The organism is Sphingomonas panacisoli (genome assembly GCF_007859635.1).
Lineage (GTDB): Bacteria > Pseudomonadota > Alphaproteobacteria > Sphingomonadales > Sphingomonadaceae > Sphingomonas > Sphingomonas panacisoli.
This window is the reverse complement of record NZ_CP042306.1, coordinates 612,862-724,409: the sequence shown is the minus strand read 5'-3', so window position 1 is coordinate 724,409 and position 111,548 is coordinate 612,862. Positions and strand designations below refer to the sequence as shown.

111 protein-coding genes, 1 tRNA gene and 5 pseudogenes (2 of these 117 only partly in view) are annotated in these 111,548 nt (G+C 66.0%); 68 read left to right on the top strand and 49 right to left on the bottom strand.

From position 1 onward, the window contains the following. The 7 genes from hflC to FPZ24_RS03630 all read left to right on the top strand — a co-directional run. Positions 1–567, top strand: the 3' portion of a protein-coding gene (gene hflC / locus FPZ24_RS03660) for a protease modulator HflC (RefSeq protein WP_146569768.1). The gene continues 309 nt to the left of window position 1, outside the view; the window shows 567 of its 876 coding nt (coding positions 310–876); its start codon lies off the left edge, out of view; it ends in the stop codon at positions 565–567. A 131-nt stretch (positions 568–698) separates the two neighbouring features. Continuing rightward, complete coding sequence (locus tag FPZ24_RS03655; RefSeq protein WP_146569767.1) at positions 699–2,225, top strand: Do family serine endopeptidase; 1,527 nt, start codon at positions 699–701, stop codon at positions 2,223–2,225. 79 nt (positions 2,226–2,304) lie between these two features. Next, complete coding sequence (locus FPZ24_RS03650) at positions 2,305–3,918, top strand: helicase HerA-like domain-containing protein (protein ID WP_146569766.1); 1,614 nt, start codon at positions 2,305–2,307, stop codon at positions 3,916–3,918. 9 nt (positions 3,919–3,927) lie between these two features. Continuing rightward, a complete protein-coding gene (locus tag FPZ24_RS03645; RefSeq protein ID WP_146569765.1) occupies positions 3,928–5,133 on the top strand; it encodes a M20 metallopeptidase family protein in 1,206 nt (401 codons plus the stop codon). Positions 5,134–5,206: 73 nt separating this feature from the next. Further along, positions 5,207–5,590: an endonuclease domain-containing protein gene (locus tag FPZ24_RS03640; RefSeq protein WP_146569764.1), complete on the top strand. Its 384-nt coding sequence runs from the start codon at positions 5,207–5,209 to the stop codon at positions 5,588–5,590. Continuing rightward, on the top strand, positions 5,590–6,231 hold the full coding sequence (locus FPZ24_RS03635; RefSeq protein WP_146569763.1) for a GNAT family N-acetyltransferase: 642 nt from the start codon (positions 5,590–5,592) through the stop codon (positions 6,229–6,231). Before FPZ24_RS03640 ends, FPZ24_RS03635 begins: the two co-directional genes overlap by 1 nt. Before the next feature lie 20 nt (positions 6,232–6,251). Then, a complete protein-coding gene (locus FPZ24_RS03630) occupies positions 6,252–8,195 on the top strand; it encodes an OPT family oligopeptide transporter (protein WP_146569762.1) in 1,944 nt (647 codons plus the stop codon). A gap of 4 nt (positions 8,196–8,199) precedes the next feature. On the opposite strand, the gene FPZ24_RS03625 is transcribed toward FPZ24_RS03630, so the two are convergent. From FPZ24_RS03625 to queF, 3 genes are all read right to left on the bottom strand, one after another. Further along, positions 8,200–9,486: a glycoside hydrolase family 130 protein gene (locus tag FPZ24_RS03625; protein WP_146569761.1), complete on the bottom strand. Its 1,287-nt coding sequence runs from the start codon at positions 9,484–9,486 to the stop codon at positions 8,200–8,202. A gap of 48 nt (positions 9,487–9,534) precedes the next feature. After that, positions 9,535–11,802 carry a glycosyltransferase family 4 protein gene (locus tag FPZ24_RS03620; protein ID WP_146569760.1) on the bottom strand — a complete coding sequence of 756 codons (2,268 nt, stop codon included), beginning with the start codon at positions 11,800–11,802 and terminating at the stop codon, positions 9,535–9,537. A 137-nt stretch (positions 11,803–11,939) separates the two neighbouring features. Beyond that, entirely contained in the window at positions 11,940–12,386 is a 447-nt protein-coding gene (queF, locus tag FPZ24_RS03615; protein WP_146569759.1) for a preQ(1) synthase, read from the bottom strand. Positions 12,387–12,468: 82 nt separating this feature from the next. On the opposite strand from queF, the gene FPZ24_RS03610 reads away from it, so the two are divergent. The 6 genes from FPZ24_RS03610 (at position 12,469) to FPZ24_RS03585 (ending at position 17,813) form a co-directional block, all read left to right on the top strand. Then, positions 12,469–13,314 (top strand): sulfurtransferase, encoded by an 846-nt coding sequence (locus FPZ24_RS03610; RefSeq protein ID WP_146569758.1) that lies wholly within the window; start codon positions 12,469–12,471, stop codon positions 13,312–13,314. Further along, a complete protein-coding gene (metC, locus tag FPZ24_RS03605; protein ID WP_240047591.1) occupies positions 13,311–14,498 on the top strand; it encodes a cystathionine beta-lyase in 1,188 nt (395 codons plus the stop codon). The genes FPZ24_RS03610 and metC overlap by 4 nt, the downstream gene beginning before the upstream one ends. After that, positions 14,495–15,772, top strand: a complete 1,278-nt coding sequence (locus FPZ24_RS03600; protein WP_146569756.1) for a mechanosensitive ion channel family protein — start codon at positions 14,495–14,497, stop codon at positions 15,770–15,772. The genes metC and FPZ24_RS03600 overlap by 4 nt, the downstream gene beginning before the upstream one ends. A 192-nt stretch (positions 15,773–15,964) precedes the next feature. Next, positions 15,965–16,813 carry a TorF family putative porin gene (locus tag FPZ24_RS03595; protein WP_146569755.1) on the top strand — a complete coding sequence of 283 codons (849 nt, stop codon included), beginning with the start codon at positions 15,965–15,967 and terminating at the stop codon, positions 16,811–16,813. Positions 16,814–16,914: 101 nt separating this feature from the next. Further along, a complete protein-coding gene (locus FPZ24_RS03590; RefSeq protein ID WP_146569754.1) occupies positions 16,915–17,301 on the top strand; it encodes a MerC domain-containing protein in 387 nt (128 codons plus the stop codon). A 41-nt stretch (positions 17,302–17,342) separates the two neighbouring features. Further along, complete coding sequence (locus FPZ24_RS03585) at positions 17,343–17,813, top strand: Fur family transcriptional regulator (protein WP_146569753.1); 471 nt, start codon at positions 17,343–17,345, stop codon at positions 17,811–17,813. 1 nt (position 17,814) lies between these two features. Here the strand turns inward: FPZ24_RS03585 and FPZ24_RS18010 are convergent, their stop codons facing one another. The 11 genes from FPZ24_RS18010 to FPZ24_RS03530 all read right to left on the bottom strand — a co-directional run bounded on the left by FPZ24_RS18010 (position 17,815) and on the right by FPZ24_RS03530 (position 30,865). Further along, positions 17,815–18,573, bottom strand: coding sequence for a hypothetical protein (locus tag FPZ24_RS18010; protein ID WP_186729032.1), 759 nt, complete (start codon positions 18,571–18,573; stop codon positions 17,815–17,817). A gap of 119 nt (positions 18,574–18,692) precedes the next feature. Continuing rightward, positions 18,693–19,232, bottom strand: a complete 540-nt coding sequence (locus FPZ24_RS03575) for a GNAT family N-acetyltransferase (protein ID WP_146569752.1) — start codon at positions 19,230–19,232, stop codon at positions 18,693–18,695. Further along, positions 19,229–20,485: a dipeptidase gene (locus tag FPZ24_RS03570; protein ID WP_146569751.1), complete on the bottom strand. Its 1,257-nt coding sequence runs from the start codon at positions 20,483–20,485 to the stop codon at positions 19,229–19,231. The genes FPZ24_RS03575 and FPZ24_RS03570 overlap by 4 nt, the downstream gene beginning before the upstream one ends. Positions 20,486–20,515: 30 nt before the next feature. After that, the gene (locus FPZ24_RS03565; protein ID WP_146569750.1) at positions 20,516–21,289 is read right to left on the bottom strand and encodes a metallophosphoesterase family protein; all 774 of its coding nucleotides are present in this window, start codon (positions 21,287–21,289) and stop codon (positions 20,516–20,518) included. After that, the gene (locus FPZ24_RS03560; protein WP_146569749.1) at positions 21,286–22,116 is read right to left on the bottom strand and encodes a diacylglycerol/lipid kinase family protein; all 831 of its coding nucleotides are present in this window, start codon (positions 22,114–22,116) and stop codon (positions 21,286–21,288) included. Before FPZ24_RS03560 ends, FPZ24_RS03565 begins: the two co-directional genes overlap by 4 nt. 31 nt (positions 22,117–22,147) lie before the next feature. Then, complete coding sequence (locus FPZ24_RS03555) at positions 22,148–23,167, bottom strand: sensor histidine kinase (RefSeq protein ID WP_146569748.1); 1,020 nt, start codon at positions 23,165–23,167, stop codon at positions 22,148–22,150. Positions 23,168–23,219: 52 nt separating this feature from the next. Further along, positions 23,220–24,029, bottom strand: a complete 810-nt coding sequence (locus FPZ24_RS03550) for an ATP-binding protein (protein WP_146569747.1) — start codon at positions 24,027–24,029, stop codon at positions 23,220–23,222. 16 nt (positions 24,030–24,045) lie between these two features. Next, entirely contained in the window at positions 24,046–26,079 is a 2,034-nt protein-coding gene (locus FPZ24_RS03545; protein WP_146569746.1) for a tetratricopeptide repeat protein, read from the bottom strand. A gap of 10 nt (positions 26,080–26,089) precedes the next feature. After that, a complete protein-coding gene (prsR, locus tag FPZ24_RS03540; RefSeq protein ID WP_146569745.1) occupies positions 26,090–27,430 on the bottom strand; it encodes a PEP-CTERM-box response regulator transcription factor in 1,341 nt (446 codons plus the stop codon). After that, the gene (gene prsK, locus FPZ24_RS03535) at positions 27,427–29,475 is read right to left on the bottom strand and encodes an XrtA/PEP-CTERM system histidine kinase PrsK (protein ID WP_146569744.1); all 2,049 of its coding nucleotides are present in this window, start codon (positions 29,473–29,475) and stop codon (positions 27,427–27,429) included. The genes prsR and prsK overlap by 4 nt, the downstream gene beginning before the upstream one ends. A gap of 1 nt (position 29,476) precedes the next feature. Next, complete coding sequence (locus FPZ24_RS03530) at positions 29,477–30,865, bottom strand: TIGR03013 family XrtA/PEP-CTERM system glycosyltransferase (protein WP_146569743.1); 1,389 nt, start codon at positions 30,863–30,865, stop codon at positions 29,477–29,479. Positions 30,866–31,112: 247 nt separating this feature from the next. Between FPZ24_RS03530 and FPZ24_RS03525 the strand changes: the two genes are divergently transcribed. Next, positions 31,113–32,096 (top strand): mannose-1-phosphate guanylyltransferase, encoded by a 984-nt coding sequence (locus FPZ24_RS03525; protein ID WP_240047678.1) that lies wholly within the window; start codon positions 31,113–31,115, stop codon positions 32,094–32,096. On the opposite strand, the gene FPZ24_RS03520 is transcribed toward FPZ24_RS03525, so the two are convergent. From FPZ24_RS03520 to groES, 4 genes are all read right to left on the bottom strand, one after another. Then, positions 32,093–33,694, bottom strand: coding sequence for a DUF6311 domain-containing protein (locus FPZ24_RS03520; RefSeq protein ID WP_146569741.1), 1,602 nt, complete (start codon positions 33,692–33,694; stop codon positions 32,093–32,095). The genes FPZ24_RS03525 and FPZ24_RS03520 overlap by 4 nt on opposite strands. Before the next feature lie 48 nt (positions 33,695–33,742). Continuing rightward, positions 33,743–35,599 carry an oligoendopeptidase F gene (pepF, locus tag FPZ24_RS03515; RefSeq protein ID WP_146569740.1) on the bottom strand — a complete coding sequence of 619 codons (1,857 nt, stop codon included), beginning with the start codon at positions 35,597–35,599 and terminating at the stop codon, positions 33,743–33,745. A 260-nt stretch (positions 35,600–35,859) separates the two neighbouring features. Further along, positions 35,860–37,503, bottom strand: a complete 1,644-nt coding sequence (groL, locus tag FPZ24_RS03510) for a chaperonin GroEL (protein WP_146569739.1) — start codon at positions 37,501–37,503, stop codon at positions 35,860–35,862. 79 nt (positions 37,504–37,582) lie between these two features. After that, on the bottom strand, positions 37,583–37,870 hold the full coding sequence (gene groES, locus FPZ24_RS03505) for a co-chaperone GroES (protein ID WP_146569738.1): 288 nt from the start codon (positions 37,868–37,870) through the stop codon (positions 37,583–37,585). Positions 37,871–38,170: 300 nt separating this feature from the next. On the opposite strand from groES, the gene FPZ24_RS03500 reads away from it, so the two are divergent. Together FPZ24_RS03500 and FPZ24_RS03495 are read left to right on the top strand one after the other, a co-directional pair. Then, positions 38,171–39,124 (top strand): hypothetical protein, encoded by a 954-nt coding sequence (locus FPZ24_RS03500; protein WP_146569737.1) that lies wholly within the window; start codon positions 38,171–38,173, stop codon positions 39,122–39,124. Between the two features lie 21 nt (positions 39,125–39,145). Beyond that, the gene (locus FPZ24_RS03495; protein ID WP_146569736.1) at positions 39,146–40,723 is read left to right on the top strand and encodes a ShlB/FhaC/HecB family hemolysin secretion/activation protein; all 1,578 of its coding nucleotides are present in this window, start codon (positions 39,146–39,148) and stop codon (positions 40,721–40,723) included. On the opposite strand, the gene FPZ24_RS03490 is transcribed toward FPZ24_RS03495, so the two are convergent. After that, positions 40,712–42,121 (bottom strand): MATE family efflux transporter, encoded by a 1,410-nt coding sequence (locus FPZ24_RS03490; protein ID WP_420853382.1) that lies wholly within the window; start codon positions 42,119–42,121, stop codon positions 40,712–40,714. The two genes, FPZ24_RS03495 and FPZ24_RS03490, sit on opposite strands and share 12 nt — an antisense overlap. 97 nt (positions 42,122–42,218) lie before the next feature. Here FPZ24_RS03490 and sppA point away from each other — a divergent pair, with 97 nt between their 5' ends. Together sppA and FPZ24_RS03480 are read left to right on the top strand one after the other, a co-directional pair. After that, complete coding sequence (gene sppA / locus FPZ24_RS03485) at positions 42,219–44,099, top strand: signal peptide peptidase SppA (RefSeq protein ID WP_146569735.1); 1,881 nt, start codon at positions 42,219–42,221, stop codon at positions 44,097–44,099. Further along, complete coding sequence (locus FPZ24_RS03480) at positions 44,096–44,662, top strand: GNAT family N-acetyltransferase (RefSeq protein ID WP_240047590.1); 567 nt, start codon at positions 44,096–44,098, stop codon at positions 44,660–44,662. The genes sppA and FPZ24_RS03480 overlap by 4 nt, the downstream gene beginning before the upstream one ends. Before the next feature lie 112 nt (positions 44,663–44,774). Here the strand turns inward: FPZ24_RS03480 and FPZ24_RS03475 are convergent, their stop codons facing one another. Beyond that, positions 44,775–45,236, bottom strand: coding sequence for a hypothetical protein (locus tag FPZ24_RS03475; protein WP_146569733.1), 462 nt, complete (start codon positions 45,234–45,236; stop codon positions 44,775–44,777). Further along, positions 45,233–45,865 carry a trimeric intracellular cation channel family protein gene (locus tag FPZ24_RS03470; RefSeq protein WP_146569732.1) on the bottom strand — a complete coding sequence of 211 codons (633 nt, stop codon included), beginning with the start codon at positions 45,863–45,865 and terminating at the stop codon, positions 45,233–45,235. The genes FPZ24_RS03475 and FPZ24_RS03470 overlap by 4 nt, the downstream gene beginning before the upstream one ends. 573 nt (positions 45,866–46,438) lie before the next feature. Between FPZ24_RS03470 and FPZ24_RS03465 the strand changes: the two genes are divergently transcribed. From FPZ24_RS03465 to FPZ24_RS03450, 4 genes are all read left to right on the top strand, one after another. Beyond that, complete coding sequence (locus tag FPZ24_RS03465) at positions 46,439–46,738, top strand: hypothetical protein (RefSeq protein ID WP_146569731.1); 300 nt, start codon at positions 46,439–46,441, stop codon at positions 46,736–46,738. Positions 46,739–46,926: 188 nt separating this feature from the next. After that, positions 46,927–47,232 (top strand): glycine zipper 2TM domain-containing protein, encoded by a 306-nt coding sequence (locus FPZ24_RS03460; protein WP_146569730.1) that lies wholly within the window; start codon positions 46,927–46,929, stop codon positions 47,230–47,232. Positions 47,233–47,302: 70 nt separating this feature from the next. After that, complete coding sequence (locus FPZ24_RS03455) at positions 47,303–47,731, top strand: OsmC family protein (protein WP_146569729.1); 429 nt, start codon at positions 47,303–47,305, stop codon at positions 47,729–47,731. A gap of 97 nt (positions 47,732–47,828) precedes the next feature. Next, positions 47,829–48,386, top strand: coding sequence for a glycine zipper 2TM domain-containing protein (locus FPZ24_RS03450; protein ID WP_186729028.1), 558 nt, complete (start codon positions 47,829–47,831; stop codon positions 48,384–48,386). Positions 48,387–48,444: 58 nt separating this feature from the next. On the opposite strand, the gene FPZ24_RS03445 is transcribed toward FPZ24_RS03450, so the two are convergent. Beyond that, positions 48,445–48,663, bottom strand: coding sequence for a hypothetical protein (locus FPZ24_RS03445; protein ID WP_146569727.1), 219 nt, complete (start codon positions 48,661–48,663; stop codon positions 48,445–48,447). A 105-nt stretch (positions 48,664–48,768) separates the two neighbouring features. Here FPZ24_RS03445 and FPZ24_RS03440 point away from each other — a divergent pair, with 105 nt between their 5' ends. The 7 genes and pseudogenes from FPZ24_RS03440 (at position 48,769) to FPZ24_RS03415 (ending at position 53,424) form a co-directional block, all read left to right on the top strand. Next, a complete protein-coding gene (locus tag FPZ24_RS03440) occupies positions 48,769–49,536 on the top strand; it encodes a hypothetical protein (RefSeq protein WP_146569726.1) in 768 nt (255 codons plus the stop codon). Positions 49,537–49,677: 141 nt separating this feature from the next. Beyond that, positions 49,678–50,049 (top strand): fluoride efflux transporter CrcB, encoded by a 372-nt coding sequence (gene crcB, locus FPZ24_RS03435; RefSeq protein ID WP_146569725.1) that lies wholly within the window; start codon positions 49,678–49,680, stop codon positions 50,047–50,049. After that, positions 50,046–51,122: pseudogene (locus tag FPZ24_RS17480) on the top strand (RluA family pseudouridine synthase); the annotation flags it as partial. The gene crcB and the pseudogene FPZ24_RS17480, both read left to right, overlap by 4 nt. 73 nt (positions 51,123–51,195) lie before the next feature. Then, positions 51,196–51,795 carry an FMN-binding negative transcriptional regulator gene (locus FPZ24_RS17475; protein WP_338061670.1) on the top strand — a complete coding sequence of 200 codons (600 nt, stop codon included), beginning with the start codon at positions 51,196–51,198 and terminating at the stop codon, positions 51,793–51,795. Then, the gene (locus FPZ24_RS03425) at positions 51,792–52,448 is read left to right on the top strand and encodes an HAD-IA family hydrolase (RefSeq protein WP_146569723.1); all 657 of its coding nucleotides are present in this window, start codon (positions 51,792–51,794) and stop codon (positions 52,446–52,448) included. Before FPZ24_RS17475 ends, FPZ24_RS03425 begins: the two co-directional genes overlap by 4 nt. Next, a complete protein-coding gene (locus FPZ24_RS03420; RefSeq protein WP_146569722.1) occupies positions 52,448–52,711 on the top strand; it encodes a hypothetical protein in 264 nt (87 codons plus the stop codon). Before FPZ24_RS03425 ends, FPZ24_RS03420 begins: the two co-directional genes overlap by 1 nt. Then, positions 52,708–53,424, top strand: coding sequence for an ATP12 family chaperone protein (locus FPZ24_RS03415; RefSeq protein WP_146569721.1), 717 nt, complete (start codon positions 52,708–52,710; stop codon positions 53,422–53,424). Before FPZ24_RS03420 ends, FPZ24_RS03415 begins: the two co-directional genes overlap by 4 nt. Here FPZ24_RS03415 and gmk read toward each other — a convergent pair. After that, a complete protein-coding gene (gene gmk, locus FPZ24_RS03410) occupies positions 53,374–54,033 on the bottom strand; it encodes a guanylate kinase (protein WP_186729027.1) in 660 nt (219 codons plus the stop codon). The two genes, FPZ24_RS03415 and gmk, sit on opposite strands and share 51 nt — an antisense overlap. A gap of 48 nt (positions 54,034–54,081) precedes the next feature. After that, positions 54,082–54,303 (bottom strand): hypothetical protein, encoded by a 222-nt coding sequence (locus FPZ24_RS03405; protein WP_146569720.1) that lies wholly within the window; start codon positions 54,301–54,303, stop codon positions 54,082–54,084. 84 nt (positions 54,304–54,387) lie between these two features. Between FPZ24_RS03405 and FPZ24_RS03400 the strand changes: the two genes are divergently transcribed. After that, positions 54,388–54,714 carry an ArsR/SmtB family transcription factor gene (locus tag FPZ24_RS03400; RefSeq protein ID WP_146569719.1) on the top strand — a complete coding sequence of 109 codons (327 nt, stop codon included), beginning with the start codon at positions 54,388–54,390 and terminating at the stop codon, positions 54,712–54,714. On the opposite strand, the pseudogene fumC reads toward FPZ24_RS03400, so the two are convergent. Further along, a pseudogene (gene fumC / locus FPZ24_RS03395) lies at positions 54,711–56,119 on the bottom strand (class II fumarate hydratase). The gene FPZ24_RS03400 and the pseudogene fumC sit on opposite strands and share 4 nt — an antisense overlap. A gap of 103 nt (positions 56,120–56,222) precedes the next feature. After that, positions 56,223–56,699, bottom strand: a complete 477-nt coding sequence (locus FPZ24_RS03390) for an SspB family protein (RefSeq protein WP_146569718.1) — start codon at positions 56,697–56,699, stop codon at positions 56,223–56,225. Between the two features lie 71 nt (positions 56,700–56,770). Between FPZ24_RS03390 and hisB the strand changes: the two genes are divergently transcribed. From hisB to FPZ24_RS03350, 8 genes are all read left to right on the top strand, one after another. Next, positions 56,771–57,358, top strand: coding sequence for an imidazoleglycerol-phosphate dehydratase HisB (hisB, locus tag FPZ24_RS03385; protein WP_146569717.1), 588 nt, complete (start codon positions 56,771–56,773; stop codon positions 57,356–57,358). Next, the gene (gene hisH / locus FPZ24_RS03380; protein ID WP_146569716.1) at positions 57,355–57,960 is read left to right on the top strand and encodes an imidazole glycerol phosphate synthase subunit HisH; all 606 of its coding nucleotides are present in this window, start codon (positions 57,355–57,357) and stop codon (positions 57,958–57,960) included. The genes hisB and hisH overlap by 4 nt, the downstream gene beginning before the upstream one ends. Continuing rightward, the gene (gene hisA / locus FPZ24_RS03375) at positions 57,957–58,694 is read left to right on the top strand and encodes a 1-(5-phosphoribosyl)-5-[(5-phosphoribosylamino)methylideneamino]imidazole-4-carboxamide isomerase (protein ID WP_146569715.1); all 738 of its coding nucleotides are present in this window, start codon (positions 57,957–57,959) and stop codon (positions 58,692–58,694) included. Before hisH ends, hisA begins: the two co-directional genes overlap by 4 nt. Beyond that, complete coding sequence (gene hisF / locus FPZ24_RS03370) at positions 58,691–59,458, top strand: imidazole glycerol phosphate synthase subunit HisF (protein ID WP_146569714.1); 768 nt, start codon at positions 58,691–58,693, stop codon at positions 59,456–59,458. The genes hisA and hisF overlap by 4 nt, the downstream gene beginning before the upstream one ends. A 115-nt stretch (positions 59,459–59,573) precedes the next feature. Then, the gene (locus FPZ24_RS03365) at positions 59,574–59,774 is read left to right on the top strand and encodes a hypothetical protein (protein WP_146569713.1); all 201 of its coding nucleotides are present in this window, start codon (positions 59,574–59,576) and stop codon (positions 59,772–59,774) included. 33 nt (positions 59,775–59,807) lie between these two features. Next, a complete protein-coding gene (locus FPZ24_RS03360; RefSeq protein WP_146569712.1) occupies positions 59,808–60,125 on the top strand; it encodes a phosphoribosyl-ATP diphosphatase in 318 nt (105 codons plus the stop codon). Between the two features lie 2 nt (positions 60,126–60,127). Next, positions 60,128–60,505, top strand: a complete 378-nt coding sequence (locus FPZ24_RS03355) for a histidine triad nucleotide-binding protein (protein WP_146569711.1) — start codon at positions 60,128–60,130, stop codon at positions 60,503–60,505. Positions 60,506–60,579: 74 nt separating this feature from the next. Beyond that, entirely contained in the window at positions 60,580–62,184 is a 1,605-nt protein-coding gene (locus FPZ24_RS03350; RefSeq protein WP_146569710.1) for an amino acid permease, read from the top strand. Between the two features lie 70 nt (positions 62,185–62,254). Here FPZ24_RS03350 and FPZ24_RS03345 read toward each other — a convergent pair whose 3' ends face one another. Next, on the bottom strand, positions 62,255–63,253 hold the full coding sequence (locus FPZ24_RS03345) for an adenosine kinase (protein WP_146569709.1): 999 nt from the start codon (positions 63,251–63,253) through the stop codon (positions 62,255–62,257). Positions 63,254–63,314: 61 nt separating this feature from the next. Between FPZ24_RS03345 and FPZ24_RS03340 the strand changes: the two genes are divergently transcribed. Then, on the top strand, positions 63,315–63,995 hold the full coding sequence (locus FPZ24_RS03340) for an EI24 domain-containing protein (RefSeq protein ID WP_146569708.1): 681 nt from the start codon (positions 63,315–63,317) through the stop codon (positions 63,993–63,995). Beyond that, positions 63,992–64,360: a hypothetical protein gene (locus tag FPZ24_RS03335; protein ID WP_146569707.1), complete on the top strand. Its 369-nt coding sequence runs from the start codon at positions 63,992–63,994 to the stop codon at positions 64,358–64,360. The genes FPZ24_RS03340 and FPZ24_RS03335 overlap by 4 nt, the downstream gene beginning before the upstream one ends. Here FPZ24_RS03335 and queG read toward each other — a convergent pair. After that, positions 64,334–65,395, bottom strand: coding sequence for a tRNA epoxyqueuosine(34) reductase QueG (gene queG, locus FPZ24_RS03330; RefSeq protein ID WP_146569706.1), 1,062 nt, complete (start codon positions 65,393–65,395; stop codon positions 64,334–64,336). The genes FPZ24_RS03335 and queG overlap by 27 nt on opposite strands. Positions 65,396–65,439: 44 nt before the next feature. Between queG and FPZ24_RS03325 the strand changes: the two genes are divergently transcribed. The 4 genes from FPZ24_RS03325 (at position 65,440) to msrB (ending at position 69,473) form a co-directional block, all read left to right on the top strand. Then, a complete protein-coding gene (locus FPZ24_RS03325; protein WP_240047588.1) occupies positions 65,440–66,369 on the top strand; it encodes an ABC transporter ATP-binding protein in 930 nt (309 codons plus the stop codon). Continuing rightward, complete coding sequence (locus tag FPZ24_RS03320) at positions 66,369–67,595, top strand: ABC transporter permease (protein WP_146569704.1); 1,227 nt, start codon at positions 66,369–66,371, stop codon at positions 67,593–67,595. The genes FPZ24_RS03325 and FPZ24_RS03320 overlap by 1 nt, the downstream gene beginning before the upstream one ends. Positions 67,596–67,690: 95 nt before the next feature. Continuing rightward, positions 67,691–68,932: a cytochrome P450 gene (locus tag FPZ24_RS03315; protein WP_186729177.1), complete on the top strand. Its 1,242-nt coding sequence runs from the start codon at positions 67,691–67,693 to the stop codon at positions 68,930–68,932. A 49-nt stretch (positions 68,933–68,981) separates the two neighbouring features. After that, positions 68,982–69,473 (top strand): peptide-methionine (R)-S-oxide reductase MsrB, encoded by a 492-nt coding sequence (gene msrB / locus FPZ24_RS03310; RefSeq protein WP_146569703.1) that lies wholly within the window; start codon positions 68,982–68,984, stop codon positions 69,471–69,473. 59 nt (positions 69,474–69,532) lie between these two features. On the opposite strand, the gene FPZ24_RS03305 is transcribed toward msrB, so the two are convergent. The 3 genes and pseudogenes from FPZ24_RS03305 to FPZ24_RS03295 form a co-directional block, all read right to left on the bottom strand. Next, the gene (locus tag FPZ24_RS03305) at positions 69,533–70,093 is read right to left on the bottom strand and encodes a CHAP domain-containing protein (RefSeq protein ID WP_146569702.1); all 561 of its coding nucleotides are present in this window, start codon (positions 70,091–70,093) and stop codon (positions 69,533–69,535) included. A 177-nt stretch (positions 70,094–70,270) separates the two neighbouring features. Beyond that, positions 70,271–71,749, bottom strand: a complete 1,479-nt coding sequence (locus FPZ24_RS03300) for an MFS transporter (protein ID WP_240047587.1) — start codon at positions 71,747–71,749, stop codon at positions 70,271–70,273. Next, positions 71,746–72,577 (bottom strand): annotated as a pseudogene (locus tag FPZ24_RS03295) (SDR family NAD(P)-dependent oxidoreductase). The gene FPZ24_RS03300 and the pseudogene FPZ24_RS03295 overlap by 4 nt, the downstream one beginning before the upstream one ends. A 124-nt stretch (positions 72,578–72,701) precedes the next feature. Here FPZ24_RS03295 and FPZ24_RS03290 point away from each other — a divergent pair. Both FPZ24_RS03290 and FPZ24_RS03285 read left to right on the top strand, forming a co-directional pair. Then, on the top strand, positions 72,702–73,847 hold the full coding sequence (locus FPZ24_RS03290; protein WP_146569701.1) for an acyl-CoA dehydrogenase family protein: 1,146 nt from the start codon (positions 72,702–72,704) through the stop codon (positions 73,845–73,847). Between the two features lie 122 nt (positions 73,848–73,969). Then, entirely contained in the window at positions 73,970–74,758 is a 789-nt protein-coding gene (locus FPZ24_RS03285) for an SDR family oxidoreductase (protein WP_146569700.1), read from the top strand. 133 nt (positions 74,759–74,891) lie between these two features. Here FPZ24_RS03285 and FPZ24_RS03280 read toward each other — a convergent pair whose 3' ends face one another. Continuing rightward, positions 74,892–75,518, bottom strand: coding sequence for a retropepsin-like aspartic protease family protein (locus FPZ24_RS03280; protein WP_146569699.1), 627 nt, complete (start codon positions 75,516–75,518; stop codon positions 74,892–74,894). Positions 75,519–75,566: 48 nt separating this feature from the next. Continuing rightward, the gene (locus tag FPZ24_RS03275; RefSeq protein ID WP_146569698.1) at positions 75,567–77,825 is read right to left on the bottom strand and encodes an NADP-dependent malic enzyme; all 2,259 of its coding nucleotides are present in this window, start codon (positions 77,823–77,825) and stop codon (positions 75,567–75,569) included. Between the two features lie 213 nt (positions 77,826–78,038). Between FPZ24_RS03275 and mutS the strand changes: the two genes are divergently transcribed. From mutS to FPZ24_RS03250, 5 genes are all read left to right on the top strand, one after another. Continuing rightward, complete coding sequence (mutS, locus tag FPZ24_RS03270; protein WP_146574129.1) at positions 78,039–80,717, top strand: DNA mismatch repair protein MutS; 2,679 nt, start codon at positions 78,039–78,041, stop codon at positions 80,715–80,717. Between the two features lie 64 nt (positions 80,718–80,781). Next, on the top strand, positions 80,782–81,168 hold the full coding sequence (locus tag FPZ24_RS03265; RefSeq protein ID WP_186729026.1) for a helix-turn-helix domain-containing protein: 387 nt from the start codon (positions 80,782–80,784) through the stop codon (positions 81,166–81,168). A 40-nt stretch (positions 81,169–81,208) separates the two neighbouring features. Continuing rightward, entirely contained in the window at positions 81,209–83,956 is a 2,748-nt protein-coding gene (locus FPZ24_RS03260) for a [protein-PII] uridylyltransferase (RefSeq protein ID WP_146569696.1), read from the top strand. 14 nt (positions 83,957–83,970) lie between these two features. Next, complete coding sequence (locus tag FPZ24_RS03255) at positions 83,971–84,354, top strand: VOC family protein (RefSeq protein WP_146569695.1); 384 nt, start codon at positions 83,971–83,973, stop codon at positions 84,352–84,354. Further along, entirely contained in the window at positions 84,333–84,890 is a 558-nt protein-coding gene (locus FPZ24_RS03250) for a GNAT family N-acetyltransferase (RefSeq protein WP_146569694.1), read from the top strand. The genes FPZ24_RS03255 and FPZ24_RS03250 overlap by 22 nt, the downstream gene beginning before the upstream one ends. Positions 84,891–84,961: 71 nt before the next feature. Here FPZ24_RS03250 and infC read toward each other — a convergent pair whose 3' ends face one another. The 5 genes from infC to FPZ24_RS03225 form a co-directional block, all read right to left on the bottom strand. Continuing rightward, the gene (gene infC / locus FPZ24_RS03245) at positions 84,962–85,492 is read right to left on the bottom strand and encodes a translation initiation factor IF-3 (protein ID WP_146569693.1); all 531 of its coding nucleotides are present in this window, start codon (positions 85,490–85,492) and stop codon (positions 84,962–84,964) included. 89 nt (positions 85,493–85,581) lie between these two features. Beyond that, complete coding sequence (thrS, locus tag FPZ24_RS03240) at positions 85,582–87,573, bottom strand: threonine--tRNA ligase (protein ID WP_146569692.1); 1,992 nt, start codon at positions 87,571–87,573, stop codon at positions 85,582–85,584. Between the two features lie 228 nt (positions 87,574–87,801). Then, positions 87,802–88,071 carry a hypothetical protein gene (locus FPZ24_RS03235; RefSeq protein ID WP_146569691.1) on the bottom strand — a complete coding sequence of 90 codons (270 nt, stop codon included), beginning with the start codon at positions 88,069–88,071 and terminating at the stop codon, positions 87,802–87,804. A 62-nt stretch (positions 88,072–88,133) separates the two neighbouring features. Next, positions 88,134–88,592, bottom strand: coding sequence for a hypothetical protein (locus FPZ24_RS03230; protein WP_146569690.1), 459 nt, complete (start codon positions 88,590–88,592; stop codon positions 88,134–88,136). Between the two features lie 94 nt (positions 88,593–88,686). Then, positions 88,687–89,526, bottom strand: coding sequence for an LD-carboxypeptidase (locus FPZ24_RS03225; protein ID WP_146569689.1), 840 nt, complete (start codon positions 89,524–89,526; stop codon positions 88,687–88,689). 56 nt (positions 89,527–89,582) lie between these two features. Between FPZ24_RS03225 and FPZ24_RS03220 the strand changes: the two genes are divergently transcribed. Then, positions 89,583–91,007: a UDP-N-acetylmuramate--L-alanine ligase gene (locus FPZ24_RS03220; RefSeq protein WP_146569688.1), complete on the top strand. Its 1,425-nt coding sequence runs from the start codon at positions 89,583–89,585 to the stop codon at positions 91,005–91,007. Positions 91,008–91,204: 197 nt separating this feature from the next. On the opposite strand, the gene FPZ24_RS17030 is transcribed toward FPZ24_RS03220, so the two are convergent. Further along, a complete protein-coding gene (locus FPZ24_RS17030) occupies positions 91,205–91,381 on the bottom strand; it encodes a hypothetical protein (protein WP_186729025.1) in 177 nt (58 codons plus the stop codon). A gap of 291 nt (positions 91,382–91,672) precedes the next feature. Here FPZ24_RS17030 and FPZ24_RS03215 point away from each other — a divergent pair, with 291 nt between their 5' ends. Then, positions 91,673–92,116, top strand: a complete 444-nt coding sequence (locus FPZ24_RS03215; RefSeq protein WP_186729024.1) for a hypothetical protein — start codon at positions 91,673–91,675, stop codon at positions 92,114–92,116. Between the two features lie 391 nt (positions 92,117–92,507). Here the strand turns inward: FPZ24_RS03215 and FPZ24_RS03210 are convergent, their stop codons facing one another. After that, a complete protein-coding gene (locus tag FPZ24_RS03210) occupies positions 92,508–93,449 on the bottom strand; it encodes an IS1595 family transposase (protein ID WP_146569686.1) in 942 nt (313 codons plus the stop codon). A gap of 114 nt (positions 93,450–93,563) precedes the next feature. Here FPZ24_RS03210 and FPZ24_RS03205 point away from each other — a divergent pair, with 114 nt between their 5' ends. The 10 genes and pseudogenes from FPZ24_RS03205 (at position 93,564) to FPZ24_RS03160 (ending at position 99,985) form a co-directional block, all read left to right on the top strand. Further along, positions 93,564–93,980 (top strand): hypothetical protein, encoded by a 417-nt coding sequence (locus FPZ24_RS03205; RefSeq protein ID WP_146569685.1) that lies wholly within the window; start codon positions 93,564–93,566, stop codon positions 93,978–93,980. Next, positions 93,977–94,180 (top strand): helix-turn-helix transcriptional regulator, encoded by a 204-nt coding sequence (locus tag FPZ24_RS03200; protein ID WP_146569684.1) that lies wholly within the window; start codon positions 93,977–93,979, stop codon positions 94,178–94,180. The genes FPZ24_RS03205 and FPZ24_RS03200 overlap by 4 nt, the downstream gene beginning before the upstream one ends. Before the next feature lie 3 nt (positions 94,181–94,183). After that, on the top strand, positions 94,184–95,083 hold the full coding sequence (locus FPZ24_RS03195; protein ID WP_146569683.1) for an alpha/beta fold hydrolase: 900 nt from the start codon (positions 94,184–94,186) through the stop codon (positions 95,081–95,083). A gap of 233 nt (positions 95,084–95,316) precedes the next feature. After that, a pseudogene (locus FPZ24_RS03190) lies at positions 95,317–96,025 on the top strand (alpha/beta fold hydrolase). Continuing rightward, on the top strand, positions 96,025–96,786 hold the full coding sequence (locus tag FPZ24_RS03185) for a tetratricopeptide repeat protein (RefSeq protein ID WP_186729023.1): 762 nt from the start codon (positions 96,025–96,027) through the stop codon (positions 96,784–96,786). Before FPZ24_RS03190 ends, FPZ24_RS03185 begins: the two are co-directional and overlap by 1 nt. A gap of 137 nt (positions 96,787–96,923) precedes the next feature. Next, on the top strand, positions 96,924–97,373 hold the full coding sequence (locus FPZ24_RS03180; protein WP_146569681.1) for a VOC family protein: 450 nt from the start codon (positions 96,924–96,926) through the stop codon (positions 97,371–97,373). A 4-nt stretch (positions 97,374–97,377) separates the two neighbouring features. Then, complete coding sequence (locus FPZ24_RS03175; RefSeq protein ID WP_146569680.1) at positions 97,378–98,421, top strand: NAD(P)H-dependent flavin oxidoreductase; 1,044 nt, start codon at positions 97,378–97,380, stop codon at positions 98,419–98,421. Next, positions 98,421–99,146 (top strand): hydroxyacylglutathione hydrolase, encoded by a 726-nt coding sequence (gene gloB / locus FPZ24_RS03170; RefSeq protein ID WP_146569679.1) that lies wholly within the window; start codon positions 98,421–98,423, stop codon positions 99,144–99,146. The genes FPZ24_RS03175 and gloB overlap by 1 nt, the downstream gene beginning before the upstream one ends. A gap of 52 nt (positions 99,147–99,198) precedes the next feature. After that, entirely contained in the window at positions 99,199–99,609 is a 411-nt protein-coding gene (locus FPZ24_RS03165; RefSeq protein WP_146569678.1) for a hypothetical protein, read from the top strand. Position 99,610: 1 nt separating this feature from the next. Beyond that, positions 99,611–99,985 carry a hypothetical protein gene (locus FPZ24_RS03160; protein ID WP_240047586.1) on the top strand — a complete coding sequence of 125 codons (375 nt, stop codon included), beginning with the start codon at positions 99,611–99,613 and terminating at the stop codon, positions 99,983–99,985. Positions 99,986–100,064: 79 nt separating this feature from the next. Here the strand turns inward: FPZ24_RS03160 and hslU are convergent, their stop codons facing one another. Further along, entirely contained in the window at positions 100,065–101,357 is a 1,293-nt protein-coding gene (gene hslU, locus FPZ24_RS03155; RefSeq protein ID WP_146569677.1) for an ATP-dependent protease ATPase subunit HslU, read from the bottom strand. A gap of 96 nt (positions 101,358–101,453) precedes the next feature. Then, complete coding sequence (gene hslV / locus FPZ24_RS03150; RefSeq protein WP_146569676.1) at positions 101,454–102,002, bottom strand: ATP-dependent protease subunit HslV; 549 nt, start codon at positions 102,000–102,002, stop codon at positions 101,454–101,456. A 137-nt stretch (positions 102,003–102,139) separates the two neighbouring features. Here hslV and FPZ24_RS03145 point away from each other — a divergent pair, with 137 nt between their 5' ends. After that, positions 102,140–103,387, top strand: a complete 1,248-nt coding sequence (locus tag FPZ24_RS03145; protein ID WP_186729022.1) for a Yip1 family protein — start codon at positions 102,140–102,142, stop codon at positions 103,385–103,387. Between the two features lie 312 nt (positions 103,388–103,699). Then, complete coding sequence (locus FPZ24_RS03140; protein WP_240047585.1) at positions 103,700–104,392, top strand: PEPxxWA-CTERM sorting domain-containing protein; 693 nt, start codon at positions 103,700–103,702, stop codon at positions 104,390–104,392. A 337-nt stretch (positions 104,393–104,729) separates the two neighbouring features. Here FPZ24_RS03140 and FPZ24_RS03135 read toward each other — a convergent pair whose 3' ends face one another. The 3 genes from FPZ24_RS03135 to FPZ24_RS03125 form a co-directional block, all read right to left on the bottom strand. Further along, positions 104,730–105,143, bottom strand: coding sequence for a holin family protein (locus FPZ24_RS03135; protein WP_146569674.1), 414 nt, complete (start codon positions 105,141–105,143; stop codon positions 104,730–104,732). Between the two features lie 78 nt (positions 105,144–105,221). Then, positions 105,222–105,548, bottom strand: coding sequence for an energy transducer TonB family protein (locus tag FPZ24_RS03130; RefSeq protein ID WP_146569673.1), 327 nt, complete (start codon positions 105,546–105,548; stop codon positions 105,222–105,224). 34 nt (positions 105,549–105,582) lie between these two features. Then, positions 105,583–106,908: an Nramp family divalent metal transporter gene (locus FPZ24_RS03125; RefSeq protein WP_240047584.1), complete on the bottom strand. Its 1,326-nt coding sequence runs from the start codon at positions 106,906–106,908 to the stop codon at positions 105,583–105,585. Positions 106,909–107,062: 154 nt separating this feature from the next. Here FPZ24_RS03125 and FPZ24_RS03120 point away from each other — a divergent pair, with 154 nt between their 5' ends. Next, on the top strand, positions 107,063–107,467 hold the full coding sequence (locus FPZ24_RS03120; protein WP_146569671.1) for a DUF2147 domain-containing protein: 405 nt from the start codon (positions 107,063–107,065) through the stop codon (positions 107,465–107,467). A 10-nt stretch (positions 107,468–107,477) separates the two neighbouring features. Here FPZ24_RS03120 and FPZ24_RS03115 read toward each other — a convergent pair whose 3' ends face one another. Next, entirely contained in the window at positions 107,478–108,101 is a 624-nt protein-coding gene (locus FPZ24_RS03115; RefSeq protein ID WP_146569670.1) for a DNA-3-methyladenine glycosylase family protein, read from the bottom strand. A gap of 69 nt (positions 108,102–108,170) precedes the next feature. On the opposite strand from FPZ24_RS03115, the gene FPZ24_RS03110 reads away from it, so the two are divergent. Further along, entirely contained in the window at positions 108,171–108,488 is a 318-nt protein-coding gene (locus FPZ24_RS03110; RefSeq protein WP_146569669.1) for a 2Fe-2S iron-sulfur cluster-binding protein, read from the top strand. Between the two features lie 81 nt (positions 108,489–108,569). Here the strand turns inward: FPZ24_RS03110 and rlmB are convergent. After that, positions 108,570–109,326 (bottom strand): annotated as a pseudogene (gene rlmB / locus FPZ24_RS03105) (23S rRNA (guanosine(2251)-2'-O)-methyltransferase RlmB). A gap of 2 nt (positions 109,327–109,328) precedes the next feature. Then, positions 109,329–110,921 (bottom strand): M20/M25/M40 family metallo-hydrolase, encoded by a 1,593-nt coding sequence (locus FPZ24_RS03100; RefSeq protein ID WP_186729021.1) that lies wholly within the window; start codon positions 110,919–110,921, stop codon positions 109,329–109,331. A 157-nt stretch (positions 110,922–111,078) separates the two neighbouring features. On the opposite strand from FPZ24_RS03100, the gene FPZ24_RS03095 reads away from it, so the two are divergent. Then, positions 111,079–111,165 (top strand) — tRNA-Tyr (locus tag FPZ24_RS03095). A gap of 37 nt (positions 111,166–111,202) precedes the next feature. Here FPZ24_RS03095 and FPZ24_RS03090 read toward each other — a convergent pair. Continuing rightward, positions 111,203–111,548: the 3' portion of a hypothetical protein gene (locus tag FPZ24_RS03090; RefSeq protein WP_146569667.1), read on the bottom strand. It continues 200 nt past the right edge of the window; only the last 346 of its 546 coding nucleotides appear in the window; its start codon lies beyond the right edge, outside the window — the gene reads right to left on this strand; its stop codon occupies positions 111,203–111,205.

Sequence of the window (111,548 nt, the reverse complement as noted above, 5' to 3'; positions counted from 1 at the left end):
GCCCGCTTCCGCATCGTCGATCCGATGCGCGCTTTGCAGGCAGTCGGCCTGTCGTCAGGCGCCGAAGAACGCGTGACATCCGCGCTGCAGCAATTGTTCGGCTCCGCCGTGCGCAATGAATTGAGCAGCAACACGTTTGCCGATCTGCTCAGCCCCGAGCGCCGCAAGGTCATGGACAGCATCCAGTCGCGCCTGCAGCAGGTCGCGGCGCCCTATGGCGTCGAGATCATCGACGTCCGCATCAAACATGCCGACTTGCCCGCCGGCACGCCGCTGGATTCGGCGATCGCCCGGATGCGCAACGCGCGGTTCCAGCAAGCGCAGGTTATCCGCTCGCAAGGCCAGAAGGACGCCGCGATCATCCGCGCCGACGCCCAGGCGCAGGCCGCGCAGATCTATGCGCTGGCGTTCAACAAGGATCCGGTATTCTACGATTTCTATCGCGCGATGCAGTCGTACCGGCAGACGTTCGCCCCCGGCACCAAGGATCAGCCCAAGGGCGACACCAATCTGATCCTGACGCCGGACAATGCGTATCTGAAGCAATTCGAAGGCGGGGGTAAATAATCGGCCGATCGGCTGGTAAATATGACCAATCGCGATCCTTGCAATTCGTTCATATTCAATCGCCGTTCAGCCTAGACATCCCATGAAGCCGGCCAGACCGGGGTTTCGTCGAGACGAAGAGGAAGACCAAGTTGCGCTACGCTTACGCCATTACCACCGCCCTGCTGTTGGGGGGCGCGGCCTCCTCGCTGGTGCTGCAACACCCTGCCTACGCTCAAAGCGCGCAGAACGAACCCGGCACGATCGCCTCCGCGGCGCCCAAGCCCGGCGCGCCGATGAGCTTCGCCGAGATGGTCGCCAAACTGCAGCCCGCGGTGGTCAATGTCTCGACCAAGCAGAAAGTGCAGGTCTCGACCGCCGACAATCCGTTGATGCAGCTGTTCGGCGGCGACCCCAATGGCGGCGGCGACGGCCAGCCGGTCACGCGTGAGGGCCAGAGCCTCGGATCGGGCTTCATCATCTCGCCTGACGGCTACATCGTCACCAACGCGCACGTCGTGAACGCCGCGGCGCGCGGCGCGAAGGTCGAATCGATCACGATCACGCTCGCCAACCGCAAGGAATATGTCGCACGGCTGGTCGGTAGCGATACCAGTTCCGACCTCGCGCTGCTGAAGGTCGATGCGACCAACCTACCCTACGTGAAGTTCGGTGATTCGCAGGCGGCACGCGTCGGCGACTGGGTGATCGCGATCGGCAACCCGTTCGGGCTCGGCGGAACCGTCACCGCGGGCATCATCTCGGCGCTGCACCGCGTGACCGGCCAGGGCGGCGCGTATGACCGCTTCATCCAGACCGACGCCGCGATCAACAAGGGCAATTCGGGCGGCCCGATGTTCGACCTGAACGGCAACGTCATCGGCATCAATTCCCAGATCTATTCGCCGTCCGAGGGTTCGGTCGGCATCGGCTTCGCCATCCCCGCCGAATCGGCCAAGCCGATCATCGATACGATGATGAAGGGCGGGAAGATCCAGCGCGGCTATCTCGGCGTCGGCCGCCAGCCGATCGACGAGGATATCGCCGCCTCGCTCGGCCTGCCCAAGGACAAGGGCGAGTTGATCGGGCGCGTCGAGCCGGGCCAGGCCGCCGACAAAGCCGGGATCAAGCAGGGCGACGTGATCCTCGCGGTCAACGGCAAGGAAGTGAACCCCGACGAGACGCTGTCGTATCTCGTCGCCAACCTAGCGCCGGGTTCGACCGCACGACTCAGCGTCGTTCGCGACGGCAAGCCACTGACGATCAACGCGATCATCGGCACGCGACCGACCGAAGAGGAACTGGCCAATCTCGTTCCCGGCGGCGCGCCCGACGGCAGCGGCAACGGCACCCCTGGCGCGCCCGAACTGCGCGCATCGACCGATCTGCTCGGTCTGCAAGTCACCGGCCTGACCCCCGGCATCGCCAATAATCTCGGGATCCCGCCGGGCAGCGTGAGCGGCGTGGTCGTCACTAAGGTCGATACGTCGAGCGACGCCGCAACCAAGATCCAGCCGGGCGACATCATCTCGTCGGTCAACCGCGTGGCGATCAACACGCCCGCGCAGCTCGCGGCGCAGATCAACGCGGCCAAGGCGGCCGGTCGCAACACCGTGCTGCTCTACATCACCCGCGTGCGTCAGGGCAGCATCTACATCGCGGTCAAGCTGAAGAGCTGACCCGACAAGGCCCATTGCCGGGCCTTGCCGCCCATCCTAAAACTCCCTCGTTCCGGACCCGGCGCGAGGGAGTTTTTGCATGGCCGACACGACCACCATCTTCATCGGCGCAGGCTCGGGCGGAACCGATCCGCAAGCGCTCGAACTCAAGCGCGCCAACCGCCATGGGCTGATCGCGGGTGCGACCGGCACCGGCAAGACGGTGACGATTCAGGGCATCATCGACGGGCTGAGCCAAGCCGGCGTGCCGTGCTTCGTGTCCGACGTGAAGGGCGATCTGTCGGGTTTCGCGATGGCCGGATCGCCGACCGCCAAGAATGCCGATATCTTCGCCGCACGGGCGAAGGACATCGGCATGACCGACTGGTCCTATAGCGACAATCCCGTGCAGTTCTGGGATTTGTTCGGCGAACAGGGCCACCCGATCCGCACCACCGTCAGCGAAATGGGGCCCCTGCTCCTCGCACGTCTGATGGACCTCAACGAGGTGCAGGAAGGCGTGCTGACGATCGCCTTCACCGTCGCCGACAAGGACGGGCTGCTGCTGCTCGACCTCGACGATCTGCAGGCGATGCTGGCCAGTTGCGCCGAGCGCGCCGACGAACTGACCACGACCTACGGCAACGTCACCAAGGCGTCGGTCGGCACGATCCAGCGCTCGCTGCTCCAGTTGCGCAGCCAGGGCGGTGACCATTTCTTCGGCGAGCCGGCCCTGGTGCTCGAAGATTTCATGGGGCTCGACGACAAGGGTCGGGGCATCGTCAACATCCTGGCCGCCGACAAGCTCATGCAAAGCCCGCGGCTCTATTCGACCTTCCTGCTGTGGTTGCTGAGCGAGTTGTTCGAGCATCTTCCGGAGGTCGGCGACCCCGACAAGCCGAAGCTCTGCTTCTTCTTCGACGAAGCGCATCTGCTGTTCGACGACATCCCGAAGGCGCTGGAGGACAAGATCGAACAGGTCGTTCGCCTCATCCGGTCGAAGGGTGTCGGCATCTACTTCATCACGCAGAACCCGATCGATATCCCCGACACCGTCGCGGGCCAGCTCAACAACCGCGTCCAGCACAAGCTCAACGCGTTCACGCCGCGCGATCAGGCGGCGGTGCGGGCCGCGGCGACTACGTTCCGGGCCAATCCGGGCGTCGATGTTGCGACGGTGATCACCGAACTGAAGGTCGGCGAGGCGCTGGTGTCGCTGCTCCAGCCCGACGGCGCGCCGTCGCCGGTGCAGCGCACGCTGATCAAGCCGCCTTCGTCGCGCGTCGGTCCGGTGACGCCGCAGGAGCGCGCGACTTGGATCCAGACCGACGCGATCGGCGCAAAGTACGACACGCTGATCGATCGCGAATCCGCCGAGGAAATCCTGAAGGCCAAGGGCGACGAAGCCGCCGCTGCCGCCGCCGAAGCCGCCGCGAAAACCGCCGCCGACAAGCAAGCCGCCGCCGACGCCAAGGCGGCCGCGACGCAAGCCAAGATCGATGCCCAGACCGCCGCGGCGGCCGCGCGCGCCGAAGCCAACAACCCCTGGAACCGGGCGATGCGAGGCGCCGCGTCGTCGGCCACCCGCTCGGCCGGCACGGTGATCGCGCGCGAAGCCACCAAGGCGGTGTTCGGCAAATCGGGCGGCATCGCCGGCGGCGTGCTCGGCGGACTGGTCCGCGGCGTGCTCGGCGGGTTGTTCAAGGGACGCTAGGAGGGTCAGATGACCGAATTCACCACAGACTGGACCGCCGCCGGCGAGGCCGAACTCGCCGAGATCGTCGCGCTCCGACGCGCGATCCATGCCGATCCGGAAATCGGCAACCAATGCCCGCGCACCACCGCCAAGCTCCGCGCGGCGCTCGAAGGCTTGCCGCTCGAAATCCACGAATCGACCTCGACCACCGGCTTCGTCGCGATCCTGCGCGGCGGCGGCGACAATGGCCGCGTCGTCCTGCTGCGTGGCGACATGGACGCGCTGCCGATGCCCGAGGAAACCGGCCTCGATTTCGCCAGTCAGGTTCCCAACGCGATGCACGCCTGCGGCCACGACTCGCATTGCTCGATGCTGGTCGGCGCCGCGCGTGCGCTGTCTGCCCGCAAAGACAAGCTTCCCGGCACCGTCGTCTTCATGTTCCAGCCCGGCGAGGAAGGCCATCACGGCGCGCGCTTCATGATCGAGGACGGCTTGCTCGACATCGAGCGCCCGGACAGCGCGTTCGCGCTTCACATCGATCCCAACAGCCGCGCCGGAGCGATCCTGACGCGCAAGGGTCCGCTGCTCGCGTCGACCGACGCGCTCAACATCACCGTGACCGGCGCGGGCGGCCACGCGGCAATGCCGCACAGCTGTCTCGACCCGATCCCGGTTGCGGCCGAGATCATCACGGCGCTGTCGGTGTTCATCGCGCGCCAGATCCCCGCGACCGACCCCGCCGTGCTGTCGATCACCAAGATCGAGGCCGGATCCGCCTACAACATCGTGCCGGGCGAGGTACAGATGATCGGCACGCTCCGCACGCTGAGCCCGGCGACCCGCGAGAAGGCAAGGGCCGGGCTGACGCGGATCGTCGAGCATGTCGCGCAGGCGCACGGCCTGACCGCTCAGGTACGGATCGACGACGGCTATCCGGTGACGATGTGCGATCCGCGCGCGGTCGATCTGATCGAGCGCGTCTCCGACAGCCTGGAAGAAGGCCAATGGCTGCCGATGCCCGCCCCGATCATGGGCGGCGAGGATTTCAGCTACGTGCTGCGCGAGGTTCCCGGCGCGATGGCGTTCATCGGCGTCGCCCCCGACGGCAGCGACCCGTCGACCAACCCGCCGCTCCACAACACCAAGATGACGATCGAGGAATCGGTCATGGCTAAGGGCATCGCGATGCACTGCGCCTATGCCGAGCGGTTTTTGGAGAATGGGTTCGACTAACCGTCTCCCCTCCCTGGAAGGGAGGGGTTGGGGGTGGGTTGCTCTCCACGAAGCGAAACGCCAGTCTCAAGCTATGCCGCGCGTTCCGCCGAAAATGACAGAACGCGCAAGAGATTTGCGCAACAACCCCACTCCCGCCGAAATCGCGATCTGGCGTCGCATCCACGCGCATCATCCGCGCTTCACCCGCCAACTCTGTATTGGTCGTTATATCGTCGATCTAGCTTGCCGAAGCGCAAAATTGGCGGTTGAGTTCGACGGCAGCCAGCATATCGGTTCCGACTATGACGAAACCCGAACCGATTTTCTCGAGAATCTAGGCTGGACTGTAGTTCGGTTTTGGAACTCCGACGTTGCGGCCAATCCAGATGGAGTGACTGAAGCGATCCTGGCGAAGCTCTCTGACATTCTCGGGCCCACCCACCCCCAGCCCCTCCCTTCCAGGGAGGGGAGCTAATGGAAGCCGACCCCGCGCTCATCACCCGCTGGGCCGAGGCCTGGGCGATCTCCCGTGACGCGACGCGGCCGGTGCCGCGCGACGGTGGGCTCTACATTCATGTCGGCCGGCCCGAACAGATCGGCCGCTACATCTTCGCGAGCTTGGACCGCGATCCGATCCGCACCCTTGCCGCGACGATCGACCGGCCCCTGCTCTATCTCAAGGTCTGCGCGCCGGCCGACGTCGTCCGCCTGCTGCTCCCGCCGAATTGGGACATCGCGACACCCGGCTACATGATGACGGCCCCGGTCGCCGCGATGCTCGATCGGCTGCCGGTGCTGCCGGACGGGTTCGTCGCCTACATGACCCGCGATAGCGCCGTCACATTTGTCACCATCGCCGATCCCGGCGGCGAAGAAGCCGCGCGCGGACGGATCATCGCGATGGACGACCTCGTCGTGTTCGACCGCATCCGCACCGCCGACGCGCATCAACGCAAAGGTCTTGGCACCGCGATCATGCGCACCCTCGCCGCCGAAGCGGACACGCTCGGCATCCGCGACGCAATGCTGTGCGCAACGCCCCCCGGTCGCGCGCTATACGAAAGCATCGGATGGTCGCTGCACAGCGACTACACCACGGCCTCGCTCGCCCCGTAAAACTGTGCCACGATGCCGGCATGGCTACTTCCGCATCTGCACGTCCCCTCGCCGAACTCACCGTCCGCGGCATCATCCTGGGCGGGCTCATCACCGTCCTGTTCACCGCGGCGAACGTGTATCTCGGGCTCAAGGTCGGGCTGACCTTCGCGACGTCGATCCCGGCGGCGGTGATCTCGATGGCGATCCTGCGTTTCCTGCCGCGATCGAACATCGTCGAGAACAACATCGTCCAGACGATCGCCTCGGCCGCCGGCACGCTGTCGGCGATCATCTTCGTGCTGCCCGGGCTGATCTTGGTCGGCTGGTGGCAGGGCTTCCCCTATTGGACCACGGTCGCGGTGTGCGCGATCGGCGGCATATTGGGGGTGATGTTCTCGGTCCCGTTGCGCCGCGCGCTCGTGACCGGATCCGACCTGCCCTATCCCGAAGGCGTCGCCGCCGCAGAAGTGCTCAAGGTCGGCACCAGCACCGAGGGCGGCGAGGAAAACGCCAAGGGACTGCGGATCATCGTCATCGGATCGCTGATCTCGGCGGCGTATCAGTTGCTGGCGACGCTCAAACTCGTGGCGGCCGATGCGACGCGCAATTTCCGCATCGGATCAAGCGCGACCGGCGTATCGACCAGCTTCTCGATGGCGTTGATCGGCGTCGGACACCTGGTCGGGCTGTCGGTCGGCGCGGCGATGTTCCTGGGCATGATCATCGCGTGGGGCGGACTGATGCCGTGGCTGACCGCGCACGTGCCCGGCGTAACCGACGACGTGGTCGCCGACATTTTCCGCAACAAAGTGCGCTTCATCGGCGCAGGGACGATCGGCGTCGCGGCGATCTGGACGCTCCTGAAGATCCTCGGCCCGATCATCGGCGGCATCCGCTCGGCGATGGCGGCGGCGAAGGCGCGCGGTGAGGGCCAGGTGCTCGATCTGACCGAACGCGACCTGCCGATCGGGATCGTCGGCGGCATGGTGCTGCTGATGATGCCCGCGATCGCGATCCTGCTCTGGATCTTCTCGGCCGGCGGCCCGATCGCCGAACACGCGGTGCCGGTGATCGGCGGCACGGTGATCTATATCGCGCTGATCGGCGTCGTGATCGCCTCGGTGTGTGGGTACATGGCGGGGCTGATCGGCGCGTCGAACAGCCCGGTGTCCGGGGTCGGCATCCTCGCCGCGGTTGGCGCGTCGTTGTTGCTGCTGGCGTTTTTCGGCCACCAGACGGATTCTCAACGGACCAGCGCGCTGATCGCTTACGCGCTGTTTTCCACCGCGATCGTGTTTTCGGTCGCGACGATCTCCAACGACAATCTTCAGGATCTCAAGACCGGCCAGCTCGTCGGCGCGACGCCGTGGAAGCAACAGGTCGCGCTCGTGCTGGGCGTGCTGTTCGGGTCGCTGGTGATCCCGGTCGTGCTCGACATGCTGAAGAATACTTTCGGTTTCGTCGGCATGCCCGGCGCGGGACCGAACGCGCTGCAGGCGCCGCAGGCGTCGCTGATCGCGGCGCTGGCGCAAGGTATTCTGGGCTCGGGGATCGACTGGTCGCTGATCGGGCTCGGTGCGGTGATCGGCGCGGTGATCATCGCGCTCGACGAAACGCTTGGGAAAATGGGGAAGATGCGGTTGCCGCCACTCGGGGTCGGGATGGGCATTTACCTGCCGATGTCGCTGACCCTGTTCATCCCGGTCGGCGCGCTGATCGGCCATTATTACGACAAATGGGCAAAGCGCAGCGCGAACCCGGACTTCGCCGAACGCATGGGAACGCTGGCCGCGACCGGCTTGATCGTGGGTGAAAGCTTGTGGGGCGTCGGCTTCGCCGGCTTCGTCGCGGCGCGCGGCGGCGAGATACCGGCAGGGCTGACCGGCCCAAGCTATTCCGAACTCGCGCAATTGGTGGGGCTGATGACGTTCTTCGCCGCGATCGGCTGGCTCTATTGGCGGACGAAGCGCCTCGCTCGCTAGTGCGTCACACCATCGACGCGACGAGCTCGGCGATCGGGACGAACGCGAACGCGACCGAGCTGTCGGCGACCCCGTATGGCAGGAACAGACGGTCGCCGTGGCGGATCGCGCCGCACGAATAGACGACGTTCGGCACATAACCCTCGCGGTCCTGGTCGGCGGCGGCCAAGATCGGATGTTCGGTGCGGCCGATGACCTTCGACGGGTCGTTCTTGTCGAGCAGCACCGCGCCAATTGAATATTTGCGCATCGCCCCGACGCCGTGCGTCAGCAACAGCCAACCCTCGTCGAGCTCGATCGGCGGACCGCAATTGCCGATTTGGACCAGCTCCCACGGATAATGCGGCTCCAGGATGCGGACGCCCTCTTCCCAGTGCGTCAGCCGGTCGGAATCGAGCAGGAACAGGTTCTCACCATCCTGCCGCCCGATCGCCAGGTAGCGCCCACCGATCTTACGCGGGAACAAAGCGATGCCCTTGTTACGCGCGGCAGGACCCGTCATCGGCACGAGATCGAACGCGCGGAAATCCTTGGTGCGCAGCAGCTCCGACTGAATCTGCGAGCCGTTATAGGCGGTATAGGTGCCGAGCCATTCGACCTCGCCATCGTCGTGATGGAATTGAACCAGACGCAGATCCTCCAACCCCTTCGACTGCGCTTCGGTGATCGGAAAGATCACGGTGCCCGACAGCGTCGAATCGCGGTGGCGATGCACCGTGACCGGGCCAGACGGGACATGTTCCTCGTCGCTGCCGAAGATGTCGGCGGAGGTCGCGAACGGCGGTTCCGGCGCGAGCTTCATCTCGTTGTTGGCGGTGATGATGCCTTCGCGAAACGCCACCGACGAAATGTGACCCTCGCCCACCGCGCGCAGCGACATCAAAATCCGCAGCGAACCCTTGGGCATGCCCGACTGATCGAAATGCGGCACCGCGCTGGGGTTCATCAGCGCAGCGGCGGCATAGCTGTATTCGTGGCAGAAATAAGCGCCGATCAACTGGCGCTTTTCGTCGCCGATATCGCGCCCGTCGAGGCCCATCATGCCCTCGATCTCTTCGTAACGCGTCATGAACACGCGGCGGGTCTGCCAATGCCGCGCCTCGAAGTCCTTGAGCACGACCTCAAGCTCTTCGCGCGCTGCCGCCGCCGATAGCGCCAGTACCTCGCCGACCAACCGCTCGGTCCTGCCCGACGAAACGCCGCCCGGCGCCCAGCCGATATGGAACGGCCGCACCACGACGCGTGACGGATCGGCATGCAGCCTCAGGCGATGCGTGAAGATATCGAGCAACGAGAAAGCCCCGCTTGTAATTCGTCCAAGCGGCGCCGCGTTTCGTTGCTACGCGACGGCGCGGCTCGTCCCTGCCACGGTTCCCGACGCTTTTCCAAGGGCAGAAATGGCGCAACTGGCCAATTGCAGTGCCAAAATCGACTCGGCGCCCTGATTCCGGTTCAAACCGTGCGGCATCAGCCCGTCGAAACAGCCGCCGTCCTGCGCGGTCGCCAGCGGCAGATCGAGGTCGTTCTGACCGAGATACCAGCGATACGCGCGTGCCGCCTCGTCGCGCCACTTGTTGTCGCCGGTCGCCTTGAACGCCGCCGCGCAGGCATCGATCGTCGCCTGCGCTTCGAGCGGCTGCTGGTCGAACGCGAGCGGCGCTTCGTAGGGGCGCCCGAAACTTTCGGTACCAACCGCGCGGAAGCGGCCTTCCGGGCTGGTCTGCTGATCGACGATCCAGTCGAGCGTGGTCAGGCCGGCCTTGAGCAAATCGTCGCGACCGAGCGCCATGCCGGCGCGGATCAACGCTTCGGGCAGTCGCGCATTGTCATATGCGAGAACGATTTCGAACCATTCCCATTCGGGCCGACGCGCCTCTTCGAGCAACGCCAGCAAGTCGGCCGAGAATCGTTCCAGAATGTTGTGCGCGAGCTGATGACCCGGATGCGCGCCGAGGATCGCGGCGGCACCGAGCATGGCGAACGCTTGCGCGCGTGGGCTGACCAGGTCGAACGCAATGCTCGCCGTCTCGTCGAACAGGCGCAGTGCCCAGTCGCGATGCTTGGCGAGCGCCGCGCGCTTGGCGGTGACGCCGAGCGCCCACAGCGTCCGGCCGTTCGAATCCTCCGACCCGACATCCTCGCACCAGCTGCGATCGAACCGCATGAAGTTGCGATAGCGTCGCGTATCGGGGTTCCAGGCATATTGGACGAACGCCGCATAGACGGTCATCCACTTGTCGCGCGCTTCCTCGTCGAGATCGGGTACCGCGCTCATCAGCATCAGCGCGCGGACGTTATCGTCGATGCAGTAGCCGTGACGGCGATCGGGCACCGACAGGATCGCATGTTGGAACATGCCGGTCGCGTCGCTCATCCGCTCGACTGCGGCGATGTTGGGCTGAAGCATCGGCAGCGCCGGCGCCGGCTTGATGCGCCGCGGCCGCGCAGCGACGATCCCGTCAATTGCAGTCATGCTCGCCTCGGCCAGGCGGGGCCAGATCATCGTGCGGCCGCGCGCATAGGCTCGGCGCGACAGCTCGACACGCTCGCCGTCGTCGTGGAGCAGCCGTGAAATCTCCCGCGCGAAGCCGTGCACATCGCCGAAATCGACTAGCACGCCGTGTCCGTCGGCAAGGATTTCGGTCGCATGGATGTACGGCGTCGAGACCACCGCCTTGCCGACGCCGATCGCGTAGCTGAGCGTGCCCGAGGTGATCTGCTGCGGATTGGTGTAGGGCGTGACGTAGAGGTCGGCGGCCTGGAGATAATCGAGCAGCTCGTCATTCTCGATGAAGCCGTCGATGAAGCGAACGTTGTCCGCGACGCCGAGATCAGCGGCGAGCGCCTTTAGCCGGTCACGATATGCCTCGCCCTCGCGCGCCACCAGATTGGGATGCGTCGCGCCGAGCACGGCATAGAGCGCGTCCGGATTGGCCGCGACCACAGCGGGCATCGCCGCGATGACGCTTTCGATGCCCTTGTTCGGCGCGAGCAACCCGAACGTCAGCAATACCTTGCGCCCCGCCCAGCCGAAGCGCGACTTGATGCTGTCCGGATCGACCAGGTCGCGATCGGGGACGCCGTGCGGGATCATCAGGATCGACTTTGGGTTGGCGCCATAGACGCGCACCAAAATCTCGCGACCGATCTCGGCCATCACGATCACCTTGGCGGCACGCTGCAGCAGCCCGTCCATCACACGACGCTGATCGTCGTTGGGCTGATCCAGCACGGTGTGGAGCGTCACGATCACCGGCACCGTCAGTCGATCGAGCAGCGCCAAAATACGCTCGCCCGCGGGTCCGCCATAGATGCCGTATTCATGCTGAAGCCAAACGGCCTGCGCGCCGCTCGCCTCGATATCGCGCGCGGCGGCGAGGTACGCCATGCGATCGTCCTGCGCGATCGTACCGGTGACGGCGGCGGGATAATCGTACCCTTGGGGCCGATCGTTCATGGCATAGACGTCGACCTTCAGGTCCGAAAAGCGATTGGTCAGCGCGGCATAGGTGTCGGTCGTGTATGTCGCAATGCCGCATTGCCGCGGCAAAAAATTACCGATCAAGGCAATGTGACGGGTACGCGGCGATACGAACGACGTGGCCATTTCGGACTTTCTCGATAGCAAAAGCGGGATTTCCCGCGACTCACGTCTCCCTGAACGGATTGAAAGAAATATGGTTGCGCCCTTGCTGCGTTGCAACAAAGGAATCGTGCTGACTTGTGTTAAGTTTGCGGAGAAAGTTACCCGCGGCCACGATAAGTGGGTACGCCCTGGTCGGGTAGCCATAGCCCCTCTGGCACCGGTCCCGATTGCCAGAACACATCGATCGGGATGCCGCCGCGCGGATACCAATAGCCGCCGATGCGCAGCCATTGCGGCTTCATCTCAGCGGTTAATCGCTCGCCGATCCCGACCGTGCAGTCCTCGTGAAAACCCGCATGATTGCGGAACGCGCCGAGGAACAGCTTGAGCGATTTCGATTCGACGATGCTGTCGCCTGGCACGTAGTCGATGACGAGATGCGCGAAGTCGGGCTGGCCGGTAACGGGGCAGAGCGAGGTGAATTCGGGCGCAGTGAAACGGACCAGATACGGCCGCCCTGGACGCGGATTGGGAACATAGTCGAGCACCGCCTCTTCGGGAGAGGACGGCAGGCTGCTCGATTGGCCAAGATGTTTCGGGGTCATGCTTGGCATTTAGGCGTACCGACGGTCAAAGCAACGACCGCCGACCTTTCCTAGCGCGGCTCGATAGGGCTAAGGTTCGTCGATGGACGCTTTGGTGACGACCGAATGGTTGGCGGGAGAGTTGGGCGCGGCCGATCTACGTGTGATCGACGCGACCTATTTCGGGTCGGTGCCGGGTAGTCCCCGTCGCGATGCGCGGGTGGAGTATGACGCGGCGCATATCCCCGGCGCGGTGTTCCTCGACCTCGAAACCCTTGCCGATCGCGCGACCGATCTGCCGTCGATGCTGCCACCAGCCGAACAGTTCGCCGAACGGCTGGGGTCACTGGGGGTCGGCGATGGCGATCGCATCGTCCTCTACGACGTGTCGCACTACCACACCGCGACGCGCGCCTGGTGGATGCTGCGGACGATGGGCGCGCGCGACGTCGCGATACTCGACGGCGGGCTCGCCAAATGGCGTGCCGAGGGCCGGCCGATAGCCACGGGGACCGAGCACTCTGTCCCACGCTCCCTCACGGCGCGTCGCGATCCGCACGGTGTGCGCACGCTCGATCAGATGAAGGCGAATGTCGCGGGCGGTACCGAACAAATGCTGGATGCCCGCTCGCCCGCTCGCTTTTCGGGCGCCGAGAGCGATCCGCGGCCGGGGACGGGCTCGGGTCACATTCCGGGGTCGAAAAACCTTCCCTATGGCCGCTTGCTCAATCCCGACGGCACGTGGAAACGAGGCGACACGCTAAAGGCCGAATTCGACGCGACCGGCATCGATCTCGCGCGCCCGCTCGTCACCACCTGCGGCTCCGGCATTACCGCCGCGGTACTCGCGTTCGGCGCGCATCTGCTCGGCAACGACGCCGCGATCTACGACGGCAGCTGGTCCGAATGGGGCAGCGATCCCTCCACGCCAAAGGCGACGACAGCATGAGTGGCACGGACGACGACAAACCCGCGACCCTCGTCGTCACGGCCGGGCGCCGCGACGAATGGACTCAGGGCGTGGTCAACCCGCCGCTGTGGCGCGCTTCGACGATCCTCTACGACGACGTCGCGCATCTGCGGGCGACTGCGCGTAGCGATACGCATCATAAGCTCTTCTACGGCCGGCGCGGCATGCCGACGCAATGGGCGCTGGCCGAAGCGCTCAACGAGCTGGAGCTCGGCGCCGAAGGGACGTTCCTGTACTGCTCGGGCGTCGCGGCGGTCACGGCGGCATTGCTGTCGGTACTACGGCCAGGCGACGAACTTCTACTGGTCGATTCCGCGTACGATCCAACGACGAACTTCGCCGCCGGCTTCCTCAAGGCGTTCGGCGTCGCGACGCGGCATTACAACCCGCTGATCGGTGGCGGCATCGCCGAGATGATCGGCGACAATACCCGCGCGATCCTGCTGGAGAGCCCCGGTAGCCTGACGTTCGAGGTGCAGGACATGCCCGCGATCGTCGCCGCCGCGAAGGCGCGCGGGGTGGTGACCTTGCTCGACAATACCTGGGCGACGCCGTTGCTGTTCCCGGCGATCGAAAAGGGCATCGATCTGTCGATCCTGGCCTGCACCAAATATGTCGTCGGGCATTCGGACGTGATGCTCGGATCGGTCACCGCCGCCCCCGGTTTCTTCGCCAAGCTGCGCGACACCAGCTTCCAGCTCGGCCACGTCGCCAGCCCCGACGATTGCTGGCTCGCCGCGCGGGGCTTGCGGACGATGGCGGTGCGGCTCAAGCAGCACGAGGCGAGCGCGATGGAGATCGCACGCTGGCTCGCGACACAGCCCGAGGTCGCGACCGTCCTCCACCCGGCGCTGCCGAGCTGCCCCGGCCACGAATATTTCGCGCGCGATTTCAAAGGCTCGTCGGGGTTATTTTCGTTCGCCTTGAAGGACGGCGACGAAGCCAGCCGCGCCGCATTCATCGACGCGCTACGGCTGTTCGGGATCGGCTACAGCTGGGGCGGGTTCGAAAGCCTTGCGATCCCGGTCGATCCCAAACGTGCGCTGGGTGTGCCCGACCATGGCGGTCCGCTCGTCCGGCTGCATATCGGGCTCGAGGATGTCGGCGACCTGATTGCCGACCTCGACCAGGGGTTCGCGGCGTTCCGGGCGACACGCGGATGAGCGGCGCGATCGCCTGGCTCAAGGCTCAGGGGATCGCGATCCCCGAGGGCAGCGAGGCGATCGAAACGTGCATCGTCGCGGCGTTGATCGTCACGGCGCTCGCGATCGGGCTGTTCACCGGCCGCTGGCTCGGTCCAAGGGCCGGGGCGCTATGGACTCGACATCTCGGGCATCATGCAGAGGGGATCGGCGAGCGCGTCGGCGGGATCATCCGTCATGGCGTCGCCGCGCTGCTGCTCGCGATCCTGCTCGCGGCAGGTGACTGGCCGCCACTCGCTGCGGTGTTCATCGGTTTCTTCCTCGGCGCCGCGGTCGCGCGGATGACGGTCGAGGTGTTGCGCGGCCTCGGCATCCCGCGCTGGATGGCATGGCCGGTGGCATTCATCCTGTTCGCCGCGATCATGAGCTATGCGGTCGGCGGGCTCGCGCCGATCCAAACCAAGCTGTCCACGGTCGGCCTGCCGATCGGCGCCAAGTTCATCTCGCTCTATTCGATGATCGTCGCGCTGCTGACGCTCGTCTGTTTGTTCGCGGGCATCCGCCTCGCCAACCGGCTGATCGGGCATGCCATCCTGCGCACCACCGGGTTCGACCCGACGCAGAAACTGCTGACGCAGAAGCTCGCCGGGATCGCGGTGATCGTCGTCGCCTTCTTCGTCGGGATCGATCTGCTCGACATCGACCTGACCACATTCACGGTGTTTTCGGGCGCGCTCGGCCTCGCGGTCGGGTTCGGCCTCCAGAAAACGATCGGCAATCTGATCGCCGGGATCATCCTGTTGCTCGATCGCTCGATCAAGCCGGGGGACGTCATCGTCGTTGCCGACAAGGAAGTGGGCTGGGTCAACAAGATCGGCGTGCGTGCGGTCAGCGTGCTGACGCGCGACGGCAAGGAACATCTGATCCCGAACGAGGATCTGATGACCAAGGCGGTGGAGAATTGGTCCTACACCGACCCCAACGTCCGCATCCGCATCCCGGTTACCGTCGCGTACGATTGCGACCTGCAGCTCGCGCAGGAATTGATGCTGCGCGCCGCGGCGGAAAGCTCCCGCGTACTCGACGATCCCAAGTCGAACGTCTGGCTGACCGAATTCGGCGAAAACGGGGTCAAGCACGAGATCCTGGTGTGGATCAACGATCCGCAAAGCGGGGTGGGCAACGTGAGATCCGACGTGCTCAACCGCCTATGGGTGCTGTTCAAGGATCACGGCATCATCATCCCCTATCCCAAGCGCGACGTACGGATCATGCGGACGGATAATCCAGCCTGAACTGTTGCGGTCACGCAACATCGTTCCACTTCGCGACCCTGCATCGTTCAAAAAATGTTGTGCAGCGCAGCGAAGAGAGGCACACTTGCTATCGTGTCGGATCAACGGCCCGTCGGCTTTCAGCCGATCAAAGAGGCAAAACCGGCACGTGCAGGCGGGGACGAACGCTTTTTCCGGTTTGAAAGGAATGAAATGCGCTTCTCCCACATCAGCCTCGGCGTGCTCGCGCTCGCCCTCGCTACACCCGCATTCGCGGATCCTACACCCGCCGGTCCGGCGGACCCAGCGGCACCGGTTCCGGCCGAACCAGCCCCGGCGGCGGTCGCGGACGATACCGCACCACCACCGGCAATCACCGTCAGCGGCGGCGCGACTTTAGTCTCCGACTATCGCTTCCGCGGCATTTCACAGACCAATCTGCAGCCTGCGATCCAAGGTTCGATCACGGTAACCCACGCGTCGGGCTTCTACGCGACGGTGTGGAGTTCCTCGACCTCCGGCTACGTGACCTTTTCCGGCACGGGCAGCCAGGAAATCGACCTGATCGCTGGGTACAAGAAGACGACCGGCGGGTTCACGCTCGACGCCGGCGTTCTCTACTACCTCTACCCGCGCAGCCGCCCGGCCGGCGACCGTAGCAGCGCAAACTTCTTCGAACCCTATGCCGACGTCGCCTATACGATCGGCCCGGTCACCGCGAAGGTCACCGTCAATTACGCGCCGAGCCAGAAGGCGCTGGCGCTCGATCAGGGCCAAAGCGGGCTGCTAAAGAAGAACGACAACGTATATCTCGCGGGCGATCTCAGCGCGTCGATCCCCAACACGCCGCTCGGCCTGTCGGCGCATCTCGGCCATACCTGGGGCCCAAGCTGGCTGTCGCTCGGCAACGAATATACCGATTGGGGCCTGGGCGCCACGGCGACGTGGAAGAACCTGACGCTGGGCGTCAGCTACGTCGATACCAGCGGCGTGTTCCTGCTCGCCAACGGCAAGAACGCCGCGCGCAGCGGCGTCGTGGTGTCGCTCGGCGCCAGCTTCTGACGACGTGGGCGGGGCGGTCGATCGCCCCGCCCGTCGCATAAATCCGCGCCGCGACATGATGTGATATTGTAACGTCACGCCAATGCGCCTAGATGCACCGCATGGCCGCGACGATTCGCCATACTCTGTCATCGCACCTGCCCCGCATCGACCGTTATGCGATGGGCCTGTCGGGGCTGTGCGCAGTGCATTGCTTGGCGAGCGCGGTGCTGGTGGCGCTGGCGTCGACGGCGGGCGGCATGCTGCTCAACCCGATCTTCCACGAAGTCGGCCTGACGATCGCGATCGTGCTCGGTGCGGTCGCCTTGGGCCGCGGCATCTTCGAACATGGCTATATGGCGCCCGCGGTGACGGGTTCGTTCGGCCTCGGCATCATGGCCGGCGCGATGAGCTTGCCGCACGGGAACGGCGGCGAGACGTTCTGGACCTTGATCGGCGTCGCGATCCTGGCGCTGGGACATGACCTGAACCGGCGCGCCGCCAACTAAGCCTGCTTGTTACCGGGGCCGGTAGCGCCTAAATTGCCGGGATGGCCGCGCACGCACATCATCATCACCACAGCGAACCGGCGGGCGCCGATCTCGCCGCCGCCGCGCAAGCGACGCTCGAGAAATCGGGCGAGCAATGGACGACGATGCGCGCGAGTATCTTCGATGCGCTGGCGAAGTTCGACAAACCGGCGAGCGCCTACGACATCGCCGACGCGGTTTCGAAAAGCGAAGGCCGCCGCGTCGCCGCCAACAGCGTCTACCGCATCCTGGATCTGTTCGTGGCGGCGAACCTTGCGCGGCGCGTCGAAAGCTCAAACGCGTACGTCGCGAACGCGCACCCGGACTGCCTGCACGATTGCATCTTCCTGGTGTGCGACAGCTGCGGCCAGACTGTGCACCTCGACGACGACAAGATCGCCGACAACGTCCGCCACGCCGCCGAGGCCGCGGGTTTCTCGCCTGTCCGCCCGGTGATCGAAGTGCGCGGCAAGTGCGCGGACTGCGACTAGGTTATTTCGGCACGTCGCTGGGGGTAGCGACCGGCGTCGGCTGACTACCGACCACAGGAGGCACCGGGGCGGACGTATTCGCCGCGGCGGGTGGGTCGGCCGGCTCGTCCGGAATCGTCGCGACGAAGCGCGGCGCGGAAACCTTGGGCGCGTAATAGTCGCGCCACGCATCGACGCCCGTGAAGAAATCGATGAACGGCTGGTCGAGCCGTACCAAGGCGGCGCGTGCGAATGCCGGCAGGTCGGCATCGGCGATCGTACTGACTTTCGCTATTTCGGCACGCGCGGCGGCGCAAAATGCAACGCGGATCGGCGATTGGCTGTAGAAATTATAGAGCCGGGTCTGCTGGTTCTCATACGCGTCGCGCCAGTCGCTCCAGCCGGTCACTTCCCATTCGTGTAAATATTGATTGGCATAGGCGGCCAGCCCGTCGCGATGTCCACGCAGCCAAACATTGTACCCATCCACAACCCCGCCGCCGGCCTGATCGCAGCCCAAGGCCGCAACGTTCAGTGCGCCGCGCAGGTGCCAGACCGCGGCGGCGTTGGTCATGTCGAAATTGGGCGTGACGTAGCTGCCGTCGGCGCGCTGGTCGGCGGTGTCGATCTCAGGATAGCCACCCAACGGCATGACCGGCGGTGGCGCTTTAGGCGGCGCGATGGTGGCGACGACGCGCGGCGGCGGGGTCGGCTGGCTGCACCCGGCTAGGCCCATCGCCAGCCCCGTTCCCCCCAGCATCAACACGGTCCGCAGCGTCATCGTCGTTTTATCTCCCGCCCCAAAGCTATGCACACGACAAAGCCCGCCGACGCGAACGCGGCAAGGGGACCGAGATGAAACGTGAAAGGGCCGAGATCGTTGCACGGCCGGTCGATCAATCAGCCGGTCAGCGTCTTGCCCATCTTGACGCCCGGCACCGGCACGCCGCCGTCGCTCATCTTCTCGACGCGTTCGATCGGTTCGTACCCGCACGCCAGATACAGCGGCTCGCCCGCCAGCGTGGCCATCAGTTCGGCGCGGCAAAACCCTGCCGCCGTAGCGGACGCCTCGTTCGCCGCGAGCACCATCCGCCCGATCCCGCGCCGCACATAATCGGGATCGGTGTACATCGCCCTGATCCGCGCCGCGTCCTTGGCCGGATCGAGCGGTGCGGCATTGCGCAGCGCTGGGTTATGGTCGCCGCCGTACAACGTCGCGCGCCAGCTCCATCCGCCGCACCCGACGATCCGCCCCGCCTCCTCGACCACGACATAGGTGCCGTCGGCGATCAGTTGCGTGTCGAGCCCCATACTGTTCCGGCTCGCAGCAATCTCCGTATCACTGAGATAGGCGCGCTGCAGTTCGGCGATCGCGCGATCCATCAGTGCCGCGATCGCCGGAATGTCCTCGGCCGTCGCGATCCGCGTCGCGAAGCTCATTTCCCGTCGAGCATCGCCACGGTCGCGGTGGCGGGCGGCACATTGGCCATGCCCGCCGCGACGCGCTCGGCCGCCTCCATCACGCGCAGCACGTTGCCGCCCGCCAGCTTGGCGATCATCTCGTCGGTCCAGCCTCGCCGCATCAGTTCGGCGAGCAGCGCCGGATAAGTATCGACCCCGTCCAGTCCCTCGGGCAGGTCGCCCCCGGTGCCGTCGAGGTCGCCGCCCAACCCGACGTGATCGATCCCGGCCACCTTCACGATCCATTCGATATGGTCCGCGACTTGGCTCAGCGTGACCACCGGACGCGGATGCTGGCGCTCCCACTCGGCCATCGCCGCCTTGGCGCGGTCAGGCTGGCCGATATAGAGCCCGCCATAAGGCGGCGCGTTATAGCGGCCGCGTTCGGCATTGCGATCGGCGTCCCAGCGGCGTCGCGCTTCGGACACGTACCCCGGCGCATAGTTGACCATCACCACCCCGCCGTTCGCGGCGACCAGCTTGAGCACCTTGTCCGACACGTTGCGCGGGCTGTCATCGACCCCGCGCGCCGACGAATGCGAGAAGATCACCGGCGCTTTCGACACGCGGATCGCATCGATCATCGTGTCCTCGCTGACATGGCTGAGATCGACCAGCATGCCGAGCCGGTTGAGTTCGCGCACCACCGCTTCGCCGAACTTGGTCAGGCCGCCATGCTGGGGATTGTCGGTGGCCGAATCGGCCCAGTCGATCGTCTTCGAATGCGTCAGCGTCAGGTACGACGCGCCGAGCGCACGATAGGCGCGCAGCACCGCGAAGCTGCCGTCGATCTGCCCCCCGCCCTCGACCCCGAACATGCTGGCGATCTTGCCCTGGGCATGGATGCGGCGGACGTCCGCGGCGGTCGTCGCCTGGGCGAAGACGTTGGGATAGCGGCGGAAGATGTCCTTCATCAGCGCGATCTGTTCGAGCGTCGCTTCGACCTGCTGCGGTCCGGGCAAATTCGCCGAGACATAGACCGACCAGAACTGCCCGCCGACCCGGCCGGCACGGAGCCGCGTGATATCGGTGTTGTATTGCTTGGGGTCGAGCTTGGTCAGGTCCATCGTCCAGCGCGCATCGCCGGCCTTGTCGACCAAGGTTTCCGCCCAGTCGTTATGCCCGTCGATTAGCGGCGTCTTCGCGAGCACCGCGGCGACGCGCGATTGGTAAGAGGGGGCGGCACTGACGAGCAGCGGCGCGGCGAGGAGCAAGGCAAGGGTTGTGCGCATCGGGGCAGCCTATCGGAGCCCTTCGCGCGGTCAAGCGGGCGCGGGTTCCTCGACCGGCAACACCTTGTCCGGTTGCGTCGTCATCCTGCGACACACGACTTCGAACGCGTCACCCTCGATGCGAATCTCGTTGAACGAGGGCGGGTCGGCGCGCGTGCGTTCGGACAGAGTTCCCGCGCCGATCATACGCATGACATGCCCCTCGACCTTGTGCTCGATATCGAAAGCGTCGTGGACATGGCCGGTCAGCACCGCGTCCGCTCCCGCTGCGGCCAAAGCAGCGATCGCTTCCGCGCCGCGATGCGTCTGCGCGGACGCCTTGGTGTGCGGTTCGATCAGCGGGTGATGCGCGGCGATGAAGATCAGGCGATCCTTCGGCGCTTCGGCGATCAGCGCCAGCGTCTTCGCCAGCGCCTTGCGACTGACATAGCCCTTCGACCAGTTCCACCGCCACTGCGCGCGCCGTGTCGTGACCAGCGGGACGATCGTGACGCCCGGCAAGTCGAGCGGCTGCTCGATGATCCGCTCGACGACATGATAACGGTGATAGGGACGGAAGATCCGGTCGATCATGTTCCAATAGGGCAGATCGTGGTTGCCGACCTCCAGCGTGACCGGCCGTCCCAGCCCCTTCAGCCAATCGAGCCCTGCTTCGAATTCGCTGCTTCTCGCGCGCATCGTCAGGTCGCCGGTCATCACCACCGCGTCAGGCTGTTCGGCGGCGACCAGCGCATCGAACCATGCCACCGCTACCTTGTCCTCGCGCCCGAAATGGACGTCACTGACGTGGAACAGGCGGATCATGCCGCTTCCCGCGTGGCGATGAACTGCTCGCGCGTCAGTCCTGCCCGGATCACCGTCGCGGGGTCGAGCATCACCGGCTCGCCGTCGAACAAGGCGAGCACCGGGCGGCGCTCGGCGATGGTCAGGCGGGGCGTCTCGATCTCGGTCACGGCATGAGCGGCAACCCAGTCGCCGGTGATCAGGTTCCACCCGAGGTTGGCGATCGAGCGGAAATCACGCGCGTCGATCGCCATCACCGCCAGCCCGTCGCCGCGCGGCTGGACATAGGCAGCCTGCGCTTGCGACGGGAAGCCGGGCGCGCCGGCCAGCCGCACGCCCTTGCCGAACGTCCGCCGCCATGCCGTCCGGACTGCAGGCCAGAGGTCGGCGAGCTTGCGGTCGCGGATATGCTCGCGGGCGCGATACCAGTTCGCTGCGGGACCGACGATCATTCCGACCAAGGCGCGATGCCGGCCCGCCTCGACGAACGGCAACGCGACGCGGCGGTCCCGCTCATGCGCCGCGACGACGATCGCCGCCGGATCGGCGTCGCCGTGGAGCGACTTGGCGAGCATGTTCATGGTGCCGCCGGGCAAGACGAGAATCGCGCCGTCCCAATCCGCGAGCGCACACACCGCAGCGTTGATCGTGCCGTCCCCGGCAAACAACACGACGGTGTCAGCCTTTGCCTTGGCCAAGGCGCCCGGCGTCGGCAATTCATCGTTGGGGAAATCCGTCCGCCCCGCCAGCGTCAGCCCGCGCTCGGCGAACGTCGCCAGGATCGCCTCGGCCTTTGCCGCATCCGACGATCCCGAATGCGGGTTGGTGATGAACCACACTCGTTCCATGCCCGTGCCAACGCACGCGCCGCGGCTTCGATCAATCGGGGACGTCCATCATCACGTGCGTGCCGGTTTTGTCGCTGTCGGTGGTCAGCGTGCCGCCGGCCTGATGCGCGAACGCTTCGATCAGCCGCTGACCGAGCCCGCCGTCCTTGCGCGCGGGCTGCGGGCCCGGCGGCAGGCCGACCCCATCGTCGGCCACGGTCAAGCGCCAGCCGCCCTCCGGCCGCCGCTTCCACGACACGTTGATCGCGCCGCGCTCGCGCCCGCCGAAGGCGTGCTTGGCGGCGTTGGTCACGAGTTCGTTGACGATCAACCCGATGGAGACGGCGTGATCGCGCTGGATCGGCGCGGAATCGATGTCGCAATCGAGCGTCACGCCGCCGCGCAGTAGTAGGGCGTCGGACAGCGTCGCGCAGAGATCTTCGAGATAGTCCTTGGTATTGACCTCGCTGCCACGGCCGTCGCGATACAGGTGGCGATGCGCGCGCGCGATACTATCGACGCGCATCATCGCAGCGCTCAATGCCTCGCCGGCAGGGGTATCCCCGGCGCGGCGGCGCTGGATGTCGAGCATGCTCGCGACGATCGCGAAATTGTTCTTCACGCGATGCTCGAACTCGGCGAGCATCAGGTCGCGATCGTCGATTTGTCGGTCGCGCTCTGCCGATGCTTGGCGCACGGCACGCCGAAACACCTCCGCCAGGATGATCGTGATCAAGGCGGCGACGGAGATCGCGAACAGCGTCATCGACGGCGCGACCGCGCTCGTGGGGTTGGGCAGATAGATGTAGTAGAACGAATAGGTGATCGAGATAGCCGCGGTCAGCAGGCCCGCTTGCCACCGCGCGAACAAAGTCGCGACCATGATCATCGGCAGCAGCAACACGAATACCGCAGAGCCGGGCGCGATCACGTTGATCAGGATGCGCAGCAATCCGCCGGCACCGACGCACAGCAACGCAGCGCCGATCTGGGTCAGCCAGCGCGGGAGCGCCGGATACAACCGATCCGGCAGGTCGAGTTCGCCGATACGTGCCACCGCGACACTTGGCATTGTTCCGCCTCCGACTGTCAACCCGATCCGGACCTAATTTAATCCCGATCAATCAGAAAGGTAGCCCGCGACTCGACCGCCCGGCAAGGTCGGTGATATACTGCCATGCGACGCGGCCCGAGCGCCCGCCGCGCCGTGTCGCCCAGCCGATCGCTTCGTCGGGGTCGAACGCCAGATCGAACCGCGCGGCATAAGCGCGAACGATCGCGAGATAGCCGTCCTGATCGAGCACGTGGAAACCCAGGCTGAGCCCGAACCGATCGGCCAGCGCGAGATGATCGTCGACACTGTCGCGCGGATTGATCGCGCTTTCCTGCTCGGCGATGTCGCGCGGGATCAAGTGGCGGCGGTTGGATGTCACCACCAAGCGCGCGTTGGCGGGCCGCGCCTCCGCCCCGCCCTGCAATAGCGAGCGGAGCGACCGGGCGTCGGCCGCGGCATCGAAGCCGATATCGTCAAGGAACAGGATGTAGGCGTGCGACAGGCCGTCGATGCGGTCGAACAGCGCGCGCAGCCCGCCCATCTGCGCGACCTCGACCAAGGCGATCGCGGCGCCCTCACCCTGGATCGCGGCCACCGCGCTCTTCACCAGCGCCGATTTGCCCGAGCCCCGCGCCCCCCACAGCAATACGTCCTGCGCGGCATGCCCCGCCGCGAGCCGCCGGAAATCCTCGACCAGCGCCGCCTTCTGCGCGTCGATCCCGAAGAGCAAGTCGAGCGGCAACGGATCGAACGCGCGCGCTGCGGCGAGACCGCCGTCACGCCATACGTAAGCCGGATGCGCCAGCGGATCGGCATCGGCGGGCGCCGGCGGGGCGATCCGCTCCAGCGCGGCGGCGATGCGGTCGAGCGGATCGGTCATCCCGCCCGCGTTACACTCAGCCCAGCGTCTTGAGCAACGCCTGCGCCGGCGCGCGCTCGGCGAACGACGGATCGCCCAGCGCCAGCGCGATCTGCGCCTTGGCCTCGGCATTGCGGCCGAGATCGGCATAGGCCTGCGCCAGATGCCAGCGGATGCCGGCTTGACGCGGCGCGAGCAGCGCCGCCTTCTCGAGCAGATCCTTCGCCTTGTCGCTGTCCCCGGCCGCGTAGAACGCCCAGCCGTACGCGTCGGTCGCCGCCGGGCTCATCGGCGCGATTTCGTAAGCCGCCGCACCGTAATCGAGCGCGTCGTCGACATTCTGCGCGCCGATATTGGCGTAGGCCAGTTCCGCGAGCAGCCCGACGTCGCGCGATCCGACCCGCGAGCGCAAATCCTCGAGCGTGCCGATCGCACCGTCCCAATCGCCCGCCGCGATCTGCCAATGCGCCGCGAGGCGCAGCGCGGGGATGTTTTCCGGATGCTGGCCGAGGAACAGCGCGAGGACGCGCGACGCCTCCGGACGGCGCCCGGCATTGTCGAGCGCATCGACCGCGCGCAGCATCGTCGCCTCGTCGAACTTGATGTCGGCGGCGCGACGATAGGCGTCGGCCGCCTCGCCGTAGCGGCTCATCGTCATCAGCGTATCGCCGACCAAAAGGTGCGCAGCCGGCGCTCCTGGGCTCGCCGCGGCGAGTGCCTTGGCGCGGTCGAGCGCGTTGCTCGCCTGCCCCGCATCGATCAGCCCGCGGATCATCCCGACCATCGCCACCGGATTGCCCGGGTCGTTGGCGGCCGCGTTCGCCAGCACCGCGAGCCCGTCGTCGCTGCCGAACGGCGTCGCGCCGGCCGTCGCCGGCCACGCTGCGCGGTCAAGGTATTTCGCCGCCCAATCGCGCTCGCCATTCGCTTCGAACGCACGCCCGACCAGCGCCAGCGTGTAGCTATCGGCGTCGCCGCGCAACGCCACCGGCCGCAGCACGTCGAGCGCGCCCTTGGCATCGCCCGAGCGCAGCAGCGCCGCGCCGAGCAGCCGCCGCGCGGTCACGTTCATCGGCTGACGCCCGACCAGCTCGCGCCACTTGTCGATCGCCTGTTCGTATGCGCCCGCCTGATAATCGAGCGTCCCGCCGAGCAGCAGCCCGCCGGGCAGATCGTCGACCGCCCCGCCGGTCCGCTGCATCAGGCCGCGCGCGAGATCGTAATTCTGCGCGCGCGCCGCGAGCACGGCCTGCAGGTACAGCGCCTGCGGGTTGCCGGGCTGCGCCGCCAGCGCCTTGCGCGTCGCATCGAGCATGTCGTTGTAGCGACCCATATCGCCGAGCGTTGCGGCATATTCGATCAGCGCGGGATAGTAATAGGCGTCGCGTTTCAACGCCCCTTCGAACCACGGCAGCGCCGCACCGAGGCCGTATTGCTCGCGCATCAACTCGCCGCGCAGCGTCAGCGCTTCGAGATTGTTCGGATCGAGCGCAACCGCGCGCTGCGCGTTGGCGGCAGCGCCCGCCACATCGCCGGTATTGTAGCGGATCCGTGCGAGGTCGGACCAACCGTACGAATTGCCCGGATCGGCATTCAGCAACTCGCCGAGCAACGCGATCGCGTCGGGCGATTTGTTCTGCAACGCCAGCGCCTTCGCCGTCACGCGCGCGGCATAGCCGCCGAACCGCGGATCGGCCTTCGCCGCCTCGGCCAGCGCGCGCTTGGCGTCGCCCTGTAATAGCCAGGCTTGGGCGAGCATCTGATGCCCGCGCGTCATGTTGAACCCGTTGGCAGCGGCGCGGCCGAGTTCGGCCTCCGCCCCAATCCCGTCGCCGAGCGCGAGATACGTCCGCGCGAGCATCGCGTGCGCCAGACCCCATTTCGGATCGGCCTTGATCGCCTTTTCCGCATAGGAGCGCGCGGCGTTGAAGTTGCCGTCGGTCAACAGACCCAGGCTCAGCACGAGGTCGTGCTTGGCGATCGCGCCGTCGGCCTGCGCGGGCGTGGCGACGCTCATCGCGACACCGGTCAGCGCGATGGCCCCGAGCGCGGTGGTGGCGAACATCTTCATCGGGCTGATCCTAGGCATGGAGGTCGTAGCTCTTGAGCAGATCATAGAGCGTCGGGCGGCTGATCCCGAGCAGTTTGGCGGTGTTCGAAATGTTGCCCTCGGCCCGCGCCAGCGCGTGGCGGATCGCCTTGCGGTCGGCGGTTTCGCGCACCGACTTCAGATTGATCGGCTCGGGCTCGTCCTTGCCGCCCAGGTCGAGATCGGCGGCGGTGACGTGCTTGCCGTCGGCCATGATCACCGCACGCTTCATGCGGTTTTCGAGTTCGCGGACGTTGCCCGGCCACCCCCAGCCGTCGATCGCCGCCAACGCATCGGGCGACAGGCCGACGACCGGTCGGTTCATCGTCTTGGCGTAGAGATGCAGGAAATGCTTCGCCAACAGCGTGGCGTCGCCCGCGCGTTCGGCCAGGCTCGGGATACGCACGATGATCTCGGCGAGGCGGTAATAGAGGTCTTCGCGGAAACTCCCGCTCGCGACCATCGCATCGACGTCCTGATGCGTCGCACAGACGATGCGGACATCGACCGGGATCGCCTTGCGCCCGCCGATCCGCTCGATCACCCGCTCCTGCAGGAAGCGCAGCAATTTGACCTGGAGCGGCAGCGGCACGTCGCCGATCTCGTCGAGGAACAGCGTGCCACCATCGGCCTGCTCGATCTTGCCCTCGGTCGTCTTGACCGCGCCGGTGAACGCACCCTTTTCGTGGCCGAACAATTCGCTTTCGAGCAGGGTTTCAGGGATCGCCGCGCAGTTGATTGCGACGAACTCGCCCTTTCGCCCGCTCGCGTTGTGAAGGCCCCGCGCGAGAACTTCCTTGCCCGTGCCGCTCGCGCCTAGCAGCATCACCGACACGTCGGCCGACGCGACGCGCTCGATCATGCTCGTGACCTTGAGCATTTCGGGCGCGGCGGTGATCAACCCGCCGAGTGCCGCCGCGGGCGACGCCGCCAACCGGCGATTCTCCGCCTCCAACGCATGCACGTGGAATGCGCGCGCGACGATCAGGCCCAGTGCGTCGATATCGATCGGTTTCTGGTAGAAATCCCACGCCCCCTCGCCGATCGCCCGCAACGCGCTTTCGCGCGCGCCGTGGCCGGAGGCGACGATGACCTTGGTGTCGGGCTTCAGCCGCAGGATCTCGGCGAGCGTCGCGAATCCTTCGCTTACGCCGTCCGGATCGGGCGGCAGACCGAGGTCGAGCGTCACCACCGCCGGTTCCTCGGCACGCACCGCGTCGATCGCTTCGCGACGGTCGCCGGCGACGATCACCTCATAGCCTTCATAGGCCCAGCGCAGCTGGCGCTGCAGTCCGGCATCGTCCTCGACGATCAGCAGTTTCGGCTTGGTCATGCAGCACGTTCCATGTGTTGCGGCGCCAGCGTCGCCGGCAGGCCGATCGTGAATTTGGTGCCCTCGCCCTCGCGGCTCACGACGTCGAGCGTGCCGCCCATCGCCTGGATGACCTGGCGTGCTTCGAACGCGCCGATCCCGAAGCCGCCATGCTTGGTCGATACGAACGGGCGGAACAGGTGATCGCGGACGAACGCGGCGTTCATGCCGGTACCGCGATCGGCGACCTCGATCGAGGAACGCCCGACCGTGACGGTCACGGGTTCGCCGTCCGTGCTCGCCTCGACCGCGTTCTGGATCAAGTGACCCAGTGCCTGTTCGAGGCGACCGGCATCTGCCACTGCGAGCGCGTCGCGGGTACCGGAGACGATCACCGGATAGCTACCCCCGCGCGCCTTCGCGACGCGCTGCGCAAGCGGCATCAGTTCGATCGCTTGCGGGTCGTCGGCGCGGCCCGAATGATGCTGCGACAGCCGCGCGAGCAGGTCGTTCATCTTGCCCGCCGAATCCTGCAACGTCGCGATCATGTCGGCGCGGAAATCGGGATTGTCGGCGTGGCGCTCGGCATTCCGCGCGACCAGCGTCAGCTGGCTGACCAGGTTTTTCACGTCGTGCAGGATGAAGGCGAAGCGGCGATTGAATTCGTCGAACCGGCGCGCATCGGCGAGTTGTTCGTGTGCGCGCGCTTCGGCCAGATAGCTCGCCACCTGACGCCCGGCGATGCGGAGCAGGTCGAAATCCTCCCAGTCGAGGCTGCGGTCGATCGGCGGCCGGGAGAGCAGAATCGCGCCGATCAGCGCGTTGACATGGACCAGCGGCACCACCGCCCAAGCGGCGTGATGGTCGAGCATCCATTGCGGCACAGCAGCAAGTTCCTCGCGTGTCGCGTGACCGGCGCGGACGGTATCCAGTTCGACGATGTGCGCGCCGTCGGCAAGGAAGCGCGCCAGTGCGTCGCCCGCGACGCTCGCCGGTGGCTCGCCCGGCCATTGCCACCCCGCGCCGAGCGACAGCGTTTGGCCGTCCGCCACGAGCAGCAGCCCAGCCGGCGAGTCCGTCAAATCGGCGACCGCCTTGACGATGCGCTCCTCCAGCGGCGGTGCGCTTTCGCCGGGCGTGCCGAGCGTTTCGGTGAACCGCACCCATTCGGCGCGATAGTCGTAGCGGTGGCGAAACAGATGCTTCGCGACCATCACGCGCAGCCACGCCTTGACCGTGGGCGACGACAATAGGGTCAGCAACGCGGCGGCCGATCCGAACACGAACGCGGTCTGCGCCAGCCGCGCATAGCCGCCGCCGAACGTCTGGATCGCGCTGATCACCAGCACCGTCGCCATCGCGTAGATCGTCAGCGCGACCAGCGTCAGCGACTGCCACGTGACGGTCCGCGAAATGTGCAGCGTCCAGTCGCCGTTGCGATGCACCGCGATCGCCAGCATCGGCACGATCGCCGCCATGACGATCCCCCGCGCCGCGATCAGCGTCTGCGGCCAATCGGCGCCGAGATACGCGACCGTGTAGAGCAGGAGGTCGCCGAGCCACATCGTCGCCAACGCGACCACCGCCATGCGGATGCCGCCGCGCGCGGCGGGCGCGACGAGCGAATAGAGGTGATTGACCAGCACCAGCGCGCCGACCGCGACCATCATGCGGAGCAGTACGCGCACCGCGGTGACGGCGCCAATCAGCTCCGGGCCGACCGACGGCTGAAACAGCGCCAGGCCGATGCCCGCGACCGCGACCAGCGCGACCACGCCGTAGATCGTCGTGACGGCACGGTCGCGCCGCGCGGTGTCGCGGCGCAGCAGCGCGAACATGAAGCCAAGCCAGCCGAGGTTGCGCAGCGACTCCGCGACCCACGTCACCATATCGCCGCTGCCGATCCCGGCCATCGCCAGCGACCATATCGCGGTCAGGCCAAGTGCGATCAGGAACGCCGTCCGCGGCACGCTGACTGCCCCGCCGCGCACTTGCGACAGCGCGAGCGTCGCGAACAGCAACGCCGCCAGTGCATGTCCCCACAGAATGACCGCCGCGGCGACCATGCTACCGCGCGCCTTCCGGCCAGATCACCACGCGGATCGTCTGAAGGATGATTAGAAGGTCGAGGAAAGGCGAATAATTCTTGGCATAGTAGAGATCGTATTCAAGCTTCTGCCGTGCATCCTCGATCGACGCCCCATACGGATAATTGATCTGCGCCCACCCCGTGATCCCCGGCTTCACCATGTGGCGTTCGGCATAATAGTTGAGCTGCTGCTCCAGATCCTCGACGAATTGCGGGCGTTCGGGGCGCGGGCCGACGAAGCTCATCTCGCCCTTCAGCACCGACCAGCATTGCGGCAGTTCGTCGATCCGCACCTTGCGGATGAAGCGGCCGATGCGGGTGATGCGGGGGTCGTCCCTTTCTGCCCAGACGGCCTTGCCGCCCACCTCGGCATCCTGTCGCATCGAACGCAATTTGATGCAGTCGAATCCGACGCCGTAGAGCCCGACGCGGCGCTGACGATAGAAGGCCGGCCCCTTGCTCTCCAGCTTGATCGCGATTGCGGTGAGGATGATGACCGGCGCGACGAGGACGAGCAGCAGCGCGCTCGCGAAGATATCGAACAGGCGCTTGAAAACCCCCGACAGCATCCGTCCGGACGAGAAACCGTCGGAAAAGATCAGCCAGCTGGGGTTGACGCTCTGCAGATCGACGCGGCCGGTTTCGCGCTCGAGGAAGGTCGAGATTTCGTTGACGTGGACGCCCGTCGTCTTGATCCGCAGCAAGTCCTTGAGCGGCAGCGCGTTGCGCCGTTCCTCCAGCGCAAGCACCACTTCGCTCGCGTTGAGCAACACGACATGGTCGGCCAGATTGTAGATCGCGTCGCGCGCAATGGCTTCAGGGATGACTCGGTTGGTCTCGCTCATCGACAGATAGCCGACGACGACGAACGCCGATCCGGGTTGCGCCGCCAGTGCCTTGAGCCGCGCCGCTCGCGGCCCCGCGCCCATCACGACGACGCGGCGCTTGAACACATGGCTGCCCAGCATTTTGCCGAGCAGAACGCGCAAGCCGACCAACGTCGGTACCGACAGCGCCATCGCGTAGAGTAGGTTGGACCGCCAGAAGCTCATCGCCGGGGAAATGAAGAACACCACCGACAGGAAGATCACACCAAGCGAAATCGCAACGAGGATCCGTGCGGTCGCGCGCCTCAGCGACTGGAGCGAATCCGCACCGTATACGCCCACCGCGACCATCGCGGTCTCCAGCGCAGCGGCATAGACCAGCAATTGCGGCAACCGCTCGCGGATCGGCTCGACCACGCTGCCGAGCTGATGCAGGCGAAACGCATAGCCGACCTCCATCGCCGCGATCAGCAGCGCGAAGTCGAGAAACCCCAGAAATAGAACGGCATGCGGCACGTAGTGCTTGAACAGCCTGATCATCGTCGTCGCCTCGTGCGACCAGGCCGGCGTGTAAGGATTTCCGACAGGTCTCAAGCGCGTGTCGCAGAAATTGACAAACGAACGGTGAATGTCGGCGCGCCGGCAACAACTGCGCGCCCCGCGAGTTTGGCAAATCCGGGGAACGCCCTAGATACATCGAAGCAAGAACAAGGACTCGTGCATGACCGCGCCGACAACGATCACTCCTGTCATTCTATCGGGAGGATCCGGTACGCGATTGTGGCCGATGTCGACGCCGGAAAAGCCCAAGCAGTTGCTCGCGCTGACCGCCGATGAGACGATGCTGCAACTGACCGCACAGCGCGCGGCGGGCGAGACGTTCGGGCCCCCGATCGTGGTCGCGAACGCGCGTCACGCCGACGAGATCGAGGCGCAACTGGCCGGCGTGGGGTTGATTGAGCACAAGCTCATTCTGGAACCCGTCGCGCGCAACACCGCGCCCGCGATCGCTCTTGCGGCACTGGCGGCGGATGAAGATGCGGTACTGCTGGTGATGCCGTCCGATCACGTCATCGCCGATACGCCGGCCTTCCACGCCGCGATCGACGCCGCGCTACCGATGGTCGAGCAGGGTTGGCTGGTGACGTTCGGAATCGAGCCGCACGCGCCGGAAACGGGCTATGGCTGGATTCATGTCGGCGAGGCGATCGGCCCGCGCGTCCATCGTGTCGCGCGATTCGTGGAGAAGCCGCCGCGCGATCGCGCCGAGGCGATGCTGGCGGCGGGCGACCACGTCTGGAATGGTGGCATCTTCCTGTTCCGTGCCGATGCTTTTCTGGGCGCGCTTTCGGTTCACGCGCCCGACATGCTTCACGCGGCGCAACAGGCGCTGCTGAAGGGTGAAACGCAGGGTATGCGCCTGCATCCCGACCAGGACGCTTTCGCGGCCTCGCCGTCGGAGTCGGTCGACTATGCGGTGATGGAAAAAGCCGAGCGCGTCGCTGTGGTGCCGGTCAGCATGGGATGGAGCGACCTCGGTAGCTGGGACGCGCTGCACGAACTGAGCGCCTGCGATGCAAACGGCAACGCCTGCAAGGGCGATGTCGTGGCGGTCGAGACCGAGAATTGCCTGGTTCAGGCCGATGGCGTTCGTGTGGCGTTGGTCGGCGTGACCGACCTGATCGTCGTCGCCAATGGAAAAGATGTGCTGGTGATGCCGCGCGGGCGCAGCCAGGAGGTCAAGAAGCTGATCGAGGCGATGAAAGACTAGCGGCAAACCGGAGGCGGCGCCGGCGTGGTCGGCGCGATGATCGTGATGCCGTCGAGTTTTTGCACGCGGGCCGCCACAATCCTCGGGACCTTGCCGTCGAGCAGCACGTATAGTCGCGTGGGATCGAGCCGCCCGGCGGCGAAATCCGCCGTATCGACATCGATCCGCGCCCGCGTCGCGGCGCTTTCGCGCGAGGCGTAGGTGAAGCGCACCGGGCGGCAGGCATCTACCGTACGCCACGTAATTTCTTCCATGAGTTGTAGATCGATGAACGGTCGTGCCGGTTCGAATTCGACCGAACTCGAGCGCGCGACCAGCGCGGCCCAGCGCGGATCGAGCGTGCGATGATAGACGGTGCGGTCTGCGGCCTTCGCGCTGGTCGATCGCACCGCGGCGAACATCGGTGTGAGGTCGATGACCTGCACCGCCAGCGCGACGGCGAGGATCATCGTCGCGCGCGGCAATCGTATCACGGTGACGATGGCGGCGAACGCCAGCGTATAGGTCAACGGCCACGCGAGGCGGCCAGCCGCGCGGATCGGATCGAGCAGGTTGGTCAGCAGCGGCCCGAGGTGCAGCGTGAACAACGGGGCACCGCGCCACATCGGCTGCGGTCCGATCGCCGCAATCGCTATGACGATAAAGGCCGGCAGCAGCCAAAGCAGCCGACCCGTTCCCGAGGCGTCGCGTCGAAACACCCATCCGTAAACTGCGATAGCGACCAAGAGCAGCATTCCGGCTCCCAGATACTGCAGCCCTTCGAACCCGCGGCCGTGATCCTCCGCCGACGACGGGATCAGCGCCGTGTAGCCAGGGTTGGCCGGGTTCCACCACGCGTCGAGCGCCATCGGGAACGCGCCATACGTCCCGGTCGAGCCGAACGGCCCGGCGAAGATACCGTGCCACCACAGGATAGCGACGATGACCGCCGCTACCGCTCCCGCCCCCGCCAGAACGCGCACCCGATCGGGGCCGCGTACCATCAGGCAAAGGATCGCGCTCCCCCAGAACGCAGCGACCATCAACAGCAGGTACGTATGGATCAGCGCCGCGACGCCGAGCACCGCGAACCACTGGCCCGGCCGCCGCGCACGTTCTTCATCGACGAATACGTACAACGCCCACAGCACGAGCCACTGCGCGCACAGGCTGGCATGGCCGTAGCGATTGAACAGCATCGGCATCGCCGCGAGCAGCACGGTGCCGATGAACGCCGCAAGATGGTCCGGCGCGTACGGGCGGACTAATCGCCACGCGAAGAATACCTGGAGCGCCACGCACAGCAGGTACCATGGCCCCAGAAACTGCCATCCCGCAGGCACGCCGAGCGGTTTCAGGATCAGGCCGATCAACGGAATGCTGTCGGTGAACAGCAGCGGCAGGCCGCCGGGTGCCATCAGCAACGGTTCGTGCAATGACGGCCAGGGCCCACCCGCGCGCAGATAGGCCGACAGCCCGATCGCGCTTTGCCCGCGATCCTCGCCGGTCAGCAGCCAGCCGACGTTGCGCGGGTCGAGCACCGCCCAGTGCATCCACGCACCGAACAGCGCCAGCGCCAGCGCGGCCAGCATCGCCGCTGTCGTGAAGGTCGAACGCATCACCGCCTTATTACCGTTGCGCACGGAAATAAGGTTAACGGCACGGCGTCAGCCGATCAGCGCCTCGACCTGATCGAGCGTCGACTTGAACGCCGCGACCACCGCCTGATACGGCGCCGCCGACGCCATATCGAGCCCGGCCCGCTTGAGGATGTCGTAAGGATAGTCGGACCCGCCCGCCTTCAGTACGCTCAGATAATTGTCGCGCTCCTTCGCGCCGCCCTTCAGCACCGACTGCGCGAAATAGGACGCGGCCGACACGCACGTCGCATACTGATAGACGTAGAAGCTGTTGTAAAAGTGCGGGATGTACGCCCATTCCGACGCATAGGTGTCGGACACCGCGACCTTCGGGCCGTGATAGCGCTTCAGCAGGTCGAGATAGATCGCGCTGAACTTCTCGCCCGACAGTCCCTCGCCCGCTTCCGCCTTGTCGTGCACGGCGAGTTCGAATTCGGCGAACATCGATTGGCGGTAAAAGGTGCCGCGGATGCTTTCGAGTTGCTGGCCGAGGTAGAAGATCTTCTCCTGCTTGGTTTTGGCGTTGGCGACCATGTACGCCGCGAGCAGCACTTCGTTGCAGGTCGACGCGATCTCCGCGGTGAAGATCGGATAGTCGAACTTCTCGTACACCTGATACTTCTTGGCGAGCAGCGTGTGCATCGCATGGCCCCATTCGTGAGCGTATGTCGTCACTCCCGAATAGTTTTCGCCCAAATTGAGCAGCAGATACGGGTGCACGTCGTACGCCGCGCCGGGGTTCATGTACGCGCCCGATTTCTTGCCGGGGCGCGGCAGTGGGTCCATCCACTTGCCCGCGGTCGCCTTCGCGAAGATGTCGGCATATTCTGGGCCGAGCGGCTTGACCGCCGACTGCGTGATCCCGCGCATCTCCGCCACGGTCACCTTCTTGTCGAGCGCGACGAGCGGTGGATAGATGTCGTAATACGCCATGTCGGGCAGGCCGAGCATCTTGCGGCGCAGTTCGAAATAGCGGTGCAGCTGCGGCAGGCCGTTATTGGCTTCGGCGACCAGCGAGCGATAGACCGCCTCGGGGATGTTGTTGCCCGACAACGCGGCTGCGAGCGACGTCGGATACTTGCGCGCTTTCTTGCGAAAGATGTCGGCCTTGACGTGGCTGAGGTACGCGGCGCCGAGCGAGTTCTGGAACTTGCCGTATTCGGCCCAGAACGTGTCGAACACCAGCTTGCGGTCGGCGCGATTGGGCGCGTCGCGGTTGAGCGTGTAGGCCTGGTCGTCGAGCCGCACTTGCTTGCCGGTCGATAGCGTGACCGTCGGCCAGGGGATGTCCGAGGCGACGAGCTGCTCGCGGATGTCGCTCGACCCGGCGAACGGCGCGCCGACCCCGGCGAGCAGATTTTCGCTTTCGGGGCTCAGCGTATGGTCGGCCTGGCGCAGCGTGTCGGCCAGCGCGAAGTCGAACCGCTTCTTGAGCGTGTCGTTCGATGCGATGAAGCCGTCGATCTTGGCCTTGCCGACCGACAACAGCTCGGGGCTCGCCCACGACACCGCTTCGCCGAACGCGGTGTAGAGGTCGATCGCCTGTGCCTGCTTTTCCTGATTGGCGGACACGCGAAGGTCGGCGTCTGCCTTCAGGCTGGCATAGGTGTAGATGCGGCTGATCGTGCGGTTGAGGTCGGACTGCGCGACCATGAACGCGGCAAGCGTGTCGGCGCTCTCGCCCAATTTGCCCTTGTATTTCGCGAGGCTCGGCACGTCCGCCAACGCCTTCTTGCGCGCATCGTCCCACGCCGCGTCGGTCGGGTAGAGGTCGGTCAGGTCCCATTGCGCGCCGCCCGCGTCCTGCGCCCAGGCGGGCAGCGTGGCGACGATCCCGGCGAGCGCGGTCGCGGCCAGGGCTTCACGGCGGGAAAGTGCAGGCATGGGATACTCCGAGAGAGATTGCGTGGCGGCACTGTGTCGCGGCGCCGCGCGAAAGGGAAGCGTGTTTTGTGCGGGCAAGGCACCGGTGGGCGGATGCAAAGAAGGGCCGGTGGATCGCTCCGCCGGCCCTTCTTTTGCCTGAACGGGCGCGGGCAAAGCCCGCGCTGCCGTCGGTCGGGACTTCGGCCGAGGGCCGAAGCCCGCCGTCCGATCCGACACGAGTCCCGGGCCAAGCTCGCTTGGCCCGGGCCGTGTGCGGATTAGAAGTCCATGCCGCCCATGCCGCCCATGCCGCCGCCGCCCATCGGCATCGCCGGCTTGTCCTCGGGGACTTCCGACACCGCCGCTTCGGTGGTGATCAGCAGGCCGGCGACCGAAGCCGCGTTCTGCAGCGCGGTGCGGACGACCTTGGTCGGGTCGATCACGCCGGCCGCGACGAGGTTCTCGTACTTCTCGGTCTGCGCGTTGAAGCCCAGGGTCACGTCGTCGCCCTCGAGCAGCTTGCCCGACACCACCGCGCCGTCATGGCCGGCGTTGCTGGCGATCTGGCGAACCAGCGCGGTCAGCGCCTTGCGGACGATGTCGATACCGCGGGTCTGGTCGTCGTTCTGGCCGTTGATGCCGGCCAGCGCTTTCGTCGCGTACAGCAGCGCCGTGCCGCCGCCCGGAACGATGCCTTCCTCGACCGCGGCGCGAGTCGCGTGCAGGGCGTCGTCGACGCGATCCTTGCGCTCCTTCACCTCGACCTCCGACGCGCCGCCGACCTTGATCACGGCAACGCCGCCAGCGAGCTTGGCGAGACGCTCCTGGAGCTTCTCGCGGTCGTAATCGCTGGTGGTGTTCTCGATCTGGCCACGGATCGCTTCGGTGCGGCCCTTGATCGCATCGGCATCACCGGCACCATCGACGATGGTGGTGTTGTCCTTGTCGATCGACACGCGCTTGGCGGTGCCGAGCATGCCGACGGTCACGCTCTCCAGCTTGATGCCCAGGTCTTCCGAGATCATCTCGCCCTTGGTCAGGATCGCGATGTCCTCGAGCATCGCCTTGCGGCGATCGCCGAAGCCCGGCGCCTTGACCGCAGCGACCTTCAGACCACCGCGCAGCTTGTTCACGACGAGCGTGGCCAGCGCCTCGCCCTCGATGTCTTCGGCGATGATCAGCAGCGGACGGCCCGACTGGACGACCGCTTCCAGGATCGGGAGCATCGCCTGCAGGTTCGACAGCTTCTTTTCGTGGATCAGGATGTAAGGATCCTGAAGCTCGACGGTCATCTTTTCCGGGTTGGTGATGAAGTACGGCGACAGGTAGCCGCGGTCGAACTGCATGCCCTCGACGACGTCGAGCTCGAATTCGAGGCCCTTCGCTTCCTCGACGGTGATCACGCCTTCCTTGCCGACCTTTTCCATCGCTTCGGCGATCTTCTCGCCGACGACGGTGTCGCCGTTGGCCGAAATGATGCCGACCTGGGCGATCTCATGGCTGCCCGAGACGGGCTTCGAGCGCGCCTTGAGGTCCGCGGTCACCTTCTCGACCGCGAGGTCGATGCCGCGCTTCAGGTCCATCGGATTCATGCCGGCGGCGACCGACTTCATGCCTTCGCGGACGATCGCCTGGGCGAGCACGGTCGCGGTGGTGGTGCCGTCACCGGCATTGTCGTTGGTGCGCGAGGCGACTTCGCGCAGCATCTGCGCGCCCATGTTCTCGAACTTGTCCTTGAGCTCGATTTCCTTGGCGACGGTGACGCCATCCTTGGTGATGCGCGGCGCGCCGTAGCTCTTTTCGATCACGACGTTGCGGCCCTTCGGCCCCAGCGTGACCTTCACTGCGTCGGCGAGGATATCGACGCCACGCAGGATGCGCTCACGCGCGTCGCGGCTGAATTTTACGTCCTTGGCTGCCATGATGGCTACCCTTTCAAATCTCTAAGTTGACACGAAGTTGACACTGGCGCGGTTGTTCGCACCGGCATGAAAAGTCAGGTTAGCCGACGATCCCCAGGATGTCGGATTCCTTCATGATCAGCAGGTCTTCGCCGTTCAGCTTGACCTCGGTACCCGACCATTTGCCGAACAGAATCTTGTCGCCCGCCTTCACGTCGAGCGGCGTGACCTTGCCGGTCTCGTCCTTGGTGCCGGCGCCGGCAGCGATCACTTCGCCTTCCTGCGGCTTTTCCTTGGCGGTGTCGGGGATGATGATCCCGCCCGCGGTCTTTTCGTCGGCCTCGATACGGCGGACGAGAACGCGGTCGTGCAACGGCCGAAAGTTCATGGATTTTGTCCCTTTGCTTGCAGACAGAATGGAGTTTGGCACTCCCGTAAGTGGAGTGCCAACACAGCGCATATGTGGTTCGCGGGTCGCATCGTCAACGGGGAGCGCCGAATCTTTCGCGATATTTGCCTAACTCGTTGTAAATTATCCGAAATGGATCGAATCGCCCCAGCTTTTCCGGGGGTCGCGATGGTGAACGGGCGCTTGACGCTCTTTCACCCGGAACCCGCCGATCCCGTCGAAAATTATCCCGCAATGTCAGGCTGTTGTCCACAACCTGTCCAGGATGGGAGAACCAACATGCTTACTGGTTTGCAATATGCGAAATTCGGCCTCGTCGCCAGCGCGGCCCTGATCGTCTCGGCGTGCGAAAGCAGCGGTTCGTATCGTTTGGCGTCGGTCGGCACCGTACCCGACGGCACCGCGTCGAGCGGTTCGTCGGGCGGCGGCGACACGGCCTCCTCGTCGTCGGGCGGATCGAGTTCGTCGTCGAGCGGCGGCGCAACCGCATCGTCGGGCGGCGGCAGCGGCGGTGGCACCGGATCGTCGAGCTCCGGCGGCCAGGGCGCGCTCGGCGCGGGTAATATCCTGGTGACCGCGGGCAATACCGTGATCGGCGTCGCCGGCACGACCAAGGCCGTCAGCAACGGCGTGCTGCTGCCCGCCACCGGCCTCGTCACCGGAACGGTCACGCGCGTCTTGCGCAAGACCGGCCAGACCCTGGTCGATATCGGTCAGGGCAACACCTTGATCCTCGGCAAGGCGGGCGGCGCGGTCGGCGACCTGCTGCGGATCGACCTCGGATCGCACACCGTCATCGGCGCGCCGAACAAATCTGCATTGCTCGGCGTCGGCGTACTGTCGCCGGCCGGGTCGGGCAATCTGGTCGCGGTATCGCTGGGCAAGGCGCTCGATCTCACGACGAACGCGACCGGCGGGCTGCTCAACGGCGGCGCGAACGGCGGCCTGCTCAACGGCGTGACCGGAACCGTCGGCAACGTCGTGTCGGGCGTGACGAGCGGCGGCGGCGGCAGCTTGACCGGCGCGCTCGGCGCGACCGCCTCGACGCCGGCGGGATCGGCGAACGCCGGCGCGACGACCGTGGTGACGGGTACGCTGAGCGGCGTGACCAACACCGTGGGCGGCGTGGTCAACGGCGTGACCGGCACCGCGACCGGCATCCTGGGCGCGGGCGCCACGGGCAGCAATGGCGGGTTGCTCGGCACCGGGCTGCTGAACGGCAAGAAGAAGTAACGCCGGACAAAGGGGCCGCCGATGTCGATGCTGATCGCCCTCACCGCTGCCGCCGCGATCCAGGACCGCGGCAGCATCATCGATCGCAATCGCATCGACCGGCCGCCCCCGGTCGCCGCCCCGGCGACGTCCAAACCGGAACCACGCGCCAAGGTGGACGTCGCGCCGCCCCGCGCCGCGGTGCCGATCACCGGCATCCGCTTCGTCGGCAACGACGCCCCCGCCCCGGTCGCCCGCGCGGCGCAGCGGTTTCTCGGCAAGCCGACCGACAGGGAAACGCTGCAGGACCTCGCAGCGGCGCTGTCGAAGGCGTACGGCAAGTCGAAGGTCGCGCTGTACACCGTGGCGATCCCCGACCAGGACTTTGCCGGCGGCGTCGTCACGGTCAGCCTGACCGAAGGCCGGCTCGCGTCGGCGGCGGTGGCCGGCAAGGGCCGATACCGGCAATTGCGCGGACGCCTTGCCCCGTTGCTCGGCGAACAGCCGCTCAGCCGCGCGACGTTCGAGCGCCAGTTCCGCCTGGTCCGCGCGATCCCGGGCCTAACGATCGACCCGGTCTTCGACGATCCCAAGCATGACGGCGCGCTGACATTGGTCGTGAAACCCAAGCAGAAGCACCACAAATTCGCGCTGGGGTTCAGCAATCGCGGGGTCGATCTGCTCGGCACCGGCCAGTTCGACGCGACCGCCGAATTCTATGGCGCGGCGATCGATGGCGACCAGTTGAGCTTCAACGCCAGCGCCGCGCGCGATTTCAAGCAGTACCGCTATGCGTCGGGAAGCTATGCCGCGCCGATTGGCTATTCCGGACTGACCGCGAGCATCAGTGGCGGCTATTTCGAGACGCGGCCGAAGAATGTGCCGATCGTCGGGCGCGCGAAGGTGGCGGGGGCGGCTTTGTCCTATCCGTGGCTGCGGTCGTTCCACCGATCGGGCGACGTCAGCCTGGGTGTGGACGGGATCAACAGCGATAACGCGGTGCTCGGCAATCTGGTCGCGACCGAGCGCACGCGCGCGGTGCGCCTAGCCGCGAGCTACGCCGACACGCGCGAGAAGCGCGCCATCGCGGTCAGCGGATCGGTGTCGAAAGGTCTCGACGTCGCCGGCGCGCGCGTCACCGCGCCGTTCGCCGACGCGACTTTCCTGAAGGTCGCCGCGAACGCCAGCGCGGCGCAGGCGATCGGCAAAAGCGGCTTCATCCGCCTCACCGCGAGCGCGCAATATAGCCGCGACCGCTTGCCCGCCGCCGAACGCTACACGTTGGGCGGCGCCGATATCGGGCGCGCGTTCGATACCGCGATCCTGACCGGCGATCGCGGCGCGGGTGGTGTCGCCGAACTCGCCTGGCGCCCGATCAAGAGCGACCGGTTCGGGCAAAGCGAGGTCTATACGTTCATCGACGGCGGCGTGCTGGCCGTCCTGCCGCGCGGACCCGGCGTGCGGACCGACTATTCGTTGGCGTCGGCCGGGCTCGGCGTGCGCGCGCGCTATCGGGACAAGGCCGAGTTGGGACTGGAGGCGGCGCGGTCGATCAAGCAACCCCTGCCCGGCCGCGACGACGACTGGCGCCTGTCGGTGGCGTGGCGGCTAAGCCTTTAGCGGCACCAATCCGAGCCGCTCGCGCATCGCCCAGCGCGCGACGAGCAGCCCCGAGACGACGAACAGCCCGACCGCGAGCCCGATCCAGATGCCGACGCCTTCCCACTTGGCGTGGAAACCCAGGAAGATCGCGGTGCCGAATCCCGCCACCCAGTATCCGAACCCGGCGACGACCATCGGCACGCGCGTGTCCTGTAATCCGCGCAACGACCCCGCCGCGACCGCCTGCGCGCCGTCGAACAGCTGGAACATCGCGCACACCACCAGATATTGCAGCGCCAGCGCCACTTCCTGTGCATGGGCCGGGTCGGTCACGTCGACATAGGCGCTGATGAAAAGGCGCGGAAACAGCCAGATTGCCGTCGCGGTCAACGCCATGAAACCGCTGCCGCTGACGATCGCCGCCCATCCGGCGCGGCCGATCCACACGCGGTCGGCGGCGCCATAGGCCAGCCCGACGCGGATCGTCGCCGCCTGGCCGATGCCGAACGGCACCTGAAACGCGATCGCCGCGATGTTGAGCGCGATGGCGTGCGCCGCCACTTCGACCACGCCGATCAAGCCCATCAGAAACGCCGCGCCGCCGAACAACGCGCCCTCCAGCGTGAACGTCAGCGCGATCGGCGCGCCGAGCTTGGCGATTTCGATCATCCGCCGCCATTCGGGCCGCCACCATTTGCCGAACAAATGATAGCGGCGCAGCTTGCGATCGAACTGGATGATCGCGGCATAGGCCAGCATCATCGCGCACGCCGTCACCACGCTGGCGATCGCCGACCCCTCGAGCCCTAGCGCGGGGAACCCGCCATGGCCGAACACGAGCAGCCAATTGCCCAGGATGCCGAGCCCGAGCGCCAACAGCGTCACGATCAACGCCCAGCCCGGCCGGCCGAGCGCGGCGGCCGCGGTGCGCATCACGCCCGCCCAGACGTTCGGCAGCAGCACGAACAGCAGGATGTTCAGGAACGCGCCCGTCCGCGCCGATACGCGCGGATCCTGACCGAGCAGGTGGAGGATCTTCTCGCCCTGCGACAGGACGATCATGAAGAACACGCTGGTGATCAGGCCGAGCCACATCGCCATGCGGAACGACCGCCGAACCTGGCGCACCGCGTGACTGCGCGCGCCCAATTCCGCCGCGATGATCGGCGCGCACGCCCCGGTGAATCCGATCAACGCCCATAGGATGAGGCTGAACAGGAATACGCCCAACGTCGAAGCCGCGAACTCGATCGGGCCGAGCCGCGCGACGAACATAACGTCGACGGCGTAGACCGCCATCTGGAGCAGGTTCGCGCCCACCAAAGGCGCGGCCAGCCGGGCCAGCGCGGCGAATTCGTCGCGCATCGTCGCGGGAGCGGGGCCGGCCAGCGGCGTAAGAGCGACCGGCGCGTCCATGGGCATGCCCCTAACTGCTAAGCGCGTATTGCTCAACCACGACACATGCGGCTATCGCAGTGCAGCGAAACGCCATGCGGGCGTGGGAGACAGACACGTGAAACTCGTTCGGGGCGCCTGGAAGATCATGGTCGGCATCAAGGACGGCCTGGTGCTGCTGTTCATGCTGCTGTTCTTCGGCGTGTTGTTCGCTTTGTTGTCTGCCAAGCCCAATGCCGGCGCGATCCGCGACGGCGCGCTGGTGCTCAAGTTCAACGGCTCGATCGTCGAACAGCCGACCGATCCGACCGCGCTCGCCGCCGCGCAAGGATCCAGCCCACGCGAATTCCGCCTGCGCGACGTCGTCCGCGCGATCGACACGGCGAAGGAAGATGCCCGGGTGAAGGTGCTCGTCCTCGACCTCGATACCTATGGCGGCGGCTATCCGGCAGCGGTGACCGAGGTCGCCAACGCGATCGGCCGATTCAAGGCGTCGGGCAAGAAGGTGCTGGCCTATGCCACCGCTTATACCGACAGTTCGTATCTGCTCGCGGCAAACGCCAACGAGATCTGGCTCAACCCGATGGGCGGCACGCTGTTTCGCGGCGCGGGCGGCAACCAGCTCTATTACAAGGGCCTGATCGACAAGCTTGGCGTTACCGTCCACGTCTATCGTGCCGGCAAGTTCAAGTCGTACGTCGAACCCTATATCCGCGCCGACCAGTCGCCCGAGGCGAAGGAAGCGAACACCGCGCTGTACGCGTCGATCTTCGGGCAGTGGAAGGATCTGATCCACAAGGCACGGCCCAAGGCGCAGATCGACACGTTCCTGGCACAGCCGGACCAGGCCATTACGGCCGCGGGCGGCGACATCGCCAAGGTGAACCTGTCGCTCGGCCTGGTCGACAAGCTCGGCGACAGCGTCGCGTTCGGCAAGTACGTTGCCGAACTAGCGGGGGAAGCGCCGAAGAAAATCCCCGGCACGTACGCGACGATCAAATATGCCGATTGGGTCGCGGCCAATCCGATTCCGACCAACGGCGACAAGATCGGCATCCTCACGGTCGCGGGCGATATCGTCGACGGCAGGGCGGGTCCCGGCACGGCCGCGGGCGACACCATCGCCGACACGGTCCTCGCCGGATTGGCGAAGAAAGACCTGAAGGCGCTGGTCGTGCGGATCGATTCGCCCGGCGGATCGACGATCGCGTCGGAGAAGATCCGCTCGGCGATCCTGGAGGCGAAGGCGCAGAAGCTGCCGATCGTGATATCGATGGGTGGCCTCGCCGCGTCGGGCGGCTATTGGATTTCGACGGCGGGTGACGTGATCTTCGCCGAACCCAACACCATCACCGGCGCGATCGGCGTGTTCGGGGTATTCCCGACGTTCGAGAACTCGCTCGCCAAGCTCGGCGTTACCGCCGACGGTGTGAAGACGACGCCGCTATCGGGTCAACCCGACGTCTATGGCGGCACCACGCCGCAACTCGACGCGATCCTGCAATCGTCCGTCGATCACATGTATCTCGAATTCATCAACCACGTCGCGGCGGCGCGCAAGATGACGGTGCAGCGCGCCGATGAGATCGGCCAAGGCCGCGTGTGGGACGGCGGCACGGCGCGGCAATTGGGGCTGGTCGATCGCTTCGGCTCGCTCGATGATGCGGTGGCGGAAGCCGCCAAGCGCGCCGGCCTCGACCCGAAGAACGTCGCGCGCGTCTATCTGGAGAAGAAGCCGAGTTGGTTCGCGCAGCTGATCGGCGGGTTGGGCGGCGACGACGATACCAGCACCGACACGGCGAGCGCGCGGGACGTTTTCGGCGTGATCGCGACCGAACGCCAGGACATGCTGGCGCGCGCGATGGGTGATGCCAAGCGGCTCGCCACCGCCAACTCGATCCAGGCGCGCTGCCTCGAATGCGCCGGGTTCGGCGACATGCGCGCGAGCCGCAGCGACCTCAGCCTGGTGCAGATGCTGGTCAAGGCGATCTGGTCTTGATCGCGTTTCGCCCGGCGCGGCCCGACGATGCGGCCGCCATCGCCGCAATCTATGCGCCGTACGTGATGACCGGCACGGTTTCGTTCGAGACCGAAGCACCCGACGCAGCGACGATGGCCGAACGGATGGCGGCGTCGGACGGGCTCTATCCGTGGCTGGTCGCGACCAATGGCGAGGCCGAAGGCGACAGCGTCTTGGCCTATGCCTACGCCACCAAGTTCCGCGAGCGGCCCGCCTACCGCTACGTCGTCGAGACGTCGGTCTATGTGGTCGGCCCGGCGCAGGGACAGGGTATGGGCCGGACGCTGTACCGCGCGCTGATCGACACGTTGCGGGCGCAGGGCTTCGTCCAGGCGGTCAGCGTCATCTCGCTGCCCAACGACTATTCGATCACCTTGCACGAAGCGACCGGCTTTCGCCGCGCCGGCGTATTGCGCGAAATGGGGTTCAAGCAGGGCCGCTGGATCGACGTCGGCTTTTGGCAGTGCGAACTCAACGACGCCTCGATCCCACCGGCCGAGCCGAAGAAGTTCAGCGAGGTCGGGTTGGTCCAGCGGGGCTAATCGACCTGAATGACCGATGCTCCGGCGAAGGCCGGAGCGTTGGCGATCGAGGCCGGCACCCCCAAACGCTCCGGCCTTCGCCGGAGCACAACGCAACTACCCAGAGCGACAGTCAATCGACCCGCCGGTAGACCGTCGAACCGTTGACTTGCGGCACTTCGGCCGAGCGCGCGTCGGCGCGATAGGTGGTATCGTTGACCCGCGTCCAGCGCGCGGAAATGCCGAACCGCTGGCCGCCGCTCGCGACGTAGTGCCCGTCCACGCCCATCAGATTGCCGCGCGACCGCACGATGCCGGTCAGTCGTCCGCCGAAACTGTCGCGATACGTCACGCTAATCGCCCCGGCACGTGCATCCCAACGATAGACGCTCTCGCCCGCGATCACCCGTTTACCGCCCTCGACCACCGCGTGGCGATCGCGGATCGAGCCGTCGGTCAGCGCGACGAAGCAATGCCGGTCGATCCGCCCGGGCGCGACCTGCCCCTGCCAGCAATGTCCGACGAGGAAGCTCAGCGGCTGGAGTTGCGGCTGCAGCACCGGCGCCGCAGCGGTCAGCAATGCCAGCGCGATCATGCCTGGCCGCCGCGATAGGCGGGGAGCGCGAGCTTCCAGCGGATCGCCACCGCGCGCAGCACGAATCCGGCAACCGCGCCTACCGTCGCCGCAACCGGCAACGGCACGCCGATCTGCCCGAGCCCGACATACAGTCCCGCCGCCAGCGCCGCTGCCGTCACGTAGATTTCGGGCCGCAACAGGATCGACGGCTCGCCCGCCAGCACGTCGCGGATGATCCCGCCGACGCACCCCGTCACCACGCCCATCAGCGCGGCGGGTACGGGCGGCACGCCATAGCCGATCGCCTTTGCCGCGCCGAACACCGCATAGGCCGCGAGCCCCACCGCATCGAACCAGTCGAGCGCCTGCCCGCGCCACCACCGTTCCGGCGTCAGCCACACCGCGAACGCGACGATCAGGCACGCCGCCGCCGCACGGCTGTCATGGATCCAGAACACCGGCGCGCCGATCAACAGATCGCGCACCGTCCCGCCCCCGACCCCGGTCACGACCGCGAAGAAGCAGAGCGTCACCATCGTCTGCCCTCGTCGCGCCGCCGCGAGCGCACCCGACGCCGCGAACACGACAAGTCCCGCCAAGTCGAGCCACGGCGCGATCGCGGGAAGCCATGAGGTGTGGGGGAGCATGGGTGCGGGTTAGCCGACAGCTCCGCGTCATGCCAATACGCCGCGTACATCGCCCAAAATGCAATTGGGGAGCCGGTCTTGCGACCGACTCCCCTGTCGCCGGACTTCGATCCGCTTGGCTTTCCCGAAGGTCGGCCCGCGCCATCTGGTTTCGGCGGCTCGCTACATCCGTGCTGCTCCGAAGAGCGGCGCCAGGTTTCGCGGGTTGCTCGGTTGCGTGGCCCGAAGGCCAGCGCAACTCCGCGGTTTCGCTAGGCTCCGAAACGTCCGAAGACGCTCTTTGCTTCGCCCGCTCCACCGACTGGCCCGAAAGCCATTCCGCTTCGCGGTCGCCCTGGCCGGTCTCGTCCGAAGACGCTCCTTCTCCAAGGGCTCGCTCCGCTCGATCTGCCCGAAGGCACATCCAGCATCGCGATTTGCTCCACCCCGAAGACCCGAAAGCCTTCTGAATCTCGCATCCGCTCGATCGGTTTGATCCGAAGACCCACCTGACGTTGCGGTTCGGTCGTCGGGGCCGGGCGCGATCATCCGAAGAGTCTCAGCATTCCCGGCCACCGGCGGCCTACGAAGAAAATGGCCGAAGCCGCTTCCTTCGCGTCGGTCACCTCGGCACCTTTCCTGTCGCGCCGTTTGACGGGCTCGATCGGCGGCTCGCCGCTGCAACCCATGATCTTTCGTCCGAAGACGTCCGATCATGTGCGGGCCATCAGTAGCGTCGTCCGAAGCGTCTCGCTTGCGCGATCCATCCGGGTTCAGCGGGGGCTGATGTCCCCTTCGAAATCATCGTCCTCACCCGAAGGCCAGGGTCTGTTTCTCGAAGCTCAAGTCCTTGAACAATCTGCCGATTTCTCGGCGAACCGCCTTCGTTCCTGATGTCATGAAGCTGTCATCGAATCCGATTCGCGCCAAGCGTTAACCGTCGGGCCGGGCTGTGGATAACGTGGATATCGTGCACATTCGCACCCTGCGCCCCTTGCACATTGAATCGCCTGGCGATGCAACCTTGCGGCGGTCAAAGACGTTACGGGAGCGGCATTGATTCAAAGCAAAGGGAATTCGACATGCGAAATCTGTTTTTAAGCCTGGGTGCAGCTGCACTCACCGCGACGACGCTCGTGGTCCCGACGTCGGCCGAAGCGCGCAAGCACTACCGGACGTATAACGGCCGCGGCGGCAAGACCTATTGCACCTATTCGGGCGGTACCACCGGCGCAGTCGTCGGCGGGGTCGGCGGCGCGGTGATCGGCAACAGCATCGCGGGCCGTGGCGACAAGCTGCTCGGCACCGTGATCGGTGGCGCGGCCGGTGCGCTCGGTGGCCGGGCGATCGATCGGGCGAACACGGCCAAGCGCCGCTGCCGCCGCTAATCGCCGGCGTATTTTCGGTACTATGGGGCGCGGTCGGTCGACTGCGCCCCTTTGCTTTGGGAGAATGACAATGACGACACGCAGCGGTTCGGCGAAATATGAGGGGTTCGGCAAGGACGGCGTCGGCCATGTATCGACCCAGTCGGGCGTCCTCAGCGACCAGAAATACGGTTTCGGCACGCGGTTCGGCGACGAGCCCGGCACCAATCCCGAAGAGTTGATCGCCGCCGCGCACGCCAGTTGCTTCACGATGGCGCTGAGCTTCGCGCTCGCTCGCGAGGGATTCAACGACGGCACGCTGGAGACGACCGCCAAGGTCACGCTCGACAAGCAGGGCGAAGGCTTCGCGATCACGCGGTCCGATCTCACGCTGACCGCCACCGTGTCGGGGATCGACGCCGATCAGTTCGCGCGGATCGCAGCCGACGCCAAGGCGAATTGCCCGGTCTCGAAGGTGCTCAACGCGGCGATCACCCTGGAGCACACGCTCAACGGCTGACCTGTCGCTCGTGTGAACGGAAGGTAGTTTTCCGTTCACGCAACTTTCGAACAACGCCACTGGTTTTAGCAGTCTCCAGACAGAAGGGAGAATGATGATGCGACGGCTTATTCTGGCCGCCCTGGCCGCGAGCACGATGACGACCCCGATGGTCGCAGAGGCTCAGAGCAACCCGCGCCGCGAATATCGCGACGAAGTGCGTGATGCGAACAAGGACTACCGCAAGGATCTGCGCGACGCCGACAGTCCGCGCGATGTCTATCGCGCCCAGCGGGAGCGCAACCGCGAGGTCCGCGATGCACGTCGCGACTATCGCAAGGACACCCGCAACTGGCAGTCGTGGCGCAACTACGACTATAACCGTTACGAGCCGGGTCAGCGTTATTACTATGCCGACCGTTACTATCGCGACGGCAGCAACTACCAAGTGCGTCGCCTGAACCGGAACGACCGCATCTATCGCGGGTCGAACGGCAATTATTATTGCCGCCGTTCGGACGGCACGACCGGCCTGATCGTGGGCGGTGTGCTCGGCGGACTGCTCGGTAACTCGCTGTCGAACGGACGGTCGAGCACGCTCGGCACCCTGCTCGGCGCAGCCGGCGGTGCGGCGCTCGGGTCGTCGATCGACCGCGGCCAGGTTCAGTGCCGCTAAGCGCCTGACTTAACAGGTGGAAAAGGAAGGGCTCGGCTTCGGCCGGGCCCTTTTCGTATCAGAGGATGCCCCCGCCCAGCGACAGGCGCAGGATGGCAATCGCCAGCAGCACGATGTTGAAGATCATGCCGGCCTTGTGCCGCGACAGCGCACCGATCAGCACGCCGACCGCGCCGATCAGCAGCGCGATCCAGTTGAGCCAGCCGAGCAACGGTATCAGCCCGACCAGCACGAAGACGAGCAGGACAAGGCCGATAAGGATCGAGACGATGTTCATGGCGCGCGATGTGGGAAGTCGGGGGCCGCGCACAAGACCTGCGTAGGCCTATCTTAACGCCTCCTTCGCTATCGCCGACAGTCGAACCATCGGAGTGTTGCCAGCGTGGCTGTCCGCCATTTCTACCTTCTCGCGCTCGTCCCGCTCGCGCTGACCGCGTGCGGGCCGAAGCCGGCGGCGCAAGGCAATCTGGATTCGCTCGACGCCGAGCTTGCCGGCAATTCGGCCAATGCCAGCGACCCGGCGATGCGCGCGGCGTTGCAGGACCAGATCATGGTCGATCCGTCGCTGACCGGCCAGTCCAACGCCGACGCCGTCCGCCCGCCGCAACAGCCTTATTCGGGCGCGATTCCGCCGGATTCGGTCGCCGGCGGCAAAAACGACGGCACCGTGACCGCGGGCGGCTCCTCATCGTCGGGCGGCAGCAAGCCGACCCCCGCACCCTCCGGCAATTGTCCGCAGTGCAAGATCAAGAACGATTCGGTCACGCTCGGCGCGCTCGCCAGCCGTCAGGGCGACAAGCGCACCGCCGGCTGCGCGCGCAATCTGCAATATTCAACCGCCTGGGCACAGCGTCTGCCCGCCGACCTGCCGCTCTACCCGGATGCGCGCGTGGACGAGGCCGCGGGCGCGGCAAACGGCGGTTGCGCCCTTCGCGTCGTCAGCTTCTCGACCGGCGCGTCGATCCAGACCGTCCTCGACTATTATTACGGCCGCGCCACCGCCGCCGGTTATTCGGCCGAGCATCAGGCCGATGACGGCCAGCATGTCCTCGGCGGGACGCGCCGCGATGGCGCGGCCTACGTTATTTATCTCGACACGCGCGGCGATGGCCGTACGGAAGTCGATATCGTCGCGAATAACGGGAACTGATTGCCCGTTTATCGCTTCTACCCCCTTCAGCACCCACGCGAGGCCGCCTACCCGTAGCGGACAGCATAGGCAGCGCAGTTCGCGTGGGTGCTGAAAACCAGCCGTTTGTTTAGCGACGCCGCTCCCGCTACAGCGCGGGCGATGAACTATCTCCTTGTCCTGATCGGCGGCGCCATCGGCAGCGTCGGGCGCTACGCCACCGGCGTGCTGGCCGCGCGCTTGCTCGGGCCGACCTATCCTTACGGCACGTTGGCGGTGAACCTGGTCGGCGGGTTCTTCATGGGCGTCTTGGTCGGCATCCTCGCCCGCACCGGCAGCAGCGAGCAGGCGCGGTTGTTCTTCGGCGTCGGTATCCTCGGCGGCTACACCACCTTCTCCGCCTTCGCGCTGGATGCCGTGACGATGATCGAGCGTGGCGACTGGGGAATGGCGCTGACCTATGCCCTGGCGTCGGTCATCGGCGCCGTGCTTGCCTTGTTCGCCGGACTCTATCTCGTCAGGGCCGTGGCATGAGCGACATCCGCACCTTCACCGTCGCCCCCGACGACGACGGCATTCGGCTCGACCGTTGGTTTAAGCGGCATCTGCCCGACACCAGCTTCACCACGGTCGCCAAATGGGCGCGCACCGGGCAACTGCGCGTGGACGGCGCGCGCGCGACGCCGGGCGACCGCATCGCCGCCGGCCAGACGCTCCGCGTGCCGCCGCCCGAGCCGGTGCAGGTCGCGGGCAAGCCCAAACGCGAGCGCCCGCCGCTGTCGGACGACGAAATCGCCTTCGCCCGCGACATGGTGATCCATCAGGATGCGCAGGCGTTCGTGCTCAACAAGCCGCCGGGGCTCGCGACGCAGGGCGGTACCAAGACGGTCGCGCATGTCGATGGCCTGCTCGACGCGCTGCAATACGACAATGAGGGGCGGCCCAAGCTGGTCCACCGGCTCGACAAGGATACGTCGGGCGCGCTGCTGGTGGCCCGCACCGCCCGCGCGGCGGCGTTCTTCGCCAAGACCTTTTCGGGGCGCAGCGCAAAGAAGGTCTATTGGGCGCTGATCGTCGGCGTGCCGTCGATCGAGGACGGCATGATCGACCTGCCGCTCGCCAAGCAGCCCGGGACCGGCGGCGAGAAGATGCATGTCGATGAGGCCGAAGGGATGCCCTCGCGCAGCCGCTATCGCGTGATCGAGCGAGCGGGCAATTCGACCGCCTGGGTCGAGCTGACCCCCTATACCGGGCGCACGCATCAGCTCCGCGTCCACATGGCGGCGATCGGCCATCCGATCGTCGGCGACGGGAAGTATGGCGGTCCGGCGGCGTTCCTGACCGGCGGGATCAGCCGCAAGATGCACCTCCACTCGCGCCGCATCGCGGTCGATCATCCCGACGGCGGCAAGATCGACGTCGAAGCCGAACTGCCGCAACATTTCGCCGAAAGCCTGGCGCAGCTCGGGTTCGACCAGATGCTGGGCAACATGATGCCGATGGACGAGCCCGCACCGCCGACCAAGGCCGAGCAGAAGACGCGAGCGAAGCAGCACGCCAAGACCGTGCGCAAGGAGCGCAAGGGCGAGCGGCGCAATCGCGGCGCGGTCGAAGCCCCCGGCGGGGCGCGGCCAAGGGCAAGAAGCCGGGCGCGAAAAAGCCCAGCCCGAAGAAGCGCTGATGCACCCCAACGCCGCGTTCCGCTGGGAAGACCGCGCCGCGATGCGCGCGCTGGTCGCCGAACTCGGCTTTGGCCAACTGTTCGCCGCGACGCCCGACGGCCCTCGCGTGGCACAGGTGCCGGTGGTGTGGCTCGACGAGGATACGCTGGGCCTGCATGTCGCGCGGGGCAACGGCATCGCGCGGCACCTCGACGGCGCGACGGGCCTGTTCACCGCGCTCGGTCCGGATGGTTACATCAGCCCTGATTGGTACGGCCTCGGCCCAGACCAAGTCCCGACCTGGAACTATGTCGCGGTCGAGCTGGAAGGTACAATGCGGCGGATGAGCGACGACGACCTGGTCGCGCAACTCGACCGATTGTCCGCCGAACAGGAGGCCAAGCTCGCGCCCAAAACGCCTTGGATGCGCGATAAGATGGATTCCAAGCTATTCGGCAAGATGACCAATTCGATCGTCGGGTTCCGCCTCGAAATCGCCGGGTGGCGCGGCACGCTGAAGCTCGGGCAGAACAAACCCGAGGCTGCGCGCCTCGCCGCCGCCGACGGCGCGGCAGCGTCGGGCCGGCGCGGCATCGCCCATTGGATGCGCAACGCGTGAGCCGCCTGGTGATCTTCGACTGCGACGGAACGCTGGTCGATAGCCAAGCGAACATCTGCCGCGCGGTCGAGGAGGCGTTCGTCGAGGCGCGCGTCGCGGTGCCGCCGCGCGATGCGATCCGGCGAATCGTCGGACTGAGCCTGGTCGAGGCGATGCAGGCGCTGTTGCCCGAAGCCGCAGACGCAGATCACCGCATTCTTGCGCAAGGCTACAAGGACAAGTTCGTCGCCATGCGCGCGAGCGGGATGCTCGACGAAGAACCGTTGTTCGACGGCATCGGCAGTCTGGTCGAGCGCCTGGCCCGTGACGGCTGGCTCCTCGGCGTGGCGACCGGCAAGTCCGACCGCGGCCTCGACCGCGTGCTGGCGACGCACGGCCTCGCGCATCATTTCGTCACGCTCCAGACCGCCGACCGCCACCCGTCCAAGCCGCACCCGTCGATGATCGCGGCCGCCATCGCCGAGGCCGGCGCCGATCCGGCGCGCACCGCGATGATCGGCGATACCACCTATGACGTCATGATGGCGGTCAATGCGGGGGTACGCGCGATCGGCGTCGGCTGGGGCTATCACGAGCCCGACGAACTGACCGCGGCGGGCGCACACGGCGTGGCGCTTGCGGTCGCCGACCTGCCGCATCATCTGGAGCTGTGATGACCGACGAGCCGACACCCGCGCAATCGCGCAACCGCTTCCTCCTGATCGGTGCCGCGCGGCTGGCGGGGATCGCCGGCGCGGTGTTCGGGATCGTGCTGATCGGACGGTTCGAACAGTTTCCGCTCAAGCTGCTCGGCGGAGCGATCGTGCTGTCGTCGATCTACATGTCGTGGACCATTCCCGCCGCGCTGGCGCATCGCTGGGCGACGCCGGGGAATGTCCAGACCAACCGGCGGCGGCCGCCCAAACTACCCAAATGAAGCGGTTCTGGACGGAGGTATCGGTCGACGCCGAGCGCGGGGTGCGGCTCGACGGCAAGCCGGTGCGCACGCCCGGCCGCTTGCCGCTCGTGCTGCCGACCGATGCGATGGCCGCGGCGGTCGCCGACGAATGGCGGGCGGTCGCGGGCGATATCGACCCGCGCGCCATGCCGCTGACCGGCCTCGCCAATGCAGCGATCGAACGCGTCGCCGCCGACCCTGCGGTCTTCGCGGCCAACATCGCCGCTTATGCCGAAAGCGATCTGCTCTGCTACCGCGCCGACTCGCCGCCGGATCTAGCCGCGCGACAGGCCGCAGCGTGGGATCCGCCGCTCGCCTGGGCGACGCAACGCTACGACGTGCATTTCGATATCGCGACCGGCGTGATGCACCGGCCGCAGCCCGATGCGACGATCGAGCGGCTGGCGGTCGCGGTCGCCGTGCGCGACGCGTTCGAACTCGCCGCTTTGTCGCCGGTCGTCACGATCACCGGCTCGCTGGTGCTCGGGCTTGCCTTGATCGAGCATGCGATGGACGCCGACGCGATCTGGTCCGCCGCCAATCTCGACGAAGACTGGCAGGCCGAGCAGTGGGGCGAGGATTCCTTGGCTGCGCAAACGCGCGCGGCGCATCGCGCCGAATTCGATGCGGCCGTGCGCCTACTACAACTCCGGCAAGCGGCGGATGAAGCCGATCATCCCGCGCTGGCGTGACCGTTTGAGGCGTTCGGCGGTCAGGATCGTCTGGACGCACTCGTAGCAATCGTCGAGGTCGTCGTTGACCAGGACGTAGTCGTATCCGTCCCAGTGGCTGACTTCACCCAGCGCGCGGTCCATGCGGTTGTCGATCACTTCCTGGGTGTCGGTCGCGCGCTTTTCCAGCCGTTCGCGCAAGGTCTTGAGCCCCGGCGGCAGGATGAACACGCGCACCACGTCGCCGCCGGCCAGCTGAAACAATTGCTGCGCACCCTGCCAGTCGATGTCGAACAGAATGTCGCGACCGTGCTCCAGGTCCTTGAACACCGTCTCGCGCGGGGTGCCGTAGCGATTGTCGCCCATCACGCGCGCCCATTCGAGGAACTGGTCGTCCTCGACCATCTGGCGGAACGTCGCGGTGTCGACGAAATGATAGTCCTTGCCATCGACCTCACCGTCGCGGATCGGACGGGTGGTGTAGGACACCGACATCTTCAGCTTGTTGCGCTCTTCCTTGAGCAGCCGTCTGGCGATCGTCGATTTGCCCGCGCCCGATGGCGACGAGAGCACGAACATCAAGCCGCGACGCTTGAAGCTCTTGGGTTGCGACGATCGGTGGTCGGCCATGCGCGCCTTTGGCGTGGGCGGTCACCCCGCGTCAAGGCGAGTCGCGCGCTATTCGATCGCGGGCTTGGGTCCGAATACCGCGTCGCGCGCCTTGCCGATCCCGCGCAGCACCAGCCAGCCGGTCGCGAACGTGATCGCCAGCGGTACCGCGACGCGCACCACCGCCGCCGTCGCTGCGCCGATGACCGCGCCGTCGATGGTCGAATCATCGCCCTCGCTGCCGTCGATCGCGCTGCCGATTGCCGCGCCCAGGATCGTGCTGAATTTCATGCTGGTCCTTTCGCTTTCGCGATCAAACCGCGCCGCACGATCAAGGTTCCTTCGCAAATCGACCGCGCCGCAATAGTAAAGCATATGCTTAGCGAATCGGACCTGCTCGACCGTGTCTTTCAGGCGCTCGCCGACCCAACGCGGCGGGCGATCGTCGAGCGACTCGTCGAGCGGCCAATGTCGGTCAGCGCTATCGCCGCACCCTTCGCCATGTCGCTGCCGGCGGTGATGCAGCACCTCACCGTGCTCGAAACCGCCGGCTTGGTGCGGTCGCATAAGGAAGGTCGGGTCCGCACTTGTGTGATCGATCCCGTCGCGATGCGGCTGGTCGAGCATTGGGTCGACGACCGCCGCAGCGACCGGCGGCGGCCGTTCGACCGTCTCGACGCGTATCTCGTGACCGCCGACTAGCGTCCGACCATATCCTCCGGCCGGACGACGCGGTCGAAGGTGGCTTCATCGACGAGGTCGAGGTCGAGGCCGGCCTCTTTCAGCGTCATCCCCTGCTCATGCGCGTGCTTGGCGATTTTCGCCGCGTTGTCGTAGCCGATCTCCGGCGCCAGCGCGGTGACGAGCATCAGCGAGCGATCGACCAGTTCGGCGATCCGGCGGCGGTCGGGTTCGAGGCCTTCGACGCAGCGCTCCGCGAAACTCTCCATGCCCACCGCGAGCAGGTCGATCGAGCGCAGCACGGCGGCACCGATCATCGGCTTGAACACGTTGAGCTCGAGATGCCCCTGCAACCCGCCCACCGTCACCGCCTGATGGTTGCCGATCACCTGGCCCGCGACCATCGTCAGCATCTCGCACTGGGTCGGGTTGACCTTGCCCGGCATGATCGAGCTGCCCGGCTCGTTGGCGGGCAGCACAAGCTCGCCGATCCCGGAGCGGGGACCCGAGCCGAGCAAGCGGATGTCGTTGGCGATCTTGGTCAGCGCGACCGCGAGCGTATTGAGCGTGCCCGACAAGTGTACCAGCGGATCGTTCGATGCGAGTGCTTCGAACGCATTTTCTGCCGGCACAAATGGATGCCCGGTGATTTCCACCAGCGCCGCACAGAACTTGCCCGCGAATCCTGCCGGCGCGTTCAATCCGGTGCCGACCGCAGTTCCCCCTGCGCCAGCCGGTTGGTGCCGTTGACGATCCCCGGCTCGATCCGCCGCCCGCAACGATAGACCTGGTTCGCGTAGCCCGAAAACTCCTGTCCCAGCGTCAGCGGAGTCGCGTCCTGCAGATGCGTGCGACCGATCTTGACGATATCGTCCCACGCCTTGGACTTGGCTTGCAGTGCGTCCTTCAGCCGGTCGAGCGCCGGGAACAGCCGCTTGGTAACCGCCAGCGACGCCGCGATGTGCAGCGCGGTCGGAAAGCTGTCGTTGGACGACTGGCTCATGTTGACGTGATCATTGGGGTGCACCGGCGTCTTGCCGCCGCGCGTGCCGGTCAGCATTTCGTTGGCGCGGCCGGCGATCACCTCGTTGACGTTCATGTTCGACTGCGTGCCGCTACCTGTCTGCCAGATGACGAGCGGGAACTGGTCGTCGAGCTTGCCCGACACGATCTCCGCGGCGGCGGCCTCGATCGCGTCGGCGATTTCGGTGGGAAGGCCATAGCGCCGGTTCACCCGCGCCGCCGCCTGCTTCACCAGTGCGAGCGCATGGACGATCGCGATCGGCATGCGTTCGGTCACGGGGAACGGAAAGTTCTCGATCGAACGTTGGGTTTGGGCTCCCCAATACGCAGCAGCGGGGACGTCGATCGGACCGAGCGAGTCGGTTTCGGTGCGGGTTTCAGCGGCCAATCCTACCTCCGTCATGCTGAACTCGCTTCCGCATCCATGTGCGTCGCGCGCCTCAAGCGTTTCGCTGGTGGATGTCGGCTCGCATGGATCCTGAAACAAGTTCAGGATGACGACGGGGTCACTTTTTCCGCTTGAAATCCACGCTCACGACATTCGAGCCGTCATCGACCCGCTCGACCGCGTCGTTCTCCGCCTCGTCGTGCGGTTCCGGACCTTCGGGTTCTTCCTGCGCCTGGAAACGCAGTTCGAAGTTTACCGCCGGGTCGTGAAACCCGGTGATCGCCGAATAGGGAATGTCGAGCTTTGACGGCACCTGGTTGAAACTCAAGCCCACCGAAAAGCGCTCGTCGTCGACCGTCAGGTCCCAATATCGGTTCTGCAGGACGATCGTCATCTCGTCCGGAAACCGCTCGATCAACCGCGCAGGGATGTCCACGCCGGGCGCCTGGGTCTTGAAGGTGATGTAGAAATGATGCTCGCCGGGCAAGCCGCCACCCGCCGCGACGGAGCCAAGCACGCGGCCCACGACCGCGCGCAACGCTTCCTGGACGATCTCGTCATAGGGAATCAGGCTGTCGGGCAGTCCGTCGCTCATGCGCCTTGGGTAACCGATGCGAAGGCGGGGTCAAGATTGCATGGCGACTAACACACTCATATGGGGGCGCGATGCGCACCGCGACGATCAGCCGCAAGACGAGCGAGACGAGCATCGACGTCACCGTCAACCTGGACGGGACGGGCGCGTATGACATATCGACCGGGATCGGGTTCTTCGATCACATGCTCGAACAGCTCTCCCGCCATTCGCTGATCGACCTGACCGTAAAGACGGTCGGCGACCTGCATATCGATCAGCATCACACAGTCGAGGATACCGGGCTCGCGATCGGCGAGGCTGTCGCTAAGGCGCTGGGCGAAAAACGCGGGATCCGCCGCTATGCCGACGCATTGTCGCCGATGGACGAGACGTTGACTCGCGTCGCGCTCGACATTTCGGGGCGGCCGTTCCTGGTGTGGAAGACCGAATTCTCGCAGAAAAGGCTCGGCGAGATGGACACCGAAATGTTCGAGCATTTCTTCCACTCGTTCGCGCAGACTGCCGGCCTGACTCTGCACGTGGAAACACTGTACGGGTCGAACAACCACCACATCGCCGAGGCGGCGTTCAAGGGGCTGGCGCGCGCGCTGCGCGAAGCGGTCGAGATCGATCCGCGCAAGGCCGGGGTGATTCCGAGCACCAAGGGGACGCTTTGACTCTCGCGGTGATCGATTACGGCGCCGGCAACCTACATTCCGTCGCGAACGCGCTGAAGGCGGCGGGTGCGCAAGACGTCGCGGTGACCGACGATCCCGATGTGGTGGCGAAGGCCGACCGTATCGTGCTGCCGGGTGTCGGGGCGTTTGGGGCTTGCGCCGCGGCGTTGCGTAAAGTGGATGGCATGGTCGATGCGCTGGAACAGCGCGTGCGGCGCGAAGGCGCGCCGTTCCTCGGCATTTGCGTCGGGATGCAATTGATGGCCGATGCCGGCGAGGAAATGGGCGAGCACCCCGGGCTCGGCTGGGTTTCGGGGCGCGTGCGCCACCTCATGCCGAGCGATCCCGCCGCAAAGGTCCCGCATATGGGGTGGAACGACGTCCGGCCCACCGCCCCGCATCCGCTGATCGAACCCGGCGAAGCCTATTTCCTCCACTCCTTCGCGTTCGAAGGCGACGACGTAGTCGCGACCACCGACCATGCCGGCCCGGTCGTCGCGGCGATCGCGCGCGACAATCTGGCGGGCGTGCAGTTCCACCCCGAGAAGAGCCAGCGCTACGGCCTCGATCTGCTCGCCCGTTTCCTGGAATGGCGGCCGTGACCCTGATCGTCTTTCCCGCGATCGACTTGAAGGGCGGCAATGTCGTGCGCTTGTCCGAAGGCGACATGGACAGCGCGACGATTTACGGCAACGACCCGGTCGCGCAGGCGATGGCCTTCGCCGAGGACGGCGCGCAACATCTCCACATGGTCGATCTCGACGGCGCGTTCGCTGGGCGATCGGTCAACGGCGACGTGGTGCGCGCCGTGGTCGAGGCATTCCCCGGCCACGTCCAGCTGGGCGGCGGCATTCGCGACCGCGCGGCGATCGATGGCTGGTTCGACGCCGGCGTCGCGCGGCTGGTGATCGGCACCGCAGCGCTCGAAAACCCCGATCTCGTCCGCGAGGCGGCACGCGATTTTCCCGGCGGGATCGTCGTTGCTGTCGATGCGAAGGACGGCATGGTCGCGACGCGCGGCTGGGCCGATGTGTCCGACGTCGCGGTCGAAGACATGGCGCGCCGGTTCGAGGATGCCGGGGTAGCGTCGCTGCTGTTCACCGATGTCGGGCGCGACGGGCTGCTGAAGGGCTGCAACGTGCAAGCGACGGTCGATCTGGCCCGCGCGGTCGATATTCCGGTGATCGCCAGCGGCGGGGTGAGCGGGATCGGCGACATCCACATGCTCGCGCTCTACGCTCGCGACGGGATCGAGGGGGTCATCACCGGCCGCGCGCTCTATGATGGGCGCCTGGACCTCGCGACGGCGATCGCGGTGGCGGAAGCCGGCGCGTGACCGTCCGCGCACGTGTGATCCCGTGCCTCGATGTGGCGAACGGGCGCGTTGTGAAGGGGGTCAACTTCGTCGATCTGCGCGACGCCGGCGATCCGGTCGAGCAAGCGCAGGCCTATGACGCGGCGGGCGCGGACGAACTCTGCTTCCTCGACATCACGGCCAGCCATGAGGCGCGTGGTACGATTCTGGACGTGGTGCGGCGGACCGCCGAGGTCTGCTTCATGCCGCTGACGGTCGGCGGCGGGGTGCGGTCGGTCGAGGATGCGCGCGCGTTGCTGCTGGCGGGCGCGGACAAGGTGGCGGTCAATTCCGCAGCGGTCGCGCGGCCCGAACTTGTCAGCGAGATGGCCGAGCGGTTCGGCAGCCAGTGCGTCGTCGCCTCGGTCGATGCGCGGCGGGTCGAGAGCGGCTGGGAAGTATTCACGCACGGCGGCCGCAAGCCGACCGGGATCGACGCGGTCGCGCACGCGCTGCGGCTCGCCGAACTCGGCGCTGGTGAATTGCTGATCACCAGCATGGACCGCGACGGCACGCGCGACGGTTACGACATAGACCTGATCCGCACGATCGCCGACCGGGTGAGCGTGCCGGTGATCGCGTCAGGCGGCGTCGGTGGGCTCGACGATCTGGTCACCGGTATCCGCGACGGCCATGCCAGCGCTGTGCTCGCCGCCAGCATTTTCCATTTCGGCGAAGCGAGCATCGCCGACGCGCATCGCGCGCTGGCGGCGGCGGGAATTTCGGTGCGGATTCCCCTATCCTAGTCGTCACCCCGGACTTGATCCGGGGTCCCGCTATGTCGCAGCAGAAGAAGAAGCGGGATGCCGGACCAAGTCCGGCATGACGGAGAATTAAGGGTTGCGCCGATATACTTACCACATGCGCTTCGCCCTGCCCCTGTTGTTCCTCGCGACCCCCGCTTTCGCGCAAGTGCCGCCGCACAGCGGCGTGATCCACACGCGCAGCATGCCCGAACTGTCGGACATCGCTTTGTTCGTGATGGCGGTCGGCGGCGTGTGGCTGGCACGGCGCGCTCTGCGCAAGCGCTTCAAGCAGCCCGAGACCCACGCCGAGGATTGACGCCGCCGCCCCACGCGGGCAGCGATTTACGCCATGGCCGACGACCCGCTCGACGCGCTGGACGCGCTGATCCGTTCCCGCAAGGGCAGCGATCCCGCGAGTTCGTACACCGCGCAACTGTTCGCCGATGGCCGCGCCAGGATCGCGCGCAAGGTCGGCGAGGAAGCGGTGGAGACGGTGATCGCCGCGCTGGGCGACGACGCGCAGGCGCTGACCGGCGAGGCGGCCGACCTGATCTACCACCTGCTCGTCCTGCTCGCCGATGCCGGGCTGTCGCTCGACGACGTGCGCACCGAACTCGCGCGGCGCACCGGCCAGTCGGGCCTCGCCGAAAAAGCCTCCCGGAGCTGACCATGCCGATCGACGCGACCCAGCCGTATGACGACCAGAACATCTTCGCGAAGATCCTGCGCGGCGAAATCCCGTCCAAGCGCGTGTATGAGGACCAGTGGGCGATCGCGTTCCACGACATCGCGCCGGTCGCGCCGATCCACATCCTGGTGATCCCGACCGGCCGCTACGTGTCGTGGGACGATTTTAGCGCGAAGGCGTCGGCCGAAGAGATTACGGGTTTCGTCCGCGCGGTGGGTAAAGTGGCGCGCGACCTCGGCCTCGTCGCACCGGGCTATCGCCTGCTCGCCAATGTCGGGCAGCATAGCGGGCAGGAAGTCCCGCATCTCCACGTCCACCTGTTCGGCGGCCAGCCCTTGGGGCCGATGCTGGTGCGGTAGGGGATTGCACCACCCGCGTTTGTAGCTAGGCTCCGCGCCCAGCACAGAATTACAAGGTTAGGGGTGGCCCAGTCATGATTTTCGACCGCGTGAAACCGTTGGACGCGATCCTCGCGACCGCGGAGAAGAAAGGGCTCCACCGATCGCTCGGGGCGTTCCAGCTGACCATGCTGGGGATCGGCGCCGTGATCGGCACCGGTATCTTCGTGTTGACCTCCGAGGCCGCGCAGAAAGCCGGCCCGGGCATGCTGATCAGCTTCATCATCGCCGGCTTCGTCTGCGGTGTCGCGGCGCTGTGCTATTCCGAACTCGCGTCGATGGTCCCGGTGTCGGGCTCGGCTTACACCTACACTTACGCGGTCAACGGCGAATTGCTGGCCTGGATGGTCGGCTGGGCGCTGATCCTCGAATATGCGGTGGGCGCGAGCGCCGTCGCGGTGGGGTGGTCGAACTTCGTGGTTGGGCGATTGTCGGCTGCAGGGGTCCATATACCCGCGGCGTTGACCAACGCCGACTCGTTGATGGCGCACATTTCGGTCGCGTTCGGCGCGCCGGTCACCGCCGATCTGCAGCGCGCGATGGATGTCGGCGGGTATATCAATGTCTTCGCCATCATCATCGTCGCGTTCGTGACCTGGTTGCTGGTGATCGGCACGACCGAGAGCGCGCGCGTCAACGCGATCCTGGTCGCCGTGAAGATCGCGGCGCTGACCGCGTTCATCGCGCTCACGCTGCCGGTGCTCAACTCGTCGCACTTCGGCAGCCCGGCCGAGCCCTTCATGCCGACCGGCATGACCGGCGTGCTGGGCGCCGCGGCGTCGATCTTCTTCGCCTATGTCGGGTTCGACGCGGTATCCACCGCGGCGGAAGAGACCAAGAACCCGCAGCGCAACGTGCCGATCGGGCTGATCGGGTCGCTCGGCATCTGCACCATCTTCTACCTTCTCGTCGCCTCGGGCGCGATCGGGGCGATCGGCGCGCAGCCAGTGATGGATGCGGCGGGCCATGTCCTGTCGCCAGGTACGCCCGAACTCGCCGGCCGCTGCGCCAACATCATCGCCAGCGGCGCGATCGAGCCGCTCGTCTGCTCCAAGGAAGCGCTCGTCCACGTCCTGACCGTCGTCCACCAGCCGTTCGTCGGCTGGCTCGTCGGCCTCGCGGCGGTGATCGCGCTGCCGTCGGTCGTGCTGATGATGATGTTCGGCCAGACCCGCGTGTTCTTCACGATGGCGCGCGACGGCCTGCTGCCGGAGAAGCTGGCGTCGGTCCACACCAAGTTCCGCACGCCGCATGTGGTCACGATCGTCACCGGCTTCGCGGCGGCGTTCGCAGCGGCGTTCCTGCCGGTCGGCAAGCTCGCCGACTATTCGAACTCGGGCACCTTGTTCGCGTTCTTCATGGTCGCGGTGTCGGTGATGGTGTTGCGCAAGCGTGATCCTAACCGCGCGCGGCCATTCAAGACGCCGGCGGTATGGATCATCGCGCCGCTGTCGATGATCGGGTGCATCGGGCTGTACCTGTCACTGCCGCTGACGGCGATCCTGGTGCTGCCGGGCTGGGGCGCGATCGGGTTGCTGATCTATTTCCTGTACAGCCGCAGCCGCAGCTATGTCGGGCGCGGGATCATCGACGTGGTCGACGATCCGGCGATGCAACCGGAAACCTCCAAGCCGCTATGATCGGCGGTACGGACTAACGAAAAGGCCGGGGATCGCTCCCCGGCCTTTCTCGTTGCACGGTCGAGAAGGATCAGCCGAGTTTGTCGGCGACCAGCTTCTTGATGTCGGCGACCGGGCGCGGACCGATGTGCGAGATGCACTCAGCAGCGCAGATCGCCCCCATGCGGAGCGACGTTTCGAGATTGCGGCCCTGCGCCTGCCCGGCCAGGAAGCCGGCCGCGAACAGGTCGCCCGCCCCGGTCGTATCGACCACGTCGTCGACCGGCTCGGCGGAGATCCGCGCGTGCTCGCCATCCTTGTGCGCTTCGGCCCCGGCCGCACCGTGGGTGCAGACCAGCAGCGGCACGCGCGCCGACAGACCTTCGACCGCCGCCTTGATATCCTCGTCCTGCATCATCGAGCGGACTTCGTTGTCGTTGGCGAACAGGATGTCGATCTGTCCGGCGTCGATCAGCTCGAAGAATTCCGCGCGATGCCCTTCGACCACGAACACGTCCGAGAGGGTCAACGCGACCTTGCGTCCCGCGTCGCGTGCCATCGCAATCGCGCGCTTCATCGCGCCACGCGACTGGTCGGCGTTCCAAAGGTAGCCTTCGAGATAGAGAATCGCGCCCGCCTCGATCGTCGCCTGGTCGACCGCCGCTTCCGGCAGGAACTGCGCCGCACCCAGGAAAGTGTTCATCGTGCGCTGGCCGTCGGGCGTGATCAGCACCAGGCACCGCCCGGTCGGATCGCCGCCGGTCGCCGCCGCGGTCTCGAAATGCACGCCGAGCGCCTGGACATCATGCGCGAAGACCTTGCCCAACTGGTCGTCGGCGACCTGGCCGATGAAGCCGGTCGCGTGGCCAAGCGCGGCGAGCCCCGCGATGGTGTTCGCCGCCGATCCACCCGACACTTCGCGCCCCGGCCCCATCCGCGAATAGAGGTCGTCGGCCGCGGCAGGATCGAAGATCAACTGCATGCCGCCCTTGGTCATCCCTTCGGCGACGATGAACTCGTCGGTCGCTTGCGAGAGGATATCGACGATCGCGTTGCCGATCGCGACGACGTCATAGGTCGGGTTGGACAAGATGGGTTCTCCGGGAAAAAGGTTGGCCGCGCCCTAGCCCCGAGGCTACAGCCGCGCAACGATGATCCGCGCGTTCTTCCTGTCGCTCGGCGATCTGACCGACCCCGCGATCCTGCGCGTGTTCGTGAAGACCATCCTGCTGACGCTCGTCGCGTTCCTGCTGCTCGGCGCGGGGCTGTGGTTCGCGACGCGCTGGCTGGTGATCGACCAGTTAGGCTGGGACGAAGGGACCGGCAACCTTGCCGCGATCAGCGGGTTTCTGGCGATGCTGCTGTTCGGCTGGGTGCTGTTCCGCGCGATCGCGGTGGCGGTGATCTGGCTGTTCGGCGACGAGATCGTGATTGCGGTCGAGCGGCGGCATTACCCCGACGCACTGGCGAGCGCGCATCACGTGCCCGTCGCGCGGTCGATAACGCTCGGCGTGCGGTCGGCGGTACGCGCGTTGCTGGTCAATATCGTGCTGGCGCCGGTCTATGTCGTGCTGCTGGTGACGGGGTTCGGTACGCCATTGCTGTTCTACGCGGCTAACGGCTGGCTGCTCGGCGCCGATCTGGGCGAAATGGTCGCGGCGCGGCACCTGTCGAACGCTGACATGAAGCAATGGGCGCGCGATACGCGTTGGTCACGGTGGGACCTAGGCGTGATCGTCGCGGCGTTGCTGAGCGTGCCGATCGTCAATCTGATCGCGCCCGTGCTTGGCGCGGCGATGGCGACGCATCAATTCCATGGGAGACGGCGATGACGCGGGCGGTGATTTTCGGGACGGCGTTGCTGCTCGCCGGTTGCGGGGAGGCGGCGCCGCGGCCCGCAGTGCTGCCCGCTCCGGTCGCGCGGCCGATCCCGACCAACGGGCTCGAACGCGTGATGGGGCAAAGCGCCGCCGAACTGACCCGCACGTTCGGCACGCCCGACGCAGACGTTCGCGAAGGCAATGCGCGCAAGCTGCAGTTCAAGGGGCCGATCTGCGTGCTCGACACCTATCTTTACCCGTCGAAGAGCGGCGGCGAATCGACCGTTACCTATCTCGATACGCGCCAGCCCGACGGCAGCCCGATCGACCGCGCCAGCTGCGTCGCCGCGCTAGCGCGGCGGGGAGGCGGAAAGTAGGCGATCGAGCGCCCAACTCGCTGCGTCCCGCACGACCTCTGAAGGATCATTGACCAGCCCTGATAGTAGCGCGGTCAGCGCCGCGTCGCCGCTATTCCCCGCCGCATAAGCCGCGTTGCGCACCATTCGGTCGCGTCCGATCCGCTTGATCGGCGACCCGGCGAACACTTGGCGGAACCCGGCATCGTCGAGCGCGAGCAGTTCCGCGAGCGCGGGCGCGACGAATTCCGCGCGCGGCAGGAAGGCGCGGTTGGCGGCGGCGGCATCGGCGAACTTGTTCCACGGACAGACCGCCAGGCAGTCGTCGCAGCCATAGATGCGGTTGCCCAACGCGGTGCGAAATTCTTCCGGCACTGGCCCTTTGTGCTCGATCGTCAGGTACGAGATGCAGCGCCGCGCATCGAGGCGGTACGGCGCGGGAAAAGCGTCGGTCGGACACGCTTGCTGGCACGCATCGCACGACCCGCAGCGATCCCTGCCCGGCCGTTCCGGCGCGAGATCCAGCGTCGTGTAGATGGCGCCGAGGAACAGCCAGCTACCATGATCGCGGCTGACCAGATTGGTGTGCTTGCCCTGCCACCCCAAACCCGCCGCCTCCGCCAGCGGCTTTTCCATCACTGGGGCCGTGTCGACGAAGACCTTGAGATCGGTGCCCGGCGCCTCAGCGACGATCCACCGCGCCAGTGCCTTCAGCGCGCGCTTCACGACGTCGTGATAGTCGGCGCCCTGCGCGTAGACCGAAATCCGCCCGCGATCCCCCTCGCCCGCCAGCGCCAGCGGGTCGTGACCCGGCGCATAGCTCATCCCCAGCGCGATCACGCTCTTCACCTCAGGCCACAGTCCGGCGGGCGCCGCGCGATGATGCGCGCGTTCCTCCATCCAGATCATTTCGCCATGCGCGCCCTCGCCCAGCCATTGACGCAGGCGTTCGCCGGCCAGCGGCGCGGCATCGGCGCGGGCGACGCCGATCGCGGCGAAACCAAGCGTTAACGCCTCGGCCCGCAACCGTTCCTCGAATGGCCTTTCGTGATCCACCCCGCCCCGCTACCACGAACCACAAGAACAAAGGGATAGGTTGCGTGTCACAAACTCTGGCGGTCACCGCCCATCGGCTCGTCAAGAAATTCGGCGGGCGGCGCGTGGTCGACGGGATCGACCTGCAGGTCCCGGCCGGCACGATTTACGGCGTGCTCGGTCCCAACGGCGCGGGCAAGACGACGACCTTGCGCATGCTCCTCGGTATCATCGAGCCCGATGAGGGCGAGCGCACGTTGCTCGGCCATGATCGCCCGCGCGAGGCGAGCGATCAGGTCGGGTATCTGCCCGAGGAGCGCGGGCTCTATCCGGCGATGAAGGCGCGCGAGGCGATCGCGTTCATGGGCGCATTGCGCGGACTGCCGTGGGGCGTCGGGCGCAAGCGCGCGGTCGAACTGATGGAGAATGCCGGGCTGGGTTACGCGGTCGATACCAAGATCCGCAAACTGTCGAAGGGCATGGCGCAGCTCGTCCAATTGCTCGGCTCAGTCGTGCATCAGCCCGACTTGTTGGTTCTCGACGAACCGTTTTCCGGACTGGATCCGGTCAATCAGGAAAACCTCGAAAAGCTGATCCGCGGCGAACAGGCGCGCGGCGCGACGGTGCTGTTTTCAACTCATGTCATGGCGCATGCCGAGCGGTTGTGCGACCGCCTCGCGATCATCGCGGGGGGCAAACGCCGGTTCGAGGGCACGGTCAACGACGCGCGTGGGCAATTGCCGATGCAGGCACACTACACGCCCGAACGCGACGATCCCGGAATCGCGCGCATCCTGCCCGCCGATGCGCGGCATAACGGGTCCGAATGGATCTTTTCGGTACCCGATGGCGGGATCGAGGACATGCTGCGCCTGCTGACCCAGTCGGGGCATGGCGTGACCGGGCTGTCGATCGAACGGCCGGGACTGCACGACGCGTTCGTTAAGATCGTCGGCGCCAAGGCGCTGGCCGACGCCGAAGCGGAGGCGCTGTGATGGCCGCCGGTTCGCTCCGCCGCTCGATCCGCCAGTCGCTCACCATCGCGCGGCGCGATTTCATCGCGACCGTCTTCACCCCAACCTTCCTGATCTTCCTGCTGTCCCCACTCCTCACGATCGCGTTCGGCGCGGCGGGTGGCGTGGGCGCGTCGTCGATGGCGCAGAGCGCGATCGATCGCAGCAAGCTGGTCGTGCTGATCGCGCCCGACCGCGCATCGGCGGTCCAGGCAGCGGACGCGCAACTGCGCGAGATGTTCGCGCGCGGCGATGCGCCGCCGCCGGTCGAATTCCAGCTGCCGCAGCCCAATCCGGAAGCGCAGGCGCGCACGCTGATCGGCAGCCGCGAAGGCGATGTCGATGCGGTGCTGTACGGCTCGCTGGAGGCGCCGCACATTTTCTACGGCAACCGCGCGCGGACCGAGGCTAATTATCTCGCCGCGCTGGCTGAGCAGGTGCTGCGCAGCGACCGCATCGGATCGACCGCGCGGCTGAGCACCGCGACGAAGGTGCATGTCGCGCAGACCCAGGTGACCGTCACCGGCCACAGCACCGCAGCGATGTTCGCGGTGGTCGCGATCTTCATGCTTACCCTGTTCCTCGCCGGCCTTACGATCGGCACGATGGCCGAGGAGCGTAACAACAAAGTGATCGAAGTCCTCGCCGCAGCGGTACCACTCGAATCGGTGTTCGTCGGCAAGCTGATCGGGATGTTCGGCGTCGCGTTGCTGTTCGTCGGCTTCTGGGGAACGGTGGTGTCGCAAGTCACCAGCCTGTTGCCCGCGGGCATGTCGGCGGGCCTGACGCAGGTCGCGCCCGCCGTGGGCAAGCCGATGTTCGCGTTGCTGTTCCTCGTCTATTTCGTCATGTCGTATCTGCTGGTCGGCGCGGCGTATCTGATCCTCGGTGCGCAGGCATCGACCCAGCGCGAACTGCAGATGATGTCGCTGCCGATGACGATGGTGCAGATGGGCATGGTCGGGCTCTCGACCGCCGCCGCCGCGAACCCGGGCAGTACGATCGCGCTGGCCGCCGAAATCTTTCCGTTCAGTTCGCCGATGGCGATGGCGGCGCAGGCGGCCAACTCGCCGGCCTTGTGGCCCCACCTCGTCGCGATCGCCTGGCAATTGCTGTGGGTGTCGGTGGTGATCTGGCTCGGCGCGAGCTGGTTCAGGCGCGGGGTGCTCAAATCGGGTAGCGGGGCCAAGCGATCCAAGGCTCGCTGAGGGCGTCACTATTGACATTTGTGTAAGTATTGGATTGACTGCGCAAAACGGGAGAGTGGGCAATGGCGACCAAATCGCAGGCAGAGGTCATGGACATGGTCAAGAGCGCGCCTGCGCTGAAGTATGACGGTCCGATCGATCCGCTCGACGTTAGCCGTGCCGAACTCTACCGCGACGACACCTGGCAGGCGCCGTTCGAGGAATTGCGCGAAAAGGCCCCGGTCTATCGCGTCGAGGGATCGGATTTCGGCCCCTATTGGTCGGTTTCCACCTACAAGCCGATCGTCGAGGCCGAATCGCTCCCCGAAATCTTCTCGTCCGAAGCCGGCGGCATCACGCTCGCCGACATGATGCCCGACAGCGACGTGAAGATGCCGATGTTCATCGCGATGGACCGGCCCAAGCATACCGGCCAGCGCCGCACGGTCGCTCCTGCCTTCACGCCCAGCGAGATGGTGCGGATGAAAGACGACATCGTCCGCCGCACCGCGGAAATCCTCGACACGCTGGAATATGGCAAGGAGTTCGACTGGGTCGATACCGTGTCGATCGAACTGACCACACAGATGCTGGCGATCCTGTTCGATTTCCCGTGGGAGGACCGCCGCAAGCTGACCTTCTGGTCCGACTGGGCGGGCGATATCGAGCTAGTGAAGACGCCCGAACTGCGCGAGGAACGTCTCAAGCACATGTTCGAGTGCGGCGCGTATTTCGGCAATCTGTGGAACCAGAAGGTCGGCAAGGAGCCGACGCCCGACCTGATCAGCATGATGATCCATTCGGACGCCATGTCGGAAATGGATCAGTACGAGTTCCTTGGGAACCTGATCCTGCTGATCGTCGGCGGCAACGACACGACGCGCAACACGATGAGCGCGATCGCCTATGGCCTGGACCTGTTCCCCGACGAGCGGGCCAAGGTCGAGGCCGACCCCGGCCTGATCGGCAATACCGTGCAGGAAATCATCCGCTGGCAGACCCCACTCGCGCATATGCGCCGCACCGCGACGCAGGACCACGAACTCGGTGGGCAGATGATCAAGGCGGGCGAGAAGCTGGCGCTCTGGTATCTGTCGGCCAATCGCGACGCGAGCGTGTTCGGCGACAATGCCGACGACATCCAGGTCGACCGCCCCAATGCGCGCCGTCACCTGGCGTTCGGGCACGGCATCCATCGCTGCGTCGGCGCGCGGCTTGCCGAGTTGCAGGTCAGCGTCCTGCTCGAGGAAATGGCCAAGCGCCGCATGCGCGTGAACGTGGTCGGTGAAGTCGAGCGCGTCTCGGCCTGCTTCGTCCACGGCTATCGCAAGATGCCGGTCGAGATCAGCAAATATTGAGTAACCAATTGCGTCCGTCGTTCGTATCTACGGACGACGGAGGTATTGCATGACCAATCGACGCGAATTCCTGAACTTGACGGGCGCCGGCGCGGCCAGCCTGATCCTGTTCGGCTGCAACGCGGCGCCCGCCCAGCCGCCCGAAAAGTTCGAAGTGACGATGAGCGACGCCGAATGGCGCAAGAAGCTCGGCGCGGCTTCCTACGAAGTGCTGCGCCACGAGGATACCGAGCGTCCCTATTCGAGCCCACTCAACAACGAGCATCGCGCGGGAATCTTCTCGTGCAAGGGCTGTGCACTGCCGCTCTATTCGTCGAAAACCAAGTTCGAAAGCGGCACCGGCTGGCCGAGCTTCTGGCAACCGCTGGCCAACGCGATCCGGACGCGCAACGACGGGTCGCTCGGCATGTCGCGGACCGAAGTGCATTGCCGACGGTGCGGCGGGCATCTCGGCCATGTCTTCGACGACGGCCCGAAGCCTACCGGCTTGCGCTATTGCATGAACGGCCTCGCGATGACCTTCGCACCGGGCAAGGCGTAAAGAAAAACCCCGCCCCGGCTGGTCCGGGACGGGGCTTTCGAAATCTCGGTCGGATCGGCTTAGTCGCGGACGCCGATCATGCGGCCGCTGCCCTTGGTGACGCTGGCCATCTGCAGCGAGGGCAGCTGGGGCCCGTCATTGTCGAGCTGGTCGTCGCCCTTCGGCGCGCCGTTGCCGTAAATGAAGCCGTTGGTCGGATAGGTCGTGGTGCCGAGGCCGCCTTGCGGACCGTACCAGACCTTGACCTGGCTCCAATCGCCCGCCGCCGAGACGTCCACCGCCCGCGCGGTGTATTCGATCCCGCCGCGACGCGACCAGTTGGCGTGGTTGAGGAGGACCTCGCGGTCGCTGACGATCGCCGCGACCGTCGCGACGTGGCCAAGCCGCATGTGGCCGGTCGACCGGAACGAAAGGACGGCGCCGACCTTGGGCGTATCGCCGCGCTCATACTTGCCGGCGGCCTGCGACCACCATGTGTTGGCGTTGCCGAAAATCTGGATGCCCGACACTTCGCGAGCATACGGCGCGCACTGCCAGAACCGAGCCTGGGCCGGCACCACCGTCATCAGGGCGCACACCGCCATCAGCGCGAAACGCGCCGCAAAACCACCGAATTTCATGGACCCCCCGAAGGTCGTCGTGAACTGTTGATGATGGGCTAGATGGACAAAAGCGACATGAAAACCCTGTCGGGGCGATGAACGGAACCTTTCACGACGAACTGTGTGGAGTCGCCGATGAGCGCCCTAATGGGTTCGGAACACTGTCCTACTTCGCAGGTGCAGCAAAGCGAATCGCTAGTCCGAAACGTGGGGCATTCCTTCGTTTTCCGCGGCCGCCAGCCCCGCCAAGCGCGCTTCGTGTTCCGCACGGCCGAAGGGAAATCGCGTGAACATGAAGGCCGCGACCGTCGCCAGCGCCGCATAAATCCCGACGAACATGATGACGAGGTGATCGACCTTTTCTGCGGGCGCCGTGGCAGGATCTATCTTATCCTGCAGACCGGCGAGCGCGAGAATCGTACCCGCGACCGCGATGCCGAGCCCCGACGTGCATTTCTGGACGAAGAACGACCCCGCGAAAAACACACCTTCGTTGCGACGACCGGTGCGCGACTGCGATTCCTCGACGACGTCCGCCATCATTGACGCACCGAGAATGAACGAGGACACGGTAAGCGACGTCGACAGCGCGAACAGCGGATAGAGCAACGTCACGCGCTCTGGGCCGGGTGGCGGTAGCAGATGCGCAAATCGCAAGACGTAGGGCAGCAGGTGGAACGTGGTGCCGGCGATGACGAATGAGCAAGCCGCGCGCGGCTTGCTCATATTGCGGCTCACGCGCGGCGCGATGACGAACGCCGCTCCGGCGCCGACAAACAACGTCAGCGGCAATAACTGCAGCGCACCGGGGCTCAACTGCCACGCATAAGCGTAGAAATAGTTCGCCAAGGCGTAGCTCACGCCTTGATTGGTGTAGGCGCATACCCCGGCGAGTATCAGCACCAGGAACCCGCGATTGTGGATCGTCTGCCACAATTCGCTGAGCACGGCACCGAACGATTGCGGCTGTACCTCGACCTTCGGCAGGCGGCTGATCTCGCCATGCGTGCCATAGGCCGAGACCAGGATGGCAATTACCATTAGTGCCGCAGCGGACAATGCCAGCCGCTGATAGCCGACTAGGTTGAACAGCCCGATCGGATAGTCCTTCGACGGCAGCAAAAAGACCCCATATGCCAGCAGAACGATGCTCAGCCCGCCAGCCCAGCCGAATAGATAACGGTACGCGGTGATCCGCGTGCGCTCGTCATAATCGGTGGTCAGTTCGGGCGTTAGCGCCTGGCTGGGTACTTCGAAGCAGCTGACGGCGCTGCGCGTGATCACCGCGGTCACGAACAGCCAACCAAGTCGGAACGCTTCGCTGCCGGCCGGTGGATTCCACAGCGCCATCCAGCCGATCGCGATCGGCAGCGCCGAAGCATAGAGCCAGGGATGGCGGCGGCCCCAGCGGCTGCGTGTCCGGTCGGACAAGATACCGACCATCGGGTCGATGAACGCGTCGAACACGAGAGCGCACATGATCACCAGCCCGACCTTGAACGAATTCAGCCCGAGCACCTGGTTGTAGTAGATCAGCAGGAAGGTGCCGAACGCGGCATCCTTCGCACCATAGGCGACCGATCCGAAGCCGTAGGCCATCGTTACGCTGGTCTTCAGGCGCCGCTGGACGGGGATGGCGACGCCGCCCGCAGCGTCGATCGTCGGGTCGCTCACGCCGATGCGGCCTCGAGTGCGGAGAACAGGCCGGGCACGCTGTCGTCCCAACTCGCGCGGGTACCGATCAGCATGCCGCCATCGACCAGGATGTGCGTGCCCGTGACGAAAGCCGCATCGTCGCTCGCGAGAAAAGCGACCGCGGCGGCGATGTCTTCGGGCCGGCCGGCGCGTTGGACCGGTTGCGCCTTGGCGGCGGTCTGGGCGATGACGCCGTTGACATGGTCGCGCACCGCCCCCTCCAGACCCAAGGCCGAGGTGAAGATGTTGGTGGTGATGAACCCCGGGATCACTGCATTGACGCGGATATTGCTCTTGGCGAGATCGGCCGCGGCAACCTTGGTCAGGTGCAGCACGCCGGCCTTCGCGGTCGAGTACGCGGTCGGCGCATAACCGCTGCCCAACGCCGAGACGCTCGACGTGTTGACGATCGCCCCGCCCCCCGCGCTTCGCCATCAACGGCGCGGCGTAGCGGATGCCCATCGCCACCGATTTGAGCAGCAAGGTCATCGTCCGGTCCCAATCGTCGCCCGAAATCGCGTCGATCTTGTCGCGGCTGCCCGCGGCGCCCGCGTTGTTGAACACGACGTCGAGACCGCCCGCGGCATCGGCGGCGGCCATCAGCGCCTCGATCTCCGCCGGCTGCATGACGTCGGTCTTCTGGAAGCGGATGCGGCCGTTCGAGGTTTCGGCAAGCTCCTGCCCGCCCGCGACGTCGAGGTCGCCAATCAACACCTCGGCGCCCTCCTCGGCGAGCCGAAGCGCGGTCGCACGACCGATACCCGACGCGCCGCCGGTGACGACCGCACGCTTGCCCTGAAATCGCATCCAACTCTCCTTTCCGGTCAGCATAGGGGGGTGCCGAAAGCGGTCAATCAGCGTTTTTCGAATTTCGGGTTTGCGAGTGCCGGCACTTTGCGGCATCGCTCGGGCGAGTGACAGGGAGGGCAGAATGGCGCTCGACACCGAAACCTTCGATGCGTTGATCGATACGGTCCGCCGCTACGTCGCCGACCGGCTGCGCCCGCTCGAGGCCGAGGTCGAGACGAACGACGCGATTCCCGACGACGTGATCCGCGAAATGAAGGAGATGGGCCTGTTCGGCCTGTCGATCGCGGAGGACTATGGTGGGCTCGGACTGACGATGCTCGAGGAGGCCAAGGTCGCGATCGAGCTCGGCCGTACGACACCGGCGTTCCGCTCGACCTTCGGTACCAATGTCGGGATCGGCAGCCAGGGTCTCGTCATGGCCGGCAACGACGCGCAGAAGGCCGAATGGCTGCCCAAGATCGCGAGCGGCGAGATCATCACCAGCTTCGCCTTGACCGAGCCTGATGTGGGCTCCGATTCGGGTGCCGTAAAGACCAAGGCGGTGTGGGACGGCCAGGCGTATCGCCTGTCGGGTACCAAGCGTTTCATCACCAACGCCGACAAGGCCGACCTGTTCACCGTGATGGCGCGGACCGGTGACGATCCCGGCGCGCGCGGCGTCTCGTCGTTCCTCGTACCCCGCGACCTCGCCGGCGTGTCGATCGGCGAGCCCGAGAAGAAGATGGGGCAGAAGGGTGCCAAGGTCGCGGACGTGATCTTCGACGACGTGGTCGTGCCGGTCGAGAACCGGCTCGGCGAAGAAGGCGAAGGGTTCAAGATCGCTATGCGCGTACTCGATCGCGGGCGGTTGCATATCAGCGCGGTATGCGTCGGGGTGGCCGAGCGGCTGATCGCCGACTGCGTCGCCTATGCGACCGAGCGCAAGCAGTTCGGCAAGCCGATCGCCGAGCATCAGTTGATCCAAGGCATGATCGCCGATTCGAAGACCGAGGCGCTCGTCGCCCGCGCGATGGTGCTCGAAACCGCCGCCGCCAAGGACGCCGGCAAGGACGTCGTCATGGAATCCGCCGCCGCCAAATATTTCGCCAGCGAGATGGTCGGCCGCGTCGCCGACCGCGCGGTGCAGATCTACGGCGGCGCCGGCTACATCGCCGATTACGGAATCGAGCGGCTGTACCGCGACGTCCGGCTGTTCCGCATCTACGAAGGCACCAGCCAGATCCAGCAGATCATCATCGCGCGCGAGACGATCAAGCGCGGGGGGTAGTTTTTAGCCGTCACCCCAGCGCAAGCTGGGGTCTCATGCGGCGGCGCGACCACTTGGTCACGCTGGAGGCCTGAGATCCCAGCGTGCGCTGGGATGACGGTGCTTTTGAAGGGAGCACCGACATGGACACGAGCAAGTTCTTCAGTCTGGAGGGGCGCGTCGCGCTGATCACCGGCGGGTCGCGCGGGATCGGCAAGATGATCGCGGCGGGCTACATCGCGCAAGGCGCGAAGGTCTACATCTCGTCGCGCAAGGCGCCGGCGTGCGAGGAAACCGCCGCCGAGCTCGGCCCGAACTGCATCCCGCTGCCGATGGACGTCTCGACCGTCGAGGGCTGCAAGGCGCTGGCCGCGGCGCTCGCCGAGCATGAGGATCATCTCGACATCCTGGTCAACAATGCCGGTGCCGCGTGGGGCGTACCGTTCGAGGAGTTCCCGGAAAGCGGCTGGGACAAGGTGATGAACCTCAACGTCAAATCGCCGTTCTTCCTGACCCAGGCGCTGCACGGCATGCTCAAGGCGCGGTCTAGCTACGATCGCCCGTCGAAGGTCATCAACATCACCTCGATCGACGGCCTGCGGCTCAATCCTTGGGAAACGTACAGCTATCACGCGTCGAAATCGGCGCTGATCTACCTCACCAAGCGCATGGCAGCGCGGCTGATAAAGGATGCGATCATCGTCACCAGCCTCGCCCCCGGGGCGTTCGCCAGCGAGATGAACAAGGCCGCACGCGATCATGGCGATCAGGTCGCGAAGGGCATCCCGATGCGCCGGATCGGCACCGACGAGGACATGGCGGGCGCCGCGATCTTCCTCGCCAGCCGGGCGTCGGATTACGTCGTCGGCGACACGCTGGTCGTCGATGGCGGGCTGGTCAACGCTGCGTTGGGGACGTCGATCGACGCGTAGCCTGAGGCTTCCAAAATCGAGCCGTCATTCCCGCGAAAGCGGGAACCCATCTCGTGCGCTTTCCCCGGATACGTCCGTCACAATCTGGCGCCAGGTCAGGTGATGGGTCCCCGCTTTCGCGGGGATGACGACGTTAGCTGGCAGTGCCGGCCTGGGGGTGGTTCGGGGTCAGGATCAACGTCCGCCCCTCCACCCGCCAGCTCTTCAGCCGCGACAGGAAGTTCATCCCCACCACATCCATGTCGCCGAACGCCGGCGAGGTGACGACAGGCAAGTCGCGCGCGACGATGTTGCCGATGCGGAGTTCCGGCACGCTCGCGGTGGTCGCGCGGATCGATCCGTTGGCGGTCTGGATTATCATGGGGAACGGGCTGCGGTCGGCCTTGATGCCTGCGGCCTCCACCGTCGCGCTCGACAAAGCGGTCACGGTCGCGCCGCTGTCGACCAGCATCCGACGCTCGATGTCGCCGAACCGCACGGTCACCCAGAAATGCCCGTCGCTCGCCATCGGGATGCGCATTTCCCTGCCGACGACTTCCTGGCCCTGGTCAAGTCGCAGGAACGACGCGATCCGCGCGAAAGTCGGGTCGAACCGCCCGCGCTCGCCGATCAGCAGCAGCGCCAGCCCGATCGCGCCGAGCATGAACACGAACGACACGATTCGCCCGACGACGCGGAAGCGCTGGGCGAGCAGCAGCACGACGACCGCGCCGCCGATCAACAGATAGAGCGGCGTGGGTCCGCCGAAACCGTCAGCCATGACACCTACCTGCCATGACGCAGATGTATGCTGCCTGACGCGATTTCGCTAGCGCGCGATTCCGCCTGCCGCGAGCACGGCCAGCGTCACCAATTCGCTCGCGGTCGAGGTCATCGGCGCGATCTGGACGGGCTTTTCCATGCCCACCAGCATCGGCCCGATCACCGCGTCGCCGCCGAGTTCGCGCAGCAGCTTGGCCGAGATGTTCGCCGATTGCAGCCCCGGCATGATCAGCACGTTGGCCGGGCCGGACAGACGCGAGAACGGATAGTTGGCCAGCTGCTTCGGGTTGAGCGCGACGTCGGGGGCCATTTCGCCTTCATATTCGAAGCTCACCTGGCGCTGATCGAGCACCCCGACCGCCGCGCGCAGATTCTCCAGCCAGCGCCCCTCGGGGTTGCCGAACGTCGAATAGCTGAGAAACGCGACGCGCGGCTCGTGACCCATCCGCCGCGCGACCGCGGCGGTCTGTTCGGCGATATCGGCAAGTTCCTCCGCCGTCGGCCGCTCGTTGATCGTCGTATCGGCCATGAACACGGTGTGGCTCTGGCCGACCATGACGTGGATGCCGAACGCGGTGCGGCCGGGCTCGATATTGATGACGCGGCGGACCTCGCGCATCGTCTGGGCATAGGTGCGCGTGATGCCGGTGATCATCGCGTCGGCCTCGCCGAGCTGCAGCATCGTCGCGCCAAAGGTGTTGCGGTCCTGGTTGATCATCCGCTCGACATCGCGGCGCAGATAGCCGCGCCGCTGCAGCCGGTTGTAGAGGAAGTCGACCATGCGCGGCACCAACGTCGAGGTTCGGCTGTTGTGGACCTCGTAGCTCTCGACGTCCTTGACCCCGAGCGCGCGCAAGCGATCGTGGACGTCGTCGCGACCGACCAGCACCGGCGTGCCGTACCCGCCCTCGCGGAACGCGACCGCGGCGCGGAGCACGACTTCCTCCTCGCCTTCGGCGAACAGCACGCGCTTGGGCTGTGCCCGCGCGCCCTCGTAGGCCAGCGTCAGCACTGACGTCGTCGGGTTGAGCCGCGCACGGAGTTGCTGGCGATAGGCCGCCATGTCGAGGATCGGCTTGGTCGCGAAACCCGAATCCATCGCCGCCTTCGCGACCGCGGCGGGGACGACTTCCATCAGCCGCGGGTCGAACGGGGCCGGGATGATGTAGTCGGGGCCGAACGAGTGACGCACGCCGTACGCGGCGGCGACTTCCTCCGGCACCTGCTCGCGCGCGAGTTCGGCAATGGCTTGCGCGGCAGCGATCTTCATCTCCTCGTTGATCTCGGTCGCGCGCACGTCGAGCGCGCCGCGGAAGATGAACGGGAAGCCGAGCACGTTGTTGACCTGGTTCGGATAGTCGGAGCGCCCGGTCGCGATGATCGCGTCGGGGCGTGCTTCCTTCGCCAGTTCGGGCAGGATTTCGGGGACCGGATTGGCCATCGCGAAGATGATCGGCGCCTTGGCCATGTTTTTGACCATCTCCGGCGTGACCGCCCCCGCCGCCGACAGGCCGAGGAACACGTCCGCGCCCTCCAGCGCCTCTGTCAGCGTGCGCTTGTCGGTCTTGACCGCGTGCGCCGACTGCCACTGGTTCACCTTTTCGCGACCCTGATAGATCACGCCCGACCGGTCGCAGAGGATGACGTTCTCGTTGCGCACGCCCATCGCCTTGATCAGCGCGGTGCACGCGATCGCAGCGGCGCCCGCGCCGTTGACCGCGACCTTGACCTCGTCCAGCCGCCGGCCTGTCAGCAGACACGCGTTGATCAGCCCCGCCGCGGTGATGATCGCGGTGCCGTGCTGGTCGTCATGAAAGACCGGAATGTTCATCCGCTCGCGCAGCGTCTGCTCGATGATGAAGCATTCGGGCGCCTTGATGTCTTCCAGGTTGATCCCGCCGAAGCTGGGTTCGAGCAGTTCGACGCAGTTGATGAAGGCATCGACGTCCTCGGTCTTCACCTCCAGGTCGATCGAATCGACGTCGGCGAAGCGCTTGAAGAGTACCGCCTTGCCTTCCATCACCGGCTTCGACGCCAGCGCACCGAGATTGCCCATGCCGAGGATCGCGGTGCCGTTGGAGATCACCGCGACGAGGTTGCCCTTGGTCGTATAGTCGTACGCCGTCGCCGGATCGTCCGCGATCGCCTGCACCGGTACCGCGACCCCGGGCGAATAAGCGAGCGCCAGATCGCGCTGGGTCGCCATCGGCTTCGACGCGACGATCTCGATCTTGCCGGGCCGGCCCTCCGAGTGAAACAGCAACGCTTCGCGGTCGGAAAACTGGACGGACTTTTCTTCAGCCATGGGGGAGGACCTCTCTGTTGGCTCATCCTTAGAAGCCGCGCCCCGATAAGGGAACCGGCTTGCCGTCGCCTGTCGCGCGGCCGTTTCACCGCGATGACGACGCCGCCGAGCGGAAATCCGCACATTTTACCCACAGCAAAGCCGCTGGACGGGTTTGCGGCTCGTCTGGGCTGGGCTAACCGACAGGCGATGGCCGACGCCGCCCCCACCCCGATGATGGCGCAGTACTTGGCGCTAAAGGCCGAGGCTGGCGATTGCCTGTTGTTCTATCGCATGGGCGATTTCTTCGAATTGTTCTTCGACGATGCGAAGATCGCGAGCGCGGTGCTCGACATCGCGCTGACCGCACGCGGCGAGCATGAGGGCGAGAAAATCCCGATGTGCGGCGTCCCCGCGCATGCCGCGGTCGGCTATCTCCAGCGGCTGATCAAGGCCGGGCATCGGGTCGCCATTGCGGACCAGACTGAGAGCCCGGCGGAGGCGAAGAAGCGCGGCGGGTCGAAGGCGCTGGTCGCGCGTGCGATCGTGCGCGTGGTGACGGCGGGGACGCTGACCGAGGAAGCCTTGCTCGACGCGCGCGCGGCGAACTGGTGCGTCGCGATCGGCGAGACGGCGGGCGGGATAGCGGTGGCGGCGGCGGATGTGTCGACCGGGCGGTTCGAATTGGTCGAAACCGACGCCGGCGGATTGCCCGCGGAACTGGCCCGGCTCGGCGCTGCAGAAGTGATCGCTGCCGAGGGTGGCACCGTAGAAGAATACGCCACCTCGATCCGCCCCAAGAGCGAATTCGATTCCACGGCAGCTGAGGCGCGGCTGAAGCGCGTCTATGGCGTCGCGACGCTCGACGGGTTCGGCCAGTTGAGCCGTGCGGGACTCGCGGCGGCGGGCGGGCTGGTCGCGTATCTCGAACATACCGCCAAGGGCGCCCTGCCCTTCCTGCGCCCGCCGCGCGTCGCCAGTGCCGCGCAGACGATGGCGATCGACGCCGCGACGCGCGAAAGCCTGGAGCTGACCCAGACCCAGACCGGCCAGCGCAAAGGCAGCCTACTCGATTCGGTCGATCGCACGGTGACGGGCGCGGGCGCGCGATTGCTGGCGGGCGACATCGGCGCGCCGCTGATGGACAAGGCGACGATCGACGCGCGATTGGACCTTGTCCAGCGCCTGCACGACGATGGCGGGTTGCGCGAAAGCCTGCGCGGCACGCTCCGCAGTCTGCCCGACATCGGCCGCGCGCTCGGGCGGATCGCGGCAGGACGGGGCAGCCCGCGCGATCTCGGCCAGTTGCGCGACGGGCTCGACGGCGCGTGGCTGCTGGCGGAACGACTGTTCCCCTTCATTTCCCCCGTTCGTCCTGAGCCTGTCGAAGGACGTGATCTTGGCGAGGTGCGTGAAACACGTTCTTCGACAACCCCGGATCAAGTCCGGGGACGAACGGACGTTAAAAGACCCTTGCTCGATCAACTGGTCCCGCGTCTTCAAGGGCATGGCGCCCTGATAGACCTGTACAAGCGTGCGCTGGTGCCGATGCCACCGATCGATGCCGCGGACGGCGGCTATATCGCGGAAGGGTATGACTCGGCACTCGACGATCTGCGCGACGTCGGCGCGGGCGGGCGGCGCGCCATCGCCGCGCTGGAGGCCGAATATCGCGCGCGGACCGGGGCGACGGCGCTGAAGATCCGCCACAACGGCGTGCTCGGCTATCACGTCGAGGTACCGGCCAAGGCGGCCGACCCGCTGATGGCGGCGGACAGCGGGTTCACGCATCGCCAGACGCTGGCCGGCGTGGTGCGCTTCAACGCACCCGAACTGCACGAACTCGCGATGAAGGTGACGCAGGCGGGCAGCCATGCCCTCGCCGCCGAAGCAGCACATCTCGAAGACTTGACCGCCGCCGCGCTCGACAGCCGCGAGGCGATCGCCGCGACCGCCGACGCATTGGCAAGGCTCGACGTGTCGGCGGGCCTCGCCGAACGCGCCGCCGAGGGCGGCTGGGCGCGGCCGCACCTCGCCGACCATGCCTGTTTCGACATCATCGGTGGGCGTCACCCGGTGGTAGAGGACGCCGTCCGCCGCACCGGCGAGCGCTTCGTCGCCAACGATTGCGGGTTGTCGGAGAGCAACCGGCTGTGGCTCGTGACGGGCCCCAACATGGGCGGCAAATCGACCTTCCTGCGCCAGAACGCGCTGATCGCCGTCCTCGCCCAGGCCGGCAGCTACGTGCCAGCGACCAGCGCGACGCTCGGCCTCGTCGATCGGCTGTTCAGCCGCGTCGGCGCATCGGACAATCTCGCGCGCGGGCGCTCCACCTTCATGGTCGAGATGGTCGAGACCGCCGCGATCCTGGCGCAGGCGACGCCGCAATCGTTCGTCATTCTCGACGAAGTCGGGCGCGGCACCTCGACCTATGACGGGCTCGCCATCGCCTGGGCCGTGGTCGAGGCGATCCATGAGGACAATCGCTGCCGCTGCCTGTTCGCGACGCATTACCACGAGCTGACGCGGCTCGCCGAACGCTGCGACGCCTTGACGCTCCACCACGTCCGCGCGCGGGAATGGAAGGGCGATCTCGTCCTGCTCCACGAAGTCGCCGATGGTCCCGCCGATCGCTCCTACGGCCTGGCGGTAGCCCGCCTCGCCGGCCTGCCCCCCGCGACCATCGCGCGCGCCAAGGCCGTCCTCGCCAAGCTCGAGGCGGGCCGCGCCAAGACGGGCGGATTGGCGGCAGGGCTCGACGACCTCCCCCTCTTCGCCGCCGCTGTTGAGGCCGAGGAGGACGAATGCGACGCGATCCGCGCCGAGGTCGAGGCGCTCGACGTCGATGCCCTGACGCCGCGCGACGCGCTCGACATATTGTACCGTCTCAAGACTCTCGCCTGCAGCGGTTGACGCCCCGATCATTGCGCCGCTGCGGCAATGGTGCGATCCTCCGCGGTTGGGGGAGATGCGACTCATGGAAATCCAGGCAGGGCTGTTCCCGGCATCGGGACCGGGAATGCTGGCGATGCCGACGCCGTCGATGGCGGTCGCCGGGCCGACGCTGCGCACCGCGCGCGAACGGATGGGTATGACCCTGCAGGACGTGGCGGGCGAAACGCGGATCGCGGTCCGCCACCTCACCGCGATCGAGGAAGGCCGGTTCGACGGGTTCGCCGCGTCGGTCTACGCGATCGGCTTCGCGCGCAACTATGCGCGGATGGTTGGCATCTCCAACGAATGGATCACCGATTGCCTGCGCGACGAAGTGACGGCGCGATTCGACGCGCGCGAACGCTTCGACCTGGGCTGGAGCGGCCAGCCCGCGCGGCGCGTGCACGCGGTCCGGTTCAAGCGCCGCTAGACGCGTGACGGGGCGGGATTTCGCCCCTATCTGACGTTCCATGTCCTCGCGCTTCGCCAGCCTGCCGCATCGCCGCGCGATCATCGACCGGCGCACGCTGGCGGAAGCGCTCGACGCGATCGAGGGCAGCGACCGCACCAAGCTGCGTCAGGCGGCGACCAAGGCGCTGAAGGCGGCGTTGATCGCCGGCCGCGCCGAGATCGAGGCGCGGCTGATCGCGCACCCCTCGCGCGGGCTGGAGATCGCGGCGAGCCAAGCGTTCCTGATCGACCAGATCCTGCGCCTGCTCTACGATTTCACGACGCAAAGGCTCTATCCGCTGAGCAATCCGACGGCCGCCGAGAAGCTGACGCTGGTCGCGGTCGGCGGCTACGGGCGGGGCGAAATGGCGCCCTATTCGGACGTCGACATCGCCTTCCTGACGCCGTGGAAGGAAACGCCGTGGCACGAGCAGGTCGTAGAGACGATGCTCTATTCGCTCTGGGATCTTGGTTTGAAGGTCGGACAATCGGTCCGCAGCATCGACGAAATGGTGCGCCAATCGAAGAGCGACGTGACGATCCGTACCGCCTTGCTCGAAGGGCGCTACGTCTGGGGCGAGCAGGATTTGTACGACGAGGCGTCGCGGCGCTTCAAGGCGGAGGTCCAGAGCGCGACCGAACGCACCTTCATCGCGGAAAAGCTCGCCGAACGCGACGCGCGGCACAAACGAATGGGCGACACGCGCTACGTCGTCGAACCCAACGTCAAGGAGGGTAAAGGCGGTTTGCGCGACCTCCACGCACTCTTCTGGATCGGCAAGTACGTCTACAACGTCCAGACCGCGTCGCAGCTGGTCGAGACCGGGCTGTTCAGCCGCGCCGAGTACGCCCAATTCCACCGCGCCGACAATTTCCTGTGGGCGGTCCGCTGCCACCTCCACGCAATCGCGGGCCGCGCCGAAGACCGTCTAACCTTCGACATGCAGCGCGACATCGCCGAACGGATGCGGTTCGCCGACCGGCCAGGCAAGTCCAAGGTCGAGCGCTTCATGCAGTATTATTTCCTGCAGGCGAAAGCGGTCGGCAATCTGACCGGTGTGTTCCTGGCGCATCTCGACGAGAAGTTCGCGGCGCGCGGGCGGCGGTTCGGATTGCCGACGCTCAGGCGGCGGCCGTCGAAACTCCACGGCTTCGTGCTCGATCGCGGGCGGCTGGCGCTGCCCAACGACAATTTCCTGATCGAGAAGCCGACGCGGCTGATCGAGATGTTCGTGCTCGCCGATCGACACGAGATGGAAATCCATCCGCTCGCGATGCGCGCCGCTGCGCGCGACGCCAAGCTGGTCGACGACATCCGGCGCAATCCGGAAGCCAACGCGCTGTTCCTCGATCTGCTGACGAGCCGGCACAATCCCGAACTCGCGCTGCGCTGGATGAACGAGGCGGGCGTGTTCGGCCGCTTCGTGCCCGACTTCGGCCGCGTCGTCGCGCAGATGCAGTTCGACATGTACCATCATTTCACGGTCGATGAGCACACGATCCACGCGATCGGGCTGCTCAGCCGGATCGAGAAGGGCGAGCTGCAGGAGGACCATCCGCTCAGCCACGCGATCATGAAGCAGATCGCCTCGCGGCGTGTGCTGTACGTCGCGGTGCTGCTCCACGACATCGCCAAGGGGCGCGGCGGCGACCATTCGGTGCTGGGGGCGGAAGTCGCGATGCGGCTGTGCCCGCGCTTGGGCCTGACGCCGGCCGAAACCGAGACGGTGGCGTGGCTGGTACGCGCGCACCTGCTGATGTCAGCGACCGCGTTCAAGCGCGACTTGTCGGATTTCAAGACGATCCTCGATTTCGCCGAGATCGTGCAGTCGCCGGAACGTTTACGCCTGCTGCTGACGCTGACCGTGGTCGATATCCGCGCGGTCGGCCCGGGGGTGTGGAACGGGTGGAAGCGGCAGTTGCTGACTGACCTGTTCGAAGCCGCCGAGGAGGTACTGCGGCTCGGTCACAAACAGAAGGGTCGGAGCGAGCGCGTCACCGCCAAGCAGGAATCGGTCGCGGCCGCGCTCGGCTGGGATGCGAAGGCGTTCGCCAAGACGGTCAAGAAGCTGCCCGAATCCTATTGGGTTGCCGAGCCCGAGGATGTGCTCGCGGCGAACCTGCGGCTGATCGCCGGGGCCGGCACCGCGCCTTTGTCGATCGCGACGTCGGTGGAGCGCGACCGCGGCGCGACGTTGGTGACGATCTACGCCGCCGACCATCCCGGCCTGTTCTATCGTATCGCCGGCGCGATCAGCGTCGCGGGCGGCAACATCATCGACGCGCGCATCCACACCACGCGCGACGGCATGGCACTCGACAATTTCCTCGTGCAGGATCCGCTCGGCCGGCCGTTCGACGACTCCGGGCAGCTGGCACGGCTGAGGCGCGCGATCGAGGATGCGCTGGCCAATCGCAACAAGCTGACCGACCGGCTCAAGGCCAAACCCCCGCCTCGCCCCCGCGCCGAGGCGTTCGACATCAGTCCCGCGGCGTTCATCGACAACCATGCGTCGAACCGCTTCACCGTGGTCGAGGTCAATGCGCGCGACCGCCCGGCGTTGCTCCACCAGCTTGCGCACGCACTGTTCCAGTCGAAGGTGACGATCCATTCGGCGCATGTCGCGACCTATGGCGAGCGCGCGGTCGATACGTTCTACGTGACCGATCTCACGGGCGACAAGATCGACACCGCGAGCCGCGTGAAGGCGCTCGAACGGCGGCTGGTCGAAGCGGCGTCGGGCGAAGCGTTCCGCGAAGCGGCTTGAACAGGAGATCGACGATGCCGGTACTGGGAATGGGTGGCTTCTTCTTCCGCGCGAACGATCCGGACGCGCTCAACGCCTGGTATCGCGACAATCTGAACGTGGGCGCGGGATGTGCGGCGGACGATACCGGTCCGGTCGACCAATGGAGTTGGACCGTTCAGGGCGGATCGATGGTGTTCGCGCCGTTCAAGGCCGACACCGATTATTTCGCAGCGGACAAGCAGTTCATGCTCAACTTCCGCGTGAGCGATCTCGATAGCCTGATCGCGAAGCTCGACGCGAACGGGATCGAGGTGATCACGAAACCCGAATGGAACGACCCGACGACCGGACAGTTCGCGCGGATTCATGACCCTGAGGGCAACGCGATCGAATTATGGCAACCGCCAGCGGCATAAGTGTCCGCCCTGCGCGGCTGGCTGATGCCGAGCGGATCGGTGAAATCCATGTCGCCGCGTGGCGCGAAGCCTATGCCGACTTGATGCCACCCGACCGGCTCGCGGCGCTCAACGTCGCCGAGCGCGCCGCGATGTGGCGGCATCAACTCGCCAGCGGCACCGCCCGCGGGATCGCCGTCGCGGAAGCGGACGGGGCGATCGTCGGGTTCGCGTCGTGCACCATGCAGCGCTCGCCGGCGCTCGCGGCCGCAGGCTATGCGGGCGAGGTTGCCGCGCTCTACGTACTGAGAGCGGGCCAGCGTCGCGGCGCCGGGCGCTTGCTGATGCAGGCGATGGCGCGCCGACTGATCGCCGAGGGCTATCGCAGCATGGCGCTGTGGGTGCTTACCGACAACAAGCCGGCGCGGGCGTTTTACGAGCGGCTGGGTGGGGTCGCTGTGGCCGAGCGGGTCGATGGCGGGGATGCGGAAGTGGCTTACGGCTGGCGGGATGTGGCCAGCCTGATCAAAGCGTCAAACGAAAACGGCGCGGAGTAAATCCGCGCCGTCGGCCAGCGCCTTGCGCTGCCGGCCGAGTCGCCCACGCGACGTAAAATAGCGCCGCTATTTTACTTGGGCGACAGCACCATCAGCATCTGTCGGCCTTCCATGCGCGGATAGCTCTCGATCTTGGCGTCCTCGACCGTGTCGTCCTGGACGCGCTTGAGCAACGCCATGCCGAGCTGACCGTGCGACAACTCGCGACCGCGGAAGCGGAGGGTGATCTTCACCTTGTCGCCTTCACCGATGAACTTGTGCACCGCCTTCATCTTCGTCTCATAATCATGATCGTCGATGTTCGGACGCATCTTGATCTCCTTGATCTCCTGCGTCTTCTGGCTCTTGCGGGCGAGGTTGGCCTTTTTCTGGGCCTCGTACTTGAACTTGCCGACGTCCAGGAACTTGGCGACCGGCGGATCGGCGTTGGGCGACACTTCGACCAGGTCGAGACCCAGTTCGTTGGCCTGCTCCATCGCCTCGCGCGTGTACATCACGCCGAGATTCTCGCCTTCATGGTCGATCACGCGGACCTTGGGCGACTGGATGAATTCGTTGAATCGGGGGCCGTTCATCGGCGGCGCCTGCAAAGGCCGGCGCATATTGGGCGGTGGGATAGACGTAGCTCCTGTGATTGTTGGAGGGTCGATATAGTGGTTTTGCGGGGAAGGCGAAAGCCTCCCCCGCGATATCAGGCGAGATCGGGCGCCTTGGCCTCGCCGGTCAGCTTCTCGATGGCCTCGGCGAGGCTCAGCATCTGCTGCCGGTCGCTGCCCAATTGGCGCAGCGCGACGGTGCCTTCGTCGGCCTCGCGCTTGCCGACGACGAGCAGGTTCGGAACCTTCGCGAGGCTGTGTTCGCGCACCTTATAGTTGATCTTCTCGTTGCGCAGGTCGGTTTCGACCCGCAGCCCGGCCCTGCGCAAATCGGCGGCGACCTGTTCGGCATAATCGTCGGCGTCCGACACGATCGTCGCGACCACCGCCTGCACCGGCGCGAGCCAGGCCGGGACCTTGCCCGCGAAATGCTCGATCAGGATGCCGATGAACCGCTCGTAGCTGCCGAAGATCGCGCGGTGGAGCATCACCGGGCGATGGCGCTCGCCGTCCTCTCCGACGTAGGACGCGTCGAGCCGTTCGGGCAGCACGCGGTCGGACTGGATCGTGCCAACCTGCCATGTCCGTCCGATCGCATCGGTCAGGTGCCATTCGAGCTTGGGCGCGTAGAACGCCCCCTCGCCCGGCAGTTCTTCCCAGCCATATTCCTCGGTCGCCATGCCGGCGCGGACCACGGCGTCGCGCAGTTCCGCCTCGGCCTGGTCCCACATCTCCTCGGTGCCGAAGCGATTGTCAGGGCGTAGCGCGAGCTTGATCGAATAGGTGAAGCCGAAATCCTTGTAGATCCGGTCGGCCAGCGCGCAGAAATCCTGCACCTCTTGGACGATCTGGTCCTCGCGGCAGAAGATGTGCGCGTCGTCCTGCGTGAACTGACGGACACGCATCAGACCGTGCAACGCGCCGTGCGGCTCGTTGCGGTGGCAGCAGCCATTCTCGTAGAAGCGCAGCGGCAGGTCGCGGTACGATTTGATCCCCTGGCGGAAGATCAGGACGTGCGCCGGGCAATTCATCGGCTTGAGCGCCATCCACTGTGCGTCGTTGGATACGATCGGGCCGTCGTCCTCGACGTTGGGCACTTCGTCGGGGATGACGAACATGTTCTCGCGATACTTGCCCCAGTGGCCGGACTGCTCCCACTGGCGCGCGTCCATGACCTGCGGCGTCTTAACCTCGCGATAGCCAGCGGCGTCGATCGCGCGGCGCATATACGCCTCCAGCTCGCGCCAGATCATATAGCCCTTAGGGTGCCAGAACACCGATCCGTGCGCTTCGGCCTGGAGGTGGAACAGGTCCATCTCCTGCCCCAGCTTGCGGTGGTCGCGCTTGGCGGCCTCCTCCAGCCGGAACAGGTGCTCGTCGAGCTGCTTCTTGTTGAGCCAGCCGGTGCCGTAGATGCGGCTCAGCATCGCGTTATTCTGATCGCCGCGCCAATAGGCGCCCGACACGCGCGTCAGTTTGAACGCGTTGGGGTCGAGCTTGCCCGTCGAGGCAAGGTGCGGCCCGCGGCACATATCGAGCCACGCGTCTGGGCCGTTGCCGGCCTTGTAGACCGTCAGTTCTTCGCCTTCGGGCAGTTCGGCGGCCCATTCGGCCTTGAACGTCTCGCCCTGCGCCTTCCACCGATCGAGCAATTGCTGGCGCGACCAGACCTCGCGGATCAGCGGCTCGTCCTTGCCGATGACCTTGCGCATCTCGGCTTCGATCGCGGGCAGATCTTCTTCCGTGAACGGGCGGTCCTTCGGCGCGAAGTCGTAGTAGAAACCGTCGTCGGTCGCCGGGCCGAAGGTGATCTGCGTGCCGGGGAACAGGTTCTGCACCGCCTCCGCGAGTACGTGCGCGAAGTCGTGGCGCGCGAGTTCGAGCGCGTCTTTCTCGTCGCGGCTCGTCACCAGCGCGAGGTTAGCGTTGGCCTCCAGCGGCCGCGTGATATCGCGCAGTTCGCCGTCGACCCGCGCGGCGATCGCCGCCTTGGCGAGGCCGGGGCCAATCGCGGCGGCGATGTCCGCCGGCGTGGTGCCGGGCGCGACTTCACGCACGGAGCCGTCGGGGAGCGTGATCGAGAGCATGGTCTTGTTCCTGTTACCTTGCGCGCGCCTATGCACGCGGCGGCGTCCGAGGAAAAGACTGGAACGGGAGAGCGGACGCCGGCCTCACCCGTTCCCGGGCGAGGTCATCGGCGGCGCTAGACGCGCGTGCCGACAGCCCCCCGGAAACCCGGGAGGGTGGTAGTAGTCGTGAAGATCGCGCGAGCGTTCATGGGCAGGTATATAGGCCGGATCGGTTAACGACGCCAGTCACTGCTCGGTTTGCGGCTCGCGCGCGTGCTGGATCTGCCATTCGATCGACCCCCAGATGTGCGCGGTGTGCGCGGCCACGGCATCGCGCAGGCCCCGGGCATTGGGGGTCGAGGCGTCGAGCTGGTTGACCGCTTCGATGTTGGCGTCCTTCAGCTTGGCCACCATCGCGACGGGATCGGGATCGTTGTTAAGCAACGAGATCCACGTGCCTTCGACGGCCATGCGCAAGGCGACCAATTGGGCCTGCAGGTCTGCTACTTCGTCCATGTCGTCGTCCTTGAAACTGGGGATGGCGTCCCCGTCGCGGTCTGTCCGCGACCTGTCAAGGTTCAGGCGGCGACCGGTCCCACCGCGCCGGTGCGGCGCGCGATCAGTGCGGCGTGCTGCTTGTCGCTGAGGTCCGGCGACATCAATTGGCGGACGTCGGCGATATGCTTCTTCAGCCGTCCATTGAACCACGCCATCTTGGCCGCGGTCAGATCCCAGTCGAGCGGGGTTTCATCGGCCAGGAAGTCCTTGACGTTGAAGCGCAGATCCTCGGTCAACGCGATGCACTCGACCTTCACTTCGTTGACCCGCGCACGGAGCGCCGGATCGGCCTGGCCCAGCAACGGCGCGAACACCTGGCGGTGGACGAACAACTGGTACGATGCGACCAGCAACATCGAATCGGCGACGCGGCGCTTGAGATGCTTGGCGGTGGCGGGATCGCGAGCAGCGACGACTCCCTCGCCCTCGACGATCATCGCTTCGATTTCGGCATGATAAGCTTCAAGCGTCTGCGGCACGTGCCAGCCCTCCCGGAAAGACGGGTGCTAGGGCCAATTGGTTAGCAACAAGTTCGTTTCAGCACAGTCCGGCCGCAATCACGCCCAAAATGGGTCAATCCTTAGGGATTACCTGCCCGAACGGCACGACACGGTTGTTCGCGTCATGACCGATCAGCGCGCGGCCTTCGTACGGCTTCTTCATCAGCTTCGACCAATGCCAGGCGATCTGATCGGGCGAATGGCCGAAATCGGCCTGGCCGTCGGCGTCGGGCAAGGTAATCGTCCCGACCCGCAGCGAGTTGATCCCGGCCAGCTGAGTGGCGTTGGACACGGTGAACATCATCCGATCGACGCGGTAGAGATGCTCGCTGACTTCCTCGACCAGCAGATCGTGGTCGGCCAGATCGGGCAGCCATTTCGTGCCGACCATCGCGGCGAGGATCGACAGATTGAATGCGGCCGCGGGCTTGCCCGTCCCGATGATGCCGGGCTCGAGCGCGGATTTATCGCCCTTCGTCAGCCACGCCAGCGTCCGCGCCGCGCACTCGCGCCCGCCGACCTTGCGGTTGATGTCGACCGGCATCGGGCCGTGGATCGGCTTGCCGATCTTGCGCGCATAGAGCGCACCGAGCAGGAACCCCATGTCCGAATAGCCGATATACGCCTTACGCTTCGCGGCCTCTTCCAGGTGCGGGAAGATCAGGGGGAACAGCCGGTTCGATCCATAGCCGCCGCGCGCGAACCAGATCGCGTGATAGCTGGGGTCGTTGGCATATTTCAGGAACGTGTCGGCGCGCAGTTCGTCCGGCCCGGCCCAGGTATGCCCGCCGCCCGACGCCCAGCTTTGCGGGTCGATCACCAGTTCCACGCCGTATTCGGCCGCAAGCGCAGGCACGGCATCGAGCGCGTGTTCGTCGACCCGATTGGCGGGCGCCATTACCGCGATTTTCATGTGCGTCGCCGCCCCGTCCTTGCCGTCGTTCGTGAAAGCGGGGATAGCCGTATCCTATGCCCGACGCCAACACCCCGATCGACCCGTCCGACAAGCCCGCTTTCTTCGTCGGCATCGGCGGGTCGGGGATGATGCCGTTGGCGATGATCCTGGCGGCGCGCGGGCGGACGGTCGCGGGGTCGGATCGCAGCCTCGACCAGGCACGCCTGCCCGCCAAGTTCGATTATCTTCGCGACCTGGGCGTCGATCTGTTCCCGCAGGACGGCAGCGGGGTTACCTCGCCCGACCAGATCGTCGTCGCCTCCGCCGCGATCGAGGCCGCCGTCCCCGACATGATCGCCGCCGAGCGATTGGGCTGCGAGCGCCGCACGCGCGCGGCGATGCTGGCCGAATTGTTCAACGACAGCACGATGCCGATCGCCGTCGGCGGGACCAGCGGCAAATCTACCGTGACCGGCATGATCGGCTGGATCTTCCACGCCACCAACCGCGACCCGACCGTGATGAACGGCGCAGTGATGAAGAATTTCGCGACGCCCAATGCGCCGTTCGCCAGCGCGCTGGTCGGCGGCGGCGACGCCTTCGTCAGCGAAGTGGACGAAAGCGACGGGTCGATCGCGCTGTTCGCGCCGCGCGTCGCGGTGCTCAACAATGTCAGCCTCGATCACAAGAGCCTGGAAGAGCTCAATCAGTTGTTCGGCGACTTCATCGCCAAGGCCGAACTGGCCGTCGTCAACATGGACAATCCCGACGGCGCGGCGCTGGCCCGCAAGTTGCCGGCGCGCAAGGTCGTCGGCTTCGGGATCGATATCGACGCCGCGTTCAGCGCCCGCGACATCGAAGCGCGCCCGTATGGCGCGAGCTTCACGCTGGTGACCCGCGAACACGATCCGCTGCCGGTCGAGCTGCAAGTGCCGGGGCGCCACAATATCTCCAACGCGCTCGCCGCGATCGCCGCCGCGCACTGCGCCGGGATCGCGCTCGACGAAGCGGCGGTGGCGATCGGCGGGTTCACCGGGCTGAGCCGCCGGTTCGAGCTGGTCGGCGAAACGCGGGGCGTGACGGTGCTCGACGATTTCGGCCACAACCCCGACAAGATCGCCGCCACGCTTGCCACGCTCCATGCCTTTCCCGGGCGGCTGCTCGTGCTGTTCCAGCCGCACGGTTATGGTCCGCTCAAGGTGATGCGCCGCGAACTGGTCGAGGCGTTTGCGGACAATCTCAAGCCCGGCGACGTGCTGATCCTGCCCGACCCGGCCTATTACGGCGGTACCGTCACGCGCGAGGTGACCAGCGCCGACATCGTCGCGGACCTGGTCGCGACAGGCTGCGACGCCCGCCATATCGCCGACCGCGCGGAGGCCGCGACGACGATCGCCGCGCTCGCCCAAAGCGGCGACCGCGCGATCGTGATGGGCGCGCGGGATGATACGTTGAGCCAGGTCGCGGGTGATATTTTGGCGGCGATCGCGGACTGGTGAGGCTCCAAAGGTTACACTAGGGTTACACTAGCGCGGTGCCCCCCGTTGCTGCCGTCGCAGAAGCACGCGGTGGATGACATGACGATATCAAAGAGCCCGACGACGATGTCAGGCGAAATCCTACATTACCAGCGTTGATGCAGTGTCCGCCAGCGACTCGCGGGGGGCGAGACGCTGGCGAACCCGGAAAAACTGGATCAGACCGGCTTCGCGCCCGGCGTGCCGCACTTGGCGAACTTGCCGTTCAGTTTGCACCGCACGGGCTTCTTTTCCGGACACTTCATGAACTTGCCTTTGGCGTCCTTGCACGGTGCGGCGAGCGCGGGCGTGGCGGACAAGGAAGCAACAGCGAGAGCGAGAAACAGAGTGCGCATCTTTCAACTCCTTTACTGCATCGAGGAGACAAGGGGTGCTCCTGTTGGACGGCGCAGGCAAGAGTTCCGTGACCCAATTTTTTTGATGACAAGCACACTGGTCAATATGCACTTCACATACCAGAACATACCACGAACTTCGGAACAAATAAGGAATTTTATGTGGGGTGTGGGTAGAATCCGCTTGGTGAATGGGTGTGAGGGGTGTACGGCGGCGCAATGTCCCAGAAGCCTCCCCCGTTCTTTGACCTTGTGAGTCGCCAATTCGACTTGCTGCGTGAGCGGCGTGAGTTGCTGCTCACCGAGATCGCGGCCATTGACCAGAAGCTGTTGGTTGCGGCGAACGCGCTAGGCCTCACCCCCGAGGAGATTGAGGCCCCAGCCCCGGCCCCACGGCTGGAAAAGCGCGTGGACGCTCGAAGCGCCGGAACGATGAGCGGCTGGGTCCGCGATTTCTTCAAGACAGCCGATCGCGGGTACACGCGGACCGAACTTAGGGAGGTGATTGCCAACCACGATCCCGCCTTTGCCGACGCGTTGCGCAAGAACATGAACGGGTTTTACAACCTGGTGGGGCGCGCCATTGGTAGAGAGGAAATAAAGGACGTTCGCGGCGTACTTTATCCGTTCGACCGCGCGCCCATTGATGACGACGAGCAGGAAGAGGACCAAAGCCCCTCGCTTCCCCTTGCAGACAACGTAACCCCAATCATTCCAGCGGAGCGCGCGCGATGATGGTGGTTCAAAGTTCGCCCGAAAGGGTGAACCGGGGGTGTGGCGCCCCCGGTCCCGTAGGCTCATTTGTAAGGGTGACCGCCCTGATGGTCAGGGGAGCGTGGCACATGAAAAAACCGTAGTTAGATCTAGCGCCACAAATCGGCCTCTGCGCCCGCGTCTAGTCCACGCGGGCGTACGCCCATACCATGTCTGTATATCGATTGGAATCGCTAATGTCGGATGAAGCCGTCAGCGAAGAGGAAGCTGCGCGTCGGCGAGACGAGGTAGTCAAACGGATGCTTTCGACGCCTCCTACCCCCCGTGAAAAGCGACCCCGCAAAGGCAAAGTAGGTCGTCCTATTGGCACTTGATCCGACGCCGCTTTCTCTTCCGGCCGAGAGGCGGGTACTTAGACTGCGAGGTGAGGTTTTTTGTAGGTTAGGCGACGGCCAACGGTCCCTGCAACGGCGCGATCGGTACGCATGATGTCGTTGATGCCGAGGGCCTCCCGGTTCGAATAGCGAAAGTCGAACTCCGAAAGGTACCGCGCCAAGTGCTGCGATCCGCAGTGTTGGTAGATGCCCTTCATCCCCTTCTTGAACACGCTGAAAAATCCCTCGATCGTGTTCGAATGAATGGTCGTATTGCCGCGCTGAACGTATTCACCGCGTGCATGATTGACCGTGTGATGAGCAACGTAACGGGTACCAATCGTCTTATAGTGGTGGGCCTCGTCGGTCATCAAAACAGCTTCATCCGCCATGTGCTTGGCGAGGATCGGGCCAATCGACGCGTGGCTAAGCGAGCCGATCACCACCGTTGAAGCGGCGCGGCCAGTGGCGCGATCAACCAGCGAAACAATTTTATTCATGTTGTGGATTGCCATGCGGCTATTGCCGGGAACGCGACCGTAAAAAGTCTCGTCAGCTTCGACCATGGTGCCGCCCGATCCCATCGCCGGCTCATTGCCGGACGCCTTCATGGCTTCACGGATGCGATGCGCCACAAACCAAGCGGTGCGATAGGAGCCAAAGCCCAGCATCCGCTGGAGTTGAACCGAGCTGATGCCCTTCTTTGATGAGCAAAGCAGATAGGTCGCGAGGAGCCACTTGTGCAGCGGCACGTGCGACTTCTCGTAAACGGTCCCCATGATTGCAGAGAAGGGCTTGCGGCATTCTTTCGCATTGCACTTGTACAGGCCCGCGCGCGTCGTCTTACCCTTCAACTCCGTCGAATTGTCCACAACGCCGCAATGAGGGCAAACGCGCCCGTTCGGCCAACGGATACGCTCGAAATGGGCGCGAGCCGCAGCTTCATCGTTGTAAATCGGGTCGGAAAGCTTCGTGGTCATGCCTTTTGGTAGGCTACGGCTCTTGGTATGTCAAGTGCATAATGACCAGCACACTTGACTGACAAGCTCGCTTGACTGTAAAGCTTCCTTCACTGATTCGAAAGGAGCCTTTACATGTCCTTCCTCACCAAGACCCGCGCGACACGTCGCTACAATGTGCGGGTCATCGTCCTCAGCCTGCTCTATTCCGCCTTCCTGATCGGGGCGGTCTACGGGTTCAAACACCACCTCGTCGCGGGGCCGATCGCCTGGGTCGTGGCGGTCCTGCCGGCATTGCCGATCGTCGGCATCTTCGTGGCGATCGGCCTGTACCTGGTCGAAGAGAGCGACGAGTACGTCCGCATGATGACGGTGCGCCAGGCACTGTGGGCCAGCGGGTTCGCGCTCAGCATCGCGACGATCTGGGGCTTCCTCGAAAGCTTCGAGATGGTCCAGCATGTCGAAGCCTATTGGGTGTCGATCCTGTGGTTCGGCGGGCTGGGGCTCGGCACCTGCGCCAATCGGCTCTCGACCGTGGGCCGCGGCGCATGAACAACCGCCTCAAGGTCCTGCGCGCCGAGCGCAACTGGAGCCAGGGCGACCTCGCCACCGCCCTCGACGTGTCGCGCCAGAGCGTCAACGCGATCGAGACCGGCCGCTACGACCCCTCGCTCCCCCTCGCCTTCAAGATCGCCGAGACGTTCGGCCTCGCGATCGAAGAGATTTTCGTTTCTCCCTCCAAGGAAGTCTGAGCCATGAAATACATTCCCCTCCGTATCGCCGCCGCCTGCCTGACCCCGCTGCTGGTGCTGAACCCCGACCATGCCCATGCGGCGCCGGCCGCGACCTCGGCCGAAGTCCGGATGGACCACATCTCCGTCGTGACGATGGGCAAGGGATCGCCGGTCATCCTGATCCCCGGCCTGTCGAGCCCGCGTTCGGTGTGGGACGGCGTCGCGAGCGATCTGGCGAAGACGCACCGCGTGGTGCTGATCCAGGTCAACGGGTTCGCGGGTGACGATGCGGGCGCGAACCTGAAAGCTGGCGTGCTCGACGGGATCGTCACGGACGTGGATGCCTATATCGCCAAGAACAAACTGAGCGGCGCGGCGGTGATCGGGCATTCGATGGGCGGCCTTGTCGGCCTGATGCTGGCGAAGGCGCACCCGGCGGATGTCGGCAAGCTGATGATCGTCGACTCGCTGCCGTGGTTCGGGATGCTGTTCGGTCCGACCGCGACGGTCCCGGCGGTCGAGCCGCGCGCCAAGGCGATGCGCGACCAGATGGCGGCAAGCTACGGCAAGCCCGATGCAGCGAACGCGCAAGGGACCGCCAAGGCGCTGGCGCTGAAACCCGAGAGCCAGGCCAAGGTCGTCGACTATGTGATGAAGGCCGATCCGCGCGTGTCGGCGGAGGCGATGTACGAGGACATGACGACCGACCTGCGCGGCGACCTCGCCAAGATCGAGACGCCGATCACCCTGCTCTATCCGAGTTCGGCCGGGCTGCCCGCGGCGATGGCCGATCCGTTCTACAAGGGCGCCTACGCCGCCGCGCCGCACGTTACCTATCAGCGGATCGACGACAGCGCGCACTTCATCATGCTCGACCAGCCCGAGGTGTTCGCGAAGGCGGTGATGGCGTTCGTGGGGTGACGACCATATCCTCCCCCGCCAGGGGGAGGTGTCAGCTTGCTGACGGAGGGGGAGGAGGCACGTCGCTATCGATGGGCGTCCGCCCCCTCCGTCGCCTTCGGCGCGTGCGAGGTCGAACATGCCCCGCATGTTCGCGGATCGTCCGGGGGACGATCCGACCCAGCACGCTCCCCCTGGCGGGGGAGGGATTGGTCCGCTTTCGCGGGGGTGACGGAGTTGGTAGGGCGCGCATCATGACCACCGCCCCCCGTCCCGCGCTCGCCTATCACCTGACCACCGGCAAGGGTCCACCGGTCCTGTTCCTCCCCCGGCTACGCCTCCGACATGGAGGGTGCCAAAGCACTCGCACTCGAAGCATGGGCGAAGTCCGCCGGCCGCACTTTCTGCCGGTTCGACTATGCCGGATGCGGCCGCAGCGAAGGCGCGTTCGAGGACCAGACGCTGACCGGCTGGCGCGACGATGCGCTTCAAATCCTCGACCTGTTCGGCGAACCCGCAATCCTCGTCGGGTCGTCGATGGGCGGGTGGATCGCGCTGATGATCGCGCGCGACCATCCGGAAAAGGTCGCGGCGCTGGTCGGGATCGCCGCGGCCGCGGACTTCACCGATTGGGGCTTCTCGATGGACGAGAAGATGAAGCTCTTGCAGGAAGGCCGCATCGAGCGTCCCTCGCCTTATTCCGACCAGCCGACCGTCTTCACCAGCCGCTTCTGGCAATCCGGCGAAGCGTCGCGGATGACCGCGGCGGAAATCGCGATCGATTGCCCGGTGCGGTTGATCCACGGCTTCGGCGACCGCGACGTGCCGATCGACCGCACGCTGCACCTGATCCACCGCCTCCGGTCAGCCGACGTTCACGCGACGCTGATCAAGGACGGCGACCACCGCCTGTCGCGCGACGGCGACATCGCGGTGCTGATCCGGACGATAGAAAGCCTTTGATGATCTTCCTCGCGCTCGCGCTGCAAGCCGCCGACACGATGAACCCGACCGACGTACGGTATCGGGCGTGCCTCGACCTCGCGACGAGCAATCCGGAGGCGGCGCGCAACGAAGCCGAGCGGTTCCGGCTGGCGGGTGGCGGGGCGCGGGCGCGGCAGTGTCTGGGCCTCGCCTATGCGATGGAGGAACGTTGGCGCGACGCCGCGATCGCGTTCGAGGCGGCGGCGCAGGAGGCCACGACCGCGAAGGATCCACTGGCGACGCGATACTGGGCGCAGGCGGGCAATGCGTGGCTGGCGACGGGCGAGCCGGTCAAGGCCTACGCGGCGCTCAACAATGCGCTCGCGGACGGCACGCTGACCGGCCAGGACAAGGGCGAGGCATTGCTCGACCGCGCGCGGGCGCTGGTCGCGGCGGGCCAGTTGGCCGGGGCGCGGACCGATCTCGACGCGGCGCTGGACAACGCGCCGAAGGATCCACTGGCATGGCTGTTGTCGGCGACGCTGGCGCGGCGGATGAAGGACTTGCCGCGCGCGCAGAACGATATCGGGGAGGCGTTGCGGCTGTCGGCTGACGACGCGTCGGTGCAGCTGGAGGCGGGCAATATCGCCGCGCTGGCGGGCGACGCGGACGCGGCGAAGAAGGCCTGGGAAGCCGCGGTGAAGATCGCGCCGACCAGTGCGGCCGGGCAGAATGCGCGGGCGGCGCTGGGACAGTTCGATGCGCCGCCTGCGCCAGCGCCGGCACCATCGTCAAAATAGCACGTGCTCCTGCGAAAGCAGGAGCCCAGGGTCGCTTAGCGCAAACTATCCTGGGCTCCTGCTTTCGCAGGAGCACGGCAGGGTGGCATGGCGTGATAAGGACCCCTATCTCCCCACCAACCCCTGGGAGCGCCCACATGAACTATCTCCACACGATGATCCGCGTCAGCGACCCCGACGCGACGGTCAAATTCTTCGAGCTGCTGGGCCTCAAGGAAATCCGCCGCTTCGACAACGAGAAGGGCCGCTTCACGCTGATCTTTCTCGCGACGCCCGACGACAATGCCGAACTGGGCGACAAGCGCCGGGCGGAAGTCGAGCTGACCTATAACTGGCCGGCCGAGGACGGCAGCGCCGAGACCTATACCGGCGGGCGCAATTTCGGGCACCTCGCGTACCGCGTCGAGAATATCTACGACACGTGCCAGCGACTGATGGATGCCGGAGTCACGATCAACCGCCCGCCGCGCGACGGCCACATGGCGTTCGTCCGCACCCCCGACAACATCTCGATCGAGATCCTGCAGGACGGCGTGCTCGAACCGGCCGAACCCTGGGCGTCGATGCCGAACACGGGCGAATGGTAGGCGCGTGACCGGCTGGCCCGATCGGCGGTTTCTGGACCTGACCGGCGCGGCCGTGCCGATCGTCCAGGCGCCGATGGCGGGTGCGAGCGGCGTGGAGCTGGCGGTCGCGGCGATGCGCGGCGGCGCGGTCGGGTCGCTGCCCTGCGCGATGCTGACGCCGATCCAGGTCATCGTGCAGGCGGCCGAGGTGCGCGCCGACGCGGACGGGCCGCTCAACCTCAATTTCTTCTGCCATCGGCTTGGTCCCGCGCCCGACGACACCGCGTGGCGCGAGGTGCTGAAGCCGTTCTACGCGCTGGAAGGCGTCGAACCGGGCTCACCGCCGCCGCTCCGCCGCCCGTTCGACGCGGCGATGGCCGAAGCTGTCGAAGCGGTGCGGCCAGAGATCGTCAGCTTCCATTTCGGACTGCCCTCCCCCGACCTGATCGAGCGCGTGCTGGCGACCGGTGCGGCGATCGTCGGCAATGCGACGACGCCCGCCGAAGTCCGCTGGCTGGCGGAGGCCGAGGTGGATGCGATCGTCCTGCAGGGCGCCGAGGCCGGCGGACACGCCGGTTGGTTTCTTGGCCGGCATCAGCCGACGCCGCTCGCCGACCTGTTGCAGGTCGCGGTCGATGTTCCGACGATCGCCGCCGGCGGCATCGTCGATGCGGCGGACATGGCGGCAGCATTGTCCGCCGGCGCGAGCGCGGTGCAGCTTGGTACCGCCTATCTCGCCAGCCCCGAGAGCAACGCGAGCGCGCCGCACCGCGCGTTGCTCGGTACCGCGACCGAGACGGTCTTCACCAACCTGTTTTCGGGCGGCGTCGCGCGCGGCCTGCGCAACCGGTTGATCGACGCGATCGGGCCGATCAATCCCACCGCGCCGCCCTTCCCATACGCCAGCGCCGCGCTTGCGCCGCTGCGCGCCAAGGCCGAAGCCGACGGGCGCGGCGACTATTCGCCGCTCTGGGCCGGCACCGGCGCCGCCCGCGTGCAGCCCGAACCCGCCGAGACGCTGACCTGCCGCCTCGCCGCCGAAACCCTTGCCCGTCTGGAGACCGCTTGATGCCGCTCGACATCGTCCGCATTCCCGCGTTCAGCGACAATTACATCTGGCTGGTCCACGACCCCGACAGCGACGAGACGATGGTGGTCGATCCCGGCGATGCCGCGCCGGTGCTGGCCGAAGCGGAGAAGCGTGGCTGGACGATCTCGGCGATCTGGAACACCCACTGGCATCCCGACCACACGGGCGGCAATCAAGCGATCAAGGACGCGACCGGCGCCCCGGTCATCGCCCCCGCCGCCGAAGCCGCGAAGATCCCGACCGCCGATCGGCTGGTCGCGGAGGGCGATACCGTGACGCTGGGCAAGCATGTCGCGACGGTATTGGAAACGCCCGCACATACGGCGGGCCACATCACGTATCACTTCGCCGACGACGCCGCTTTGTTCCCCGGCGACACATTGTTCGCGATGGGCTGCGGGCGGCTGTTCGAGGGGACGGCCGAGCAGATGCACGCCAATCTGCAACGCCTCGCGAAATTGCCGCCCGAGACGCAGGTCTATTGCGCGCACGAATACACGCTCTCCAACGCCATATACGCGCACGTTGCTGAGCCGGGGAATGCGGACATCGCTGAGCGATTGGCCACGGTCGAACGGATGCGCGACCGGGGGGAACCGACCGTCCCCACGACGATCGGCGAGGAGCGCGCGACGAACCCCTTCATGCGCGCATCCTCCGCCGAACAATTCGCCGCACGCCGCGCTGCAAAGGATGCTTTTTGAACGCTGGTGCGTTAGACTGCCACTAACGGGGGTTGATGCGATGGAGTCGCCGATGCGTATCCTTGTTCCCACACTCGCTTTCGCCGCGCTGGCGCTGACCGGCTGCGCGATGACCCCCGCCGAAACCGCGCGGGCCCAGGCCGCCGCCGAGGCCGATCGCGCCGCACTGGGCCAACAACTCGCCGGGCTGCGCGCGACCAAGACCGGCGATTGCCTGGACAGCTTCCAGAGCACGTCGCTGAAGGCGTACGGCTCGACGCTGGTGTATCGGGTCAATCAGAACCTGGTCTATGTCAACGATACCACGGCCGGATGCGAAGGCATTTCGCGCGGCGACTATCTGGTGACCAAGTCGAACTTCGGCCGTGTGTGCCGCGGCGATATCGGTCGCACGTTCACGCCGGGATCGGACGTCCCGACCGGCAGCTGCTCGCTGGGATCGTTCACGACGTATCGCAAGTAAGGTGCGCTACACGTTGATTCCCGTATTGTTGGCGGGCGTCGCCGGTGCGGCCGCGCCCGCCGCGACCAGCAAGGACCCCCTAGCGGGCCGGATCGCCGGCGCCGCGGTCGATTGCGTCGACCAGTCGCAGCTCGGCGGACCCGACATCGTCGACAACCGTACGATCCTCTATCGCCAGTCGCTCAAGCGGATCTGGCGCAACGACCTGCCCGCGGCGTGTCCTGGGCTGCGTCCGCAAACGCTGCTCGTCGTGGAAATCTGGGGCAGCCGATTGTGCAGCAACGACCGCTTCCAGGCGCGCGATCGGGACACCATCATCCCCGGACCCTATTGCCGCCTGGGCAAGTTCACGCCGTACGATCTGCCGGGGAAGTAGACGTCGCCCCGGCGGAGGCCGGGGGCCGCTGGCCAGATCAAGGACCGCCAGAGACCCCGGCCTACGCCGGGGTGACGGATTATAAAACGAACCGGCTCAGGTCCGTATTCCGCGCGATGCTGGCGAGTTGCGTCTCGACATAGGCCGCGTCGATCGTCAGCGACGAACCGCTGCGATCTTCCGCATCGAAGCTGACTTCCTCCAGCAGCTTTTCCATCACCGTCTGCAACCGCCGCGCGCCGATATTCTCGACCGCGCCGTTCACCTCGGCAGCGATCTTCGCGACCGCGCGGATGCCGTCGTCGGTGAAGTCAATCGTCACGCCCTCGGTGCCGATCAGCGCCTTATATTGTTCGGGCAGCGACGCCTTGGTGTCGGACAGGATCGCGACGAAATCGTCCTCGGTCAGACCCTTCAACTCGACGCGGATCGGGAGACGCCCTTGGAGTTCGGGCAGCAGGTCGGATGGCTTGGCGACATGGAACGCGCCCGACGCGATGAACAGGATATGGTCGGTCTTCATCGGTCCGTATTTGGTCGCGACTGTCGTGCCCTCGATCAGCGGGAGCAGGTCGCGCTGGACGCCCTCGCGGCTGACCGATCCACCGCGCACATCCGAGACCGCAATCTTGTCGATCTCGTCGAGAAAGACGATCCCGTTCGCCTCGGCATCGGCGAGCGCCTGGCGCGACACTTCGTCCTGGTCGAGCCGCTTGTCGGCCTCTTCCTCGACCAGCTTATCCCACGCCATCGGCACGGTCAGCTTGCGGCGCTTGAGCTGTGGCCCGCCGAAGCCCTTCATCATCTCGCCGAGATTGATCATCTGCGGCCCGGCACCAGGGATGTCGAACGGCATTTGCGGCGCGGCTTCGAGCTCGATTTCGATCTCGGTCGCGTCGAGCACGCCGTCGCGGAACCGCTGCTTGAACGCCTCGCGCGTCGCGGTGCTGCTATCCTTGCCCGTCAGCGCGTCGAGCAGGCGGTTCATCGCCGCTTCCTCGGCCTTGTCCTTTACTGCGCTGCGGCGGCGTTCCTTCTCCAGCCGGATCGCTTCCTCGACCAGGTCGCGCGCGATCTGTTCGACGTCGCGGCCGACATAGCCGACCTCGGTGAACTTGGTCGCCTCGACCTTGACGAACGGCGCATCGGCGAGCTTCGCGAGGCGGCGCGAAATCTCGGTCTTGCCGCATCCGGTCGGGCCGATCATCAGGATGTTCTTCGGCGTCACCTCGTCGCGCAGATCGGCGCCGAGCCGTTGCCGCCGCCAGCGATTGCGCAAGGCGACCGCGACCGCTTTCTTCGCATCGGTCTGGCCGATGATATGCGCGTCGAGAGCGGCGACGATGGCTTTGGGAGTGAGGGAGTCGTTCATTTATCTACTTTCGTCATCCCAGCGAAAGCTGGGATCGCGTGCCGCAAGCGCACACTGTTGTAACTGCCAGATCCCAGCTTCCGCTGGGGTGACGGATTAGGTGGTAGAGTCGAGGCTTTCCACGGTCAGCCGGTCGTTAGTGTACACGCAGACCTCCGCCGCGATCGCCATCGCCTTGCGGCAGATCGTCTCGGCATCCTGTTCGTACTCGACCAGCGCGCGGGCCGCGGCGAGCGCATAGTTCCCGCCCGATCCGATCGCCGCGACGCCATTCTCCGGCTCGAGCACGTCGCCGTTGCCGGTCAGGATCAAGGTCACCTCCTTGTCGGCGACGATCATCATCGCCTCCAAATTGCGGAGATACTTGTCGGTCCGCCAGTCCTTGGCGAGCTCGACCGCGGCACGCATCAATTGGCCGTTGGCGCGCTCCAGCTTGGCTTCGAGCCGTTCGAACAATGTAAAGGCGTCCGCGGTCGCGCCGGCGAACCCGCCGATCACGCTGCCGTCGCCCAGCCGCCGTACCTTCTTCGCATTGGGTTTCATCACGGTCTGCCCGGCCGAGACCTGGCCGTCGCCGATGACGATCACCTTGCCGTTCCTGCGCACCGAAAGGATCGTGGTGCCGTGCCATGTGATATCGCTCATGGGCGTGATGTAGGGACAGGTTTCGCCCGCGCAACAGATGCGATATGTCGCGCCTGTCCAATCTTTCCGCGGCAAACGCGAGCAGATGGGTCGGCGAAAGGGGTGGTTTCGCGCCCCGCCAGCGAAGGGGAGCAGTCATGGCCAGCGAATTTCCGAACGATAATCCGGGCGCGATGCCACCACCGCCGCCTCCGCCGCCGCCGCCCAGCATGCCACCGGCCGCCAGCAACATGATCGAGCGCATCAAGCGCATCATGATGTCGCCCAAGACCGAATGGCCGGCGATCGAGGCCGAGCCGATGACGCTCAACAGCGTCATGATGACGTGGGTATTGCCGCTCGCCGCAATCGGGCCGATCGCGATGATCGTCCGCAACCTGCTGTTCCCGCTGACCGTCTTCGGCGTCAGCTTCCGCGTGCCGCTGATCGGGTCGGTCGTCCAAGCCGCACTCGCGCTCGGATTGACGATGCTTGGCGTGTGGTTGTGGAGCATGGTGCTCGACGCGCTGGCGCCGAATTTCAAGGGGACCAAGAACCCAATCGCCGCGCTCAAGCTCGTCGCATTCTCCGCCACCGCGGCGTGGCTGTGCGGAATCTTCCAGCTGACCTGGGCGACTACGCCGTTGGCGATCCTGGGTCTTTACAGCGCGTACCTGTTCTGGGTCGGCGTGCCCGTGATGATGAAGGTACCGGACGACCAGCGACCCGTGTTCGTCGTCGTCGCGGTGCTGATCGGCATCGTCGTCAACTTCGTGGCGCTTGCGGTCGCGGGTGTGATCGCGGGCACGATGTTCGCGATGACGCCGGGCGCCGGGCTTACGACGCCCGGCGGTACGATATCCGTCGGCGGGACGACGATCGACACCGGCAAGCTGGAGGCGGCCGCGGCGAACATGAAGGCCGCAGGCGAGAAGATGCAGGCGGGCCTCGCAGGGGGCGAGGGCGCCAAGGCGGTCGATCCGGCCGCGCTGCAGAACCTGCTGCCCGCGTCGATCTCCGGCTGGAACCGGACCAGCGTCGAGAGCCAGGGCGCCGGCGCCGGCGGGATCAACGGCAGCAACGCGAAGGCACAGTTCCAGGCCGGCGACCAGAGCTTCGACCTGTCGGTCACCGACATGGGCGTGATGGGCAACATCGCCACGCTGGGCGGTGCGGTCAACGCGTCGTCGTCGAAGCAGACCGCGACCGGCTACGAAAAGACCGAGATGCAGGGCGGCAACATGGTCAGCGAACGCTGGGACAACCAGTCCAAATCGGGCAGCTACAGCGTAATGGTCGCCAGCCGCTTCGCGGTCGAGGCGGAAGGATCGGCACCGAGCATCGACGTGCTCAAGAGCGCGGTCGGCGCGATCAACCTGGGGCAGGTTCAATCACTGGCGAAGTAACGGCGGGCAGTAATTGCGGCGACGTTGTTGCGCCGCAGCATATGTCGCAATTATCCAATCATCTTAACGTGTATTAACAACATCATAGCGCTCGACCGAAATCACCTAAATAAATTTCGAGACCGGCATTTTTCCAAGCCTCTAGAATCACTTGGAATCCGCGGAAATCCTCGGCTTGCTGTCCCACGGTGGGACTTCGGTTCAATTGACGCGGCGCGAAAGATTAATAGGGTGTTAATGGGATCAAACGCGATTCGCCCCGTGTAGAGGGCGGCCCGTCGCAACTGAACTGATTTGAAGAGGGGACTACCAATGAAGCGTATTGTTCTGAGTTTGGCGGCGACGGTCGCCGCGATCGCCCTGGCGCCTGCCGCCAGCGCGAGCATCTGCATCGGCGTGTCCGTCAACGGCGGCGCCATCAACCAAGTTGCCTGCGACACGGCCGTTGCGGGCACCGCGAACTACAACACCAGCGCCGGCGGCTATTTCTACAACGTCAGCGCGACGGGTTCGCCGCTGCTGTCGATGCCGCAACTGCTGACCCAGTCGGTCAACATCCAAAACCAGGGTGGCTCCAACGCCACGATCGATCTGTACATCACGCAGACCGGTCTGACCTCGATGAGCGGCAGCGGCCTGCTCAGCACGTTTACGTCGAATACCATTGCCGGCACCACCGCGCAGATGCGTTCGTACTACAGCGCGACCAACGCCGACTTCTCGAACGGCGTGTCGGCTGGCCAGACGCTGCTGGCGACCGGCCCGACCTTCAACGGCCCGGGCACTGCGCAGTTCGCCAATCTGTTCAACGTGACCGGCCCATGGTCGGAAACGGTCCGTTACACGCTGGCCTTCACTGGTGGCAACGGGTCGAACTTCAACGGCACGGCCAATCTGACGGCGGTTCCGGAGCCGGCGACGTGGGGCCTGATGCTCCTCGGCTTCGGCGCGATGGGCGGCATGCTCCGCACGCGTCGCCAGACGCCGCGCGTTCGCTTCGCGTAAGCCATATCCGATCGAGCCTTCGGGCTCGTGACGAAAAGATTGCCGCGGCGACCGAGAGGTCGCCGCGGTTTTCTTTGCGCGGCGCTCTCTCGATGTGACTCCTGGAGGCTCGTCAGCTTGAGGAACGTCCGACCCTCGCCGACAGACAGCGCGCCGGCCGACGATTTGCTGCGCGCGACGATCCCTAAGTTGACACCAAGTTTACACTAGCCGCGATGTTCCGATCGACGGAAGATGCGGTCGGACCGGCGCCGGGCTTGCCGAAGGCCCGCTGACTGCACCGCCGGATCGCCGGATCGCCGCATCGCCGCATCGCCGCTGGCACGCGCTACCGCATTCACTTGTCGATCCCCTTCGCCTTTCCCCATTGCCGCGCGACGGTGTAGCCGAGATAGCCCGTACCGAAGAGCGCATAGAGCGGCTCCGGGATCCCGTTGAGATAGGCGTTCATGCCGCTCGCGATATCCTTCGCCATTTGCGGCTGGACCGCGGCGATCAGCCCCATCGGGATCGCCCATAGCAGCAGCGCGTACATCACGTAGAGAAAGCTCGGTCGCGCGCGGCTGGTCCAGGGATCGGCCGACTGCGCCTCCGCCATGATCGCCGAGATTTGCGTGCGGGTCGCCTCCATCTCCTGGCTGCCCTGCAGCTCGAGCAGCTTGAGCTTCGCCTCGTCGCGCGCTTTTGGGTCGGGAATGAGTTTGTCGAGCAGCCCGGCGATCGGTCCGACGATCGCATCGAGGATAGCCATGTCGTTCTCCTTGGTTGGATGAGAACGATTCAGTTATCCTATCTGGTTTGTTGTAGGAAAACGATTTTATCGGCTTCGTCAGATCGCGGGCGGGCTACAAATACTCGGCCCCTTCGGCGGATCGGCAGGGCCGAACGCGATCGGCATGGGAAACCAGCGGTTTCGTATCGCATCGCCCATCGTCGCCGGGTCCCAGCGGAGTTGCTTGACCCACGCCACGACGTCGCGGTCATTGTCCGGGTCGCCGGTCGATGACACGATGAATGCTTGATCGACAATACCCCGATCAGTGACGTGGACACACGTCACCGCGGTGGCGCCCAGGAGGCCGGCCGGGATCGGTGGCAGCGTGTCCTGCGCCCCCGGTGCCAGGGCCGCGAGCATCAAGACGGCTAGTGCGATCATTCCGGCTTCTCCATCGGATGAACTCCCTGCGCTGTCAGCCGAACGCAATCCCGATCAGCAGCTTCACGTTCAGCCCGACGATCACCGCCGCGACCACCCACGCCGCCACGCGCAGCGCGACCGGGCTGGCGAACTCGCCCATCAGTTTCTTGTCGGCGGTGAACGCGACCAGCGGGATCACCGCGAACGGCAATTGCAGGCTGAGCACGACCTGGCTGAGCACCAGCAAATTGGTCGTCGCGCCCTCCCCCGACAGCCCGATGACCAATGCCGCGGGCACGATCGCGAGCGCCCGTGTCACCGCGCGCCGCAACCACATCGGCAGGCGCACATGCAGGAACCCTTCCATCACGATCTGGCCTGCCAGCGTACCGGTGATCGTCGAATTCTGGCCCGAGGCGAGCAGCGCCAGCGCGAACACCACGCTCGCCGCGCCCGCCCCCAGCATCGGCGACAGCAAGCGGTGCGCATCCTCGATATCGGCGACGTCGGTGCGCCCGGCGACGTGGAAGGTCGCCGCCGCCAGGATCAGGATCGCGGCGTTGATCAGCAACGCGAAACCGAGCGCAATCACCGTATCGATCGTCGCGAAGCGCATCGCGCCCTTCTTGTCGCGATGATCGAACGCGCGCGTCTGCACGACCGACGAATGCAAATAGAGGTTATGCGGCATCACCGTCGCGCCGAGGATGCCGATCGCGATGTAGAGCATCGCTGGGTTGGTCACGATCTGTCCCGTCGGCACGAACCCACCCGCGACGGCGCCCCAATCGGGCCGCGCCAGCCACAGTTCGTAGGCGAAGCAGGCGGCGATCACGATCAGCAACGTCGCGACGAACGCCTCCAGCTTGCGGAACCCGAACCGCTGCAGCGCCAGCAGCAGCATCACGTCGAGAGACGTGATGAGGACGCCCGCCAGCAAGGGGAGCCCGAACAGCAATTTGAGCGCGATCGCGGTGCCGAGCACCTCGGCGAGGTCGCACGCGATGATCGCGAGTTCGCACAACAGCCACAGCACGATCGTGACCGGGCGGCTGTACCGCTGACGGCATGCCTGGGCGAGATCGAGCCCCGCAGCGATACCGAGCCGCGCGGACAATGTCTGGAGCAGGATCGCCATCAGGCTCGACAGCAATACGACCGCGAGCAAGGTGTAGCCGAACGCCGATCCGCCGGCGAGGTCGGTCGCCCAATTGCCCGGGTCCATGTAACCGACCGCGACCAGATAGCCCGGCCCGATGAACGCCATCAGCTTGCGCCAGAACCCACCGCGCGGCACCGGGACGCTGCCATGGCTTTCGGACAGTGACTTGCCGAACGCACCGCCGTCGATCGCGTCACTGGTCGGCGGTGGCGTCACGTCATCCCCTTCATCGGCCATCGCATGAGTACGTCCGGCCCGGCTCGATAGTTGCGCCGCTATGCTGGGCGCTGCGCCCTCGCGTCAATCCGGGTGGTGGACTGCGAGCATGGTTATGGCGCATCGCGAGCGATGTGTTGCTAGACGTCGTGCCATGATTCGCACCTTCGTCGCCGGACTCGCGCTGGTCTTCGCCCTTCCTGCCCTTGCCGCGCAGCCGATCGCCGGCCGCTGGTGGACCGCCGATCGCGGTGCGCTGGTCGCGATCGGTCCCTGCGGTGCAGCACTGTGCGGGCGTATCGTGAAACTGGTCAAGGGACCGCCGTCCGGTCCGCCGGTCGACGCGCTCAACCCCGATCCCAAGCTTCGGAGCCGCCCATTGGTGGGGCTGGCGATCCTGCTCGACCTGAAGCCCGACGGCGACGGCTGGAAGGGCCGCATCTACGATCCCAAGACCGGCAAGACCTATCGCGCCGCCGTCACGCGCGATGGCGCCAATTTGAAGGTACAGGGATGCGTCGCTGTATTCTGCCAGACGATGACCTGGGCCGCGGGATAATCCGCCGCATTCAGATCACGTCCATATCGACCTTATAGTGGTGCCAGGCGAGGATCGCCGCGGCGCCGCGATGCGGGCGCCATTTTTCCGCCAGTTCGCGGATCGCCTTCTCGCTGGGTCGCTCTTCGTGGCCGAGGATGCGGCCGATCTCGATCTGCACCGCCAGGTCGCCGGCGGGCCAAACGTCGGGCCGCCCTTCGGCGAACAGCAGATAGATTTCCGCCGACCAACGGCCGATGCCCTTGACCTGGACGAGCTTGGCGATCGCTTCCTCGTCGTCGGCGGGCAGATTGGCGAGGTCTAGCCGCCCGCTCGTCACTTCCTCCGCCAGGCTGCGCGCGTAGCTCGCCTTCTGCCGCGACAGGCCGGCGGCGCGGAGCTGCTCGTCGGTCGCCTTGGCGACGTTTGCGGGGTCTTCGAGATCGCCGCATTGCTCCTCCAGCTTGCGCCAGATCGACGCTGCCGCCGCAACGCTGACCTGCTGGCCGATGATCGTGCGGAGCAAGGTGCCGTAACCGCGATCGCGCACGCGCGGTTCGGGATAGCCGGCGCGCTCGATCGCCTGGGCGAAGGCGGGGTCGATCTCGGCCAGCGCGTCGCAGGCCGCGCGGATCGTCTTCGTCGTCGTCACCATGGGCAGTGGCCTTGATTGCGCGGGCCGCGCGCGGCATGGCGCAACGCGACAGGATCGGGAAGGAAAGCCATGCCCAAGCTTATCGTCGTGACGCGCGGCGGGGAAGAACAGGAAATCACGGGCGAGAGCGGCCTTTCGGTGATGGAAGTCATCCGCGACGCCGGGATCGACGAGATCCTGGCGCTATGCGGCGGCTGTTGCAGCTGCGCGACGTGCCACGTCCATGTCGATCCGGCGTTTGCGGCCAAAGTGAATCCGATGAGCGAGGACGAGAACGACCTGCTCGATTCCTCCGCCGACCGCGACGAGACTAGCCGGCTGTCGTGCCAGATCGAATTCACCGACGCGCTCGACGGGCTGAAGGTGCGGATCGCCGCCGAAGACTAAACCCGTGCTCCTGCGAAAGCAGGAGCCTAGAGCCGCGTGCCTGTGACCCTGTGCTCCTGCTTTCGCAGGAGCACAGCTTTGTCAGTCTCGCGCCGCCACCGCGTAGAGCGCGATCGCCGCGGCGTTCGAGACGTTGAGGCTTTCCATCCGCGGCGAGATCGGCAGGCGAGCGAGCTGGTCGCAATGCTGCGCCGTGTTGTGCCGCATCCCCTCGCCTTCCGCGCCGAGCACCAGCGCCACTCGCGCCTTGCCGATCGCGGCGCCGAGCGTGTCGGTCGCCTCGCCGGCGAGGCCGATCCGCCAGAAATTGGCTTCCGAGATTTCCTCCAGCGCGCGCGATAGGTTCACGACGCGGACCCAGGGCACGATCTCCAGCGCGCCCGACGCCGACCGCGCCAGCGCCCCGCTTTCTGGCGGCGAGTGACGGTCCTGTGTCACGATACCGAGCGCATCGAACGCCGCCGCCGATCGCAGGATCGCGCCGACATTGTGCGGATCGGTGACCTGATCGAGTACGAGCAGCGGCCGATCGTCGCCCTCGCCCATCCCCTGTTCGAGCAGATCGCCGAGCCATATGTCCTCGAGCGGTTCGACCTCGATCACCAGCCCCTGGTGCGGCGCGTCGCCCGGCACCAGCCGGCCGAGATCGGCGACGTCGGCATAGGTGATCAGGAATCACCGGCGGGATGTCGAGCCCGGCCAGCGCCTCGCGCGTCGCCCACATCTTACGCACCGTACGCTCGGGATTGGCGAGCGCGGCGAGCACGGGATGCCGGCCCCAGATGCGGGGGCGGTTGTTTGATCCCTGGCTCGGGCGATGACCGCGACGTTTCACCATATCTACTCGTCCGAATATGCGAAGGGGTCGGTCTTGACCGGCTGCGTCGGAAGCGGCGGGCGCGGCAGCGCGTCGCCGTTCGCCGCGTTCCACAGGAACGTCGCCAGGATCACCGCCGCCTGACGCATGTCGTCCGCCTTCAAATGATCGAACGTGTCGACCGACGTGTGGTGAATACGGCTATTATAGTCGAGCGGGTCCTGGATGAACTGGAACCCCGGCATGCCCACCGCCTGCATATAGACGTGGTCGGTGCCGCCGGTCTTGCGGATCACCACCGACGACGCGCCCATCGACGCGAACGGCGTCAGCCATTCCTTGAAGATCGGCACCACCGCCGGATTGTTCTCGGCATAGATGCCGCGCAACCTGCCCGATCCGTTGTCGATGTTGAAATACCCGACCATCTTCGACCATTCGGGCTTGGTCGCGATCGGCCAGCGGTTCACCCAGCCCATGTAACGCGCGAGGCCGGACGTCGGCGCATTGGTGCCCCGAGTGACGTAATGGTTCTGGATATAGGCGAGACTGCCGAGCAGCCCCTGTTCCTCGCCCGCCCATAAGGCGAAGCGGATCGTGCGCTTTGGCTTGGGCATCCTGGACAGGATGCGCGCGGCCTCCATGATCATCGCCGAGCCGGCGCCGTTGTCGGCAGCACCATCGCCCGCCACCCAGGAATCGAGATGCGCGCCCGCCATCACATAGGTGCCGTCCTTCGACGTCCCGGGAATGTCGGCGATGATATCGTAAGCGTTGGCATCGCTGTCGTCGAACCGCACGTCGCTGTTGATCGACACGGTCGGCGCGAGACCGAGCCCGGCGAGCCGTGCGAGGCGGCGATAATCCTCCGCCGCGATCTCGACGCCCGGCGTCTTCACCGTATCGCCGACCCCGAACAGATAGCCTTCGCCATGGACGAGCTTGCCGTCGAGCCGCGACTTGGTCGCATAGGCAAGCGCCCCTTCTTCCTGGAGAAACGCATCGACCGCCTTGGCGGCGGTGAGCCGCTTGGTCCTGGCATCGGGCGCACCGGGATCGTAGGTCGGCTGCTCGAACTGATCCATCCTGGCCAGTTCGTCGTCGGTCCAGCGCTTGAACGCCGGCGTGCCGGGCTCCGAGCCGGTATCGGGCTTGGTCAGCAACACGATCTTGCCGCGCAGCTTGCCCTTCCACTTGGCGAAATCGGCGGGGCTGGCGATCGGGGCCACGATCACTTCGCCCGTCACGGTGCCGTTGGTCGCGGGGGTCCAGGCGATCGGGATCGCGGTCAGCTGGATCGGGCGCGGGGTGACCATCTTGACCGACGAGCTTTCGATCCACCAGCCGCGGCCGAACTCGAACCCTTCCTTGTGGACGTTCGACAGCCCCCATTCGCTGAACTTGCCCATCGTCCAGCCTTCGGCCTTGCGCATCGCGGGCGAATTGGTCAGCCGCGGGCCGATCTGATCGGCGAGATATTCGGCGGTCAGCATCACCTGACTGCGGTTGAACCCTTCGTCCATGATCCGCGTGGTCATGCCGAGGTCGCTGGACTGCGACGCGGCGGGAATGACGAGCGCTATGGCCGCGGCCGCGGCGAGCAGAGTCTTGCGCATGGATGGTGTCCCCTGGGAAGCGATGAACGCCGCGCACGCTATTGCCGCGCGTCCCCGCGCGCAAGCGCAGTGACTCGCGTTGACAGCGGGGCAACGGTTCGGCATTGGGCGCCCTCGCTTTCCACGAGCGAGCCGCCCGACACGGGCGACGACCTGGGGACAGGTGGCCGAGTGGTTAAAGGCAGCAGACTGTAAATCTGCCCGGGTTTCCCGTACGCTGGTTCGAATCCAGCCCTGTCCACCATACTCACGAATGCCGGCGTGGCCGACGTGTCGAACCGCTAACCCTCCACGGCGCTCGCGATCGCTATCGCTTTGGCCTTCAGGTCGCCGTCCGCCGACGCGGGGCCACCGAACGAGAAGGCGCCGGGCGGCGTGACGACGATCATGCGGCCGTCCGCCGGCACATACGATAACGTGTGCATCTTGCTCGCCCAGACCGCCTTGCCCTTCGGCATCGCGACGTCCTCCGACGGCCCGGTCATGTCGGGCCGCGATTTCATGTCGGCAATCTGCGCATCGACGCTCTGGCCACCGGTTTTGACTTGCCGCAGCAGGACGCCGAAATTGGTTTTGCCGTCGGCGCTCGAATAGGTGCAATTCGATACCAGGATGTCGTCGTTGCCA

Coding starts and splice junctions, on each gene's coding strand:
- FPZ24_RS03650 (WP_146569766.1), top strand. CDS start 2,305: ATGGCCGACACGACCACCATCTTCATCGGCGCAGGCTCGGGCGGAACC.
- FPZ24_RS03645 (WP_146569765.1), top strand. CDS start 3,928: ATGACCGAATTCACCACAGACTGGACCGCCGCCGGCGAGGCCGAACTC.
- FPZ24_RS03640 (WP_146569764.1), top strand. CDS start 5,207: ATGCCGCGCGTTCCGCCGAAAATGACAGAACGCGCAAGAGATTTGCGC.
- FPZ24_RS03635 (WP_146569763.1), top strand. CDS start 5,590: ATGGAAGCCGACCCCGCGCTCATCACCCGCTGGGCCGAGGCCTGGGCG.
- FPZ24_RS03630 (WP_146569762.1), top strand. CDS start 6,252: ATGGCTACTTCCGCATCTGCACGTCCCCTCGCCGAACTCACCGTCCGC.
- FPZ24_RS03620 (WP_146569760.1), bottom strand. CDS start 11,802: ATGGCCACGTCGTTCGTATCGCCGCGTACCCGTCACATTGCCTTGATC.
- queF (WP_146569759.1), bottom strand. CDS start 12,386: ATGACCCCGAAACATCTTGGCCAATCGAGCAGCCTGCCGTCCTCTCCC.
- FPZ24_RS03610 (WP_146569758.1), top strand. CDS start 12,469: ATGGACGCTTTGGTGACGACCGAATGGTTGGCGGGAGAGTTGGGCGCG.
- metC (WP_240047591.1), top strand. CDS start 13,311: ATGAGTGGCACGGACGACGACAAACCCGCGACCCTCGTCGTCACGGCC.
- FPZ24_RS03600 (WP_146569756.1), top strand. CDS start 14,495: ATGAGCGGCGCGATCGCCTGGCTCAAGGCTCAGGGGATCGCGATCCCC.
- FPZ24_RS03595 (WP_146569755.1), top strand. CDS start 15,965: ATGCGCTTCTCCCACATCAGCCTCGGCGTGCTCGCGCTCGCCCTCGCT.
- FPZ24_RS03590 (WP_146569754.1), top strand. CDS start 16,915: ATGGCCGCGACGATTCGCCATACTCTGTCATCGCACCTGCCCCGCATC.
- FPZ24_RS03585 (WP_146569753.1), top strand. CDS start 17,343: ATGGCCGCGCACGCACATCATCATCACCACAGCGAACCGGCGGGCGCC.
- FPZ24_RS18010 (WP_186729032.1), bottom strand. CDS start 18,573: ATGACGCTGCGGACCGTGTTGATGCTGGGGGGAACGGGGCTGGCGATG.
- FPZ24_RS03575 (WP_146569752.1), bottom strand. CDS start 19,232: ATGAGCTTCGCGACGCGGATCGCGACGGCCGAGGACATTCCGGCGATC.
- FPZ24_RS03570 (WP_146569751.1), bottom strand. CDS start 20,485: ATGCGCACAACCCTTGCCTTGCTCCTCGCCGCGCCGCTGCTCGTCAGT.
- FPZ24_RS03565 (WP_146569750.1), bottom strand. CDS start 21,289: ATGATCCGCCTGTTCCACGTCAGTGACGTCCATTTCGGGCGCGAGGAC.
- FPZ24_RS03560 (WP_146569749.1), bottom strand. CDS start 22,116: ATGGAACGAGTGTGGTTCATCACCAACCCGCATTCGGGATCGTCGGAT.
- FPZ24_RS03555 (WP_146569748.1), bottom strand. CDS start 23,167: ATGCCAAGTGTCGCGGTGGCACGTATCGGCGAACTCGACCTGCCGGAT.
- FPZ24_RS03550 (WP_146569747.1), bottom strand. CDS start 24,029: ATGACCGATCCGCTCGACCGCATCGCCGCCGCGCTGGAGCGGATCGCC.
- FPZ24_RS03545 (WP_146569746.1), bottom strand. CDS start 26,079: ATGAAGATGTTCGCCACCACCGCGCTCGGGGCCATCGCGCTGACCGGT.
- prsR (WP_146569745.1), bottom strand. CDS start 27,430: ATGACCAAGCCGAAACTGCTGATCGTCGAGGACGATGCCGGACTGCAG.
- prsK (WP_146569744.1), bottom strand. CDS start 29,475: ATGGTCGCCGCGGCGGTCATTCTGTGGGGACATGCACTGGCGGCGTTG.
- FPZ24_RS03530 (WP_146569743.1), bottom strand. CDS start 30,865: ATGATCAGGCTGTTCAAGCACTACGTGCCGCATGCCGTTCTATTTCTG.
- FPZ24_RS03525 (WP_240047678.1), top strand. CDS start 31,113: ATGTCGACGCCGGAAAAGCCCAAGCAGTTGCTCGCGCTGACCGCCGAT.
- FPZ24_RS03520 (WP_146569741.1), bottom strand. CDS start 33,694: ATGCGTTCGACCTTCACGACAGCGGCGATGCTGGCCGCGCTGGCGCTG.
- pepF (WP_146569740.1), bottom strand. CDS start 35,599: ATGCCTGCACTTTCCCGCCGTGAAGCCCTGGCCGCGACCGCGCTCGCC.
- groL (WP_146569739.1), bottom strand. CDS start 37,503: ATGGCAGCCAAGGACGTAAAATTCAGCCGCGACGCGCGTGAGCGCATC.
- groES (WP_146569738.1), bottom strand. CDS start 37,870: ATGAACTTTCGGCCGTTGCACGACCGCGTTCTCGTCCGCCGTATCGAG.
- FPZ24_RS03500 (WP_146569737.1), top strand. CDS start 38,171: ATGCTTACTGGTTTGCAATATGCGAAATTCGGCCTCGTCGCCAGCGCG.
- FPZ24_RS03495 (WP_146569736.1), top strand. CDS start 39,146: ATGTCGATGCTGATCGCCCTCACCGCTGCCGCCGCGATCCAGGACCGC.
- FPZ24_RS03490 (WP_420853382.1), bottom strand. CDS start 42,121: ATGGACGCGCCGGTCGCTCTTACGCCGCTGGCCGGCCCCGCTCCCGCG.
- FPZ24_RS03475 (WP_146569733.1), bottom strand. CDS start 45,236: ATGATCGCGCTGGCATTGCTGACCGCTGCGGCGCCGGTGCTGCAGCCG.
- FPZ24_RS03470 (WP_146569732.1), bottom strand. CDS start 45,865: ATGCTCCCCCACACCTCATGGCTTCCCGCGATCGCGCCGTGGCTCGAC.
- FPZ24_RS03465 (WP_146569731.1), top strand. CDS start 46,439: ATGGCCGAAGCCGCTTCCTTCGCGTCGGTCACCTCGGCACCTTTCCTG.
- FPZ24_RS03460 (WP_146569730.1), top strand. CDS start 46,927: ATGCGAAATCTGTTTTTAAGCCTGGGTGCAGCTGCACTCACCGCGACG.
- FPZ24_RS03455 (WP_146569729.1), top strand. CDS start 47,303: ATGACGACACGCAGCGGTTCGGCGAAATATGAGGGGTTCGGCAAGGAC.
- FPZ24_RS03450 (WP_186729028.1), top strand. CDS start 47,829: ATGCGACGGCTTATTCTGGCCGCCCTGGCCGCGAGCACGATGACGACC.
- FPZ24_RS03445 (WP_146569727.1), bottom strand. CDS start 48,663: ATGAACATCGTCTCGATCCTTATCGGCCTTGTCCTGCTCGTCTTCGTG.
- crcB (WP_146569725.1), top strand. CDS start 49,678: ATGAACTATCTCCTTGTCCTGATCGGCGGCGCCATCGGCAGCGTCGGG.
- FPZ24_RS17475 (WP_338061670.1), top strand. CDS start 51,196: ATGCACCCCAACGCCGCGTTCCGCTGGGAAGACCGCGCCGCGATGCGC.
- FPZ24_RS03420 (WP_146569722.1), top strand. CDS start 52,448: ATGACCGACGAGCCGACACCCGCGCAATCGCGCAACCGCTTCCTCCTG.
- FPZ24_RS03415 (WP_146569721.1), top strand. CDS start 52,708: ATGAAGCGGTTCTGGACGGAGGTATCGGTCGACGCCGAGCGCGGGGTG.
- gmk (WP_186729027.1), bottom strand. CDS start 54,033: ATGGCCGACCACCGATCGTCGCAACCCAAGAGCTTCAAGCGTCGCGGC.
- FPZ24_RS03405 (WP_146569720.1), bottom strand. CDS start 54,303: ATGAAATTCAGCACGATCCTGGGCGCGGCAATCGGCAGCGCGATCGAC.
- FPZ24_RS03400 (WP_146569719.1), top strand. CDS start 54,388: ATGCTTAGCGAATCGGACCTGCTCGACCGTGTCTTTCAGGCGCTCGCC.
- FPZ24_RS03390 (WP_146569718.1), bottom strand. CDS start 56,699: ATGAGCGACGGACTGCCCGACAGCCTGATTCCCTATGACGAGATCGTC.
- hisB (WP_146569717.1), top strand. CDS start 56,771: ATGCGCACCGCGACGATCAGCCGCAAGACGAGCGAGACGAGCATCGAC.
- FPZ24_RS03365 (WP_146569713.1), top strand. CDS start 59,574: ATGCGCTTCGCCCTGCCCCTGTTGTTCCTCGCGACCCCCGCTTTCGCG.
- FPZ24_RS03360 (WP_146569712.1), top strand. CDS start 59,808: ATGGCCGACGACCCGCTCGACGCGCTGGACGCGCTGATCCGTTCCCGC.
- FPZ24_RS03355 (WP_146569711.1), top strand. CDS start 60,128: ATGCCGATCGACGCGACCCAGCCGTATGACGACCAGAACATCTTCGCG.
- FPZ24_RS03350 (WP_146569710.1), top strand. CDS start 60,580: ATGATTTTCGACCGCGTGAAACCGTTGGACGCGATCCTCGCGACCGCG.
- FPZ24_RS03340 (WP_146569708.1), top strand. CDS start 63,315: ATGATCCGCGCGTTCTTCCTGTCGCTCGGCGATCTGACCGACCCCGCG.
- FPZ24_RS03335 (WP_146569707.1), top strand. CDS start 63,992: ATGACGCGGGCGGTGATTTTCGGGACGGCGTTGCTGCTCGCCGGTTGC.
- FPZ24_RS03320 (WP_146569704.1), top strand. CDS start 66,369: ATGGCCGCCGGTTCGCTCCGCCGCTCGATCCGCCAGTCGCTCACCATC.
- FPZ24_RS03315 (WP_186729177.1), top strand. CDS start 67,691: ATGGTCAAGAGCGCGCCTGCGCTGAAGTATGACGGTCCGATCGATCCG.
- msrB (WP_146569703.1), top strand. CDS start 68,982: ATGACCAATCGACGCGAATTCCTGAACTTGACGGGCGCCGGCGCGGCC.
- FPZ24_RS03305 (WP_146569702.1), bottom strand. CDS start 70,093: ATGAAATTCGGTGGTTTTGCGGCGCGTTTCGCGCTGATGGCGGTGTGC.
- FPZ24_RS03290 (WP_146569701.1), top strand. CDS start 72,702: ATGGCGCTCGACACCGAAACCTTCGATGCGTTGATCGATACGGTCCGC.
- FPZ24_RS03285 (WP_146569700.1), top strand. CDS start 73,970: ATGGACACGAGCAAGTTCTTCAGTCTGGAGGGGCGCGTCGCGCTGATC.
- FPZ24_RS03280 (WP_146569699.1), bottom strand. CDS start 75,518: ATGGCTGACGGTTTCGGCGGACCCACGCCGCTCTATCTGTTGATCGGC.
- FPZ24_RS03275 (WP_146569698.1), bottom strand. CDS start 77,825: ATGGCTGAAGAAAAGTCCGTCCAGTTTTCCGACCGCGAAGCGTTGCTG.
- mutS (WP_146574129.1), top strand. CDS start 78,039: ATGATGGCGCAGTACTTGGCGCTAAAGGCCGAGGCTGGCGATTGCCTG.
- FPZ24_RS03265 (WP_186729026.1), top strand. CDS start 80,782: ATGGAAATCCAGGCAGGGCTGTTCCCGGCATCGGGACCGGGAATGCTG.
- FPZ24_RS03260 (WP_146569696.1), top strand. CDS start 81,209: ATGTCCTCGCGCTTCGCCAGCCTGCCGCATCGCCGCGCGATCATCGAC.
- FPZ24_RS03255 (WP_146569695.1), top strand. CDS start 83,971: ATGCCGGTACTGGGAATGGGTGGCTTCTTCTTCCGCGCGAACGATCCG.
- FPZ24_RS03250 (WP_146569694.1), top strand. CDS start 84,333: ATGGCAACCGCCAGCGGCATAAGTGTCCGCCCTGCGCGGCTGGCTGAT.
- infC (WP_146569693.1), bottom strand. CDS start 85,492: ATGCGCCGGCCTTTGCAGGCGCCGCCGATGAACGGCCCCCGATTCAAC.
- thrS (WP_146569692.1), bottom strand. CDS start 87,573: ATGCTCTCGATCACGCTCCCCGACGGCTCCGTGCGTGAAGTCGCGCCC.
- FPZ24_RS03235 (WP_146569691.1), bottom strand. CDS start 88,071: ATGGACGAAGTAGCAGACCTGCAGGCCCAATTGGTCGCCTTGCGCATG.
- FPZ24_RS03225 (WP_146569689.1), bottom strand. CDS start 89,526: ATGAAAATCGCGGTAATGGCGCCCGCCAATCGGGTCGACGAACACGCG.
- FPZ24_RS03220 (WP_146569688.1), top strand. CDS start 89,583: ATGCCCGACGCCAACACCCCGATCGACCCGTCCGACAAGCCCGCTTTC.
- FPZ24_RS17030 (WP_186729025.1), bottom strand. CDS start 91,381: ATGCGCACTCTGTTTCTCGCTCTCGCTGTTGCTTCCTTGTCCGCCACG.
- FPZ24_RS03210 (WP_146569686.1), bottom strand. CDS start 93,449: ATGACCACGAAGCTTTCCGACCCGATTTACAACGATGAAGCTGCGGCT.
- FPZ24_RS03205 (WP_146569685.1), top strand. CDS start 93,564: ATGTCCTTCCTCACCAAGACCCGCGCGACACGTCGCTACAATGTGCGG.
- FPZ24_RS03200 (WP_146569684.1), top strand. CDS start 93,977: ATGAACAACCGCCTCAAGGTCCTGCGCGCCGAGCGCAACTGGAGCCAG.
- FPZ24_RS03195 (WP_146569683.1), top strand. CDS start 94,184: ATGAAATACATTCCCCTCCGTATCGCCGCCGCCTGCCTGACCCCGCTG.
- FPZ24_RS03185 (WP_186729023.1), top strand. CDS start 96,025: ATGATCTTCCTCGCGCTCGCGCTGCAAGCCGCCGACACGATGAACCCG.
- FPZ24_RS03180 (WP_146569681.1), top strand. CDS start 96,924: ATGAACTATCTCCACACGATGATCCGCGTCAGCGACCCCGACGCGACG.
- gloB (WP_146569679.1), top strand. CDS start 98,421: ATGCCGCTCGACATCGTCCGCATTCCCGCGTTCAGCGACAATTACATC.
- FPZ24_RS03165 (WP_146569678.1), top strand. CDS start 99,199: ATGCGTATCCTTGTTCCCACACTCGCTTTCGCCGCGCTGGCGCTGACC.
- hslU (WP_146569677.1), bottom strand. CDS start 101,357: ATGAACGACTCCCTCACTCCCAAAGCCATCGTCGCCGCTCTCGACGCG.
- hslV (WP_146569676.1), bottom strand. CDS start 102,002: ATGAGCGATATCACATGGCACGGCACCACGATCCTTTCGGTGCGCAGG.
- FPZ24_RS03145 (WP_186729022.1), top strand. CDS start 102,140: ATGGCCAGCGAATTTCCGAACGATAATCCGGGCGCGATGCCACCACCG.
- FPZ24_RS03140 (WP_240047585.1), top strand. CDS start 103,700: ATGAAGCGTATTGTTCTGAGTTTGGCGGCGACGGTCGCCGCGATCGCC.
- FPZ24_RS03135 (WP_146569674.1), bottom strand. CDS start 105,143: ATGGCTATCCTCGATGCGATCGTCGGACCGATCGCCGGGCTGCTCGAC.
- FPZ24_RS03130 (WP_146569673.1), bottom strand. CDS start 105,548: ATGATCGCACTAGCCGTCTTGATGCTCGCGGCCCTGGCACCGGGGGCG.
- FPZ24_RS03120 (WP_146569671.1), top strand. CDS start 107,063: ATGATTCGCACCTTCGTCGCCGGACTCGCGCTGGTCTTCGCCCTTCCT.
- FPZ24_RS03115 (WP_146569670.1), bottom strand. CDS start 108,101: ATGGTGACGACGACGAAGACGATCCGCGCGGCCTGCGACGCGCTGGCC.
- FPZ24_RS03110 (WP_146569669.1), top strand. CDS start 108,171: ATGCCCAAGCTTATCGTCGTGACGCGCGGCGGGGAAGAACAGGAAATC.
- FPZ24_RS03100 (WP_186729021.1), bottom strand. CDS start 110,921: ATGCGCAAGACTCTGCTCGCCGCGGCCGCGGCCATAGCGCTCGTCATT.